The sequence below is a fragment of the Candidatus Symbiopectobacterium sp. 'North America' genome, assembly GCF_015762685.1.
Taxonomy (GTDB): Bacteria; Pseudomonadota; Gammaproteobacteria; order Enterobacterales; family Enterobacteriaceae; genus Symbiopectobacterium.
Genome location: NZ_PEHF01000066.1, coordinates 1 through 99,181, shown reverse-complemented (window position 1 = coordinate 99,181; position 99,181 = coordinate 1). Strand labels below are relative to the sequence as shown.

Below are 99,181 nucleotides of genomic sequence, written 5' to 3'. Positions count from 1 at the left end.
AAGGTACAAGTATAGATAATTATACTTGATTGAGGGTGTGTGCCACCATGATAGGGGAAGACCCAAAAATAAACATCGATGTGGGTCAGCTTATGACCTTTTTTAGTCGCTTATCAACGCCGCTTCAGGCCGTGCAGCATAGCGTGTTGTCTTTCGACCCCTGGGATATTGCGGGGTTAAAGCGCAAGGAAGTGCGTAATTCAGCCGTGCTTGCCTGGCTACTGAATCCGCAAGGGTCACACGGTTTTGGTGCTGTTCCTTTATATGCCTTGCTGGCCTCAATACGCACATCAGAAAATAAGGCGTTTCCTGCTGCGTATACGCGCTTTTGCCGCGTGCGGGTTGAATCCAATCCGAACGGTGACAGTAAAAATCGGGTTGATATTGAGATTGACGCCGATAATTTCTTCGTTTTGATCGAAGTGAAGATCGACGCTTTCGAGCAGCAAGAACAAATCGAGCGCTATTGTCTGGAGGCTGAAAAGCGTGCGACGAAAAAGCTCCGTTGGGGCGTGGTGTTTTTAACGCCGCAGGGTAGACAACCCAAGAGCATGAGTGCGGATAATCCACATTTTATTTCTTGCCTGTCGTGGAGCGACCTTGCGACACGTTTTGAAGAACCCATGCGGGCGGATTACCGCAAAACAGGTGTTCTGCACGATAGCGCATCCATGAGGCAAATGGCGGCGCATTCTGCTTTTTGTTTTCTTGAACGTATGTGTAAATTTTAATCAAAGGGAAGATCAATGACATCATCTACTAAGGAAGAACGGTTGGCTGGAACTCTCATTTTATCGCAGTTCAAGATGTTTAATGAGGCTGTTGTGGTTTTCGAAACGCAAATAGAATCTGCTTTTTGGAAAGGATTTGACCAATGTATTCAGCGTTTCATAAAGGATAATGGCTGGGAAGGCGAAGTCGGTATTGTGCAAAAGGGATTCAGCTGGTTGGGACCTAAAGCATGGAAATCAGAAGACGGCGATTGGAAATATTAGTTTGAAACGCATACCGCCGGGGGCGATAGCGCTGATTATCGTTTGGCGACTATCGTTGGGTTGGGTACAGAAGAGGCGGAGTTCGGTTTTTGTTTCGAAATAAGACCGCGCTATTTTGGATGAGCCAAAAAGCTGGGTGCCTATATCAATGCCCTCGATCCCAAATGTCGCGGGCAACTGATTGATATGGATTTTGAAGATTTAACCAAAGGAAATTACTATTTGCCCATTACCGTGGATATCAATCTGGTGACCGAGTGTTGGCAAGAATACGGTGAGTTTCCCGAAGATCATGAGGTGTTTTATCCTCTTTATGCTGCTTTGGAAAAATTGGCAAAAGCCATTTTCATTTTTGATGAGATGTTTTCCGCGTTAAGTGAATCCGATGAATAAAGACGAGTGTCGGGTAATGACGCCTTCTGGTGCCGGTGTCACGTTGGTATGTTTTATTTTTCAGTTCGTGAGGCACTAGCCGGCGCTTCCCTGTAGGCTCCCGCCTGCATATAACCGATACGATCGCTCATCATCACCGCTTCTTGCTCGCTGTGCGTGACCATCAGCGACGTTTGTCCTGATGCCTTGAGAATGTCACGCACGTCCTGCCCCAGCCGCTGACGCGTCTCGGCATCCAGGCTGGAAAACGGCTCATCCAGCAGCAGAATGCTGGGTTCTGGCGCCAGCGCGCGTGCCAGTGCGATACGCTGCTGCTGGCCACCGGACAGCTCATGAGGATAACGCTCTGACAACGCGCTTAACCCGACGAGTTCCAGTAGTTCACGCACACGGGACTGTATGAAAGAGCTTGGCTGCTTGCGCAGCCCAAACGCGATATTCTTCGCCGCAGTCAGATGAGGAAACAGGGCATATTCCTGAAACACCATGCCGACGTGGCGTTTTTCCGGCGGCAGGTGAATGCCCGGCCCGGCAACGCAGGTGCCCGAAACCTGGATACGGCCTGCGCTCAACGGTTCAAATCCGGCAATAGCGCGTAATACGGTGGTTTTTCCACTACCGGATGTCCCCAACAAACAAGTGAGTTCACCCGCCTGAACCGTGAGCGAAAAACCGTTGAGGACATGATGTTGCTGTTGTCCATGTCCGTAGGCAACATGGATGGCTTCCAGAACCAGTGTGGCGTCAGACATGTCGCGACGATTCTCCTTGATAAGGTGCAGTGTTCTGTTGCGGTTCGTTAGGCTTGCGCGCGGTGCTGAACTGGCTGTGCGCCAGCAAAATCATCGGTAGCGTGCCTGCCAGCACAATGAGCAACGCGGCAATCGCCCCTTCTTCGTAAGTGCCGCGTGCAGCTTCGGCGTACAGCACGGTAGCCAACGTATCGAAATTGATCGGTCGTAGCAGTAACGTTGCGGGTAACTCTTTCATCGCATCCGCAAACACCAGCAAGGCGCTGGTGACCAACGCCGGGCGTAATAACGGCAGATGCACACGAAAAAATGTTCCGGTGGTGTTCTCACCTAACAGGCGTGACGCTTGTTCAAGCGCGGGAGACAGGCGCGTCAGGCCCGCATCTGTGGCACCGATGGCGATAGTCTGGAAACGAATCGCGTAGCAGATAACCAGCAGAATGCCACTCGAGAGCAAGGGTAACCCCTGATACTCCAGCAGGCTTGCCAGCCATTTATCCACGGCCAGCCCGGGTGTCAGTAACCCTATTGCCAGTACGGTGCCCGGCACCGCGTACCCGAGAGAGGCAACGCGCAGCAATGAGAGGCGAAAGCCACCGCGTTGTGAACGGATGGCGGAATGGCGAGCAAACCAGGCGACGATCATGCCGGTGATCAACACCGTGAGCGTGACGCCGAGCGCCAGCAGCAGCGAGTTTTGAGGGACTGCCACAATCCGTGGGAAAGGGGCGTCTCCTGATGCAGTCGCTTGGCACTCTCCCAGGCGAGAAACAGTGCCGGGGCGATAAAGCCGAGTACCACGGGTAAGAACGTTAGGCTAAAGACCAGCATCCCCTTTACGCCAGATAAGCGTATTGGCGTTACCGTGCGCTGCGAGCGGCGGCTGCCGTAGCGCTGGCGGCGGCGACCATAATATTCCAGCGTCAGCAGTAGCATCACGCCCATCAGCATTAACACGGCAATTTGTGCCGCGGCCGGTAAATCAGAGCGCGTCACCCAGGTAGTATAAATGGCGACCGTTAGCGTGTTGACGCCAAGAAATTCGGATGCACCGATATCATTGAGCGTTTCCAACAGGGCCAGACTGACGCCCACAGCAAGGGCAGGCCGCGCCATTGGCAGCGCGACGAGCAAGAATGCCCCGGTAGCACTCCTGCCCAATGTGCGCGCCGCTTCCAGCAAATGGGCGGGCTGACTGATAAACATGGCGCGCATGGTGAGGTAAACATAAGGGTAGAGCACGATGCCCAACAGGATAATGGCACCGGTCATGGAACGAATATCCGGCAAGCGAAACTGGCGTGAGCTGTCGTAGCCGAGCAGGGCACGCAGCGCCGTCTGAACCGGGCCGATAGGGTGCAGCAGATCCAGCCAGGCGAAGGCCACGATATAGGTTGGCATAGCGAGTGGTAAAAGCAGTGCCCAACTGAGGATGCGCCGCCCCGGAAAATCATACAGGGTAACCAGCCAGGCACAGCCAGCGCCGATGACGGTCACCAGCAATGCAACGCCGACTAACAGAATAACCGTGTTACGTGCCGCAACAGGCAGCACATACTGAAACAGGTGCGCCCAGTGGCTGAAATCCGTGTCGGCCGCCAGCCAGAGCAGCGACAGGATCGGTATCAGCACGCCGAGTGCAATGGCGCAGGTGGTGATGCCGAGTGGCGAAAACGGTGCGCGCAGCGTATAGAACATGCTGCGCGCCGTCAGTGCATTTTGATGCTTATTGATCAAAGCCAACTTTATCAACCAACTGGCTGGCTTGTTTACGGTGTTTCACTATGTCGGTTAACGGCAGAGGATCGACGTTCAGTTCACCAATGGTGTCACGAATAATCGGGTCCAGCTCAACGCCCTTGCGCACCGGGTATTCATAGTTAGCCTTGGCATAGAGTTGCTGGGCCGGTGCCGACACCAGATATTCCAGCAGTTTCACTGCCTGCGCCTTATTCGGTGCATAACGGCTGACTGCTGCGCCGCTGATATTGACATGCGTACCGCCTTGCTCGAAGGTCGGTTTCACAACTTTGATCGCATCGCCCCATTGGCGCGCATCTGTACCCTCTTTGGCTTTCTTCATGTGACCGACATAATAGGTGTTGGCCAGACCGATATCACAGATGCCGCCAAGAATATCGCGTGCCACATCACGATCACCGACGGTGGCTTTGCGTGCCAGATTGGCTTTGACGCCGCGCAGCCATTCTTCCGTTTTGGCTTCACCGTGGTGCGCGATCATGGCCGCAATCAAGGCCGTGTTGTACGGATGCTGTCCGGCACGGATACACACTTTGCCTTTCCACTGCGGATCGGCCAGCGATTCGTAGGTGAAACTGTTGAGTGGCAGCGATTTTTCCGCATACAGCACGCGACCGCGCATGGATAAGCTGAACCATTGGTCATCGGCACCACGCAAATTGGCAGGAATGGCGGCTTCCAGCGTTGCCGATTTCACGGGCTGTGTCACGCCTGCTTCGACCAGATCCACCAGATTACCAATATCGACGGTCATCAGCAGGTCCGCTGGTGAGTTTTGCCCTTCAGCTTTTACTCTCTCGAGCATGCCATCTTTGATAAAAACGGTATTGACCTTCACGCCACTGTCTTTGGTAAAGGTATCCAGCAATGGCTGAATAAGGCCCGGCTCGCGCGTGGTATACAGCGTTAATGACTCTTCAGCCATGGAGGGGACGGCGTAAGCGGCCAGCAGCGCTGAAGCCAGCACCAGACGACGTATACCGCGGCGGGCAGAGGAAAGCAGGATAGCCATATTGTTATCTTCTCCAGAGTAAAAACCTTAGTATTGATATGGGATTATCACGTGGTGAAACATTTTATAATGGGAATCAAAATATATATGATAGTTAGTATCGTTTTCAACTAATTAATGCGGCGATGCGCGGGAGGATGCGTAGAGTCTTGACGCATGACAAGGCAGGACAGGTATCACTCTTTTTATAATTTCGCCCGTTTCTCTTCTCACTGGTGCGAATTATGTCTTTCCAACTCAATCTGAACTGGCCCGAATTTTTAGCCAATTACTGGCAAAAAAATCCGGTTGTATTAAAACGCGCGTTCCCTGATTTCGTCGATCCGATCACCCCCGACGAACTGGCTGGTCTGGCGATGGAACCTGAGGTGGATAGCCGACTGGTAAGTCATAAAAATGGCCAGTGGCAAGCCAGCAATGGTCCGTTTGAGCATTTTGATGATTTAGGGGAAACCGATTGGTCGTTGCTGGCTCAGGCGGTCAATCATTGGCATGCACCGTCAGCGGAGCTTGTTCGTCCGTTTCGCGTTCTGCCAGACTGGCGACTGGACGATTTGATGATCTCTTTCTCCGTGCCGGGAGGCGGCGTTGGGCCGCATATCGATCAGTACGACGTCTTTATCATTCAGGGGATGGTCCGCCGTCGCTGGCGCGTAGGCGATAAGCTCCCCCCCGGCGCTGCTGCATTGTGAGCCCTTTACGCCGATTATTGATGTCGAAATGGAGATTGGCGACATCCTATATTCCGCCGGGCTTCCCTCATGACGGTTTTACCTTTGAGACCACACTCAATTATTCCGTGGGTTTCCGTGGACCGAATAGCCGGGATTTGATCAGCAGTTTTGCCGACTATGCGCTGGAAAACGATCTTGGCAGTGAGCACTACAGCGACACGGATTTAACGCTGCGTGAGCATCCTGAGCGCATTGAAGCGCATGAGCTGGAATGTTTACGTACCATGATGATCGAAATGATCAACCAACCGGAAGATTTTAATAACTGGTTCGGCCGTTTTATCTCCACGCAGCGCCATGAGTTGGATGTCGCACCTGCGGAACCGCCTTTTGAACAAAGTGAAGTGGTCAACGCTCTGCTCGACGGTGAAGTGTTAACGCGCCTCAGCGGTTTGCGAGTGGGCGATAGCCTGTTTATCAACAGCGAAAAGCTCGAAATGCCCGATGCGCAGGTGGCGGACGCGTTGTGTCATTACACTGAAATCACCCGTGAAACCTTGGGCGATGGGCTTCAGAATCCAGCGGTAGTCGCTGAGCTGACGGTGCTGATTAATCAGGGATACTAGTACTTCGAAGAGTAATGATGACGTTAGAGCCCTCGCACGGTTTTGTCCGGTGAGGGTTCTACCCATCGCAGAAAGTGGACCCGGCGTGCCATAGACAGGAAGAACAGGCCAGTATTTTGCATGACAGATAACGGCTGTTTTTCATTCGCTACAAAGGAGCTTTCGATGAAAACTTTGGTTGTTTTTCGACATGTGCCTTTTGAAGACTTGGGCACACTGGGCGATACCCTTCATGAATGTGGTTTTCAGTATCACTATATTGATACGCCTATCACCTCTTTGGCTACGTTCAATCCTCTGCACGCCGATGTGCTGATTGTGCTGGGTGGCCCGATCAGCGCCAATGATGAAACGGGTTACCCCTTTTTGAGCCAGGAGCTGGAGATTATTCGGCAATGGCTGGCGCAGCAGCGCTCCGTGCTGGGTATTTGCCTGGGGGCACAATTGATGGCACGAGCGCTTGGCGCACGCGTGGCACCGATGGGGGGTGAAAGATATTGGTTATGGGCCCATCCAATTGTCGTCAGCGTCGTAAGCCTCTGTGTTGGCTCCGCTATCGGATGTTCCTGTGTTGCACTGGCACGGCGATCGCTTTGAGATTCCGGATTCAGCGATACGACTGGCGGGCAGCGCGGTATGTAATAATCAAGCCTTTAGTGTGGGCAAACATGCACTTGGCCTTCAGTTCCATCCAGAGGTGAGCCAAACCGGACTGGAAGGGTGGTTGGTTGGGCACGCCTGTGAGCTGGAGTTGGCCGGGCTCTCATTGGGCTCGCTGCGCGAGCAGGCGGCGCGTTATTCCGCATCGTTGGCGCTGGCGGCACAACAGGTGATGACGCGCTGGCTGGATCAACTGGACGCCTAGATTTTCCATTGCCGAACATCTCGCTGGTGAAAAGTTCATCAATGAACAGCCAGCGGGAACATTATCTTTCTTAATCTCGCTTTTTGATCTCACCGCTCCTTTCGCCAATAAAAATAACTGCAATAAATTCAGTCGATAGGCTCAGATTGATTGCTTATTTTAGTACTTTTTCTCCTTTATTTCTCTGACTGGCCCCGGTTTTGCAATTTCCTCCTGGCATACCCAATGACACTTACTTAATGCTTTTCTTTATGGGAGAGAAAGAATGACGCGTAAATTGGCTATTTATGGTAAAGGGGGGATCGGTAAATCGACCACCACACAAAATACGGCTGCCGCCTTGGCCTATTTCCATGGAAAAAAAGTCTTTATTCACGGTTGCGATCCCAAAGCGGATTCGACTCGCCTTATTTTTGGGGGTAAACCGCAAGAAACATTGATGGATATGTTACGCGATCAGGGCGCTGAGAAAATTACCAATGAGATGTTGGTAAAAACCGGCGTGTTTGATATTCGCTGCGTGGAATCAGGTGGTCCGGAACCGGGCGTTGGCTGTGCAGGGTGCGACGTTATCACCGCTATCGATCTGATGGAAGATAATAAAGCCTATACCGACGACCTGGATTTTATCTTCTTTGATGTTCTGGGGGACGTGGTGTGCGGCGGGTTTGCCATGCCTATCCGCGATGGCAAGGCACAGGAAGTGTATATCGTCGCTTCCGGTGAAATGATGACCATTTATGCCGCCAATAATATTTGCAAAGGATTGGTGAAGTACGCAAAACAGAGTAGCGCCCGGTTGGGCGGTATTATTTGTAATAGCCGGAATGTGGACGGTGAAAAAGAGTTTATCGAGGAATTTACCGCCGCTATTGGTACCAAAATGATCCATTTTGTTCCGCGTGACAATATTGTTCAGAAGGCTGAGTTTAATGAAAAAACGGTCACGGAATTTGATTCAGCGGTGAATCAGGCACAGGAATACCGAGAGTTGGGGCGCAAGATTATCGAGAATGAGGACTTTGTCATACCGACACCGTTGTCCATGGATCAATTGGAAAAAATGGTTGTGAAATACGGGATGATGGATTAATTCCGCACACTGCCATATTCCCTTATTCGCTACCGTTATTCTGCCTTGCCCTTATGGGAGAAAAATTATGCCGTACCATGAGTTTGAATGCAGTAAATGCATTCCTGAACGTAAACAACATGCCGTGTTGAAAGGCGAGGGTGAAGATATCACTTCTGCGTTGCCGCTGGGATATCTCAACACTATCCCGGGCACCATTTCAGAATGAGGTTGCGCTTACTGTGGGGCCAAGCATGTGATTGGCACCCCGATGAAGGATGTTATTCACATCAGTCACGGTCCTATCGGGTGCACCTATGATACCTGGCAGACCAAGCGCTATATCAGTGATAACGACAACTTCCAACTGAAATATACCTTCGCGACCGACATGAAAGAAAAACACATTGTGTTTGGCGCGGAGAAGGTGCTGAAAAAGAACATCATTGAAGCCTTTGATTCGCACCCCTCGATTAAACGTATGACTATCTATCAAACCTGCGCCTCTGCGCTGATCGGCGATGATATTGCAGCGATTGCGCAGGAAGTGATGGATGAGCGTCCCGATGTCGATATTTTTGTCTGCAACTCACCAGGGTTTGCCGGGCCAAGTCAGTCTGGCGGTCACCACAAGATTAATATCGCCTGGATCAACCAAAAAGTGGGTACGGTTGAACCGACCATTACCAGCGATTATGTCATCAACTATGTGGGTGAATATAAGATTCAAGGCGATCAGGAAGTGATGGCGGATTATTTCAAACGCATGGAGATTCAGGTGCTCTCTACCTTTACCGGTAATGGCTCCTATGATGACCTGCGTGCGATGCACAAAGCACACCTGCTGGAGTGCGCCCGTTCAGCGGAATACATCTGTAATGAGTTACGGGTACGTTACGGCATACCCCGGTTGGATATTGATGGTTTTGGGTTTGGTCCACTGTCTGATTCGCTGCGCAAGATTGGTTTGTTTTTTGGGATTGAAGACCGGGCACAAGCCATTATCGACGAGGAAGTGGCTCGCTGGAAGCCTGAATTGGAGTGGTATAAGGCGCGTTTGCAAGGGAAGAAAGTCTGCCTGTGGCCTGGGGGTTCCAAGCTGTGGCTCTGGGCGCACGTTATCCATGCAGAAATGGGCGTGGAAGTGGTCTCGGTGTATACCAAATTTGGTCATCAGGGCGATATGGAAAAAGGGATTGCACGCTGTGAAGCCGGGGCGTTGGCGATTGATGATCTCAATGAACTGGAGTCACTGGAAGCCATGTATACCCTGAAGCCGGATGTGATCTTTACCGGCAAACGGCCCGGTGAAGTGGCGAAGAAAATCCGGGTGCCCTACCTCAATGCCCACGCTTATCACAACGGCCCTTACAAGGAGTTTGAAGGTTGGGTGCGCTTTGCGCGGGATATCTACAACGCCATTTACTCACCGATTCACCAGCTCTCGATGCTGGATATCAGCGAGCACGCGATCCCTGCCGATCGCGGCTTTGCTACGGCACGCATGATCTCGGATGCCGCGTTGAGTGAAGACATTCGTCAGGATCCCAACTTACGGGAATATACCGGCGGCTTTGACAGCGTGACCAAATTACGTCAGCGCGAATATCCCGATTTTTCCCAAGACAAGCCGCAGCGACAGGAGGCGGTATGACCCAGGAACAACAGGTTGAAGCGTTGGTGGATTACATCATGAAGCACTGTCTGTGGCAGTTTCATTCCCGCAACTGGGATCGGGAAAAGCAGAACGCCGGTGTATTAGGTAAAACCCGGCAATTGCTGTGCGGCGAAGCAGTGGATCTGTCAACGCCCGCCGATCGCTGCTACTGGGCGGATGCGGTGGTGCTGGCCGATACCTGGCGTAAGCGCTTCAATTGGCTGGCGGAGATGCCCACTGACGCTATTGCCACGCTGATGTATGCGTTACATCAACGTCTTGATTATTTAACCATTACCGGTTCGTTGAATGCCGAACTGACCGACCAGCGCTATTAATGAGGTTAGCCATGTCCTGTGAACTGAAAGCGAAAGATCGCACGGGGGTAATCAACCTCATTTTTACCTGCCAACCGGCAGGGGCACAGTATGTGAGTATCGGCATCAAGGATTGTATCGGTATTGTGCATGGCGGTCAGGGATGCGTGATGTTTGTCCGTTTGCTGATTTCCCAGCATCTGAAAGAGAGCTTCGAAATCGCTTCATCCTCGGTACATGAAGACGGGGTAGTGTTTGGTGCGCTGGATCGCGTTGAGCAAGCGGTCGACGTTTTACTGATGCGTTACCCTCACGTCAAGGTCATCCCGATTATCACCACCTGTTCCACAGAGGTGATTGGCGATGATGTGGACGGTGTGGTACGTAAGCTCAACGATGGGTTGCTCAAAGAGAAATACGCCGGTCGCGAAGTGCATCTGATTCCAATCCATACGCCAAGTTTTGTTGGCAGCATGATCAGCGGGTACGACCTGGCGGTACGCGATATCGTTAAGTATTTTGCCCGAAAAGGGGAGTCTAACGGCAAGATCAATGTGATTACCGGTTGGGCGAACCCCGGTGATGTGACGGCGTTGAAGCATCTGCTCTCGGAGATGGAGATTGATGCCACCGTGCTGTTCGAGATTGAGGATTTCGACTCACCCTTCATGCCGTCCGGTAATACCGTGTCACACGGCAATACGACCATCGCCGATTTGACCGACACTGCCAATGCCAGCGCGACGCTGGAACTCAATCGCTATGAGGGGGGCAAAGCGGCGAATTATCTGGAAGAGACGTTCCAGATCCCGACCCTTATTGGCCCGACGCCGATTGGTATTCGTAACACGGACACGCTGTTGCATAACCTGAAAACCCTGACGGGGAAACCCATTCCGCCCTCACTGGTGCGGGAACGTGGGATCGCCCTGGATGCTCTGACAGACCTGGTGCATATGTTTCTTGCCGACAAACGGGTGGCGATTTACGGCAACCCCGATTCGGTGATCGGGCTGGCGGAGTTTTGTCTCGATCTGGAAATGAAGCCGGTGCTGTTGGGCGATGATAATGCCGGGTATGTCAACGATCCCCGCATTCACGCGCTGCGCGATGGGGTATCCCATGATATGGAGATCATTACCAATGCGGATCTGTGGGAGATGGAGCAGCGTATTACCCAAAACGATCTGCGACTGGATCTGATCTTCGGGCACTCCAAAGGCCGCTTCACCGCGATTGATAACCAGATACCCATGGTCAGAGTCGGTTTCCCCACCTATGACCGGGCGGGCCATTACCGCCATCCGGTTGTCGGGTACGCCGGTGCCATCTGGTTAGCGGAGCAAATGGCAAACAGCCTGTTTATCGACATGGAATACAAAAAGAACAAGGAGTGGTTGCTCAACGTCTGGTAAGTCGGTGTTTACATTCTAGCGACATGTAATCAGGCACCGTAAATCGGTGCCCTGTTCAGGAGAAAATGATGTCAGGATTGCTGTTTGAAAGCGATGAACAACGGTTCACCCGCTGTTATGAACATGCGTGTGGTTATCATCGCCGCGCCCTGTTGTTGGCACCACAATCATCGTCCGTCAGTCTGGTGTTTAACGTGGCATCGCTGGCGGTGGAGTGCTACCTGATCGCCCTGTGTGCGTTGCATAACATCATGCCGATGAATCACAACTACCGTAGCCTGCTGACCAGTGCCTCGGAGAAAGTGACGTTTACCTCGGCGTTAAGGAAGGATATTTCCGCACTGGATGCACTTTTCGGTATTTGCTCTATTGAGGATTACTACCATGGCACGCCGGACGAACAGGATAAAGCACACATTCTTTCCGTGTGTGAGACATTGGATGCGCTGATTGTGGCGGAACAAAAACGCTCACCGGCGCTTGGCCACTTGCGGGAGAACAGAGGATGAATACGCCTGTTAATCCGGCTCTGGCCGATTTCTCCCATCACCACATGCGGCGAGATAAACGTGAGATCACCGATCTCGCAGTAATGGATGCCATTTTGCGCGAAGAGCGCGTGATGTACATTGCGCTGGCTAATAATGATGTACCCTTTCTGGTGCCGGTTTTCTATGTTTGGGATGGCACCGCGCTCTACTTTCACTCTGCGCGCAGTGGCAGCAAGATTGAACGACTTAAACGTAACAATACCCTGTGTTTTGCTATTTCTCATTATGGTTGCGTGGTAGAGGATGCGCTGGCCTGTAATTTTGAGGCACGGCATCGCACGGTGATTGGCTTGGGGAAAGCGCAATTCATCAACGATAACCAGGAAAAAATCCCTATCTTGCAGCGATTAATGGCGGGTTTCACCGATCGCCACTATGCGTTCCCTGAAGCCAATCTGCAAGCCACGTTGGTGATACGCATCAATATTGACTCCATGAAGGGGAAGCAGCATGGCTTTTGATAAAGACCGGGCACCCCCGCTCTACATCGCTGCGTATCTCGACCATCAGGGAATGATAACAGCGCTCGGGCAGTCCGGTGTGGCAACGCTGTTTGTCGAAGCGCGTTCTGGCTGGCAATGCTTTCGTGAAGTCCCTTTCCCGTCAACAGCGTCAATGTCATTGGCGGTTTTGCGCCAGCAAACCGTGACGATGCTGGAGGCGCTACCCGAGTGTCGTCACATTGTGGCGCGGGAGATTCAGGGGGTGTTACTGGCCTGGCTTGATGGCAGGGGGATTACCATGTGGCGAGGCAGTGGCAAACCGGCTCCGTTTCTCGATCGTATCGCGGAGCGTATCCACACCTCCTCGCCAGTGGCGCCACTCCACCCTGAGACGTATTTTCAGCCGGGCAAACAGATCGGGGATTTTCATTTCAATCTGATAGAAGCACTGGCAAACAGTAGTGAGGGGCATACCTCGCGGCGGTTATTACAACCCTTCCTGCAACAAAAGCAATTTCGACGTCTGGACATTATTTGCGATCATTTGCCGAAGTGGTTTGCCACGCTTGATGCGCGTCAATTCAGCATTGTGAGTGAGCCACGTGCTGATGAAACATTTTGTGTCGTGGTGATGCCACTGCATGTCTGAAAACGTTCGTTGAGGTACTAAATCGGACAGGAATGTTCTTAACAGAACATCTCGCTGGTTTGTTGGGGCAGAGTTGGTTTTTATTTCCTTAATTATCAATAAATTAAAAAATATCGTTTTGCCTGTATTGCCGCTGATTTTGCAGGTTTTTACCGGGAGTGTGCATAAGAGCCTGCGACATAGGATCCCAATGCTTCTGACCTGATGTGATTCACTCTGCTACGTAAGAATGGGGATTTGTCGGGAGAGATATAATGCGCCTGGAAAGAAAACGTGGTGTAACTGACATGCCGTCACCCTTAAAGACACCGTTGTCTTTCAGCTGTAAATTGGGTGAATGCTGTTCAGAACTGATGCCACTGCTGTCTGAAGTCAGCAAAGTGGTGAGCACCGAGGGCGATCTTTCCAAAACCCTCAAACTGGTTCTGCAATTGATGCAAAAACACATGCAGGTGATCCGCGCAATGATCACGCTGTACGACACCAGTAGCGATCGCATTTATATCCATGAAAGTTACGGACTCTCTCCGCAAGAAGTGGAAAAGGGCGTCTACCTGCCGGGGGAAGGGATCACCGGACAGGTGATCGAAACGCGCCAACCGGTGATTGTGCCGCATGTGGCAGACGATCCTTTATTTCTCAATAAAACCGGCAGTCTCGATAAAATTCGCGACGGGGCGTTTTCCTTTATCTGTGTGCCGATCATTCGTAGTTCCAAAGTGATGGGAACCATCGGCATCGAACGGGTCTATAACAATCAGCAACTGCGCTATCTGGATTTGGAAGTGCTGAAAGTGATTGCGGCAATTATCGCGCAGGCTGTTGAATTGCACCTGCTTGAACAAGCGCATCAAAAAGTGCTGTTAGCGGCATCCTTGCATCACCAAACCACAGATACACTGCGTACTGCAAATATTATTGGCAATTCCCGGGCAATGCAGTCGGTTTACCGGCTGATTCGCAAGGTCAGCCCTGCGCGTACTACAGTATTGATTCTGGGGGAGAGCGACGTTGGCAAAGAACGGGTATCCGCGGCGATTCACCATGGCAGCCTGTGTGCAACAGGCCCTTTTATCACCTTCAACTGTGCATCATTGCCGGAAAGCGTGCTGGAAAGTGAGTTGTTTGGGCATGAAAAAGGTGCATTTACCGGTGCGATATCGCGCCGTGCTGGGCGTTTTGAAGAAGCTAATGGCGGAACCATTTTTCTTGATGAGGTCGGGGAGTTATCGTTATCGGCACAGGCCAAGCTGTTACGTGTGATTCAGGAGCGCAGTTTTGAGCGGGTAGGCAGCAATGACACACTTCATGTCAATGTGCGTATTCTGGCCGCCACTCATCGCGATTTGAGTGAAATGGTGAACAAGAGGCTGTTTCGTGAAGACCTTTATTACCGTCTCAACGTGTTTCCCATCACCGTTACGCCGCTGCGTGAACGGGGCAATGACATTCTGATTTTGGCTGATTACTTCAATGCCCGCTTTGCCCGAGATCAGGGCGTGGAAGTACCGACCATTGTCACGCCTGCACTGAATATGCTGCTTAATTACGACTGGCCGGGAAACGTCCGGGAGTTGGAAAATGTGATGGAACGGGCGGTATTGTTATCCGATGAGGGTGTTATTCACAGCTACCATCTTCCTTTGTCGCTACAGCAGATTCTGGAACACCTTGTGGCAGAATAAGGGTTGGAAGCGCGGGTCTCCCAGATAGAGTACGATTTAATTGTTGAAGCGCTCTCCCAGTTTCAGGGAAATATCTCCCGGGCGGCGGAGCATCTTAATATCACGCGTCGCGCATTAGGGCTGCGGCTTGATAAGTATCGCCTCAACTATAAGCATTATCGCAACAGGGCGTGAGTGATGGTTGAGCTGCGTGCCGCAGTAGTGGCAGAACAATCCCTGGTTGCGGTATGGTGGCCCCTGCTGGTTCTGTGTTCCAAAGCGGGCCGGTACGTCGTGCATTGGAAAAAGCGTAAAAGTTGGTAGATAAACTGTTGGGAACGGTACTGATTGCACCCGGCATTAAGGTAGCATTGGTGTAACACATTCCCTATACCAAAAAAACAGTGTTAATCCGTTGGTAAGATTACTGATAAACCCTTTTAGGCACTCTGTGCTTCTCGGCAGATCTGACTTGGATATTATAGGGTATACCCCTGTGGCCAAGCCTACTGGTCAACGCAAGCACTGTTCAAATTTGTTCTGGGAAAATTTGTCGGTGACTTATGCTGCTATGCCCAAACGCCGGACTTAACCTAACAATGTGCTTTGTCATATGTCTGAAACCAGTGCTTGCGCGCCGTTTTTTATTTGCCATCAACTAATTGTTTTCACTCTCTATTCTCGATGAGGATCTTTTTTTTCTTCCAAGCTATATCGTTCAAAATTCTATCAAAATCTGATATGCCTTTCGCATTCATTTTTTGTTTTCCACTGACATCAGCATTGAAATATTTATCTTTTACATTACCTATATCTATAGGGAAAAATGACTCTGACGTAGAATCCCGTAGTATATTTTGAGAATGAAGATCTTGGTGTATGATGCCGAGGCTGTTCAACCTCTCTATCATATCGACAAATTTCACATCCGCATCATGGGGTAATGTTCCTCGTGGTATAGAACTCAGTGTTTGACCAGGAATTCTATACATTCTGACACAGGAGTTCCCTTTATCATTGACAAAGTGCATTGCAGCCTCTTCACCATAATATCGCTAAAACATCTCGGTCTCATGTTTGGCTATTTTTTCAGCCACGAGATGGCTAGGTGATTTATATAATTTGATAAGATATCTATTATCATCCGCATCAACAAAAATCTCTCCAAATACACCCTCGCCTATCTTATCTCCTAAATTAAAACCAGCTTTATTGTTTGGTAAGTTTAACTTCGCCCTCCCTGCTGGCTGGGACTGTGAAGAAATATTATTTAATGGTTTATTTTTCTTGAATATTTTAGACCACAAGGTTGGTTTCCCTGTGCTCTTAATTTCCAATGCAAATGAATAATCACTGAGGACTCCACTCTTATTAAAATTATACTCAGAGAGTAATTCTCGTGCTGAAGATTCAGTATAACCATCGACATCCTTGAGTAAATTGAGTGCCGTTTTTCTTTCTTTACCACTCAACCCAACTTTCAATATATTATCCAGCCTTTCGGTAAGATTTTCCTTGTAAAACTGATTATTCTTGAGTCGAAGAACCATCTTGGGGTCATGCACCGTTTTAATCAGCAGAAAACGGTTATTGCCTACCTTTTTCACACGAATAAACTGGTTTTTGACATTCAAATAACTATTGTTGTTTTCATCCCATCGCAACCCATTCTTATCCGGAGAAGAGAGATGCGTTACATCAATATTATGAGTAAACATATCTGAGGTAATCTGCGTTTCAAGCGAACTTGACACATGAACAGACGTTGGACGCTCAAATACCCAGCGTCTACCGTCCCAGGATACCAAATGATGTTCTTTATCAGGATAATTACTATTATACACCTCATAATGAACGCCTCGCCCGGGAGAGACGACTTCTTTCACCGGTACAATTTCCCCATTCATTTCAATATATCGTCCCCAGGAATAATGTGAGTCATCGCCAACTTTTTCTGCGCGATAAATTTTCCCCGAGCCGTAATACTGTGAGTTATTATTGACATATGGAATATAGTTGAAGTTCCTGTCTTGTTCAACTCGGATGGTATTAATAATATTTTCCTGTTCACGAGTAAAAACAGAATGACGGTTATGCACACTCAAGTGCCAGGTTTTAGATAATGGTTCATGGCATACTGGAAAAAATTTGGGGCTCCAGACATTTTCTGCACCACTATCTCAAATTTCCCTTCTCCATTTTTGTTAAGAACATAATATTCTCCATATAACTGTATTTGCTGTTTCCCTTCTCGCACTTCAATATTAAGGTTAGTCGCGTCGAAGGTGTCGGAAAAGCGCCACGAGAGGCTCTCCTCATTAACAATAACTCTTCTTTGTAGCAACTCAGGTTTTGCAGCATGTGGGTGATATGTCATAAATTCATTGGGTTTTTCTGTCGGCTTCAGGAAGATCTCTCATCCTTCAGTATGAATAGCGGTATTACCCGGCTGAAGTTTAATTAAGATTTCTTTTTTTATCCCGTTTTGTGGATTCTGAACATAATAAGCTGCTCTTTTCTGACCCGGAATGGTATGCAGCAATTCAGTCGGTTTCACGTTACGGGCAACGCCGCGGAATTTGAATGCGATACTATCAACATCAAGAGATGTTGCTATCTCAGCAATATTTAGTCGACGAAAGCGTTCAGCACAAATTTTATCACCGTGATTTTTATAGTACTCACGGCGTTTTGCATTCGCAATGAGCTTACCAATTAACGGTTTTATCCCCAGCGTCAGCAGATCCGTCACAATATTTAATCCCTCGGCGGCGCCCCGAGCTTCGGGCGAGGGGCCTCCCTCAGTATCATCATAAAGGGGTTCTCCGCTCTATAAGATTGAAATAAAAGCATTTTTTCTTCATTCTCGCCGTTAGGATTGAGTATTTCTTCCTCAAAGGCGCAGTGTTCTTTTATATGTTCTGCGGTTCGAGGATCGTACTCAGGCATCAATGCTCGCTTTATTCGATCTGTACTCTCCACCAGTGGAGTAATAAAAAGAGGACCGGTTTTTGCCCATTTTTTCAATGACAGTTCAAAGTCATGACCTTCCTCGATGCTTAATTGCCCATCAGACACCAGATAGTGTTTAATGGCCGAAATCAGTGCATTCTTTTTTTGATCATCACAAAGGATGTGACTATTCTCATTGATGAAAATCGTGCTACTGCTATTAGCATATGATATCCCTCCCTGTTCTCGTTCTGTCAGCCATAAAGACTGAGAGGAAACATGCCCGTCGTCAGCAAGAGACATAGCAGCCGGATAATTTTCAATAAAATGATTACGTTTAGTAAGCGAGGTGTCATTGTCCACAATTGACAATGAATTCTCTTTATAAGCAAAAGAGGTGGCATCAGCTCGATTTAAATAATTAAACAACAGCACGAGTTGAATGGTAGTTGCCATTGCACTTCTTCGGGCGAAAAATGGGGTTGATGATGGGCTAAATATTCTCGGTGAGTTTTCTACATGGCTAATTTTTGAGCTAAAATCGTGAACATTTACAGAGGGATTTGAATTAATTGATTCTAAAGCTTTCTCATGCTTATTCTTGCAAAATTTATCATAATAACATGCTGTCGATAGACGATGCTGTATAAATGAAATAGGCATTTTTGACTCCATTCAAAAAATGAACTATAGGCATCATATTTATTTCATCGTTATAAAGAATAATCCTAACTGAGGGTGTGGGCTATTTTCTCCCTTCCTTTGATGATGCATTTATTATTTAAAGTACGTTATAGATGTGAACAATTCTATTATCTTCCCCCATAAAAATGCCAGCGTACTCACGCTGGCTCTTTCTTGGTTAGTGTAGATTAATCTTTAATTTGCGCATGTATTTCCTGTACCGAGATTACCTTCTCGGTCGGCTCTGTATTCAGCGCCACACAACACACTGTCTGCGTTTTCAGTCAACAATAAACAGCTTGGCGCCTTTGGGGAATGTAGAGCGATGTGCTTCTGCCTGGTCTGCGACTTGATAGCTAACGCCGGGCGTTAAGGTAAAGGTTCTGCCGTCATCCAGTTCGGTGAGCAGCCCGCCTTCAAGGCAAAGAAGAACATGACCTTTTTTACACCAGTGATCCGCAATGTATCCCGCGGAGTACTCCACCATTCTTACGCGAATATCGCCGAAATGCTGTGTACGCCATAGTGCATGACCGACGTCGCCGCTGTGCGTTGTCGGTTCAATCAGTGACCAATCGGTGATACCAAACGGAATATTTGCCATGTGCATCTTGAGGTTACCTTATTATGATTTGCGTGCAGGACCCTCATTGTTAGCAGATATCGTTACTCCGCTTCAAGTGAAGTTATCACTACCTTTGGTCTTGCATGTGTATCACCAAATGAGGGGATGACGGGGCGCGTCTCGTTGATCGTCATCCGGGGCGGCGACCACCCGGTTTCTCCCTTGGTTTTTGGCCGCGTAAAGTGCGGTATCCGCATGGTGAATCAGTCCGCTGGCAATCATATGCAGCGGCCTGTCTTCTGGGCTGGTCTGATCGCTGTTGAGCGTTGCAACGCCGATGCTGATAGTAAGGTAACCCGTCGCGCTGGCGCTGTGCGGTAATCGCAGTGCATGAATGTTTTCCCGCAGGCGCTCGGCAACGGTTACCGCTCCCGCCTTGTCGGTATGCGGTAAAATCACCAGAAACTCTTCGCCGCCGTAGCGGCTAACGTTATCGTCGCTGCGCAACCGGGAAGAAAGCAGCGTTTTTGCTACCGTGCGTAGGCAGTCATCGCCTGCCTGATGGCCAAACGTATCGTTGTAGTGTTTAAAAAAGTCGATATCAGCGAGACACACCGAGAGTGGGATGCGTTTCTGTAGGGTGCGGGTTATTTCTTCAATCAAGCATTTGTCCATCTTACGGAGGTTAAACAGCCCGGTAAGGTGGTGGTGTTGCGCATATTGTTGCAGTACTTTATTGGCGTCGGCGAGCTTTTGCTCTGCCTGACTGCGTCGGGTTATATCAACCCAGGTGACGGAAAGCCCCACCACGTTCTCACTGGCATCCCGCACTGGCACTGGCTGGGTGTAATAGCAGCGATCGAGGCAGGTAACCTCACGGCTAGGGATATCCCACCCTTTGTCGGCCAGTGTGAAATCGGTTTCAAATTGGGACCAACAATCGGGCATCATGGTTGATACATGGAGTTCTGACGCAGGCTCGTCGCTGTGATTCAGCAAACGCATCATGGCCTTGTTGGACATCACAAGGCGACCCGCACGATCGATCATGCAGAGTGCAACGGGCGTGGTGTCATAGATGGTTTCCAACTGCAAAACCCGTTCACCGAGCGTTGATATATTGCGATCAACGCCGCGATAACCGCGCAACTCACCGTCGGGACCAAACAAAGGAATGCCGCTGGTTTCCAGAACCACAATTCGGCCATCAGCCCGTTGATTGCGATTCACCAAGCCAGAGAAAGGTCTTTTGGCCGCAACAATTTCACCGAATGTTTGCCCAACCCGTTCTGCTTCACCCGGCGGCATAAAATCAAACGGAGTTTTGCCTATCATTTCTTGCGGGGTAAATCCCAGTAGTTCGGTGACCACCTCAGAGGCCCAGGTATAACGGCCCTGTGCGTCGACTTCCCATACCCAATCAGAGTTGTGATGGAGAAATTCAAAGAGATGGTTTACATCGACCTCGTCGAAGCCCAATGGTTTTTCTTCATCATTTTTCATTATTATCGGTACGTCCAAAATGTATGCAGGCAATTGGCGCAATAGAATAAGAATACACGTTACGGAGAGGAGAAAGTATCTGGTATTGATGAAATGGATTTAGAAATATTACAGAGACAACCTTGCCTCTAGATCAATGGACTGCTTTGAGGGAGTGCGGGTTCGCTCATCGGCAATATTGATAATGATCCCTCTGCTGCGTTACGTTAAACGTCATGCGACGCTCCTCGCCATCGGAGCTGGATACATCATTGTTAACAGGATAGGAGCAGTATGGACAGTCTCTTTGTATACGGCACGCTGATGCCAGGGGATGAAAATGCGCATCTATTGGAATCGATAGGCGGCTCCTGGGTGCACGGCTCCGTATCAGGTTCGCTGCTTGATGCAGCGTGGGGGGCCGGTATGGGGTATCCGGGGATCGTTCTCGATAACACCGGAAACCGCGTTGAGGGATATCTGTTTTACTCTGCGCGCCTGGCAGAGCATTGGGATGCGCTTGATGAATTTGAAGGTGAGGAGTATGTCAGGGTGCCGGTAGACGTCACGACAAAAGAGGGAGAGATCGTCACCTCTTTCATCTACATGGTGGTACCGGAAGCTCGCTAATACGGCGGCGTGAGTACTGCCTTTCCACGTATGACGTTGGGCCTGCTATAAAAAAAGCGTTTTTTACGTGCACCGCGTCCGCTGTCATTATCTTTAATCCTGTCAATGTTGATTCGGATTATGTTCATTTAACTTTAATTATCTTTATGAAATAAAATATAAAAAAAGCTATTCCCTCCTATAAGTTGATGGCGGTGCCGGAAGCAGGAAGGCCAGCCATTATTATCTCATCAGGAATGCCATTGGCGAGACTTTATACTGCATCGAACGTTTGGATGCAAAAGAGCTAATCAATGGAAGATATGGGGCAATACCGTCAGCTTAATGTTGGCGAGGAATATCAGTTCTCTCAGTATGCTTTATTACTGGCACAGAACAATGGGCAAGAATGTTACCTTCGCTTTCGCGACAAAGCAAATACGGCGGAATGCACAATCCCTGCCAACCAGCGACGTTTGCTTGCCATCGCACCGGCCACAGTTACCGTTGAGCACGGTGAAGTAGATTGTTTATTTCTTGATTTTACGTTACTGGCGAAACTGCAAGTGTTTATCGATAAATCAATGAATAAAGAAAGTACTCACTGCCCACGATCGCTGATGGCAAGCATGCCAACGACACTCGGCAACGAGCCTGAGCAAAAGGAGCTGGAATATTGGCTGCTGCATCAGGCGTTGTTGGGAACGGAAGGCCTGGCGTGTTTTTCCAATGTATTGAGACAATCTGAATGGTATGCCCTGGTTGAGTTTCTTTTTGATTCTTATCGAAGTAATTCCACCCAGCGTTTGCAGACGCAAACGTGCTCGTTATGGGCTCTCGGTTTCTCATTTTCGACGTTTATCGCGGCGCGCATTGGGCAATACGGCAAAATCTGCGCTACGTGATTGGCGTCTGGGGCAGACACTGTTTGAATTGATTAATGGCGATAATAATTTAACGACTATCGCAATGAATCATGGATATGCATCACTTTCTCATTTCTCCAATGAGGTGAAAAAAGTGATTGGTGTTTCGCCAAGGAATTTGAAGAAATTATTGCAAACGAGTTAAAAAGATGAGTACAGATTTTTCGAAAAAAATACGGGCATCAATAGCCATATTGCTGTTTGTACTAATACCAATACAGGCATTTGCAGAAACAGTAAATGAGAATAATCAATCTTCTCGCCAGGGAAGCGGATATATGGCCCGGCAGGAGAGTGTGAATGGCATTTTTGATGCTATCTCTGCTGCCATGAGGAAACCCGTGATTTTAAGTAAGCTAGCGGCACGTAAAAAAGTCACCGGTGAGTTTGATCTGAGCCGTCCGTAGGATGTGCAGGTATCGGTTCCGAGCAGCTTGAACTGATTTGGTACAGTGATGGCCAGGCGATTTATGTCTATGACGCAACCGAAATGCGTAATGCAGTTATCGTTTTGCGTAATACTTCATTCAGCACGGTTGAAAGCTTTTTGAAGAATTCTGGTTTGCACGATCCTCGCTTTCCTCTGCGTTCGGATAATCGCAATTCCACTTTTTATGTGTCTGGCCCACCAATCTATGTCGATCTGATCACGAGTACGGCGAAATATCTCGATCAAAAAAATGATACCTTCGACGGGCGAGAGAGCATTGCCGTGATTCAGCTACACAACACTTTTGTTGAAGACCGCTCCTTTAAATACCGCGATGAAAAAATCGTCATTCCAGGCATTTAGACGGTGATAAATAAAATTATCAGTACCGGACCGACGGCAGGGAGAAGTATACAGGTGGTGCCGCGTAAACAGGTCAAAGCCGAGCTGGATACTTTCGATCTGCCGCAGAATTTGCTTGACAGCTATGCGCATGAAGATGCGATGGCAGCAGCGAATATTGCACGCGACGCCAGTGAAGTGAGTGTTATTGCCGAGCCGGGAACCAATAGCCTTCTGGTGCGAGGAAGCCCTGAGCAGTTTGAATATATTCGTAATCTGGCGAAAACCTTGGATGTCGCCAAGCAGCATATTGAACTTTCTGTTTGGATTGTGGATTTACAAAAAGAAGCTTTCGACAATCTTGGCGTTCAGTGGAGCGGCAATCTGAATGTCGGAGGCAATCTGGGTATTTCGCTTAACGGCGGCACGAGCACCATTGATGGCGCCAGCTTTATGGTTACGGCATTGGCATTGAGTGAAAAGAAAAAAGCCAACATTGTTTCCCGCCCCATGCTGCTGACCCAGGAAAATATTCCGGCCATTTTTGACAACAGCCGAACCTTCTATGCCAGCCTGGTGGGTGAGCGCACCGCCCAGTTAGAAAACGTCACCTACGGTACCTTGGTCAGTGTACTTCCTCGTTTTACCGCGAACGGGGAAATTGAAATGATGCTGAACGTTGAAGATGGTAACCAGTTTGATACAACAAAAACTAACGATTCCACGTTACCTGAAGTCGGCAGAACCAATATCAGCACCATCGCCCGCGTACCGAAAGGAAAAAGCTTGTTGATTGGTGGGTATATCCATGATGAAAGAAGCACCGTGGAAGGGAAAATCCCCTTACTAGGTGACATTCCCCTGCTTGGCAAACTGTTCCAATATTCTCGCGACCGAGAATCAAGCATGGTTCGGGTATTCCTGATTCAGCCAAGAGAGATTGATGCACCGTTATCACCGGATGCACACACGATGATTAACGATATACGCAAAGATCTGGGTAACGATCAATTGCAAAACTGGATGACCAATTATTTGGACAGCCAAAAATGGCGATAAGCGTTGGGTCTGGTAGCTCTTCTCTCCAGCTTCAGATGGCTCGACGAGAGAAGCAGAATGCAGAAAAAAACGTTTCTGCTGAACAGAATAATGTTTCATCTGGCGATGAAATGCAGGATATGGAAGATCTTTCTCCCGCAGCCAGAGCACAGAAGTTGTATAACGCTGCGGATGATATGTCTGCGGTAGCGGGACGTTTTCGCCAGCGCAGGGAATATGAAAAGAAATCAAGCGCAATGGAAGAAAGCAGCTTTGAGCGCGTGTTAGATGATGATGCTCAGCCGAAGGTGAGCAAGCTGATTCAAGCCCTGAATGGGAAAGAAGGGGGCGGCTATTACGCGTTTTTTACAACAGGCGCGCATTGTTCCCAGATGAGAGCGATCTGGTGATGGTTTTACGCGAGTTGTTGTATCGACGAAATCTGGATGAGATACGCCGGAAACGTCTCAAAGCGCTGCTGTCCCAAGTTGAAAAAGAAGCGGACCCCAAGCGCTTAAAAGCCGGAATTAATGTTGCGTTAAAGGCTCGGTTATTAGGCTCGACGCTCAAGATGACTCCCACATTACTGCGTGAGAGCTATCGAAGCTTTTTAGCCAATGATGATACGGACCTGATGCAGTACCAAACGTGGATATCGACCTATGGCGTTGAAAATCGCGGGATCCTGACCACGTTTATGGAAGATGCGCTGTTGGCAGATATTGACGCGGCTGATCCCAGCTGTAGTCACTCGGAGTTTTTCTTTCTTCAGGAAAGAATAAAGCAAATTAAGCGCATTCGATCGAGTGATATTTTGTTTGTGCAGGGGTTACTCAAGAACCCCCTTATTCGCGATGTTTATGAAAAAGAAGAGACCTGGCTGCTATTGCTCTTCGGCATGATCGAACACTCCGATGATGTGGATATGTTGCTTTCGCAAATAGTAGGTCACCATTTACGTTTTGCGGAAAATAAAAATCGAGCGGTAGTTTTACAAATGATTTACTACTATTGCAAAAAATTACCTCATGAAGTTTTTTTTCAGAGGAAGAAAGAATAAAATTATTGATGTATTTTGAAGAAAGACTCAATATAGCATTATACCACGAACGAATTGAACAGCGGAAAACAGCACAGTAATTTCTATACATAAGTTGAATAAAACAGGTTGATAGGATGATTGACTTTTTAAATCGGGTAAGGAACCATCCGGAACTCTTTATTCTTATATTGATTGTTGTGATCATTTCTATGTTGGTTATTCCTCTGCCAACCTATTTGTTCGATTTCTTGATTGGGTTAAACATTGTTTTGTCCATTCTGGTTTTTTTAGCGTCATTTTATATTGATAAAATACTGATTTTTTCAATATTTCCCTCTGTGTTGTTGATTACGACGTTGTTTCGATTAGCGCTATCAGTGAGTACCAGTCGCCTGATATTAAACGATGCAGATGCCAGTGACATCATTTCCACGTTCGGTGAGTTCGTTATTGGGGAAAGCCTGATCGTTGGGTTTGTGGGTTTGTGATTTTTGCGATAGTCACCATCGTGCAATTTATGGTCAGTCATAACCAAAGGTGCTGAACGCGTCGCTGAAGTGGCAGCACGCTTCTCTTTGGATGGCATGCCTGGCAAGCAAATGAGCATTGATGCGGATTTACGCGCGGGTTCCATCGACGCTGAAGATGCCATGTCACGGCGCAGTGTGGTCGAGCGTGAAAGCCAACTCTATGGCTCGTTTGATGGTGCGATGAAGTTTATCAAGGGCGATGCGATTGCCGGAATTATCGTCATCTTCATCAACTTCATTGGTGGCATCAGCGTCGGGGTATCCATTAATGGCATGGATATGTCAACCGCGCTCTCTACCTATACGATGTTGACGGTAGGTGATGGTCTGGTTGCTCAAATCCCGGCTCTGTTGATCGCCATTGGCGCGGGTTTCATTGTGACACGTGTCAATGGTGATGGTGACAACATGGGGTGCACCATTGTTGATCAACTGTTCACCAACCCCTCAGTACTGGTGATTGCGGCGATTATTGCCTTGGGCATCAGCAGCCTGCCAGGATTCCCCTTTTCTGTCTTTATGATTTTGGCATTGCTGCTCGCCGGACTTTACGGTTATCAACGTTGGAAAAACAAGAAGGCACAGATCGCTCTTGAGGGGGCAACGTCACATCAACCTTATGAAGGGGATGTGTTAGCCGAAGCGGAAAGCTCACTGGGTATCATTAACAATCTGAATAATGTTTCAGCAGAAACGGTGCCCTTGATTCTTGTCGTTAACAAAAGCGATGAACAGATGCTGGTAAAGGCGAATATTACTGAACGTTTTCGCAGCCAATTCTTTATTGACTATGGGATAAACCTGCCGGAAATAACGGTGAGAGCGTCCGAGCACATAGAGCCTGAGACCGTCTCTGTGTTAATCAATGAAATGAGCGCAGAGCGTTTTCAAATAAAATTCAATGAATACCGCGTTGTTAACGGTTCTGACGAACTGCTACATCTTGGGATATCGGTGTCTACCATTGAGAACATGCAATGGATTGCCGAAGAACAGCGAGAGTCTGTTGCGGCGCTAGGGTATCAGTTGCGTAGTGGTATTGATGAAATGTATTACACCTTGGCAGCCGTGTTGATTCGTCATGTTAACGAATATTTCGGTGTTCAGGAAATAAAGCATATTCTCGAAAAAATTGAAGAGAAATACCCTGACCTGATGAAAGAAGTTATGCGTCATGCCACTATTCAGCGAATTTCTGAAGTATTACAGCGTCTTTTGAGTGAGCGTATTTCGGTGCGTAATATGCAGTTAATTATGGAAGCCCTTGCTCAATGGGCACCGCGTGAAAAGGAAGTTATTTCCTTGGTAGAACATGTTCGTGGCGCACTCTCACGTTATATTTGCCATAAATTCTCTGTGGAAAATTCGCTTCGCGTGATTATGTTATCCGCAGAGTTCGAAGACCAGATTCGTCAGAGTATTAGAAATACCTCAACTGGTGTGTTCCTTCATCTTGAACCTGTTGTGGCAGATGAGTTGATTGATCGGTTTGCACTGGCCATGGAGAGTGTCGCGATGTCTTGTAAAGATTTAGTTGTGCTCTCCTCGGTGGATATACGCCGTTTCTTAAAGCGTTTTCTCGAGTCACGCTTTAAAGATCTTGAAGTTATATCGTTCAGTGAAATAACCGATACTGTATCAATCAATGTGGTGAAAACCATTTAATTAAGGAAGAACTGAAATGTATGTTGATATTGTAAAATTGGTTCGTGATGCGCTACTGTATAGTGGGGTAGATAAATTCATTCTGAGTGATTTTGATGGTCATTCAACCATTGCGCTCGATTTTGAAAATTATCCCAGTTTGTTAATCAGCAATGTTGATGAGCAGATATGGATCTGGTCGCAGCTCAGCGAAAACACCCCCGGGTTATTGCAGCATAAATCAGCCCAAATCCAGGAAAAAATTATGGAAGGGTGCCATTTTGCGATGACTGGGCAATTACAGATTGCCATTAACAATGACACCATCGAATTAAAAGGGTTGGTACATCCTTACTATCTGACTGACGGTGCTTGCTTTGCAGATGCAATGGACGAGTTTTTCCAATTGCAAGAAGCTTTTTTGGGAGTGATTCGCTAATGGCGAACCGACAGCTCTTACGTCAACAGGCACATCCTTTGCACCTGTCTGGCTCCATCATTGAAGCGCGATTACCCGGTGTGACTGTCGGGGAAGTCTGCGAAGTTCGCCAAGGCTGGAGCCAGCCAGAGATCCTGGCCCGCGCTCAGGTATTGGGGTTTCATGGCGATACGACAGTGCTGAGTTTGATAGGCAATGCGCAAGGTTTGTCGCGAGAGGCGGTAATTTGTCCTACAGGGACAGGGCTGTCGGTAGTACTGAGTCACGACCTGCTGGGTTGTGTGCTGAACCCGTTTGGTGAAGTTGTGGAGCGATTAGCGGGAGAAGAGCGAGGATTTGCCTGGCAGCGCCGCACGATAGATGCGCCCCCACCACTGTATCAGGATCGGGTGGGTATCCGGCAGCCGTTTTTGACCGGAATCCGACCCATTGATGGGCTGATTACTTGCGGCGTGGGTCAGCGCATGGGGATTTTTGCATCGGCAGGGTGTGGGAAAACGACCTTGATGCACATGCTTATCGAGCAATCACAGGCCGATGTTTTTGTGATTGCGCTTGTCGGTGAGCGTGGGCGTGAAGTGACGGAGTTCATTGAAGCATTGCGTCAGTCCGATCGTCAGAGCCAGTGTATTTTGGTTTACGCGACTTCAGATTATTCATCGTTGAATCGGTGCAATGCCGCGCAGGTTGCAACCACGGTTGCTGAATATTTTCGTGATGCAGGCATGAATGTCGTGCTCTTCCTTGATTCGATTACGCGTTATGCCAGGGCACTACGCGATGTGGTGCTGGCAACGGGGGAGTCACCGGCTCGACGTGGTTATCCTGCCTCGGTATTTGATGCCTTGCCCAAGCTATTGGAACGTCCGGGCGTCACCCAAACGGGAAGTATCACGGCCTATTACACCATTCTTTTGGAAAGTGATGATGAGCCGGATCCCATCGCGGAAGAAATTCGCTCAATTCTCGATGGTCATATCTATCTGAGTCGTAAATTGGAGGCCAAAATCACTACCCGGCGATTGATGTGCTGAACAGTGTTAGTCGCGTTGCTAGCCAGGTTTGTGACAGTGAACATCTTCACTACGCGGGCGAACTACGCCGCGTTTTAGCAAAAATTGATGAGCTGCAACTCTTTGTCGATCTGGAGGAATATCAGACGGGCGAAAATGAAGAGAACGACTGTGCGATGAATAAACGCGATCGTTTGTTTGCCTGGTTAAAACAACGTGTCGATGAACACGCCGATTTCAATACGATAACCGATGAGATGAAACGTCATGCTTCGTGAGATGAAAACGTTGGTTGGGCATGTTGCCTTAAAAATTCAACGTAATGATGTTCTGCTCAATAGAAAAAAGTGAGCACAACACATTAATTACCCAGATAGACAACTTCGAAAAAGAGATTTCAGCTATTGAGATGCTTAGCCGAAGTTTGTATCCCGGAGGCGAAACCAATAAAGCGAAAATCTTTGCAATACAACGGCGACAGGGTGCACTCAAGAAGAAGTTGGCGGACATCAAAGTTCAAAAATCTCAAAAAATCCTCGAACAGGAAAAGTGTGAACAGGAGCGTCTAGCGATATTCGAAAAAAGGAAGCTGCTTGATAGAAAGATAAAGAAGTATGAATCGCTACAACACCAGGTTCGAAAAAATAAGCGTATCAGAGATGCCAAAATTGAAGATAACGAGATAGAGGAAAGAATATCATGGCGACGTTAAATGGAGTGAAAGCCATTTTTTCTGGCAGTAATCCCAGTATGGGAGAAAATGCGACACAAAGTTTAGAACACATTGTTTTAAATGCCATAAAGCAAAACAGGTGAAGAAAGGACACGAGGAAGGTGCCTTATCCCCTGTAGCGTTTTCTCACGCTTCGCTAACCGCAGCGCTACCGGAACTGCATGCCAGCCTGGGCAAATGGAGAGAAAGCGGACGAGGAAAAGTCACTCTGTCCACGCAGTCAGAAACGCGCACCGAGGTGAGCAAGACCGTAAATATCAGCGCGACTGAGATAGCGTTCGGTAAGGGTGTACCAAGGAGTAAAACAGCCCCACACCATGATTTATCCGTCTTTTCTGCCAGTGCAGGGGAAAAGGTGGCGATAGTCGGTGGGTTGCATGGTCAGTCTGCTGCCATTGCACTTCCGAAGCGTCGTGATACACCACTTTCCCACGTGATAGTCAGTCAGGTAGCAGATACGGCTGTTTTGCCCTCTACGCGCATATCTTCAGAAACGCCTGCCCCCAAGGCTGAAAGTGAGCACTCACCCTCTGCCATTCCGCTATCTAGTGATGTGCAACATCGCACGTTCTCGGATGAGACAGCGGCGCGTGGTGCGGATAACGCGTTCGCAGGGGCGGGCCGGCAGCCACTTCCCTCTGAGGCAATACTCAGAAACATCGGTAATGCCGCCTTAAATGAAACGGCGTCAGAGAACCAATTGCTGTACCGCTTTTCGGATTGGGGGGATGGCCATCAGGTCAATGTGCTGATAGGCGCGCACGCCAAGGCACCGCATGTGTTGCAGGTTTCTGATCCGTTGGTTCATCAACGCTTAGCGGATTATGAGGGGCAGGGGCAAGGCGATCCGGAATGGGTGTTTTCTGAGGAAGATGAGCAGCCAAAGAAAGAGCACAACACATTTGCCGATGAGGAAAATGCGTGATTGGTCAACACCTACGCGGCTATTCAAAGCGCGAACTCTCCGAGCGTCGCAGAGTGAAAATCTGGCAAAACCAAGGCTTTGACGTATGCCAGCGCCTGGTGCCAGGCAATCACCTGCTGCATTTTATTGCAGATACGGGATGGGAGGGCATTATCGATCTGGAGAGATGGTTTTGCCACCGAGTGCCTCAAAGCGCAGCATTGTCGAGTGCATCGTGGTCGCCAGATCAGTTGGAGACCCTGTTCATCAATTGTGTACGGCCTATTGATGGGTTACCGAAAGACCTCGCATATCAACGTTTGAAAAGCAAAGGTCGGGTGGAAACATCATCTGTTCCACCGCAGGCTTACGCCTGCATGACATCGCAAGGGCGCGTATGGCTGCATACCTTTCCTTTCCACCCCACGTTGGACGAGGGCATCCGCCATTTGAAGGCAGACGCTCTGCCTTTATCCATCCAGTTTCAGATTGGCTACAGCCATATCTCTACGGCTTTGCTCAAACGCGTTCAGCGTGGTGATGTGATACTGGTAAATCATGAAGAATGTACGGTTGCCTCATCAAACCATGTTTTGGGGCGCTTTATCAAAATTGAGGAGGGATTTATGTTTGATGAAACGGACGTTACGGCAATGTCAGAAAGTGAAAATGAATTATCTGTGTCAAAGCACCTCAATGAGGTAGCTGTTACTCCAGTACGATCGCGTGACGAGATTAAAGTAAAGCTCAATGTAGTATTGCAACAAAGCACCCTCACTGTTGCGGAATTGGAATCCTTTTATCAAGGTCAGGTTATTCCATGTCATCCTGATGCAGAACAGAATATATCCATTATTGCTAATGGTGTTCCGGTTGCCAAGGGTGAGTTGGTGTGGATTGAGGATCGTTTGGGTATTGAAATAAAAGATATTTATCAAGAGGCTGGTGATGTCTCACGGCAATGATATTTCTCTGATTGCGATACTGGCATTTTCAACGCTTCTTCCTTTTTTAATCGCATGTGGAACCTGTTATATAAAATTTTCCATTGTTTTTGTGATGGTACGCAATGCATTGGGACTTCAGCAAGTTCCTTCAAATATGACATTGAATGGCGTAGCGTTGATTTTATCTTTTTTTGTCATGTTGCCCGTGGTGAAAAATGGCTATGAGCAATTTCAGCAAGCCAATGTCGATACAAGAGACAGTAAATCGGTATTACATTTTGTTGAGAATGGACTGGATAGTTATCGGGATTATCTTGAGAGGTATTCTGATGCTGAATTTGCTCAGTTTTTTGAGCGGGCTCACCTTCAACGTGGAGATAATTCCGATAGTGAAGTGCAAGAAGAAGAGCGTACTTCTATCTTGGCATTATTACCCGCTTATGCCTTAAGCGAGATAAAGAGTGCGTTCAAGATAGGTTTCTATCTTTATCTGCCATTCGTTGTTATCGATTTGCTGGTATCCAGTATTTTGCTGGCGCTCGGTATGATGATGAGTCCCGTAACTATTTCAGTGCCCATTAAATTGGTACTCTTTGTTGTGTTAGACGGATGGACGCTATTGTCCAAAGGGTTGGTAACACAATACCTGGAACTGGCGTTATAGCCGTGGAGAGTCATCATGGATGAAATAGCGTTCGCAGGCAATAAAGCGCTTTACCTGATTTTGACAATGTCGGCATTACCCATTGCCGTAGCCACAGTAGTGGGGCTGTTGGTGGGTTTATTCCAGACAGTAACTCAATGTTAAGAACAGACATTGCCTTTTGGCGTCAAATTATTGAGCGTAGCGTTGTGTCTGTTTCTTATTTCCGGGTGGTATGGCGATATTATGCTTAATTATGCTCGTGAAGTAATAAGAATAGCACTTGCGTGATAAGCAATATGTTTACTGGAATTTTTTTCGACCTTCACACCTGGCTTTATGAAATGGCTATGGTATCTGCTTGCTTGATGCCTGCGTTTATATTGTTGCCCTTTTTCAACAATAATACGTTGACTGGCGCTATCAGGTTACCCGTTGCCTTGCTCACGGGCAGTGTGTTGTGGCCGCATACGGGAGAAGCGATAGCTGGGTACGATAACATCTGGTTTTTAATTTTAATTGGTAAGGAGTTAGCTGTTGGTCTGATCATCGCTGGTTTTCTGTGTTTACCGTGTTGGGTTATGCACGCGATGGGCAGTTTTATCGATAATCAGCGTGGTGCAACCCTGAGTAGTAGCATTGATCCACTTTCAGGCGTGGATACTTCAGAACTAGCTAACTTTTTCAACCTCTTTGCTGCCGTTATTGTGCTGCAAAGCGGTGGGCTACTGTTAATGCTGGAGGTTTTCGAGAAAATTTATCAATTATGGCAACTTTATCAATTGGATATGCTAGCATATCGTACTGTTCTCGGGTTCCTTGCTGTGGTAGTGAAGAATGGCGTTATTATTACGAGCCCTTTGATTATTATTTTTTTGTTATCTGAACTTTTTTAGGATTGCTGGCACGGTTTGCCCCGCAGTTGAATGCCTTTTCGTTGGCATTGACAGTTAAGAGCCTTATTGGATTCTTGTTGTTACTGCTCTATTTCACTCCCATATTGCCCGACCGCATTATGGATTTGCGTCTTTATCCCGTCGATCTACTTGGCTGGTGATGTCGTGGTTATCACGTCAGCGTGAACCTGAAGTATAAAGGGAATTTATGTCTGGAAGTAAAACGGAAAAACCGACTGACAAAAAGAAAAAAGACGCGGCGAAAAAAGGCCAGTCGTTTAAGAGTAAGGATTTGGTTATTGCTTGTCTGATATTGCTGGGTGTGCAGTACCTGATTAATTTTTCTGGCGTCTTTGAGTTGATGTCCATGTTGCGACTTGTCATCGAAAATGGTTTTACTCACGATGCGCTTGGTTATGCTGAAGCGATGTTTTGGACAGGGCTAAAGTTATTTTTGCCTTTCCTATTGCTTTGTATTGCTGCCTCGGTGTTTCCAACGCTATTGCAAACCAGTTTTTTTGCTTGCCAGTAAAGCGCTGAAACTGAATTTTAATGCCTTAAACCCTGTTAACGGTTTCAAGAAGTTATTTAGTTTGCGTACAATAAAAGATGTCGTGAAAACCTTACTTTTCCTGACGAGTTTTATCGTCGCCGCTATGGTATTTTGGAATAAACACAAACATATGGTTTTTTCTCAGCTCAATGCTGAGCCCGTACAAATATTCCTGGTGTGGGGGAAACTCTTTGGCGCATTAATCTATCTGTGTTTATCCTGCGCGCTATTTGTATTAGATGCGCTTGCTGAGTATTTCCTTCATATAAGAGATCTCAAAATGGACAAGCAGGAGGTTAAACGAGAATTCAAAGAGCAGGACGGTGATCCGGAAATAAAATCTAAGCGTAAAGAACTGCATGCTGAACTATTGTCTGAGCAAATAAAAACTGACATTGAAAAATCAGCAGTAATTATTGCTAACCCAACGCATATTGCGGTTGGGATCTATCTCAATATGGATGTGGTGGGTATTCCATTTATCTCTGTACTCGAGAGAAATCAGAGAGCACTTGCCGTCAGAACTTATGCTGAGAAGGTGGGCGTTCCTGTCGTTGAAGATATTAAGTTGGCACGACGAATATTTAAAACCCATCAGCGATACTCTTTTGTCAGCATTGAGGAGCTGGATAATGTCATCGGTATCCTTGTGTGGTTGCAACAGGTTAAAAGTGCTTGGGAAAATTAGAGTGTCTCCCCCCGTGAACACACGGTGAATGAGCGTTCTTTATGTGAATATCAAATAAACGCATGGTTTAATAACGGTCATCAGCAGTAAGCGGTGACCCTACTGAGGAGAGCGAAAATGGAACAAAACACTGGTGCTATCACCCAGCAGGAAGCAACGTTATTAATGACCGCAACATTGAAACATGGGGCGACATTAAAAGAGATTCATGGCATTACTGATGACATGATGGAAAATGTCTATGCGTATGCTTATCAGGCATACAAAAATGGCCAGTTAGATGAAGCGGAAAATTTGTTCCATTTTCTTTGCCTCTATGATCTTAAGAATTCAGACTACTTTATTGGTTTGGGTGCCGTTAACCAGGTAAAGAAAAATTACAGCAAGGCGTGTGATTTTTATTCACTGGCCTATGTCATGGCTGAGAATGATTTCAACCCTGTCTTTTATTCTGGACAGTGCCAACTGCTTATGGGGAATGTTGTTAAGGCATTACAGTGCTTTGATATTATTTGCTCACGCTGTGAGGATTCATCTTTAGTTGCCAAAGCTAAAGCGTATATGAGTACGATTCGTCAAAATATGGGAGAGAGTGAAGCGTTAAATAACGCTAAGCCCTCTGAGGAAACCGTTTAATTTCATAGGTCTTAAATAAATGAATGTCTCCAAAACAGGTAAAGTGATAAATCTTGCGAATTTGCCAGCCAATACTGGAAAAGTAAGCGAAGCAATTTCATCAAAGACGCATATTTCTCAGGTAAAGGGAAAGGCTATTGATCAATTAGCCCAACAACGTGCCAGGGAAATGATTGCTGACGATGTCTCGGCACAAACGGTATCTTTAACCTCGGAGAACGTCGAGTCATCCGCAATCCGCCAATCGACACCGTTAACCAGCAAAGCGCAAATGTTGTTTTTAATGGCGCAGTATCAGGAGATCACCAATGGGATGAACGTGACGCAACGTGCCAATGCCCTGGCCATTTTTTTGACCCAGTCAGAAGCGCGCATGGATAAAGCTCGTGAGCTGTCAGCACATCTGGATGCGTTGCACCAATCCTACGATGGCCTCTAGGCTGAGTTTAACGAGGCACAAAAGGGCGTTGGCGGTGCAACAGATGATGTGGCTCAAGCGCAACGTAAGCTTGATGAAGCGCAGAGTTCGCTGGATGAATTGTTAGAAAAATTAGGCGTTACCGACCCTGATGATCCATCACTGGCAGATAACCCTGACGTAACGCAAGCGAAAAAGGAGATTGCTGACGCGCAAAAAGCGCTAGGCCATACTCAATCAACGTTGTCCGATGCGCGCGCGATTGCGGAGCAAAAGCTTGCTGCTATGCAGATCGTACTGAATGACATTAATGCCAGTACGGCAGAAATGCATACAAAGTACAACGATGTGGACTTGACATCAAAAGGTGGTGTCGTATCCAGCAACGCAGTGGTGCAATCAGAGAAAGCGCTGACTAAAACGGCTGCCATGATCATGCTGATCACCGAGTTTATTATGCAAATGGAAGAGGCGTCTGCTGAAAAACTAAAAAACGATCTTGAACTGAACCGCATTCAAACCAAAGCGCGTCAGGCTGAAATGCAGCGTAAATCTGATGAATACGAAGAGCAGGTTCGTAAAGCTGAAGAAGCGCAAAAAATGGCCAGCTGCATTGGTAAAATTTTAGGCGGCCTGGCGATTGCGTTAGGGGCAATTACTACCGTATTTGGTGGTGGTGGTGTGGCGTTAATGGCTGTCGGTATCGCCTTGATGGTCGCTGACCCCATTGTTGCGGCTATTACCGGTAAGTCATTAACGGAAATGGTGATGAATCCCCTCATGGAGCATGTTTTTATGCCCCTCATGAATATTCTGGGCGATATTATCACGCAGATTTTTGATAAAACACCACTCGGATTGCTGCTAAATGCCATCGATAAAGCGACGGGTGCCAACATGATGGATACCATCCATATGGTGGTCACCGCCGCAGTGACTATTGCTGCCATTGTTGCTATTTCTTTAGTGGCTAAAACAGCAGCCAAATTCATGATAGAAAAAATGTCCCAGGCAATGACCTCTGCCATTATGCAGTCAATCAAGCAGGTCATTAATAAAGTTATGCCGCAACTTGTTAATAACTCTATGAGACAAGGGAGTGCGGCATTAAGTCGGAGCATGCAATCTGTAACAAAACAGGTTGGGAAAATTACAAAAGAGATTAATAAAAAGCTGGATATTATTTCAGATAAAGTAAATGCCAATGTCATGAAGGTATTGAAATTAAACGATCCAGAAGATGCGAAGCGCTTAGGTAACATTGCATTGAAACGATTGGAAATGTTGCAAAATGGCGTTCACACGGCGATGCCTGTTGTTCAAAGTGGAATGAGTATTAATATTTCAAATATCAGGCTTCAGGCGACAAAAGCTATTGCCGATTTTAATTTGGCTGCAATGGATGTCAGCATTTTGCGCGATCTTATTAGTAAAATTCTTGCTAACCATGAAGAAGATTCCAAAGTATCTCAATCGGTAAATATGACTTTGTCTGACATGTTAAGTAGTAAAGTCAACACTGGGAAGAGTGTTGTAAGAAATATCAGAGCCTAATAGGAGGCGTTATGGCAGTATCTATTGCAAACTCCAATAATACCGTGTTCCAACAGCGAGCGACTGCTCTTCCTGAAGAGATGCATCGTAAAGGTATGGATAATACAGGTTTCATCGAGAAATCAAATTCCAGACCTTTAGATACCGCTGACTTGAATCGAAATAGAACGATATTAGTACAGCATGCATCCAGTTACCTTGTTGGTATTGATATTCGAATTCCTGATATCACCAAGCCGGTTTCTGATACGGATGCGAATTTGTTAAGCAAACAAATTTCTTTGTATTCTCAAAGTAGCGCTTTGATGCCTGCACAGAACGAAAAAGTGCCTGTAGTTCCGCTAGCCGGTCAGAGAAAATCGTGGCTACGACAAGCTTTCTCGGTGGTTATAACAGCATGCGTTTTGCCCCGTTAATTGAGTTGGCGAAAACCACATTATTGAGCAAGCATGCTGAACAAGGCATGAAAATCTCGATGCTGGAAACAAGCCAGAAAAGTCTTGAAAGCTCTGTTGAGCACAGCATGCAAGCTGCACGAGAGCAGTTTAAAAAGGATCTTACCAGTAGCATAGTGACAAGTGGTATGGCGTTGACGGGCGGAATCAAGTCCCACAAAGGGCATAGTCAGGCTATTAAAGGGTATGAGATTCAGGGGGCCAAAATTACTCAGCATAAGAATCTGGGTAATAAGCTCGATGCTCAAGCAACGCTTTCACGCGGGAAGGATATGAGCGATTCGATGTGGGCGCAAGATATGGCCCGCTTGAAGCAATCTGCCAATCGTGAACACGTGCTGGCACAGAAGCAGGAGTTTCAACTGCAAACAACCCTAAGCGCTTCTCAGCAACAAATTGGTGTTGAGCAAGCCTTACAGGGCGGAGCGGTGGCAATGGGAACCATTTCTTCCTCTCAGATGATATTGAGTCAGGCTGAGCAGAATGGCCTACAGCAATTGCGGCAATTTGATAAAGATGTCTTTATGCAGGAGAGCCAACGAAACGATGAGAAAGCCCAGGATGCTGAAAAGCTTAAGGCTGCATTGTTAGCAACGCTCGAAAATATCGCGAAAGGTATCAGCGATACTGCCAGTGTTGTTGCCAATAATACCAAAATGTAATTGCTAGACATTGATAACGATATAAAACTGCCTGTTGATACAGGCGGTTTCTTCAGAGAAAAAAATGGAAATATTATCTCCAACAAGGCCGCCATTTCGGATTGAGAATTTTTCACAGGAAAATTCTTCTAATGATTTCTTTTTACAGGAATCCATTGCTGATGATATTAATATATTACCTCGTAATAATGGTATGCATCGCATTCTTCTCGCCCCCTTTTCATTTATAAAAGCTGACGCGGAAAAACTTAATGATTATATTATAAAATTAAATATTGATGGTTTTCTTGATGAAATAAAGGCTATCCTGGCACGGAGAGAACTTCTCGTACATGATGTAAAAAGAAGCAAGCGTGTTCTTGATGATTTGTTTTTGCAGAATTCTGAATTGAGAAATAAGGCCTTGTCGTCAGATACCAAAGAACTCGTCTATTCTGAGTTAGTGAAACTGAAAAATAGCATTCCAGGCTTCGTTTTAAATTTCTCAAGTTTTGACGAGTTTAGTACTTTATTAAGCAAAGAAATTAATGATTTACTCTGTGATACCATTGGAGAAATATCTGAAAGCTATTTAGAATTTTTTCAACAAGCTGTTGAGAAAAATGCGCAGTTTTATAAGGATTTTTCTGGTTTTATGTCCACGTTGCCACAATTTATTTCCGCGGATGATGATAAAACCATTCTGAATGGCGAAGGATTAAAAAAAAGTCTTCAAGAGTTGATGAATAAATATCCTGTGCCAGGTATGTCAACGACATTGTTTCCAGTTCAAACGGGGTCTACGGTTCAAGGGGCTAGCCGTGAGGAGTGTGAAGCTTGGGCAAAAGAGTTCGGGCTCAGTGCGGATGACTGTATTTATCAGCTACCAGATGGCACTTATATTGTTCATATTGATATTAGCCCATTGGTTAATATCAATAACTCAGTGGAAAATAAAGATATGTCGTTCAACGCAGCACAATGGTCTGCATGGCAGACTGGTGTTGACATGCAGAAAGATCATATACAAAACGGCATGAAAACATTAACCCAAAAATATGCAAACGCGCATTCAAATTTTGATAATTTAGTTAAGGTATTAAGTAGCACCATTGCAAGTCTTTTAGAATGCGATAAACAATTCTTTGTTTAAAGAGAGCGACATTATGAATTATTCAAATAACAGTATGATTAGGCCCAGTATATCGAAACAAATTCACCCAAATAGTTTTCCTGCCGACTTTAATAGTAAGGTCGGGAATAATAACATTGCATCATTAAAAAATATAACACAAGCAAAGGTGCAATTTTCACCTAAGCCTGGCCAAGCCACTAGGGCATCGGACTCGTCAAGGTTTTCTACGCGAACTCAAAATGCTGAGCTCGATGCAAAAGTAAGAAACGTGAGAAGTGGTTTACATAAAAATGAGGCTAACAACGAAAAGAGTAGTTCCTATCCGTTTGATGCACATGACGCTTCAGTATTTAATGATATTTTTAATTCATTGGACAGTGGTTCTACTTTTATCAATAAAAGTGAGCACGAAGCATTGGACTTCTTGCGTAAAGAGGTAAGTAATAAGGATTTTGATAAGCTTCAGACCACTTTAGCTGATCCTAAGAACGAACCTTCCGCAGTGGATAACGCTAAGCAAATATTTGTTATGCTTAAAATGCTAAGTGATTGTTCGGCTCAGTATGTTACCCCTAACACAGCGGGAATCAAAGAAGATATCACATTTTATGTTGATAATATTAATAAGTATGGCTTGGGGATAAAATCACCCTTCGCTGGTTCTTTACTTCAAGGGGAACGTGCGCTTAAAAATATTGACGACCGCATGAATAAAAATTCTGCTAAGTTAATCGCTGAAGGTTTAAATCATAATGCAGCTATTGATCGTTTGGTTGAGAGTAAGATTAATACGGTGCAAGATAAAAATAAGAGAGCGACGCTTCTCAGTAAATGGAAATAAATCGCATTTCGTCCATCGAAGCAAGTTTTTGATAGGATGGAAGGAACTATTAATGGGAGTAGCCATTTTCATCGCGTAGATGCACTCCTTAATCATCAACCAATTAAATTAGAACTGTTCAAAGACTTTCTACAGCGTGAGAATGTAGGCCAGCATAATGATGCTAGAAATACAGGAACGTCAAAACCAGATAATGGCATGACCAAAGAAACACCCGGTTCAACTTACGTATATTATGACTACAGCACGATGACTAATGATAACAGTATCCACTTTACTGATAAAAGTCATCTCTCGATGAAGGAGGCTGCAAACCCGCCTAAAGAACAAGAGGAAAACCCTCCCGCTTCTGCAAAGGCGTCAGCCACTCAGCATCAGAATGTTACTACTGTACCAGAGAAGCAATCCGATCGTAGTACTGATGGGCGGAGAGACAGTGGCAGGCAGAAGCGCCCTGAGGTAACGCCTGATACGTCAGATATTACGGTTAATAGTAACAAACCTTCCAATGAAACGCTGACTCCACCTGTAACAGTGGGAGGGCATGCAGGGGTTGATGATATCGATGGACCGGCGTTACCCACAGAGGCATCTTCAACGCCAGAAACCAATGCCGAACTGAATGTGCGCACTTCTGTCCCACAGGCGCAGCCTGAGAGAGTGGGTAACCCTGGTTCTTCGATGGCCGCACGCCAGACTTCTTTTATTGGACCCTTTAGCACGGGTATAACGGGCGCAGCGCAATTTCAGAAGTACAAGCAGTCCTCTGATAGCGGGCGGGTTGATAAAAAAAAGAGTCTCCAATTACGCCTTCTAACGATGCTGGTACGGAGATTAAAAGTGATGGTGTTCGTTCACGTGATGAGAATGTCAGTAATCCTAACCCTCACGTTAAGGCAGGAGAAAATCCTGTTAGCGAATCAAGCGCTTCATGCAGCGTCATTCACTCGGCAACGGGCGCAGTTTGCTACGACGTTAACCAAAGCCAAAAGCAACGCAGCGATTGTGCAATCATCTGAGCCTCGGTCGCAAGAGGGGGCTAGTCCTTCGCTTAATCCTTATATCGGGCCAAACCGAACAGGACGCACTGGTGCCGCAGAGTTTAAACGTTATTGGCAACCAGCAAAAAAACGATTGTTGAAACCGATACCCAGGCTGGACGCCGAGAGCCGCTTCCAGGGCGTGATGAAAAAGACCTGCTGACAAGATCAAACGCAGCAGGGGTAGAAAAAACCGTTGAGCTTGACGGGAGTAAAGCGAACGAGAAAGCGCACAACGTGTTTGAGACACACACCCAAAAATCCACTACTTCACCTGCACAGGCAATACGTCAACAACAGCAGTTGAACAATGCTGCTGGTATCAGCAAACAAAAGTTTGATACCTATATGGGACCACACAGAACGGGTAGGACCGGCGCCGCAGATTTCAAAAAATATGCATCGGATTCAAATGCATCTACAGTAAGCCATGCGCTAAACAGGCCAGGCAGTACCGGGCGTGATGCTGAACCTTTGGCCAAAGCTGTCTCAAGCAGCACCATTGAAAGGCGCGCTGTAAACAAAACGGATGCAGCTATCCCGGTTACCAGTGGCGTTGAGCACACTGCGAGTGTCTCTCAACACAAAGCACGCGTTGAACCTGAAACCACAAATGATGTGTTGCTGGCAGATTCTGCGCTCGACATCAGCGCTGCCAGAGAGCCCTATTTGGCCAATCGCCACCAAGTGGCGTCTTCTGGAGAGAAAAATACGGTTACTGCTGCGGGCAACACTGGCTACAAAGGTCTTTTTTGGACAGGAAGGCAAGGTGCTACGGCAAAGCAATCTTATATTAACACTGACAGGTTTGCTAAAAAGTAAACCATTAACATACTTTTAGGATGAGAGGCAGTCGTCCTGTCTGATGAAAGTGACCTGACGTCATCTTGATCGCCTCGTACTGTGAGATTGAAAAGGAATTGTAATGAATCAAAACGTTGAGGAACGCATAAATCATGTGGTTTCTTCTATTATGAATTGTTCCTCTGCGGATGTATTACCGGAGAAACATCTATACTATGATCTATTGGCTGATTCACTCATGATGATGGATCTTATGTTAGTGCTTGAACAGGAGTTTGCTCTTAACATTAAAGATGATGCGCTGGACGATGTTAACTATGTTCAGGATCTCTATCGCCTGATTCATGAACGATGCCATTAATATAAATGTGGGGCGGGTTTTTACTCGGCCCATTACTCATTCCTTTCCCCCCTTTACTTTCTCAGTCGCTTATCCTTTCTAAAAATAACTAATTATATTGACGATATGTAATCTTTTCTATGTGAAGATATACATTCTCATTATTTTTCTTGACAATCATTAAGTTACTGGTTGCCAAATCTGATGTGAAATCAATTTTCCATTATTATTGAATCAAGATGTTGGTGGTCCGTTGGTATATCTTGTCCAAAGTGAACGTAATGGTATCGATCTCCTTGAGAATTTAGCAATGTTATTGGATGAAGATAAAAATATCGATAAAGAAAAAAGGATAGTCGTTAGGCTTCTTAACGGCGTTTTACTTGGGTGTGAGTTTGCTTTGCTTGAAGGGAACACACTTTTTCTTTCTACTGATGAAGAAACGATTAGCAAGCAATATAATGGCACACAGATGCCTGATAATACTATTTATATTCCTGCTGAACAAACGGATGTAAGTTTCGAGATAATCGTTAAACTGGGTGACTCATGCGAGGTTTATATGCGTGAGATCTCTGACGATGGCTCACCAATGATAGCATTGTCAGAAAATGCAGTTATCACCGTCGGGATGCAAAAATTTGTCTAGCGAAATCAACATTCTGAATTCTCGGACGCTATCTTATCCGGAGAATATCTGGACAGTGCCAGGGGACAATCACCAACGACTACCGAGATTGTCAAGAATACCAAAAGTGTATGGTATAAAACATTGGCAGCAGTTGCTTTAGTGAGTGCCGTGTTTGTCGCGGGCTATGGCTACCTTACGGGAACACAGCGTCAGCTTGATAATGTCTCAACATTATTGAATTTTGCCTCTGAGGATTATCAGATAGTTTATGCTCGTGATAATTGGATTTATGTTTTTGCTGGCAGTGAAAAAGCGACTGATTGGGCTGTTCAAACCATGGTTAGAAATCCGCTGCGCCAACAGGTTAATGTTGTCAATATTGCCAGTGAAGAAGAGCGAATTTCTCGTTGGGTGGAAACCTATTGGCCTGCATTGAAGTTTCATCAGATACGGTTGAGTGACCCACAACATCCGATTCTTAGAATTAGTACAGAAAGAAATGAATTAAGTGAAAAGGCACGCGGTGATTTTATTGCTGCGCTGAAAGAAAAATTCCCTTATATGGATTCAGTAAGGCTAGATAATCTGGAGAATAAAACAATCAGGAGTATTGCCAATCAAGGATTAAAAAAATGGCGCTCTCTTTCCGTGAGATAGATAATGGCGATACTATCACCTTTGTTATATTGGGCATCATTGAGGATGGTATGCTCGAAAGTATCAAGAATTTTGTCAATCAATACTATCAACAATGGGGTGGAAGGTATGTTCACTTTTCTGTTGAGCTGGAAACTGATTGGTTCAAAGATAAATATTTTAAATTTGGCGAACAAAGCTATATAAAACTTGGCGCTGGACATTGGTATTTACCAAAAACATAAGTAAGGATTTTATATGAGTAACATGGATTCAAGAAGTACAGATTTCACATGGAATGATTATTTGTCTAATAAATCATCAACCTTCGATAATGGTGTGACACAACTTAATTCTGAATTGGAGTTGGCGCTAGAAAAACTGGCAGCAGACCCCTTTAACCCAGAGCTGTTGGCGATTTATCAGTCTCGCTTGTCAGAGTATACGCTGTACCGTAATGTACAATCTAACGTTGTGAAGGTATACAAAGATGTGGGCTCTGCGATTATTACCAACTTCCGTTAATGTTGTTACCAAGAATAGGCTATGAATCATAACACCAGTATGGTGACACAGTTGTCTTGCAATGTGTTGTTGAAAGATCGTCTGCTTCGCGCTTATGCGCGGGAATCGGTAAATATGTCTGCGGAACAGCGTGACGTGATTTCATTGTTGGAGAACACCAATGCTTCAACAGATCCTGAAATGTTGGCAGAACTTCAACAACGAACTTCTGACTATAACTTACATGTATCACTCATCAGACATTGACGCGTAAAGGGGTCAGTGCTGTTGAAACATTATTACGTTCATAATCATGAATAAATACCTGTTATTTCCCATATTGGCAGTTTTTCTTGTAGGTTGTGAGCAAGATATTTTGCTGAAAGGGTTAGATCAACAGCAGGCTAATGATGTTATTGCGCTGTTACAGCGCAATAACATCAAGGTTGATAAAAATGAGGTCAAAAAAGAGGGGTATAGTCTCTCTGTCAGTTCTCAGGATTTTTCGGCTTCTGTTGATTTAATGAATACTTATGGGCTGCCACGCCTTCCAGCAATCGACATTGTGCAGATACTTCCTGCCGATGCGCTTGTTTCTTCTCCGCGTGCTGAAAAGGCTCGCCTCTATTCCGGAATCGAGCAACGACTTGAGCATTCGTTGTTGTCAATTTCAGGGGTGGTTTCTGCGCGCGTACATGTGAGCTATGATATGAGCTCCAGCGATGGTGATAGGAAAAGATCGGCCGTTCATCTTTCAACATTGCTCAATCATGATAATAGCATTACTGATACCACCTTATTAATCAGTGATGTAAAGCGCTTTCTTAAGAATAGCTTTGAGGACGTTAATTACGACAATATTTCCGTCGTGTTATCCAAGATTAATGACGTTCAGCGGCATGCGCCGGTATCCATTCAAGCGACAAAGTCTAACACACCGACGTGGTTAATAGGCCTTGGCGTGGTAACCGTTGCCTTGTTAGCTGCCGTGCTGTTATTTATTAGTCAAAGCCATCATGCATTTTTAGGTAGGCTAAAGAAGCATATCCTGACGCAGACTAATAATAAAAGTACACAGGATGATCCTAAATCCAGTGTAGATGCTCCTGAAGATAAAAAATAGCGGATATTTGAATGTCATGGAAAGATTAATGCATAAAGAGCAAAGGGAATGCGGTAATATCCTGAATATCATATATAATCCGATATCATGGATTCATCCAAAACGTTTTTCACTTCTCCCTGGATTTTCGACGCCAGGGTGTCATCGAATTATAAATGACATTTTAATCGAAAACTTTTCCCTTTCGGTTGAACCGCTCGACCTAAATAATGAAAGAGAGCGATATTTAACTGCGCATTGGCATTTTTTACCCAAAGCGGCCTTTATGGTGGCTTGTCAACTCCATAAGAGCAATCTTTTTCAGTGTGGAGTCTGGTGGAAGCTTGAAAAATCCGTCAGGCAGTTTTCATTGTTGAATCTTATTGAAAGTAAGCCAGTGAATGCATCTACTTATTCTCTTGAGCAATATGCGCTGTGCGCTAAACGAGAAATTGATTTATTCTCCGCTTCTGTCTCGAGGGTAATGAGAGAACGACTGCCATTATTGTTTTCACCAGGAGACGGTGTGGAAACTGCATCGCCAACATTAACCGGTGATAATGAATTAGCAATGAGGATGGCCATTTAATATGCTCAAATAAGTTGAGACATCATATACGAATATGCTGCAAGAAAATGTGCTGTTAACAAACAAGAATCGTGTAGCACATAATCTGAGAATCAGCGTCGTGGCGCAGGCCCGGGAACATGCCAAAAAGATTATCAGCGATGCCAGTCGTGACGCTGAGGCAATACGTCAGCAGGCCTATCGCGATGGTTATGAACACGGACTTGTGACATCAATTGAAACAGTAACCAGTTTTATTGAGGACAAACAAGGCATTGTGAATGAACTCTATGGACTGGTTCGCCAGCGTGCAAAGCGTTTGCTGAGTGACACTGTCAATAAGGAAAGCGTGATTTGTACCTTGTTTGAAAGCTGGGCCGATGAGATTGATGGCCGAGATGACAAAACGCCTTTTTACATCCTTCTTCTTAGCGACAGATGCCGTTATAAACGCAGATTAATGGCCTATATTGATAGTATGCACCGGGGAGGCGTCATTTTTGAGTATCATCAAGATTTGCGATATGTATTTAAGTATCGTGAGCAACTGGTCGAATTTTTACCAGAGACGTTTGTTGATAATCAAATAAATACGTTTTTTGACACGCAATCATTGTATGAGAGTTGCGAACAACTTTCTCAGCAAACACTGGAAAAACTTTACGAACAACTTGGAACGTATTCACCGTCTCGTGAATTGTTGGTATCGGATCATGATGATAATCAAGGAAAGTAAGCAATGACAATTATTAATTCTCTATCGAACTCCACCATTTCGCTTTATGAAACTGATGGAGATATCAAATAAATCAATCAAGTAATCAAATAGTTAGGCGATGATGAGGTTAATAATTATGCTATGCGGTTTATGTACAATGAGTGGATGCAAAAAGTCTTGTTATCAGATGGGCTCGATCCTGATGAAAATTATGACTGGTAAACCCGTTCTTTTCGCAGCCAGCACTCTATTCCTATCGTTGTTGTTGGTGGGATGTCAGTCTGCGACACGTTCACTTCCAGATAGCGCTGGTAGTGCTAGCAGAAACAGTACTGGCCTTGAGTTTGCAGGACAAACATGTCGTACAGATCCTCTTTATAGTGCTTCTGGGGGGCCCGATATGCTCTATGCTGAAATGAATGAATGCGTCCGTGCTCAGAAGTTCGACCGAGCCGTATTTCTTTATGCCTTGGCGGGAAGCTACACGTGGTTTGATGCAAACCGTATTGGTACACAATATGCCAAGATGGCACACGGAAAACGCTTAGGTGAAACCTTGGCGCAATTGTCCGAAAAGCAGGTGAGCCAATTTTGGGAGCATATTCGCGCGACGATGCAAGATCCTGGCAAAAAATTCATGATATGTGACAATGTCAAACAGGCTGGTATGCCTACGCACAGCATAGATTACATGCGTGTTGATAAATCTGCGGGCGCGCCTGCCAAACCAAGAGAACAATATCAGTGGGAGATGTCCGTTGATAATTACTTGTTATGTAAGTGATATTATTGATTTGTGATATTAAATTTTGCTTTACATTTTTTTGTAGTATTTTATGTTGATGAAGGCATTGTTTTTTTACTCGGGATTTTTAGTGCATTGGTCTGGACTTACCAATGAATTCGGTGATTAAAATTATCGATTCTCGTATATTATCTGTGACGTTGGTTCTGCCACTTTTGTTCTGCTGATATGCCTGAAAAACGTTTTAAGCCTTGTTTCATCTGTTTGCTCTAAAAAAACCGAAGTAAAGTCATTACCGCTTGTTGGGAATAGCACTGTTAGCTGAGTGTATGCGTTATTCCTTTATTACGCAAAGTTATGCCTCTATTTCGTAAGGAATAGTAAAAATGGAATTTCATCAATTTATATTTGAAGGTTTTTCTTTTCATAATGGTCAATTACTGACAAAAGATAAAGGCGCTATCTATTTAGCGCCGAAAGAGAGTGCGGTATTACTCTTTATTTTACAAAACGCACATACCGTTATTTCAAAAGATGCAATAATTGAACATGTGTGGAAGGGGGTATTGGTCTCCGATGAGTCATTAACGCGCTGTATTTATGTTTTGCACCGTACGTTGGGTCATTCAAGAAAAAAAAGATTTATCGATAACATCTACGGTAAGGGCTATCGTTTTGTCCCTGAGGTTCAAGTCGTCGATCTTCCTGAAAAAGCGGTTCAGCCTACCTTGACCGCGAACCACAATGACATGACCGTCTTTGATGCTTCCGTTGAAAAGAGAGCATGCAATATTGCATTGTTTATCTTTGAAATGCAGCATCGATACCAAGCTATTTCACTTCACGATCAATAGATTGATTGATTGCATTGTCTCGATTTGCCCATTAACGTTGTTTCGTCTTGTCTGACGCGCAGCGTCCAGGATTACAGTAGCTACCTGTCTGCAATCGAAAAATCACAGGCAGACTATTATATTTCTGGTATGGAAATTCGGCATGGTGAAAAATCTATCATCCGTATTAAACTGACTCGGGCAAAGGATCACTCGGTGTTATATCGAGAAGGTGTTCATTTCACGAGCGATCATCACATCAATTACCGGTTGCTATACAGGGCCATTCTTACGCTTTTGTCTGCGATTGATCCATCGATGGGAACGGATCCGGCAACGATCAATGTGCATCCTTTGAGCTCCAACGTGGCGCAGCATGATGCATTGCAATTCTCACTTTCAGCGCTTGAGAAATTTATGCCTCAAGCAGTGAAATTAAGACGACATGGCGAAACCAGTATCAGTGAATTATGCCGGATTGCCGGTTCTTACTATGCGGTAGCCAATCTGGGCTTGATGGATTATGAAAGCGTCCGGCATGAAATGATGATCATTGTCGGCAAGATATTAGTGAGTGAACCTAATAACGTCATTGCTCTTTCTTTACAAGGGCTACTACTTTGCGCTGAAAATAATAAGGAAGCAGCAAGTAAATTTCATTTGGCCATGTTATTAGCCCCCACGGTTGCAGAGGTTTATTATTACTATGCTTGCCATCTGGTGTGACAAGGTGATTTAGATAAAGCAATGCAGATGAATAATATGTGTATGGACCTCAATGATGCGTTCTATTCGCCTAAAATATTGCATGTTATCATCAATTATCTCCTTGGCGATATCTAGGAGGCCGTAAAGGTATGGAGAAGATACACTTAATACTGATTCTCCCGGGAATACGATCATGCGGGGATTACTGGCGTTACTCTATGCACGTCTCGGCGAATTATGTAAAGCTCGGGCTCTGGTAAAGGATATTGAAAAATATAAACTATCTTGTGAGTTTATCGGATATTGTTATAATGAGGTCGCAGGGGTTGTGCACCCAAGGGCAACAAAACATCCAGCATTGCTAGCTGAAAAAATGAGATTCTCCAGGGACCACGTGGGAAATTCCTTTTCCTTAGCATCCTGGATGATGTAAAACGTGTGCTGATAATGAATGATGAGTTTTGATTTTAGTATGTGAATTAAAACTAAATGCCATTAAAAAAAGCTGATGTCATCATTCGGTATTGTCCCCTTTTTTGTGGTTGCATTTATGGGGGAGGGAGAGCCCTTTTGAGAAGATCGGGATGTTGAGAGGGCATGACCTGAATTTGTTAATTTACTGCCGGGTTTTCTAGAAAAGGAATCTCATATTTCAACGCAAACTAAATGTGTATCACAATAAAATGATTAAGATGTACGATTTAATGCTATTTATGCTATACAGCAATGTAAAGTTATAAAAATATTGGTGGATATTATATGGATATACATTACATCTGCTCTGCATTTAAAACAGCCTACCAAATAGAAGATCTTGATTTTCTCGAGTTTGAAAGTAGTTTAGTGTTGTTTTCAAAAGAAAAAAGGATGATCTTCGAATTCCACTGCCAGCCGGATAAGGCTGATGTGAAAAAGTGCATAGATGCGTGGCTCTATCAGCGAGTTTTTGTGCAAAGGATGCAGAAAAATTCTGAGTATGGGCTGGAAGTAAAGGAAATAATTAGGAAAATGACACATTGATTTTTTTAAGTTTCTAGATCTAGAAGTGATTTTTTACTTAAAATTCATATTGTTATTTAAATTCTTGCGGTTTGTTAATGTGAACGTTGATTTTTCATAACGTTTCCTTATGTGTCAAAGCGTTTGTCTTAAGCTAATTGTCATATTTATCAATGTGATATGTTGTTTCTTATCAGTTTTGTTAGCTGCGGCGTGTTGCGTAAATGTAATCAAGAAACGCGGCTGGTTGACGATATTGCCTCTAGGCATCTATTCCTAGATCAAAGAGGCAAACCATGTTTAAAAACGTTAAAGTCATCACAGGGATTTGGATTGCCTTTGCTATCTTTATTTTATTGCAGGTAATCACCAGCATACTGTTTTACTCCTCAGTAAATAACGATAAGCAAAACTTTCAAAAATCTGAAATCTTGAGCTTTCAACAAGAACAGCTTACTAATAGTTTTCAATCTCTTGTAAAGACTCGCGTTGTCATCACTCGCGTGGCCATCCGTTTTTTGAAAAACCAGAAAGATGAGAAATCCATCGCGGCAATCAATGCTCTCCTGGCAACAGCCAGTACTACGCTTGATACGGCCGAAAAACAGTTTAATCGCTATCAGTCTTCCCCCCGGCTTGAAGGGCAGAGCGATGCCATTGCTAAAAAAGTGGAGAATAATTATCGCCAACTGCATGATATTTTTAAAATGTCTATCCAGTATCTACAACGCGGCGACTATGAGGCTTATGGCAATCTTGATGCCCAACTGGCGCAGGATAATTTAGAGCAGAGCTATAACGCCTGGAGGGAGCAGAATAATATTTTAGTCAGTGCCGGACAGCGTGAAAATATCTCCAGCTTTGTATCTATGCAATGGACGATTGGGAGCATTGCGCTTGCATTGATTTTGGTGGTTGTGAGCGCGTGGGGTGTTCTCCAGCGTATTCTTTTCCAGCCGTTAAGCCGCGTTATCCATCATATTCGTGCGATATCTGGAGGCGATCTTACGCAGGACATAGAGGCAGAAAGTAAAAATGAAATTGGTCAGCTCGCTTCACGTTTAAAAGAGATGCAAAGTTCATTAATTACAACGGTTAGCGACGTTCGCACCAGTTCTGACAGTATCTATACAGGAGCCAGCGAAATTTCAGTGGGCAGTAATTATCTGTCGTCAAGAACCGAGCAGCAAGCTTCCGCATTGGAGGAAACTGCTGCAAGCATGGAACAGTTGACGGCAACAGTAAAACAGAACACTGATAATGCGCGACAAGCTGCTGCTCTGGCAAAAAATGCATCAGAAACAGCACAGAAAGGTGGGCATGTTGTTAATACCGTTATTACCACTATGAGAGACATCTCGGATAGTTCTACGCAAATTGCACATATTACCAATGTGATCGATGGTATCGCGTTTCAAACCAATATTTTGGCACTGAATGCGGCGGTTGAGGCAGCGCGTGCCGGTGAGCAGGGGCGTGGTTTTGCCGTGGTGGCCGGAGAGGTGCGCAATTTAGCCCAAAGAAGTGCTCAAGCCGCAAAAGAGATTAAAAGCTTGATCGAAAATTCGGTTAGCCGTGTCAACACGGGCTCTGAGCAAGTCCAGGATGCGGGAGAAACCATGAAAGAAATCGTCACTGCGGTAACGCGAGTCACCGATATCATGGGCGAGATCGCTACTGCGTTAGATGAACAGAGCAGAGGCATTGAGCAGGTGAGCCAGGCCGTCGCGGAAATGGATGGTGTAACACAGCAGAATGCGGCATTGGTCTAGCAATCTGCGGCAGCGGCACTGGAGGATCAGGCTAACTATCTGCGTCATGCCGTTGCGACCTTTAAAATTACCGAGGCAACGCGTGCTCTGGGGGGATGCAATCCTCGAAAAGTGCGGTCTTGCCCGCCTCGTTACCGGCATCCGCTAAGGTGCTGGCCAAATCAGACAATGCTAATTGGGAAACGTTTTAAACGAGGTGAAGCGCAGACCTATTTCTCACTGTAGTAGCCAGTAACAGATGAGGGGGGATTATTCCCCCTTTTTCTCATTCATTTGACCTATTTGCAGCATTTCATCAGCCCACAGCGTGGCATCCAGTACGATGTGTATCATCTGTTGCTCGGTGATCTTCAGCTCTGTGATAAGTGTATTAACGTCTTGCCAATTCTGTTTTTCATATTCCGTTGCCAGCATGAGGTAACGTGCATAGGCGCCAGTGTTTTCAAGCAGAGCCTGTTTTACCTCATTAGGCAATGCTATTTCCGACAGCAAAAGTAGCATCGGGCAGTCAAGGATGGCTTCAAGCGGGGAGAACAGACCACATAAAAAAGCATTGATCGGGTCATCTTTCTTATTCTGATGCAGCGAAATAAGTTCACAGCACTTCGCTCTTAACAAACTCAACCGATACAATTCAAAGGATTTATCTTTATCACTTTGGCTGGTTATCGTCACCAGTGAGAGAAATCGGCGCAACTCTTTTTGTCCCAGCAGCATAGCAATGTAGCGAAAATTAGCCTGAAGTGGCATCAAGCTTAAGTTGCTGCGCAACCTGATATTATTGACATATCGCATTGCTTTGTAAGCGAGTGATACATCTTTACTGAGCAATTTTTCGATCTGATCGTAATTTAGCTCCTGTTTGTTTACCTCACTAAGTAGCTGCAATACATTGTAATTATTCACTGATAGTCGGCGCGACTGAATGATTTCTGGTTTGCTAAAAAAGTATCCCTGAAAGAGTGAAATACCTAATTGCTTTGCCTGAGAAAATTGTTCATGCGTCTCAACTTTTTCCGCAAGAAAGGTGATGTGCCGGTAGGGGAGTTTGTTGATGTAGGATGCAATATCAGCAAAGGATGACTGCATGAGATCGAATTTGAGCACATCAATGTAAGGTAGAAAACGATCCCATTCGGGAGCCATCAAAAAATCGTCCAGCGCGAGCTTAAAGCCTCTCTTTTTCAACCGTTTTACCGAGGCCAGCAAGGTGTCATTAGGCGGTGCATTTTCCAGAATTTCCAGTACGACCTTTTCTGGCGGTAGCGCCTCAACGAGACTATTGGTAAGCATCTGATGTGGAACGTTGATATAGCTGATGTGATCGTCAACAAGTCGACTTAGTGAATTCGTTAAAAACTGTTCCGTTATGATTTGTGCGGTGGCGTATTCTGGAGTGACATCAGGGAACGAATTGCGAATACCATCTCGGAAGAGCAGTTCATAAGCGACGGGCTGGAGGTTCTTATTTAAAATAGGCTGACGCGCAACAAATGAATACATAGTAACCCTCTAGATAAGCTTAGTGACTATTTTATTATTTTTCAATTGACTAATCTTCTTTCTAGACGTTTAACCTGATTCCTGTCTGGCAGTGCCCTACAATGGAAAATTTACATGTTACTCACCCTATATCGGCCAGAAACTGCTTTAATATTAGTCTTGTCAGGTAAGAATTACCGTAGTCTTACAAATATTTGACGTTTTTGAGGTGTAGAACGCACCGAGAATCGGCGTGTAGTGCGGAATGGATAGGCAGGGGAAAGGCTGGGGGGAAGGCGGCTGCCAGTGGCAAGACCATGATGGCGACGACAACCCCCTTGGAAAATATCAGGCAATCTTTCTACTTTGTAATGCTATACCAAGTGGCTGTGTCGTGACTGTTGGGTTTGCCTCGCCAGAGGGGCGTGACGTATTTACCTGGAATACGCTCATCAAGGAGACCAAGTGCTGTGCCTGATCGCGTAAACCGTCGGCCACGCTGCTTGATTCTTCCACCAGTACCGTATTTTGCTGGGTGACGAGATCCAGTTGGCTGACGGCATCATTGATTTGTCTGACGCCTTGCTCCTGTTCTTGTGTTGTCACGCCAATCTCATTCACGCTCACTGCGACTTGGCGCTATTGTTTTACCAGCTCGTCAATAGTGGCTCCGGCCCGACTGACCAATTGTGAACCGTTATTAACGCAGCCTACGCTATCTTGAATGAGCGTTTTAATTTCCTTTGCCGCAGATGCGGAACGTTGTGCCAGAGAACGAACTTCTCCAGCCACCACGGCAAAACCGCGCCCTTGTTCCCCAGCCCGTGCGGCTTCAACCGCGGCATTGAGCGCCAGTATATTGGTTTGAAAAGCAATACCATCAATAACGGCAATGATCTCGTTGATCTTGTTAGAGCTTTGGCTAATTTCACTCATAGTTTGTACGATATCGGCGATGGCTTCACCGCTTTTGGCCGCGATGCTGCTGGCCGTATCAGCTTGCTGCGTTGTGCTACGCACAGTGTCAGCATTTTGATGAATGGTTTGGCTGATTTGCTCAATCGATGCGGCGGTTTGTTGCAGACTGGCCGCTTGCTGTTCAGTGTGTTGACTCAAATTGGTACTGCTTGCTGCAATATCGTTAGCCCCCACGGAGATAGATTCACTACTCTCGCGTACCTCCAGCACGATGTTGCGTAAGTTATCGCGCATCTCTTGCATGGCGGATAGCAGGCTGGTTTGATGGCCAGCGGGAATCGTAATGTGAGTAGCCAGATTACCCTGCGCTATTTGTTGGACAACCTGCATGGCGTAAGCAGGTTCGCCGCCCAGTTGCCTTTTAATATGCCGTGTCGTCAACCCTGCGATGGTCAAGCCCAATAGCGCTGCTATGGCAGCCAACAACAACTGTATATTGCCAGACAGGCGTGCTCCCTGAGTTGATTCGGCAGCCGCCTGAGTGGTGTTGTCTTGTTGTTGTTGGATCATGGCTGAAATCTCTTGAAACAGGCTCATTTGTATCGGCTGTAACTTCTCTATCGCAAGAGATTGCGCATCCAACAGTTGGCCATTTTTTGCCAGATTCACGGTCTGCTGGGTCATGGTGATATAGTCAGCGTAGGTTTTGTTAAAATTATCGAGTGTTGCGAGCAAGTTCGGCAGCGAGATTTCTTCTTTTAAGCGTATCAGCAGAAGATTGTTACCTCCCAGCATTTGTTCGACTACCGCCTCACTTTCTGCCTGACTGTTAATATCATCCTGGAATGCCATGATTAATGCGGCTTTGGTGGCACTGTTTAAGTTATCCTTTAAATCCTGCACTGAGATAAGATTGGTTAAATGGTGTTTTTCATAATATTCAATGTGATCGCTTGTTTTACTCCACGCGATCCGTCCAAAGGCGGCAACCAGCAGGCCGATGACAATAATGGCAGAGAAGCCAGCGCCTAGCAGAACACCGAGAGAGATATTTTTCATTGACCGCATATATTCCTCATGATGCTTTTTGATAATTATCGTTTTATGGTGACGATTCGTGTGGTATTACCCCCCCATTTCACCTGTTGTTATCATACGCAACGCGCCAATGTTAGATAATACGAAATAGAAATGGCTCAGCGGGCGTCAAATAGCGTTCCCGTCATCGATGTTTATGTTACGTGTCTTTTTCTGCGATGAGGGTGATTTGTTTCTTTTGTGTAACCGGGGCGCGCCGCATTTCGATAGAAGCGCACTCAACAACCGTAATGTTATATGCGGTGTTGGAATAAATACCCGTGTTGTTAGTCCATAACGCTCATTAGTTATTGCTATTTATCGTACCTGTGCTGACCAAATTATGACAAAGTAGAATAATCACGCGTCGAGGTATAATGGCAAGTGTATACGCTGCACTGACCGTTGTCGGTTTCACCAATAATGGCATTCCCCGTATACCTGCTATGCCAGCGCGTCATAGCGTAATAAACCTAATGATGGATGAAAAATGAAAGTATTAACGTTTGGGGAAATGATGTTGCGGCTTAAGCCGCAGGGCAATAACCGTATTATGCAATCTGATGCATTTGAAGCAGCGTACGGTGGCGCAGAGGCGAACGTGGCGGTTTCTCTTGCTCTGTTAGGCAATGATTCTGCTTATCTTACCAAGCTGCCGTAAAATTTGTTGGGCGAAACGGCACTCTCGACGTTACGTAAATACGGTGTTGATACGCATAAAGTATTACGTGGTGGCCCTCGTCTTGGAATCTACTTTTTTGAAAAAGGGGCCAGCGTCCGTTCTGCCAATGTGGTTTACGATCGTGCAGGCAGCGCATTTGCTACGGCCAACCAAACGGAGTTTGATTGGGAAACACTGCTGCAAGATGTCGATTACTTCTATTTTTCGGGCATCACGCCGGCAATTTCTGCTGAATTAGACCAGGCCGTGACCACCGCTTGTGTTTACTGCCAACAGCATAATATTCCGGTGGTTTGCGATATGAATTATCGTGGCAAAATGTGGTCTCCGGAAAAAGCGCAGCGTGTTATGTCAAAGCTGATGAATTACGTGACGATTTGCATTGCCAACGATGAAGATTTTGAAGCAACGTTGGGTATAAAAGCCTTTGATGGCGATATGTCACGTGGCATTGAACAGATTGATGCGTTCAAAGAGGGTATGCTGGAGGTAACGCGCCGTTATCCGGAATGTAAAATGGTTGCCAGCGTACTGCGTAATATTCGCTCGGTCGAAGACAGCCAATGGATGGGGCTGCTGTTGAGCGATGGCGAGTTTCATGAAACAACGCGCTATAACCTGCATGTGATGGAAGGTGTTGCGGCGGGTGATTCCTTCGGTGCCGGGTTAATGCACGGTATCCTGCATCAGTTTGACGCTCAGGAGTCCATCGACTTTGCGATTGCGGCCAGCGTTCTGAAATTGACGATCAGCGGTGACTTGAACCTGGTGCAGGAATTGGATATCCGTGGCGTGATGAAAAAAGGTGGGGGCGCAAGCCTCAGTCGCTAACGGATTCGCAAGCCGCGTAACTTTCCGAGCATAAAGCGCATTGTGCATAAAGCTAATTGTGCACAAAGTCAAGGGCGTGTGGGAGCCACACAACCTTGGTTTTTTTACGTTGAGGTGATGATGAAAAATAACGTTTTGATCGTGGTTGATATGCAAGTCGGGGTGTTGGCGATACCACGTTACGATAGGGAGGGCAAGGCAGCATTGATCAATCAGCTGATTGATGCCGCCGACGTTGTTATTTTCATCCAGCATGCCGAAGGAGAAATGGGCGTTGGTGGTGATTTATGGCAGATCATCCCAGAATTACAGCAGCCAGCGCATGCACACTATGTCACTAAAACCGCTTGTGATGGGTTTTGGAACACGACGCTGGATGCGCTATTACAGCGTTTGGGCATCAATGCCTTCACCGTCTGTGGCTGTGCAACCGATTATTGTGTGGATACGACGATCAAAGTCGGTGCCAGCAAGGGCTACGCAATCACCGTGGCAGCAGATGCGCACACCACGGCGGATCGTACTTATGCCCGCGCCCAGCAGCTCATCGGTCAGCATAATGAGGTGTGGGCGGGGCTGAGCCTGCCGGGGAATCCCGTCACTGTTATCCCCGTCGCTACCATTCTGAGCGCATGGCGTTCGCCGCTTTGAACTAGCGCGCCTGGGCTGTCAGTAAATCAATTTGGTCTGCGGTGGCGACACGATGTAGGTATTCACTCACACGTGGCCCATAGTGAATACCTTTCACGATAGTCAGCGATCGTAGGATCGGGAACAGGATAAAGTCCGTGGTTGAGACCGTTTCATCCGCAGGGAGTGAGGTTTCTAATTCTGCCAATTTTTGCTCAACGTCGCGAATCAGCGCGGGTGTTTCTGCCAGAAGCGCAGATAAGTCGCCAAACGCTTTTTCTTCACGTTGCCGGAAAGCCTGACGAGCAGGTTTTGTTGCCAACTCGGCAAACTCACCTTCGGTGAAACGCGGAACCGCCAGTTTGAACACCACGCCAGAGGCTGACTTGCACCATGCTTCAATCGCACTGTCTACCGGCTGGTCTGCGATCTGCGGTGCTTTCAGGCTATCCACATAGTGAACGATATCCATGCTTTCAGGCATGAAGCTGCCATCCTCTTTTTGCAGAATAGGGACGACCTTGAGGCCAACCATCCGCGTCGGCGTTTCCACATCTCCCTCCATGATGATCGCCAGTTCAAACGGTGTTTTTTTCAGTCCAAAAATCATTCTGGCTCGCACACAGAACGGGCAATGCTCATAGGTAAATAATTTCATTAGTGGTTACTTGATGATGATAAAATCTGTCTGCCTGACGCCCTAGCGCGTTATAGGTCAGACTAATACCAGAAAGAGGAGCAGGTAAAGTCAGTGCGTGCGGATCGCCGGTGCTGTCGCTCGGAATGTAACTGTATGTGAAACATCAAGGAAAAGGATAACGACGGGGTTTCACTGCTGGCACAGGGAAGAACGGGCATATCGATAATTCCCTGATGATGCAAATCGTTATGTTTGAAAACCACGCTTTACATCCCTCGGGCTAACCTTACCTCGCAAGACACTTCTATACATTTCATCTGCTATTGTCTCTACATCCCTTGTCAATGTTGTGATTTCCATCCCTGTCAAGAGAGTCACTTTTCCCGCCCTCGAGGCGGGTTTTTTTATCTGTTATTTGGCTGGCAGGGTTGTCACGATCTCCAGCATGCCATTGATGACAAATTGAACCCCCATACACACCAGCAAAAATCCCATCAAACGCGCGATGGCCTCAATACCGCTTTTACCCAACAGGCGCACAATGTAGCCAGAACTGCGTAAGCACACCCATAGGATCACGCTGGTCATCAGGAAGGAGAATACGGGCGCAACCGCTACCACCCAGGGAGTGATCGCAATTCCGCTTTTAATTTGCGACGCGGTACTGATAATGAGCGCGATCGTGCCGGGTCCCGCGGTACTGGGCATGGCCAGTGGAACAAAGGCAATATTCACCCGGTTTGCTGAAGGGCTTCGGTTGATTTCATCCGCCTTGCTGGCAGCCTCAGGTCCGTGCTCTCGCTGGTGTGGGGGGAAGAGCATACGAAAACCGATGAAAGCCACGATCAGTCCACCAGCAATGCGCAAGCCGGGAATAGAAATGCCCAGCGTATTCATGATCAGTTGCCCACCATAAAAGGCCACCATCATGATGATAAACACGTACAGTGAGGTTTGAAATATCTGCCGGTTGCGCTCCCCCCTCACTCATGTCACTCTACAACGCAAGAAATACCACAATGGTGGTCAACGGGTTGGCCAGGGGCAAAATTAACACCAGGCCCAGACCAACGGTCTTAATAAGTTCCAGCATATGGCCTCCAATGCTTATTGGGCACTGCTCTTCTGGCTATAGAGCTAACAGTGGCAGCGTATTCAGGCGAGTTACGCTGACGGCAATTGTTGCTCATCGGCCATTTTTTTAAAGCGCTCCAGCGTTTGTTTCAGCATATCTTGTGAAAACAATGTGAAGAGCTGGCCTACTTTTTTTCCGACCAGCCCACCCGGTGGTGTAAATCGAATCCACAAGGTGACGTTAACCTCGCCATTGGGGGCGGGTGACAATGTCAGCCTCCCTTCGTTCGGAACCAGTGCGCCAGGGAGGGAACTCCAATGTATGGCTTCTCCCGGTTTCTCTTCCACAATGCGTGCTCGCCACTCTAACAGCGAGCCGAGCGGCGTATTGGCGCGCCACAGGGAATCCGTCTGGTTAAGGATAGTGATCGTCGCAAAATGGCTCATCAGCACTGGCAGTGTTTCCGGCTTGCGCCACAAGGCATACAGTGCATCGGCAGAATGCGCGATAGTGATGCTCCCGCTTAAAGCATCAGGAGCGCGCTTGCTGGCAAAAACCAATGATTTAAAAAAAGAATATGACACGCAGGATCCTCAGTGATGTGGACTTACAGCTTACAACATTGCTTGTTATTTTTGCCGCTTCTTTCCACTTAGGCAAGATTTGCCCTGTCTCTGGAAGATGCGGAGCTAACGTAAAGGGAAGAACATCACACGTTCACTGTAATAGATGTCGCCCAGTTTCATTGCATCCGGCTCCTGCCCATATTGGCAAAAACAGGCCTTTTGATACAAGCGATACGCTGCCAAATTGGAGGACGTTACGCTCAGTAGTAATATGTGAGCCCGTTAGCGATCGTGCGAGATGGTGTGATTGAGCAATTGCAGGGAAACGCCCTTGCCCCGGCAGTCTGGTGCCACATACATGCCCCACACAATACCTTTGTGGGCGGATTTCAGCCTCTGGGGGCGTGTATAGCAGCACAGGCCAATCAGGCGCGCTTCGGGAGTAAAAGCGCCGAAAATGACATTCTGCCTGATGCGCGCATCGAACCACGCGTCACTTTTCTGACTTTCTTCTTCCCAGGACGCCTCATAAGTATCAGGGTGATTCAGCAGGCTTTCGAGTCGTAGCTGTTTGAAGGCAGGGCAATCTGCCGTTCGTAGGCGTCGGATGGAGGGAAACGTCATGAACATTCTCCGCATCAGGGGAAAAAAGCCCCGAGGCGGGGCAGCATGTCGTTTACAAGCTATCATCTGTTATTATTATCCGCACAAGATAATCGCTCGGTGTGACATTTTTATGACGGACAAGTGGGGCAGATATAACGCATCTTGAATAAATACCGTATTTCTTTTGTTATTATTGTCTGTTTTATTGCGATATATCAATGCTGTTATTTTGGCTTGCTTTAATAGGTGATAATATGTACCAATATTTCGCTGAGATAATTAACACTTAACCTTACTCTTTACGGATTATTTACTTTCCTTCCATCTCGTGTTAATTTTCCCTCCGCTTTTTTGCGATAGGGTATTAATAACATGAATAATCCATTCACAGCTGCATGGAGTCGCAACAGTAACCTCCTGTGCCATGGGCACTGGATTATTACGTTTCAGTCTATGGCCTTTAACCTGCCAACGTTCTTTCATGAAAAACATCTGGGAACGCTGGGAATATATTCGATCATCGATCCTGAGGATGAATTATATCGTGAAGGATTGGATGAAGATGATTGGATTGTAGAGAATGTAGACTGGTTAGCCGACTGTTTCGAAAATAACCAGGTTCCTATTGAAGAGTGCTATTTTCGATTTTTTTATCAGGCGATCAATCCGCAGGATTGGCGTTGTACCAGCTGCGCGGGTTGCATGTAATCCCGCCAAACCCGTTGAGCCATTTTACTCTCCTTCGCGTTTTAACCTCCAGAGTTATATCTGTCCTGCCGCTCCCTTTACTTTCGCGCCGAATTCTAGAATAAGGCACGCAACAGCGTGGCAGGGGAAGGCGAACCCGTGTGAAAATGATACGCTGTGATGCTATACCCTCAATCAACGTGGAGTGAACATGGAAACCGAGATTTTGCAGTTAAGCGCCCAGATTGGAGCACGCCTGACTGCGTTGGGTGCAAAGGTGACCTGTGCAGAATCCTGTACGGGAGGCTGGATTGCAAAATCGATTACTGATGTGGCGGGGAGTTCCGGCTGGTTTGACTATGGATTTGTCACTTACAGCAACCAGGCAAAACAGCGCCTCATCGGTGTCAGTGAGGGAACGCTTGCCCAATACGGCGCAGTGAGTGAGCAAACCGTACGGGAAATGGCGCAGGGTGCCTTGCGTGCAGCGGGGGCTGATTATTCACTTTCTGTGAGCGGCATTGCTGGCCCCGATGGCGGTTCTGACGAAAAACCCGGTGGTACCGTCTGGTTTGTCTGGTGTGACAAGCGTGGCAACCTACTGGCGCGTGAAATGCTGTTTCTTGGCGACAGGCATGCTGTGCGGCTTCAGGCCGTGCGTTTCGCACTTCAGATGCTTTTGGATGGATTTCTGCAAAAATAATCTTGATGCTGTATGCGTACACAGTATAATGCTGTTAATGATTCGGTGACACGCCTGTTTGATTACATACCAGTGTCAGTAACATAAAGCGCGCGGCCGTGTAGCGAGAGCGTTACGCCGCATGACAGGAGTAGAATGGCTATTGACGAGAACAAACAAAAGGCATTGGCGGCTGCGCTGGGCCAGATCGAAAAGCAATTTGGTAAAAGTTCTATCATGCGTTTGGGCGAAGACCGCTCAATGGATGTTGAAACGATCTCTACCGGCTCTTTGTCACTCGATATTGCCTTGGGGGCCGGTGGGCTGCCAATGGGGCGTATCGTTGAAATCTACGGATCAGAATCGTCAGGTAAAACCACACTAACGCTGCAAGTTATCGCTGCTGCACAGCGTGAAGGTAAAACCTGCGCATTTATCGATGCTGAACATGCACTCGATCCGATTTATGCCAAAAAGCTGGGTGTCGACATCGATAACCTGCTGTGTTCTCAGCCCGATACCGGCGAGCAGGCGTTAGAGATTTGCGATGCGTTGACGCGTTCAGGCGCGGTTGACGTGATCATCGTTGACTCCGTGGCGGCACTGACGCCGAAAGCGGAAATCGAAGGTGAAATCGGTGATTCCCACATGGGCCTGGCGGCTCGCATGATGAGTCAGGCGATGCGTAAGCTGGCCGGTAACTTGAAGCAGGCGAATACGCTGCTGATTTTTATCAACCAGATCCGTATGAAAATTGGCGTTATGTTTGGTAACCCAGAAACCACCACCGGGGGTAACGCACTGAAGTTTTATGCTTCTGTACGTCTCGATATCCGCCGCATTGGCTCCATTAAAGATGGAGAAGAAGTGGTGGGCAGCGAAACCCGCGTTAAAGTGGTGAAAAACAAAGTGGCTGCGCCCTTTAAACAGGCTGAATTCCAGATCATGTACGGCGAAGGGATCAACATCCACGGTGAGTTGGTCGATCTTGGCGTGAAACATAAGCTGATTGAGAAAGCGGGTGCCTGGTATAGCTACAACGGCGACAAGATTGGGCAAGGCAAAGCGAATGCATGCAACTACCTGAAAGAAAACCCGGCAGTCGCGGCCGAATTGGATAAAAAGCTGCGTGAAATGCTGCTGCACAACAAAGATCATGTGTCTGCACCAGCAAGCGAAGCGGGTTTCTACGATGATGCAGAAACCGCGGGTAGTGAAAATAACGGTGAATTTTAAACCGCGTTAAGTGACTTGAATGGAGCACGATAAACGTTATTCGTAGTTTGTCGTGCTCTCTCACCAACATGTATCTTCAATGACACCATCAACTCCTTCTGTCAACGCACTCACTATTGCAATGCGCCTGTTAGCGGTACGCGATCACAGCGAAGGGGAGCTACGCCGCAAGTTGATGTCTCGCGTTGAGCCGGCATTTGACGCTGCGGATATTGACGCCGCTTTGGCATATTGCCATGAACACGGCTGGTTGGATGATGCGCGATTTGCTCAGCGTTACATTCATGGAAGAAGCCGAAAAGGCTATGGCTCTCAGCGCATTGTGGCGGAATTGCGTCAGAAAGGCCTTTCGCGTTCTGTCATTTCATCCGCATTGTTGGAATGTGAAATTGACTGGTTCGCCCTCGCGCAGCAGGTAGCAACGCGTAAATTTGGTGATGTGCCGCCAATTGACTGGAAAGAAAAAGCAAAACAGCAGCGATACTTGTTAACTCGCGGCTTTTCTCATGATGAAATTCAGGACATTTATACGAATTTTTCGCATTGAATGCATCCGGTGTTTTACTTCCCCCCGAAGAAAATTTATCTTATTCCCACTTTTTGTTCGTGAGTTGCACGGGTAGCGTCACTATGCTGCACTAGCCTTGCCCACGATCTGTTCTTTTAGTTTCATTCCAGGACAATTATGAGCAAGAGCACCGCTGAGATCCGTCAAGCGTTTCTCGATTTTTTCCAGAGTAAAGGACACCAGATCGTTTCCAGTAGTTCACTGGTGCTGAATAACGATCCGACATTGCTGTTTACCAACGCGGGAATGAACCAGTTCAAGGATGTTTTCCTGGGGCTGGACAAACGCAACTATGTGCGTGCGACCACGTCACAGCGCTGCGTGCGTGCAGGCGGTAAGCATAACGATTTAGATAACGTAGGGTACACCGCGCGTCACCACACCTTCTTTGAAATGCTGGGTAATTTCAGCTTCGGTGACTACTTCAAGCGTGATGCCATTCAATATGCATGGGAACTGCTGACTGGTGTGCAATGGTTTAACCTGCCCAAAGAGAAATTATGGGTAACGGTATATGCCACCGACGATGAAGCCTATGACATCTGGGCAAAAGAAGTCGGCGTACCCGCCGAGCGCATTATCCGTATTGGTGACAACAAGGGCGGTCAATACGCGTCTGACAACTTCTGGCAGATGGGTGATACTGGCCCATGTGGTCCGTGTTCGGAAATTTTTTACGATCATGGCGACCATATCCAGGGCGGTCCTCCGGGAAGCCCGGATGAAGATGGCGATCGCTATATCGAGATCTGGAACCTGGTATTTATGCAGTTCAACCGTCAGGCTGATGGCACCATGGTTCCGTTGCCTAAACCGTCTGTTGATACCGGGATGGGGCTGGAGCGTGTTACTGCGGTATTGCAACACGTCAATTCCAACTACGAGATCGATGTCTTTACCACATTAATCCAAGAAGCGGCGCGCATTATTGGCACTCAGGATTTGAGTAACAAATCCTTGCGCGTTATCGCTGACCATATCCGCTCCTGCGCATTCCTGATTGCTGATGGCGTCATGCCATCCAACGAAAACCGTGGTTATGTTCTGCGCCGTATTATTCGTCGCGCGGTGCGTCACGGTAATTTCCTCGGTGCCAAAGAGGCCTTCTTCTATAAATTGGTTGCGCCATTGATTCAGGTCATGTGGGCGGCGGATGATGAATTGAAACAGCAGCAAGCGGTGGTTGAACAGGCGCTGAAAGTGGAAGAAGAGCAGTTCGCCCGCACCCTGGAGCGTGGCCTTAGCCTGCTGGATGAAGAGATCAAAAACCTGAAAGCGAACGTGCTGGACGGTGAGACGGCGTTCCGGCTGTATGACACTTACGGCTTCCCGTTCGATTTAACGGAGGATGTGTGTCGTGAGCACGATCTTACGGTGGATAAGGACAGTTTTGAGCGTGCGATGGATGCACAACGCCAGCGCGCGCGTGAAACCAGTGGGTTCGGCATCGATTATAACACCCTGATTCGTGTTGATGTGGCCACGCCGTTTACGGGATACGACAAGACACAGCAGCAGGCTACGGTTATCGCGCTCTATCAAAACGGACAGGCGGTGGAAGCGATCAATGCCGGTGAAGAGGGCGTGGTTATCCTCAATGAAACACCGTTCTATGGGGAATCGGGCGGCCAGGTCGGCGATACCGGGACACTGCATAATGCCAACGTGCGCTTTACCGTTGGGAATACCCAAAAGTTTGGTCAGGCAATTGGTCATCTGGGGTCTCTGACTCAGGGTACGCTGCGCGTCAATGATACGGTGAATGCTGACGTCGATAGTGAGCGTCGCGATCGTATTCGTCTTAACCACTCCGCTACTCACTTGCTGCACGCTACGCTGCGCCAGGTACTGGGCGATCACGTTGCGCAGAAAGGCTCGTTGGTTAACGATAACTACCTGCGGTTTGACTTCTCGCAACCTGAAGCCATGACGGCAGAGCAAATCCGTCAGGTGGAAGATATTGTCAACGCGCAGATTCGTCGTAACCACGACGTTGATACTAACGTGATGGCGCTGTCGGATGCAAAAGCGAAAGGTGCAATGGCTCTGTTCGGCGAGAAATATGAAGACCATGTGCGTGTATTAACCATGGGCGATTTCTCCACTGAGCTGTGTGGCGGTACGCACGCTAAACGTACTGGGGATATCGGTTTGTTCCAGATTGTCTCCGAATCAGGGACGGCGGCGGGCATTCGACGCATTGAAGCCGTAACGGGCAGTGGGGCACTGGCGGCGCTGCATCGTCAAAGTGACGTATTACAGGATGTTACCCAACTGGTCAAAGACGATAGCCATAACGTGGCGGAAAAAGTGCGTTCCCTGCTGGATCGTACTCGTCAGTTGGAAAAAGAGCTGCAACAGTTGAAAGAACAGCAGGCAGCCCAGGAAAGTGTCTCGCTCTCCTCAAAGGCGAAAACGATCAAGGGTGCGAAACTGTTGGTAACACAGTTGGATAACACCGACCCGAAATTATTGCGTACTATGGTGGACGATCTGAAGAAACAGCTCGGTTCAGCTATCATTGTGCTGGCAACCGTCTCAGAGGATAAAGTCAGCTTGATTTCCGGTATCACGAAGGATTTGACCGATCGTGTTAAAGCCTTTGAGTTGATTGGCTTTATCGCTCAGCAGGTCGGTGGTAAAGGGGGCGGACGTCCTGATATGGCACAAGCCGGTGGGAACAACCCTGCCGCTTTATCTTCGGCACTATCTAGCGTTGAAACATGGGTAACGGATAGGCTATAACTATAAATAGTGTGTTATCTCAACGAAACGCCCAAATATTCATTTTGGCGTTTTCCCCTTAGGCCAGGGACGTGCGTTGGGGGGAAATATCGGTCTGCCGAGCTTGTGTTGGTAAGCGGAGCATGCCGTAGCCCTTTGTTGTGATAACAAATGTCGTGATAAAACAGCGAAAACGGCTGACATCGACTAAACTAAAAGTAACGATACACTGGAGTAAGATGGCGGAGTGCGTTTCCCCATTTAGGTTTATGTTTTCACGGCGCATGATGGAGAATGGCGGGGAGACAAAGAGACCCGACTCTTTATAATCTTTCAAGGAGCAAAGAATGCTTATTTTGACTCGTCGAGTTGGCGAAACCCTCATGATTGGCGATGAGGTGACGGTTACCGTGCTAGGGGTAAAGGGCAACCAGGTTCGTATTGGTGTTAATGTGCCGAAAGAAGTTTCTGTTCACCGCGAAGAGATTTACCAGCGGATCCAAGCGGAAAAGTCGCAACCGACGTCCTACTGATTTACCAAGCGTCTCGCCTCTCAGGCGGGACGCGTCCGTTTTAGCTTCCCTGTATATCCTCCCATGCCGTTTTAGTTTCCTATGAGTGCGTTTTGTCACAGGCATCAATAGCCGTTAACGCTGTTGATAAAATAGACTTTTCGCTGTGAATCTGTGCGTGTTGGGTGTGATTTGTTCAAACAACCAAGAGTTAGGAAAAATTGTTTGACTTATAAGTCCGGGAAAGTAATATGTGCGCCACGCAGTACCGGTGAGCACGATGAAGGAAACATCATCATCACGGTTCGAAGGTTAGCGTGTTGGTGAGGTGGCCGAGAGGCTGAAGGCGTTCCCCTGCTAAGGGAGTATGCGGTCAAAAGCTGCATCGAGGGTTCGAATCCCTCCCTCACCGCCATTTACTATGCATCCGTAGCTCAGCTGGATAGAGTACTCGGCTACGAACCGAGCGGTCGGAGGTTCGAATCCTCCCGGATGCACCATTCCTCATGTTGTGAACCATAATATCCCATACTTTCCCTTTGATTTTATCCCCAGCGTTACCTGTACGCGGCTGATTCCCCCCTGCTAACCGCTTATACACCGATAACCTTGCTTTTTGTGGTTTTATTGAACCAGCGACATCATTTTGACTTTGCGCTAAAGTAACGGCTCTTTTGCGCTATTCACGGAGTCACGATGTACGATCGTTATCAAGGTCTTATTTTTGATATGGATGGCACCATCCTCGATACTGAGCCCACACACCGTGCAGCCTGGCATAACATTCTGGGCAAGTACGGCATGACCTATGATGCTCAAGAAATGGTGGCGTACAATGGGGCTCCCATTGAGAAAATCGCAGCGGTGATCCTGGCCCGGCATAACGTGGATATGGACCCAAAGGCGCTGGCGACTGAAAAGCTGGCGCTGGTGGAAGAGGTGCTGTTTGATACGGTTAAGCCGTTGCCCTTGATTGACGTGGTGAAAGCGTATCAGGGACGTCGACATATGACGGTTGGCACCGGTAGCCCATGCCATCTGGCTGACAGGCTGCTACGTCATCTTGGCTTGCGCGACTACTTTGTTGGTATTGTCGGCGCGGAGGATGTACTGCATCATAAACCGTTTCCTGACACCTTCCTGCGCTGCGCCCAGCTCATGCAGGTAGAGCCTGAAACCTGCGTCGTATTTGAAGATGCGGATTTTGGTATTCAGGCAGCGCAGCGTGCAAACATGGCTGTTGTCGATGTGCGAACGCTTTGAGTGCCTTCTAGGGACTGGTTTCTCTTTTCTGGAGTAGTTTTCTCAGCGCGACATTATTACCCGGCAGCTCTGAAGTGCTGCTGGTCTCTTTATTGGTGGCGAAGGTTACCGGCGCGGTGCCGCTGATTGTCGTGGCAACAATAGGCAATACGCTGGGCGGCATGACCAATCTGGTGTTGGGGCGCATTCTGCCACAGCCAAAACCGCGTACCGGCACATTGACCGCGCTACGCTGGTTACAGCGTTATGGTCCGGCGGCGCTTTTGTTGAGTTGGGTACCGGTTATTGGCGACGTGCTGTGCGTGGCTGCGCATGCCGTGGTTGTACTCCACGCTTTTTATCTGTATAGGGAAAGCGCTGCGTTATATCGTGGTGGCCATCGTGGCATTACAAGGAATGACTTTGTGGTCATAACGTGTAGCACTGTATTTTAGTAGAGATGATACGATTTCATTATGCGAACAATCATTACATCTAACAGCGGGAGGTCGATTTGATCCCGGATATATCACAAGCGTTGACCTGGCTTGAACATCACCCTGATGCGGTGAAGTGGATTCAACGCGGTATTGAACGCGAAACGTTACGCGTACAGCCCAATGGACATTTGGCACAGACAGGGCACCCAGAAAATTTAGGGGCGGCATTAACCCATCCCTGGATCACAACGGATTTCGCAGAATCCTTATTAGAATTTATTACGCCTGTTGATCGGGATGTCGATCACCTGTTGGCATTCTTACAGGACATTCACCGCTATGTCGCGCGTAACATCGGTTCTGAGCGGTTATGGCCGTTTAGCATGCCGTGTTTTATTCCCGATGAGACGAATATCGAGCTGGCTCAGTACGGCACATCGAACGTTGGCCGATTTAAAACGCTCTACCGTGAGGGGTTGAAAAACCGCTATGGGGCGTTGATGCAGACCATTTCCGGCGTGCATTACAACTTTTCACTGCCGCTGGCATTCTGGCAAGCGCGTGCGGGCGTGGCTGACGCTGAAAGTGGTAAGCAGGAGATATCCGCCGGTTATTTTCGTTTGATCCGTAACTACTACCGTTTCGGATGGGTGATTACTTATCTGTTTGGCGCATCTCCCGCCATCTGCTCTTCTTTTTTGCAGGGGCGTGAAACGGCATTGCCGTTTGAACGTAGTGAAAACGGGCTCTATTATCTTCCCTACGCGACCTCGTTGCGTTTGAGCGATCTGGGCTACACCAACAAATCACAGAGCAATCTGGGCATCACGTTTAATACGCTGGATGGATATGTGGCAGCGCTGAAGCGTGCGATCAAAACGCCGTCAGCGGAATATGCCGCGATGGGGATTAAACAAGGCGATCGCTACTTGCAGCTCAATACCAACGTGTTGCAGATCGAAAATGAACTGTATGCGCCGATCCGTCCTAAACGTGTAACTCGCAGTGGCGAAACGCCCTCTGATGCACTGATGCGCGGTGGCATTGAGTATATTGAAGTACGCTCACTGGATATCAATCCCTTTACGCCGTCAGGGGTCAGCGCCGAGCAGGTGCGTTTCCTCGATCTGTTCCTGATCTGGTGCGCATTGGCTGATGCGCCGGAAATGGATAGCGCCGAACTGCAATGTACCCGTAAAAACTGGAACCGTATTATTCTGGAAGGGCGTAAACCGGGGTTGACCGTCGGTATGGGATGTGAAACGCGGCAGCAGCCATTGGCCGGTGTCGGACATGCCTTGTTCCGCGATCTGCGCCGCGTGGCAGAAATGCTGGATAGAGAACATGATCAGCCCTATTATCAGCAGGTCTGCGACGAACTGAGCGTAGGGTTCGATAAACCGGAAAACACCTTCTCCGGGCGTCTGTTGCCGCTATTGAAAGCGCAGGGCTGCGGTAATCTTGGCTTGACGTTGGCAGACCGTTATCGTGAGCAACTAAGTCAAGAGCCTTTAGCGGTGTTGACGGAGGCGCAGTTTGTTGCCGAGAGTGAACGCGCCTGGCAAAAACAGCGCGCGCTGGAAGCGCAAGATACGCTGTCGTTCGAGGCCTATCTGGCTGCAACTCAGGTTTGAGCGGACACAAAATAAAGAAAAGGCCACGGTATAGGCTGTGGCCGAAAAACATCTTTGAGAAATAGGGATGATGATGATAAATGCGCGTCTTTCATAGAGTCAGACTCGTTGGGAACCAAAAAGTTTCTTGGAAAGATGAAAAAAGTCATTTTTTTTATGAGGAGGTGGCAACATGCCGTTATTAGATAGCTTCACCGTAGACCATACCCGCATGGCAGCACCGGCGGTTCGAGTGGCTAAAACCATGACAACCCCTCATGGCGACACCATTACCGTGTTCGATCTGCGTTTCTGTCGCCCGAATAAAGAGGTGATGCCGGAGCGCGGTATTCATACGCTGGAGCACCTGTTTGCCGGTTTCGTGCGCAAGCATCTCAACGGTGATGGTGTTGAAATTATCGATATTTCTCCGATGGGCTGCCGCACGGGATTCTACATGAGCCTGATTGGCACACCGGCAGAGCAACGCGTGGCTAAAGCCTGGAGCGCGGCGATGGAGGATGTGCTCAAAGTGACCGATCAACGCAAAATCCCTGAGCTGAACGAGTTCCAGTGCGGCACCTATGAGATGCACTCTCTGGAAGAGGCTCAGGACATTGCACGCCATATTCTGGTGCATCCGATTGGCGTCAACCAGAACGACGATCTGGCGTTACCGAAAGATAAACTGGCAGAATTGCATATCTAAAAAAATAAAAAAGGCCCCCTTCACCAGGTGCCTTTTTTGTTTGCATATCGTCACAGATGAAGCTTATTACTGTGCACGACTGCCGAAGTAGGCCAGCGTCAGTAACAGTGTGCCCACCATGCTGAACCATACCACGCGGCGTCCGCGCCACCCTTCATGGTAATGCCCCCACAGCACCAGAATGTAGTTGAACCAGGCAAACAGGGAGAACAGCGCCTTGTGCAGATTATCTTTGTTATCGATGATGTTATCCATGTAAAACAAGCCGCTGCATAACGTCATCGTCAGCAGGATGACGCCAATTTGCGTGACATGAAACATCTTGCGCTCAATGCTTAACAGCGGCGGCATTTCAGAGACTATGCTCAGCTTTTTGTTTTTGAGCAGATAATCGATCAGTGCTAATTGCAGCGCATAGAGTGCGGCAATAATCAGGGTGGCATAAGAGAACAACGCCAGCCCGATATGGAACAGCAGCCCCGGCGTTTTTTCCAGATGCGTTTAAACTCGCCCGGCAAAAAGCTGGCAAAGGCCAGATTAATAAGCGCAAACGCGTAAACGATAGGCAACAGAAACCAGCCTCGATTGCGCGATGCAACAACCGTCATCACGGTGCATATCATCAGGCTGATGGTAGAGCCGATATTCAACAGGCTAAGATTTTGCCCGGTTTGCACATCAAAAATGCGGTGATAGAGCGTAATAGCGTGGCAGATCAGGGCCACAGTCGCAGAGATCATCGTCAACCGGCGGTAGGCACTCTGTTTGCGCTATAGGCCAGGAATAATCAGTCCCAGGCTGATTGAATAGGCGACTAACGCTGTAATGGCAAAGAGTGGCATAATGATCAACACATTGAGCGGCTGCTGAAGTGATAGGGAGTGCCAGTATAGCGGTTGTCTCGTCACGCACCAACCGGTTATCGTCGCGCTTCACAGCAATCGTTTCGTCTTTCATGGTATAATCAGCCATATTTGTCCAGAGTGTCGCGTATGCGGCCCGCCTTTCGTTGAGCACAAGATAATGTTTGATAACTTAACTGACAGACTCTCGCGCACATTGCGCAACATCAGTGGCCGCGGACGGTTGACTGAAGACAACATCAAAGACACCCTGCGCGAAGTGCGTATGGCCTTACTTGAAGCCGATGTGGCGCTACCTGTGGTGTGTGATTTTATCAACCGGGTCAAGGAAAGTGCCGTCGGGCATGAGGTAAACAAAAGCCTGTTGCCGGGCCAGGAATTCATCAAGATCGTTAAAAACGAACTCGTTGCCGCGATGGGAGAAACCAACGAAGCCCTGAATCTGGCAGCTCAACCGCCAGCCGTGGTGTTGATGGCGGGTTTGCAAGGGGCGGGTAAAACCACCAGTGTGGGTAAGCTGGGCAAGTTCCTGCGTGAGAAGCACAAGAAGAAAGTGCTGGTGGTTTCCGCGGACGTCTACCGCCCTGCGGCGATCAAGCAGCTGGAAACCCTGGCTCAAACGTTTGAGGTGGATTTCTTCCCCTCCGACGCGCACGAAAAACCGCTTGATATCGTTAACCGCGCGCTGCAACATGCAAAACTGAAGTTTTACGATGTGCTGCTGGTAGATACGGCCGGCCGTCTGCACGTTGACGAAGCGATGATGGACGAAATCAAGCAGGTGAATGCGGCCATCAAACCTGTTGAAACACTGTTTGTGGTTGACGCCATGACCGGTCAGGATGCGGCCAATACCGCAAAAGCCTTTAATGAGGCACTGCCGCTTACCGGTGTGATTTTGACTAAAATTGATGGTGATGCGCGCGGCGGTGCGGCGCTGTCAATTCGTCATATTACCGGAAAACCGATTAAATTCCTCGGCGTTGGCGAAAAGACAGAAGCCTTGGAGCCGTTCCATCCCGAACGTATTGCGTCGCGTATTCTCGGTATGGGGGATGTGCTTTCCCTGATCGAAGATATTGAAAGCAAGGTTGACTGCTCTCAGGCGGAAAAACTGACGAAAAAGCTGAAGAAGGGGGATGGCTTTGATTTAACCGACTTCCTCGATCAGCTTAAGCAGATGCGTAACATGGGCGGCATGGCCAGCATGATGAGCAAGCTGCCGGGCGTGGGACAGTTGCCAGACAATGTGAAATCTCAAATGGATGACAAGGTGCTGGTGCGTATGGAAGCCATCATCAACTCGATGACGCAGCAGGAACGTGCCAAGCCGGAAATCATCAAAGGATCACGTAAACGTCGTATCGCCACCGGGTCAGGCATGCAGGTGCAAGACGTCAACCGTTTGTTAAAACAGTTTGACGACATGCAGCGTATGATGAAAAAGATGAAAAATAGCGGTATGGCAAAAATGATGCGTAGCATGAAAGGCATGATACCACCGGGTTTTCCGGGGCGTTAAGCGCGATTTTTTTGCTCTTGGCAGCGCAAGTTGACTCTTTAGATTGCTTTTTGCGCCAAAATGAGTAAAAATTTCGGGCTTTTTATATGACACCCGGGCCCCGTTCCTCGATGGGGCCGGGCTGTTTTATTAACTAAAGAGGATGTTATGGTAACAATTCGTTTGGCACGTGGCGGCGCGAAAAAACGCCCGTTCTATCAAGTCGTCGTGACTGACAGCCGCAATGCACGCGACGGTCGTTTCATCGAGCGCGTCGGTTTCTTCAACCCGATCGCAGCCGGTAAAGCCGAAGCTCTGCGTCTGGATCTGGACCGTATTGCACATTGGGTTGGCCAAGGTGCAACTATCTCTGATCGCGTTTCTGCGCTGATCAAAGATGCTAAAAAAGCTGCGTAATCTGCTGCGGTGGTGACAATGAGCAAGCAACTTAACCCGTCATCCCCTGTTAATCCCATCGTGATGGGAAAAATAGGGTCAACGTATGGTATTCGGGGTTGGCTCAGAGTGTTTTCCTCCACCGAAGAAACCGAAAGCATTTTTGATTACCAGCCTTGGTATATCCAGTCTCAGGGATCCTGGCAGATTGTCGAGATCGAAAGCTGGAAACACCACAATCAGGATCTGATCATCAAAGTAAAAGGTGTTGATGATCGTGATGCGGCAAATTTATTAACGAACGCTGAGATCGTTGTAGATTCTGTACAGCTTCCTGATTTGGAGGAAGGAGATTATTACTGGAAGGATCTTTTTGGCTGCGAAGTCATCACATCCGCGGGATATCAGCTGGGCAAAGTCATTGATATGATGGAAACCGGTTCTAACGATGTGCTGGTGGTCAAAGCTAACCTGAAGAATGCCTTCGGCGCGAAGGAACGGTTGATTCCGTTTCTGACCGGACAGGTTATAAAGCACGTAGACCTTTCTACGAAAACGATTGAAGTAGATTGGAACCCGAGTTTTTGAGCTCTGAATCAAACGAACGAACTGAGTGGAACGAAAAAATGTGGATTGGGGTGATTAGCCTGTTTCCCGAGATGTTTCGCGCAGTGGTTAATTATGGAGTCACTGGTCGGGCAGTAAAAAATGGCCTTCTGAACGTAACGTGTTGGAATCCACGTGATTTCACTTACGATCGGCATCGTACCGTGGACGATCGCTCTTATGGTGGCGGCCCCGGTATGCTGATGATGGTGCAGCCTTTGCGGGATGCCATTCATGAAGCAAAGGCCGCGGCAGGCGACGGTGCCAGGGTGATTTATTTATCACCGCAGGGCCGTAAGCTGGATCAAGAGGGCGTACGGCAGCTCGCAACGCATCAGAAGTTGATTCTGGTGTGTGGCCGGTATGAAGGGATTGACGAGCGCGTAATCAGAACCGAAATTGATGAAGAATGGTCAATCGGGGATTACGTTCTCAGTGGCGGTGAGTTGCCAGCAATGGTACTTATAGACTCGGTATCCCGTTTTATTCCCGGCGTACTGGGGCATGAATCTTCTGCGGAAGAGGACTCCTTTGCGGATGGGCTGTTGGATTGTCCGCACTTCACTCGTCCTGAAGTGCTGGAAGGCGTGGAGGTTCCCCCAGTGTTACTGTCGGGAAACCATGCTGAAATACGTCGCTGGCGATTAAAGCAGTCGCTTGGCCGAACCTGGCTTAGAAGACCTGAACTTCTGAAAAGCCTAGCTCTGACTGACGAGCAAACGGCGTTGCTGACTGAGTTCCAGCGTGAACATCAGTCCGAGCAACGAGAGGATTAGGGCGTTGCACTTCGGTGCGCGTACCCATGTATCAGTTTACCTAGGGTAAGAGACATATTATGAGCAACATTATTAAGCAGCTTGAACAAGAGCAGATGAAACAGGACGTACCTGCATTTCGTCCGGGTGATTCCGTTGAAGTGAAGGTATGGGTCGTTGAAGGTAGCAAAAAACGTCTGCAGGCATTCGAGGGCGCGGTTATCGCTATTCGTAACCGCGGTCTGCACTCTGCATTCACTGTTCGCAAAATTTCTAACGGCGAAGGCGTAGAGCGTGTATTCCAGACTCACTCTCCGGTTGTTGACAGCATCACAGTGAAACGTCGTGGTGCAGTACGCCAGGCTAAACTGTATTACCTGCGTGAGCGCACTGGTAAGTCTGCTCGTATCAAAGAGCGTCTTAACTAAGAGTTCGCTAACGCGACATCCAAAAGCTTTAGTTATTAAGGGTTTAGCCAATGGCTAAGCCCTTTTTTTATGGCGATGGCGACGGTGGGCATAAAAAAACCCGCTTATCTGAGGGTCATGTTGACGTTTGGTGTTAAGTCCAGAGCGTACCCTTATTTGAGCGGGTTGGATGTGGTGACACAGGTTTGACATCTCCCGGCGTCATAATCATATCTGCGATGGTTTCCAGTGACTTAAAGGTACAACCGCAATTGATGTTTGTGCACTGGTGATAGCGTTCTTTGGTTTTGGTGCTCAGGTAACGGCTGGATCTGGCATGTGCTGCATGTAGGAACAATGGGCAATGCATCATAATATTGTCACCTCTACGGGGCATTTAGTGGATATTATTCTATCACTGAGTTTGCATTTGAAAATAAAAATTCGAAATTGAATTGTTATTCTGCATCAAACTCCCCGCACTTCCAGCTCTAACTGCGCGGTATATCCGCCATTGCTCAGGGCTTGCGTCACTTTTGATATTTTCCACGGCTGCTCGTCGATCACCTGCTTAAAGCCGCTGACCTGAACCGGGATTTCGGGGAACAGGTCAGCGAGCCCCATTGCCAGCGCAATAGAGAACTCGGCGACACCGCGCTGTAATTTGTCGCATTTTGCCTTTGCTTGACGCATGGCCTGCTCCTTGGTGGAAAACACGGTGGTCAGTTCCAGCACATTTTCATCGGTGCCGACCATGTAGTTACCCTCACGCGCCTCTAGCACCTTTGTTGTTTTCTTCGCTTTGGGATGGGTGGGTTGTGGCCCTTGGTGCAGTAATAATTTGCGCTGCACCTTAACCTTTTTGGGTTTCTTCGGCTTTGGCTCTTTGGTGTGCAGCCAGCTTGCCGTCACCCCTGTATAAGCTCCCCGGTCAGCCAGGCTAAAGCTGTGACGATCGCCGTCACTGCGTTCAATCATCTGTTGCGGGATAGGTTTACCGCTGGCCGTTTTTCCCGTTCCGGGGCGGATAAACAGCAAGCGCCCGGCTTTAATGGCCGCAATTGCACCGTTGCGCTCAGCCAGCCGGGTAATAAATACCGCGTCGGTTTCCTGCGTCTGGTCGATATGAGGGATTTTTATCCCCTCGAACCCGTCAGCCAGCATCGGTACAAGGTTATTGCGCGTTGCCACTTGCTCGACAATCGCCCCTAACGTGGTGTCGTGATATGACAATTCCCGGCGCGAGTTGAGCGATCCGCGAAAATCCGCGCTGCGCGCCCGGATAGTCACCGTGTCCGGTGCGCCCCGGTGTTCGATTTCGTCCACGGTGAAATCGCCTTTGCCGATCAGCGCTTCCCCCTGCCAACCTAAAAACACCCACAGCACCGCGCCCCGGTGGGGCAACTGTACCTGCCCGTCGCTGTCGTCCAGCTAGATGTCGAGCTGGTCGGCCTCAAAGCCCCGGTTATCGGTCAGGTTAAGCGATAGCAGACGCGGGCTAATGATTGTCGTAATGTCCTGCTCATTCAGGCGCAGCAGGTACGCGGGGGCGGTCTTACTGCCTGCGCGAACGTTTACCGGGTTAATCATGAGAACAATCCCCCGATGGTGGATTGTGCCTTATTGGCAAGCTCTCCGGCGCTGCCGATCAAGCCCTCGGCCTGCTGGCGTAAATCACCCAGCATGGCAGACAGCGAGGAGTCTACGCGGGTCAGCGTCACGGTAAATTCAATGCGCCGGGCGCGCCCATCGGGGAAAAAGTCGGTTTTTGTCTGGATGATACTGTTCACCACAAACACCCCGTAAATGGTGCCGCTGCCCAAGCTGGCGCGCCACTTCCTGTGCAATGTCCTGCGCACTCTGGCCGGGCTGCGCAACAATGCTGATAGGCGCATGAATGCTGACCGTAGACGGTGCGGCGCTGACCTGCGTGGTGGCGGCTATCGGACGATAGGCCGACATATTCATGGCAGCAGATGCCATTGCTGCTGTTTCCCGGCGGCTGGTCACGTTGACAGGCCCGGTCACGATCTCCGGGCCATGCTCACCGACCACGGCTAATTTCCCCAGCGGGATGCGTCCGCCGTTATCACGCTCACCGCCGTATCGGGCGGCAATCGCGTTTGCCTCATTGCCCTGCCCTGCGGTGCGGGCGCGTTGATAACGCCTGCGTTTAAGGCAGCGGCCTGTTGCGGCGGTATGAGCTTATCCGCGCCCGGCAGGTTTTTCGATTTCTCATCAACCAGCCCCAGCTTTTCCAGTAGCCACGACACCCCGGATCTCAGCGAATCCAGCGGATGCATGACGGCATTTAGCCCGTTAGCCAGCGTCTCACCAAAGCGTTTCCCCACGCTGGCCGCACCGTCCAGCTCGGCAGCAGTCGATTTAACCGGGGCCAGCAGATCGCCGAACCAGCCAAACAGCGCTTTTACCGTGTCGCCTATCCATGTAAAGGCGGGTTGCAGCGGCGCAAAGGCGGCAATAATCGGCGCACTGGCGGCAACAAAACCCTCAACCACACCGCCGATAAATGCCTTGATAGGCTCCCAGTATTTCCAGATAAGCAACGCGCCGCCAACAATCGCCGCGACGGCCAGCCCAACGGGAGACAACAGAACGCCTAACGCACTACCAATAAACATAATCCCGGTGCGCAGCAGGGCAAGCGGTGAAGTCACCAGCCACATCAGCACACGGGCAAAACCCGACATGGCGCCCCGGATTGCGGCCAGCGGGTTGCTGACCACGCCGAATACGGACGTTAACGCTGACATGCCCGCGCGTAGCACCATCAGTGGCGACTTTGCCAGCCACATGATGAGATTGCCGATCCGGTTTAATCCCGTTGATAACTTGGGTAATCCATTGTCACTGACGTTGCCGAACCCCACGCTCAGCAATCCCGCCCCGGCAACCAGCGCATTAACCCCGCTTAATACGGGCCATGCAACCAGCCCGATCCCACCGAGCACCGTGATTAACGCGGTTGCCGCCCCGGCGACCATCACCATCTGACGTGTCAGCTCCGGGTTAGCCGTCACCCATTCATTGACCCGGTTTAGCCATGCCGTCGCACTTTGCGTGAGCTTGCGCAATGCGCCGCCATCGTCATTGAACAGGTTAAAGCGCAGGCCAGCCATCGCGCCTTGCAACCGCTCGATATCCCCTTGCAGGTTATCGCGCAGGGTATCGCCCATGCGGTCAGCCGCCCCGGACACATCGCCCAGCTTGTCTTTGGTTCCGGCCAGCGCCGACAGGAATTTGGGTATCTGGTCAATCGACAGGTCTTCAATCGGCGTACCAAACAGGGCAATCGCCGGGTTGGCCCGCTCTACCGGATCTTTGATTTTCAGCAGACCCTGTGCGGTTTTCTGCATGGCGGCACGCGCTTTATCGCCACCGTTGGCAATGGCGGTAGACATTTTGGCGGCATTGAGTCCGGCGGCGTCATAGGCTTCAATACTTGACTTAGACATATCCGAGCCACGAATGCTGAACTCTTTTACCGCGTCGCCTGTCTTGTCCAGCGCAAATTTTCCTTGCTGCGCCATCTCCACCAGAAGCGTCATCGCCTCCGAGCCACTGAATCCCATATTGCGGAAGTGGGTCGAATACTCGTGCAGGATCTCCGGCAATTCACCGCGCATCTGTGCCGATACGCGCTGCATCCCGGATACCATCAAATCAAACGCCTCGTCGCTGTTTTTGGAGAGGCCATTTTTCATCATGATGGCCGCTATCTGGATACTCTCGGCAGCGTCGCCACCGAGTGCCGCCTGCATGTCCAGCGCCTTACGCGATATACGGGTCAGCTCGGTTTCGCCCACATTCCCAGCGCCCTCAATCTGCTGCGCACTGCGGCCACCGCTTCGGCTATCTGATTGAGATCGCCACTGACGCCAGCGGCGTTAATCTCTTTGATAACACGAGTGTACTGTTCACCGTCGGCGCTATTTCCGCCCGTCTGTGCCGCGATGCGTGCGCCTTGCCCGTTGGCCTCAACGGCGGGGACAATCAGGCGGCTTTCGGCATACAGCGCCGCCGATCCAGCAGCAAATGCGGCGGCACCGGAATTGCGTACCCCGGCAGTGATTTCTTTGCCCTTCTCGTAACGTTTGCTGATCGCGTTCAGTTTTTCCTGTTGCTGGCTTACGCGGAAAAGGGCTGCGTGTTGCTGGTCAAGCGCCGTTTTGGTTTGTGTAATGTCATTGCGTAATTTACGTTCTGCTCCCGACAGGTCGAGCGCACTGATACCTGCTTTTTTCAGTTCACTATCCTGACGTTGTAGTGACTGGCGCAGCACATCGTACTTTGTTTTCAATGCTTCTGCTTGACGCTGGGCACGCTCCAGCGCCTGCGCCTGCTGCTTGGTGGGGTTTTCGCTGTTGCGCAGTTCCGCCAACAGGGCAGCGGCTTTGGCTTGCGCCTGTTTGAGTGCCGCCCCGGTTTCGCTTAACTGGCTTTTGGCTTTGCGAAATCCCTCAATGCGCCCGGCCTGCGCGTTCAGGGTTTTGAGCTGGCCCTGTGAATCACGGATATCACCCGACAGTTTTTTACTGGCGGTTTGCACCGCCTTAAACGGTCGGGTGGCATTATCCACGGCCTTGAGCAAAACACTGAGCTGTAGATTATTACTCATTGGCATGTCCGCTGCGTTTCAGCGCCTTGTCGCGCCATAGAATCAACTCGGTGAGACTCATTGTATAAAGCTCTGAGGGCAGCCAGTGGAAAATCACTGCGATATCCGCCATCAGCTCATCAACGGTCAGGCTTCGGGGGAGGTCGCCTGCGGTGATTTCGGCGTCAAAAAACCGCGCGATTGCAATCATATCCGGCAACTCCATACGGGTAATTTCAGGTTCGGTCAGTGCCGGAACCGTCATACGCGGCAGCACTTTAATCATGTCGTCAACGTCTGAGTTTGCCACTGCGACCAGACTCACGCCGCGTAGGGTTCCGGTGTTGGGTTTAATCAGTGTGACGGTTTCGATCAGGGTGTCACCACGTTTAATCGGGGTTTCCAGCGTTACAACGTTATCGTGTTGGTTCATGATAATTCTCTGTATTCAGGGTGAAGAAAAACGGCCAGTACGGTACTGGCCGCACAGGGTTACACCAGACCGATAGCCCGGAGGTGTTGTTCCAGACGGTCAACGCCATTGACACGCTCAATCATGCTGATGGTGTCAATTTCGATCATCTCTTTGCCGTCCACGGTCAGCTTGTAATAAGAGCATTGCGTAGAAATCTTGGTTTCGGTGTCTTCCCCCTGCTTACTCTCGCCGCCGTCGATTTCTTTGTGACGCCCGCGCACCACCACTTCGACCGCAATGATTTCCCCGGTGTCATCACGTTGGTAAGACCCGGTAAAACGCAGCATGACCGCATCGGCACCCGGCGCGGCGTACTGGCTCCACAGAGTTTCGTTAGCCAGACCACCCAGCGTAAATTCCATGGCTAACGCATCATCATCCAGCCCAAAATCAATCGACGCGGCACCGTTCATGCCGCCGCCGCGATAGTTCTCCAGCTTGCGCGTGAGCTTCAGCAGTGTGACGGCGGTGGCGATCCCCATGTAGCTCATCCCGTCGTTGAACAGGTTCATAAATTTCAGTTTGCGAGGCAGTGCCATAGCGTTGTGGTAACCGACGCGGACAGGTTCACCAGATATTTATCGGTGATGCGCTGGCGCAGGGTGAGATTTTCCAGAGGGGGCACGGGCGTATAATCATAATCGATATACAGTTTCCCGGCCTTGAGGGTATCTTTATCGTTGGCGCTGTCGTCATACCAGCAATCGGCATCAATGATGTAACCATTGCTTTTCAGTTCGCGGAACTTGGCCTTGATACCGTCGATAATGTCGCGGATAAGTGTCGCGGTCAGCGGCTTGTCGTTGGCCCACATGTGCGCCTCCGCCATGGTGTCGGCAATCACCTGCGCGGTACGGGTGTAGTTTTCGAACAGAAACAGCGGATCGTCAGAGCAAGTGCGGTTGCCCCAAAAGCGGAAACCGTCTTTGCGTACCAGCGTGGTGACGCCCGCTTCATTGAGTAAATCCGCATCAGTGCCGGGTGTTTGTAAATCCCAGAATACCGAGGCGCTGATCCCCGTCACGCCGTTGACGCCGACGTTTGACAGGGTTTTATGCCAGCCTGTCTCTTGGTCAATCTTGGCGCGCAGTCCTAATGCACGGGCGATGGCGTAAGCCGTGGCGCTGGCGTTCGCTGCGTTATCCCATGCGATAAAGTCCGGCCAGATAACCATCAGTTCACGCTGGCTGAAATTGTCGCGGTAGTTGATGGCGTCAGACAGGGTTTTGCAACCCCACGTGCTGACGTAACCGAATGCACGCAAAGACTGACAGACAGACGCTAACGCGGTGGCGGCGGGCAACGAGTCCAGCCTCGGCGCACCGAGAATGCGCGGCTTCACGCCCGTCACCGCCTGCGCATCTAACAGGGCTTTCATCCCCTGTATTTGCCGTTCTCATCGCTGCCGTCGATCACATTGCTGAGGGTTTCGGCTTCATCTTTCCCCTCGGCCACACGCACCACGACCGTAACGGGTTTGGACTGGTCAGCAATCGCCGACAGGGCAGCGGCCAGCGTGCCTTTTTTCCAGCCTTACCGGCAGCGGTCAGAACATTGGCGATCAGCACCAGGGTATCAAGTGGAAAGGTTGCTGCGTCGGCATCCGGTGCGGTGCGCACCATACCGATAATCTCGGTGGATACAGTGGAAATAAAGCGCGTGCCGTCGTTGACCTCAACAACCTGCACACCGTGATGGTAATCACTCATAAATTCAGGCTCCAGCAAATGGCAACATTGCCGCGTTGGGAGCCGTTATTGTCTGGTGCCACCCCGTAACAGGCGAGTCATGCTGGTATGTTGGGAACTGACACAACAGAGAAGGGAAGAAAAAACCCACCGTATCGGTGGGGTATTCGTTTCAAAAAGGCGGCTATTCCGGTACTTTCGGCCAGCCAATATCCGAGGTTACACTGACATCAATACGATTTAACATCACCCGATAGGTTTTCCACTCTGTTAGTGCGGCTTTCTCTTCTTCCGTCGCCATATCCAGATCAACCGCATCACTCAGCGTTTGAATACGGGCATTCGCCACGGTAAGACGTGAGGTTAACTCCTGTTGTGCCGCCTGTTGCGCAGCTTGTAATTCTGCCGCTTGCTGGACTTGCGTGTCTGTCACCCATTTTTCCCCGTCCCACACATCAAATTCGGTTGCCGGTTCAAGTAGCGTAAATCCTTCCATCCATTCACCGATAGTGATGATAAGCGAGGCTTCGCGCGTCTCGGTGTTGTAGGCCGTTTTGCCGCGATAGTCCGGCACATGCTCCCAGCCTGAACCGTCAGGCGTGCGCAATAACGCCTGTCCGACGGGGGGTAACTCGGGTTCATCGGGGTAACTGTGTGCGGGTAGTCCTACTCCTAGCATGAGATATTCCATGCTGGCGCTTTGGTATTCGCGCGTCACCGGGTGCACATGATAGACAGTTATCCAGCCTGCATTTTTACTGAGGCCGTTTTCGCCTAATTTGGCGGTTTCAATATCAGTGGAATAGTTGCTCATTATGCTGCTCTCACAATGTAGTTAAAGGCGATGTTGCGCGGACGGTTATCAGCCGCTGTTGGGACGACAGTTGATGCATCAAATTTCAGAACAGCAGGGATCGTCGAAGGATTTCCACCGCCCCCCTGAAACGACGGCTTAGTCTCAGACTGAACGCTAAACACGCCGCTACCAATGGCTTTGGCGTAGGTTGACGAATCATCATCAGAGAACGAAATTGTTCCCGTAATGTTCCTGATGGCATCGCCCTGTTCAGACAACAACACACGCCCACTATCAACCCCGCGCCCGTCATCAAGGCCACGAATAAACTCACCGCGCAGGTCTGGTAAATAGCCGGTTGGGTAACGCGCGGCGAGAATGGGATAAGTCGTTTTGTTAAAAGCCTGTCCGTTGCATTTCAGAAACCCCGCAGGTGCAACGGTTCCGGGGAACGGCAACGGAATACCCGCAAATTCATCGACCGACAATGCGCCTATTGAGGCGGGTGTTAATGTGGGGCTATCAGGTGTTTTTCATAAGCCGTTTGCGTCGGATACGGCGTTAAAGCCGCTGGCTAGAATTGGGTAGGATGCACCAGCGCCAATTTGTATTAAGGGCATTGCGTTACCATGAATAGTAGTAGGCACTGCACCATCCCCAAGATGCACTATATTTTCTGAGTTAATATGCGCTAAGTTGCGTACTTGGCCATTTGTCAACGTTCCACGGAATGCAACTGTGTTTGTTGTTACCACGGCTGCGGTGTGCGTTTTGATAGCTGTTACTGTCTGAGCCGTATCAAGCGTTGCCGGGTTTGTGAGGTTTTTATCCGTCCAAAAAATATGATTTATATATCCCTGCCCGTCCCCCGCCTGAAGCCTGACGACACTTGTTGCGGGTGTTGGCCCTACTGTAAAAACTGAATATGTGCCTGCAACCTTAGAGAACCAGCCAGAACCAAAGCGGCTGGTTGCCGTAGTTATTGCGTCATTTCTGAATGTTCCTGACGTATTCGCAGCGTCTAATGCCCATGTATGCAACGCAGCTTCGCCCTCAAGGCTTATTTGTTTCGGGGCATCTTTCACTGGATTAAGATTTGCACTTGTCCACAGCCTTGCCCACTCACTCGCAACACCATTAGCAATTTGGTGCACTCTAAAATCAACGCCGCCGCCATCGCGCCCCAGCAAATCCTAGCCATATGTTGCGGCTTCCTGTACATGAATTCCAGACGCACCAGTGGAGCCAAAAGGGTTGTCTGCATGACTGGCCGTATAACTAAAAAAATTACACCCGGCAGCCCCCCCCGGTAGCGCCAGCAGCACGAGGTCGGGCGTTAGCTCCCAGACCATGACCACCGCTGATAACCAGTGCACCGGTAGTTGTGTCATCTGGTGACTTTTGTACCCTGGAGGTATCTAGTTTTGCACCTAATGCCGTATTAGTTTCGTCTTTGGTGTATGCATCAACATCCCCCGCGACCAGCGTGATATCCGCCGTCAGCGCCTTACCGTTGACCTTGCGCCCGGAAGGTACTCGCCCATTGACGTTATCGTTGGCGGCTTTTACCGCTTTGGGCGTAGCGGCCAGCGTCTCGCTATCGCTGTCGAGCGCATTGCTCAGTTGCACCAGACCTTTTTCTTTCAGTGTGCCATCAGGGTGTTTCCGGCTTTTTTCGTGCACCTCAATCGCTTCATCTACATAACCGCGCGTTGCCAACACCACCGCCGGATCGATTTTCAGCGTGACTGCATCGGTACTGCTGACAATCAAAATCATGCGCACGGTTTGAATGCGGCCGCTGCCCTCCTGCAACTGCGGCTTGTAAGTCTCCGGGCAGTTTGCAACCGCAATCAGGTTGCCGTCATCATCAAACAGACCGATTTCACGTATCCACCAACCGCCCTCGTTTTCAGGAATAACCTGCTCAGCAATAATCTGGCTGGGGTTCTTCGGATCAATAATCAGGTTATTGAGCGCCGCCCGGCGTTTTTCATTCACGAGTTTAGTTTGTGCCGGGTTAGGTGTGGGCAATGTGCCGTCGCCATCCCCCACCGCCATTCTGGTGATGTTCAGACGGCTACCTAACGCGGTGGCATTAGCTAACTTGGCCGCGCCAATGGTGGTCAACAGGGCAAAATAGGTTGCGCTCATGCGGTTACACTCATGTTGTCAATTAAATGAATACTGTCCCCGATAACATCCTGACCGGACAAGGTGAGGGTTTCGGGAAAATAGGGGTACACCGTCAGGTCATCGCCACCGTAGACAGTAGCGGACACATACGCCGCGCCTTGTGTGTCCAACGTGATATTGAGGCCCAGCAGGTGACGGCTTGCAGGTTTCGCGTCAGCAATCAGCCTTTCAAGCTCGTAAAAGGTTTCCTCGGTAATGCCGCTGTACTGCACACCGATATCAAGCCGAAACGTGCCGGGCACGCCGCCGCTCTGCCACCATTCAATAATGCGAATCAGATAGCCAAACGGCTCTACCACAAGACGCAGCGCGCCAATGGTGCCTTTGTGGCGATGGATAAAGAACGCATCACGAATAACCTGCCGTTTCACGCTCTCCGGCCATGCTTCATCCCAGCGGTCAACGGAAAACGCCCACGCCAGATAGGGCAACAGGTGAACCGGGCAGGTATCCGGGCTCCACAACTGACGCAGGGGAACCGGTACGCGGGTAATTTCGGCGCAGGCGGTGGCGGCGGCAACCTCAAGCACGGACGAGCCAACAGGCAACAGACGGTTATCACTCATCGGCACCGCCCACACCCAACTGATAGCGGGAACAGTAAGACGCCTGTGCCTCATTCAGCACGATATCGGCGGCGGGTTTCGTCAGCTCAACCCGTTGCACGCCCTCGACGTGCAGTGCAGCGTAAATGGCTGAGCGACGAATATCCCGCCCCAATCAGTGCTGCGCGCTGATATAGTTTTTCAGCTTCTGCTCGGCGGCAGCGCGTACAGGTTCCGCTTCCGGGCCCGGATACAGATACAGATACAGCGTGGCGTCAATCTTATACTCCACAATGTTGGCAGACTGCACCGTCACCCGATCAGCCACCGGGCGCACGTCTTCATCGTTCAGTGCAGCGGCGACGATGGCGACCAGTTCGGCACTGACGCTGCCGTCCCCCTCGCGTGACAGTACCGACACCGTGACTCTGGCCGGGCTGGGGCTTACCACCGACACATCCGCGACGCGCCCGTCGGCGCTGCGTCCGTGATACTGGTAGGCACCGACCGACCCGGCAACACTCAATCCCTCAAACGCCTGCTGGATGCGCAGACGAAAATCGCTGTCGGATTCCAGCAGGGCAGGCGTCGGCGGCAAGGTCGAGTCATCAGCCGGGGTAATGACCAGACGGGTAACATTAAAATTAGCACCGAGCTGGTCGAGGTCACTCCCTAGCGCAAAGGCCACCATTCCGGCGCGTGCCGCTTCATTGACGCGCTGATACCACAACAGCTCACGATAGGTGCTTTCCTGTAGCAGTTTGACCAGCGGCTCCAACTCCAGCATCAGGGTGTGGGCCACCGCGGCGCGCTGGTCTTCCGGGTAGAGCGACAGCAGCACCGCTTTGCGCTCGTTGTAAATCGTCTCGTAGTCCAGTTCTTCCACCACGGCAGGGGCGGGAAGCTGGCTTAAATCAATCGTTGCCATCGTGTCAGCTCACAGGAACAGAAAGAGAAAAGGCGGGGCCATCGGTCAGCGCGCCCGCAATATCGACGGCCAGCTTGCCGTCATAGGTCGATTCAAGCGTGATGCCCGTCAGCGTGATACGTGGTTCCCAGCGCAGCAGCGCCATGTAACACGCGGCCATCACCTGCAATTTCACCGCAGGGCTTTGCGGCTGGTCGATAACGGCAGACAGCAGAGAACCGTAATCACGGCGAATCACACGCGAGCCTATCGGCGTGATCAGAATGTCGCGCACGCTTTGGCGAATGTGCTCAAGGTCGCCGAGAGTCTGGCCGCTGTTACGGTCCATGCCGATGTAACTGCTCATCGTGTCCCCTCCGTCCAGCTTCCGCCACGCAGTACTGCACCGTGATCGTGATCATCAATTTGCACACCGTTGGAGGTGAACGCGCCGCCGCTATGCTCAATGGTGCCGTGCATCGTCCCGCCTTTTTGCACTTCCAGCGTGCCCGTCGTCAGCTTGTTGGTACAGACCACTTCCGGCGTATCCAGCGTGATGCGGATATCGGCTTTGACCAGTACCAACCGCACAGTCGCGGTAATGGATTCGTAGGCGGTGACGTCGGCGGTTTTGATGCCGCTGACGGTAAGCGCACCGTTTTCAGTTTCGTACTCGATCACTGCACCGTCGGGAAAACTGATATGCAGCGCATCGGCAGAGGCCGACGGCGCGGGGTTGTCATCGGAATAGATGCTGGGCAGCACAAAGGCGGTATCCAGTTCGCCGCCGATAGACAGGATTAACACCTGCTCACCGATAGACGGTGCCCACCAGTCACGTGAACGCCCGGCGCGGCGAGTCAGCCAGTTCAACCAGTCGGTTGTCATGTTTCCGGTTTGCACCCGGGAAAGGGCGTCTTTGGTGTTAACGTGCGTCACGACGCCAACACGAATCAGATTGCGCAATTTCGCTAAGGGTGGCTTGTGTTTTCATAGGGGAAAGGATGCCGCCGGGGACAAATCGCGGCAATGTAATGCGGCTTGCTGGTCTGCCAGACAACAAGCAACCTGCATATTGACAAATAAGCCGCAGCTTATATTATATAAGCCATAGCTTATTACGGAGTGGTAAGAATGTGGACGGTAGTTTTGACGGAACGATTTACCGCATGGTTAGAAGAACAGGAATGTTCTCTACAGGAAAAAATGGCGGCTGACCTGATGCGCCTTGAATTTTATGGCCCACAGCTTCCCCGCCCCTATGCTGACAGCGTGAAAGGCTCACGTTATCGCAATATGAAAGAGTTACGCGTGCAACATGCCGGGCACCCTATTCGTGCTTTCTTTGCCTTCGATCCCGAGCGTCAGGCTATCGTGTTGTGCGCCTGGGACAAAAGCAATGATAAGCGGTTTTACGACACCATGATCCGTATCGCGGATGATGAATTTACCGAGAATCTGGCAAAAAGGAATCACTAATGAAAACGCTTAAAGAATTTATTGCGGCGCAATCACCAGCAAGTCAGGCCCGCATTAAAGAAATGGCCGATGAAATGATTCTGGAAACTGGCCTACAGATGTTGAGGGAAGAACTCCAGCTTTCACAAAAAACCGTTGCCGACGCGATGGGGATTAAACAGCCCGCGATCACTCAGATAGAACAGCGCGGTAACGATGTCAAACTGGCAACGTTGAAACGCTACATTGAAGCGATGGGTGGCAAGTTGAGCCTGACGGTTGAACTACCGGACGGCGGCGGGCGGGTATTCCATATCTAAAACATAAGTATGCCCCCAATCTACGGGGCATTATTTATTTACTCAGGTGCTGAATCACTAAATCACTTACCCGTTCTTTATCTGAGCGCGTTATACCCAAAAGCTGACGCTCAGGATACTGAATTTCTTTATTATGTCCGCGCTGTTTATCTGTTTGTCCGTAATGATGGATCTCGGCAACCCGTCGCGCTTTATTAGCAAATGTTATCGTTGCATCGTTGGGCGATGCTACTGCCAGCATGTATTTATTCTTCACAAGCTGCTGAAATATCAGGGCTTTTGCCTTACCTGAACGGGTATTTACCCGCTCTTTTTTCACCTCAATAAAGCGCTGAATATCACTGATGTAAAATGAGCGGATGGCTTTTCTGTCTGTATCATATCCGGTAAATAATGTTCCGAATCGGGCTTTACGTTTACGCCAGTTTTTCAGGCTGCGCACTTCATCATTCCACAGGATTTTCATTCCCCGCTGAACGGTGATGACCTGCGCCTTACGCTGGGTAAATGCCATACCGTCTGGGCTTTTTTGCTTACGGATACGGGCTTGGTTGGTTTTTCGTAAATCGTTAGCAATATCTCTTGCTAACGCCTTGCGACTGGCGGGAGACATTTTAGCCAGCAATCCCGCCAGTTCATCGTCAAACGGTTTCAGCTCATTCATGCCATGTGCTCACTAACTGGTCATTGATATACAGTGACACCGGGCGCTCGACAGGGATCGGCAAGGGTGGCTCTGGTGCATGGGTCACATGCAATGCCCTATCAACTTCTTTAACGATCACTCGTTCGGTCAGTTTCAGGCTGATACTGATATCACAGCTACCGTTATCATTAATATCAGCAAGATAGGTAAAACCTTTAGGGTCATTGGCAATATCCGGCTGATTCTCCCGCAACCATGCGTTGATCGGCACCAGTAACCAGTCGATATCATCGGTAAAATTCGTGATAACCAGATTTAGCGTGTACTGGTTTTCAAATGACAGCGACAGGGCAAGGGTTGACGCCACCGCGCCGCTGTCGATAAAGATATGCAGCATGTCGGGGTTGTTTTTCAGTACCGGCACGGCATCACTCAGAGCGCGGCGCAGGCTGCTGGGTTTCAGCATCGTGTTTCTCCTGACAGTGTTTGATGGTTTCAACCTGTAGCGCACAGCTCACCAGTGCACCTTCCAGTTGACGATTATCGGCGCTTAAATCACCGTTGGTTTGCGGGCTGCTGCCCGGTATCGGGCAACTGGTTACTTTCGGACAGCCAACGTAAATAAGCGTCGGGGCCCTCAAAGGCGGGGCGGCGGTGCAGTCGCTTAATATCGTCAGGCAAAGCAGTGCCATACCAACGACGCAGATCGGCATTTTCATTGAGTAGCCTCGTGATGGTGTTATCGCGGGAAGCGACCAGTTGCCCGGCCTTTGAAAGTTTGATGCGCAGTTCAGCCTGCGTCTGTTCATTGCTCCGGGCGTTGTCCTGCAACCGACCAAAGGCAGCGGACTGCGCCAGCAGTGTGTTTTTTTGCTGACTCAGGGCGATCCCTTGCTGGCTTAGCGTGTTCTCTGCGCGGGACAGTTGCCATTTAGTAATAATCAGCACTGACAATAGCCATACGGCCATGATGGCGAGAAACTGCATCATGGGTTTACTCATCATGCCAGCGTTCCCCCTGCCTGCTGGTACACCTGAATCAGCGTATCAAGACGGTGCTCACGCTGACCGTAACCCGCTCCCGGCAGCGAGGCCCAGATAGTGCGGCATTTCGATATTGCCCGTTCGATATCGCCGCGCTCAATGTCCGCCAGTGCCCGGTGCTCGCTAATCAGTTGCGCTGCCAGTTTGTCCTGTGACGTGGGGCTAAAATCTGGCAGTGCCATCTGTTTCTGATAGTGCGGCCAGAACCGATAGAGCTGCTGATAGCGCCCGGACGCGGTGGACTTTTCGCCCTGACGGTTAAACACCTTGGCCGGACGACCCACCGCAAACGGGTGATCGCGGTAGTCGGTGAAAATCTTCGGCTTTCCATCCAGCCCGGTGACAATCACGTCATAGCCTCTATTGCGCGTCAGCGGGTGCGTCGCCGTTCCCTCTGAAAAACCAGCATGTCCAGAAAGGCGGTCAGATTTTTACTGTTCGCCATGCTCTTTCCTCCGCTTATCCAACAGGTTTTTAATCAGCAACTCAATAGCCTGATAGCCCGCAATGCCGAGCGCAGCACCGATACCATTAATGGCGACGGGCGACAGGTTAGGAAACTGCACCAGTGCCACCCCCGCCACCATCGAGACAAAGCCGCCTAACAAGGTACGGCCAATAAACAGGTGTAGCGTGACGGGCTCGCCGCCTGCCAGCACTTTGCCGACGACGATCAGCGCACCAATCAAAAACAAAGACAAAACGCTTTTATCGGGTTCGTTCACGATTCACTCCCATAACTGAACGGATTCACGCACCGGCACGGTAGCGATATCGGGCAGTGTCACGGCTGTGCCGTGGGGCAGAATGGCCCCGTATTCGGCCAGCCCCGGGTTAACGGATAACACCGCTTCAACCGCACCCTGAGTGCGCCCGTAGTGGCGATAGCAAAGGGCGTCCAGCGTGTCGCCCTGCTGTGCGATAACCTTCATCAGATATGCCTGATGATGCAGCGGGGCTTATCCTGTAACTGACAGATTGACCAGCGCGCATCACGCCACAGCTCATCAATCGTGCCGTCGAGCGCATCCGCTTTGCGATCACCTTTGGCGCTGGCGTCATAGCCCCGGTAACGCTCGTAAAGCGTCGCCGTGGTAATGGCGCTGACCGCGCGCAGATAGTGATGATGTTTCTCGCTCTGGCCGTCGAGTTGTTCGGCGGGAACCTCGGCCAGCGTGGTAAATCCGGCCCCCATTGCGTTTTCCGGTACTCGAACAACTCGGCATTCACTTCTGAAATCGCGGTTAATGCCGCATGGCGCAGGTGTTCCGGCGTAACGGTGTTTTCCAGTCGCATCAATTTGCGCAGGGCTCCGGGCTCCACATCCGGCCAAAAAAAGGTATTTTTGATCACGGCTTCCTGTTCCACTGGCACCGGAATAACCACCGCATCCGGGTGTGGCTCCGCTTTCGCGGGGAAAATCATTGTCGTCATGACAACCTCTGAATAGGTGGGCGGTGGGCACAGGCACAGAAAACAAGAAACCGTTCCGGCCTGTGTGCCGCCCGGAGCGGGGCACGTTGGGTTAACGGCTGGCCGCTGCTTTGCGCAACACAGTTTCCAGCCGCTCTATGTCTTTTTTAACGCCGCTTCGGCTATCAAGCTGAAAGGCGCGTTTCAGGTGAAACAGGGCTTGCTCGGGCTTGCCGCTGTCACGCAGCACCAGACCGATGATTTTGTGCAGTTTGGCGCGCACCTGATCGGGCATGTCTTCCGCATCGGTCAGCGTCAGCGTGTCGATCAGCAGGTCAATATTGACCGCCTGCCCGGCGGTATGGGCTCGGGTCGCGGCGTCGGCCACCTCTTCGGCTAATAGGTACGGAGTTGGGCGGGTGTAGCCCTCCGGCATCGCCAGCTTGTGCGCCAGCGCATAGCGGGCAATCTCCAGCGCGCCGGGGACGTCTCCGGCGTCGAGCTTCCACACCATGACGGTCATCAGTACCGCATCCTGTGCGCCGCGCCCGTTGGCAAGTACACCCGCGACCCACGGCGCATAAGCATCTACCATTCCGCGTTTCATTTCGGCCTTACGCTCCATTGAGCGCACCTGTTTTAACGTGCGTTTATCAGCCGCAAGCCGGAACAGCATTTGCTCGTACCCGTTGGCCTGTCGCAGCGGATCATTTTCCCGCCGCGACACCTCAGCAGCCGACACCCGCATCATGTGACGCTGGGCGGGGCTTAACATGAATTAGGCTTCAGCCTCCGCTTTTGCTTGTGCGTCTTTTTTCCGTTCCTTATCAGTTCGGAAATCGCACATTTCAATGTTTTCGATCACACTGCCGCAGCCGTAATCCTCCACCACGTAATCCTGTTTAATGGATTCGTAATTTTCGATGCGGTCACGCTTGGCGTTCTCTTCAAGGTGGCGGCGGTGGCTGTCGTCCATGTAGTAAATCGACAGATTATCCAGGCGGGTGATCATAAACGCATTGGCCGGAAAATATGGCACGCGCACCGCTGGCAAGTTGCCGATGCGCTTCTGGCTGATGATGATATCAGCGGCCAGCGTTTCGCTGTTGGGCTGTTGTTGGTTGACCAGCGGGAAATATTTGTCAGCCAGCAACTGACGGCCACAAATCACCACGAGATCGGGGTCTTCCTGATGCCACTCGTCGATCAGGGTGTTAGTTGCATCCATCACCAATGCATCAAAGCTTACGTAAGCCGACGCAGCCCCCAGCCCGACACGCACTTTGTCATCAAGCGCCGTGCCATCTAGTGCGGTAGATTTATCCATCACACGCTTAGGGGATTCGTTACGGTATTTCTGCAACCAGCCCACCGCAACATCCTGCAACAGCGGATTTTTAGCGCGGTCAGAGGTTGCCGCACGTTTCACGCCGTGCCATCCGGCAATGATGTAATCCAGCGACTGACGTTTGGCGATAGCGTTACGCAAGCGCAACTGGAAATCCTGAAAACGCGCCCACAGGTCGAGGGTGTTGTAGCGGATATGAAAATCAAAGTTCATCTGTTCGCACTTGTACTGCCGGGCTTCCAGACTCAGCAAATCAGCAGTTTCGCTCTCATCACCGCCGGAGGTATCCGTGGTGCTGGCGATCGACCCGGACACACCGAGGCCGACCTTTTCCCCGGTCAGCTCTACCACCGGAACAATATTGATACGGGTCAGAAAGTCGCTGGACTCCTGCACCACTTCCATCAGCGACTGCGTGACCGACGGTTCCACGCTGAATTTTTTACTCAGCGTTTCCACCTAAACGCCATTGAGCGCGGCAAGCTGGGTCAGGTAGGCGTTGTATTTAAAACGGGTTTTTTTACGCATGGTTTTTCCTGTTGTTTCTGAAAAAGGGTATCGCGGGGCTGTGCCCCGGTTAGCAGTTGGTCAGCAACGAGGCTTTACCGTCGCCACTTGTCGCCGCCGGGCGGCGCGTCTGGGTCAGGCTTTCGGTGCCGTCAAGCGTGGCTTTGAGGTCGGTGATTTCCTGTTTTGCCTGCTCGGTCTGGCGTGATGCATCCTGTTTGTAAACCGCAAGGTCAACTTCAATCTTTGAAATGCGCTTATAGACATCATCAAAGCCGCTCTGCACATGCTCACCAACCGCAGTAACAGCCTCATGCACATCATTAAAACGGGCGTCATCGCTGGACTGCTTGCGGCCAAACAGGGCTTTCACGCGGGTTAACAGGGTTGGCTCGACGTCCGGAAGGTCTTCAAATTCCAGCGTTACTTCGGTGGTGACGAAAAAGAGGTTTTCCGGGGAGGCTTTGCGGGTTGCCAGTGGGTTGTGTTTGGCTTTGGCGCTGAATTCCAGCATTTCCGTGCCGAGGCTGGCCGGGTCATCAGTGAACGCCAGACCGACCAGATAGGCTTTGCCGGTATTGGCAAAATAGGGCTGGATCTCCATAGAGGTATAGATTTTCTGGCTGGCTTTATTCATCGCCACCAGTTCATCGGTCAGGGTGATTTTGGCGAACAGAGCCAGCTTGCCGTTGAGCACAGAATCATCATCAATCGCCTCCGCTTTCAGCTCAACCACATCGCCATAGCGGCGGAACGGGCTGTCAGGCAGCAAGACTTTGAGGTGCTCAAGGTTGATGTGGCAACCGTAGACACGCGGATCAAACGTATCCGCCATGTTTTGAATATCGTTGGCGTCAATCACGCGACCGTCGCAGGTGTCACCTTCAACACCGACGTGGAACCACTTCGAAACTTTCTTTGCCATTTTCTCATCCGTTGTTTGCGGGAAGTCGGGGCGAGTATCCGGCGTGTACCTTCGGCGCACCATCAATCACGGTTTGCTAACCGCTGGCACAACAGGTACTTAAGGCGGGATAGGGTGGCGCTGACGTAGCCTTGCCGTCATGAATACAGCCATCGATACCACCATCATCAGCGACCCACGGCGACAGGCGGCTTTGCTCTATTGGCAGGGCTTTTCAGTGCGTCAGATTGGGGAAATGCTGAACCAGAAAACGCCGACCGTGCAGAGCTGGAAACAGCGCGACGGCTGGGACGCTATCGCCCCGGTATCGCGTGTTGAAGCCAATCTGGAAGCGCGGTTGATTCAACTCATCATGAAGACGAAAAAGGAGGCATGACTACAAAGAGATTGACCTGTTAGGCCGTCAGATTGAGCGGTTGGCGCGGGTGAACCGCTACAGCCAGACGGGCAATGAGGCCGATCTCAATCCCAACGTGCGCAACCGCAACAAGGGCGAACGCAAGGCACCAGAAAAGAACCTGTTCAGCGACGCCGCCATTTTGAAGCTGAACGACATTTTTCTCAGTGAGATTTTTGATTATCAGCGTGGCTGGCATCAGGCCGTGCTACAACACCGTATCCGCAATATCCTGAAATCGCGCCAGATTGGGGCAACCTTCTACTTTGCACGCGAGGCGCTGATTGATGCACTGACCACCGGGCGCAATCAGATTTTCCTGTCAGCCAGCAAGGCACAGGCGCATGTGTTTAAAAACTACATCATCGATTTTGCCCGACTGGTTGACGTTGACCTGAAAGGCGATCCGATGGTGCTGCCCAACGGTGCTCGCCTGTTCTTTCTCGGCACCAATATCCGCACCGCGCAGAGCTACACCGGGAATCTGTATCTGGATGAATATTTCTGGATACCCAAGTTTCAGGAACTGCGCAAGGTTGCCAGCGGCATGTCGTTGCACAAGAAATGGCGCTCAACCTATTTTTCCACGCCGCCCAGTCTGGCCCACAGCGCCTATCCGTTCTGGTCGGGTGAGTTGTTCAACGAGGGACGCGGCAACAAGGCCGATCACATCCATCTGGATTTAAGTCACGCGAACCTGTCCGGCGGTGCGCTGTGCGGGGATGGTCAGTGGCGGCAGATTGTCACGGTAGAAGATGCGTTGGCCGGGGGTTGTAACCTGTTCGACCTTGACCAGCTCTCGCTAGAATACAGCCCGGCAGAATATCAGAACCTGCTGATGTGTGAGTTTGTTGATGATAAAGCCTCGGTGTTCCCGTTTGAGGAGTTGCAGCGCTGCATGGTTGATGCGCTGGAAGAGTGGGAAGACTTTAACCCTTACGCGCTGCACCCGTTTGCCTATAAACCTGTCTGGATTGGCTACGACCCGTCACACACAGGCGACAGTGCGGGCTGTGTTGTACTGGCTCCGGGCGGTAAGTTCCGCATTCTTGAGCGCTTCCAGTGGAAAGGCATGGATTTTGCCGCGCAGGCCGACGCCATCAAGCTGCTGACGGAAAAATACATCGTCGAATACATCGGCATTGACGCAACGGGCATCGGTCAGGGTGTTTACCAACTGGTACGGGGATTTTTCCCGGCGGCGCGTGAAATCAAGTATTCACCGGAAATCAAAACCGCCATGATGATGAAAGCCAAAGATACCATCACCAGCGGGCGGCTGGAGTACGACACCAGCCACACCGACATTACGCAGTCTTTTATGGCGATCTGCAAAACCATGACGGCCAGCGGTAACCGCACCACCTATGAAGCGAGTCGCAGCGAGGAAATCAGTCACGCCGATGTGGCATGGGCCACCATGCACGCGCTGTTAAACGAACCCCTGACCGCGATTAACGGTCATGTCCCTGTCAGCATTTTGGACATTAACGAATGAAAAGAACCCGATTTACCCCCGACCAGATAGACGACCTGCACGCGATGATAGCGCGCTTCACGTTCCCGTATCAGGCGGTATGGCAGCGCGTGGGGAAACTGAATGTTAACTAACCGCACCATCACCAAGGCGCGCCAGATTGGTGCGACAGCATTTTTTGCGCGGGAAGCGCTGCTGGATGCACTGACCACCGGGCGCAATCAGATTTTCTATGCACCGACACCAGAACTGGCGCAAGTGGCCCGCGCTCACATGCAAGCGGCCGCGTGGCAAGTGGGGGTTAACCTGTCAATCAACGACGCCGGGCATGTGCTGTTGCACGATGCGCAGGTTTCATTTTTAGGGAAAGAAAATTACTGCGCAGGTTATTCAGGCAATGTGTATGTTGATGAATTTCAGTGATTTAAAAACCGGCGCACGGCGTTTTTGATCGCTAAGTCAATGTCGATGCATAAACAACATCGCCGGACGCTTTACGGATCTCCCTCTGATAACTACCTCGCTTTTCAGGTATGGAGCGGTGATTTTCAGCGGCGTATGAATCCGCAGCCAGCACTTTTTATGCAGGGCAGTTCGTTTGGCTCGGATGGTGTCTGGCGTCAGTCGCTGACGCTGGAACAGGCCATCGCGCAGGGCTGTCACCTTCACGATCTCGATACCATCAAACGGGAATTTACCCCGGAAGAATACAAGGTGTTTTTTGGTTGCGACTGGTCGCAGGCCATCAACAATAAGGAGTCAGTCGCGTGAAAAAACGTAAGTTTCGCCAGTCCAAAACAGCGCAAGCCAGCCCGGCGCAGTCGATGGAGGCATTCACCTTCGGTGAGCCGTCCGCCGTGCTAGACCGCCGCGACATTCTGGATTACGCCGAGTGTATCCATAACGGCAAATGGATTGAGCCGCCGATCAGCTTTAGCGGTCTGGCGAAAAGCCTGCGTGCCGCAGTACACCACAGCTCACCGATCTACGTGAAACGTAACATTCTGGTGAGTACCTTTATCCCGCACCCGCTGTTAAGTCAGCAGGATTTTAGCCGCTTTGTGCTGGATTATCTGGTATTTGGTAACGCTTTTCTGGAAAAGCGGTTGAACAGGACAGGCGGCATCTTACGGCTGGATTCCAGCCCGGCCAAATACACCCGACGCGGGGTAGAAGATGATGTTTACTGGTTCGTGCAGTCATTCAAGGAGCCGCACCGCTTTGAACCGGGCAGCGTGTTTCATCTGCTTGAACCGGATATCAATCAGGAAATGTAAGGCCTGCCGGAATATATCAGCTCGTTAAACTCGGCATGGCTGAACGAATCGGCGACGCTGTTCCGGCGCAAGTATTACCAGAACGGTGCGCACGCGGGTTACATCATGTATGTGACCGATGCGGCGCAAAGCGGCACTGACGTAGACAAGTTACGCGCCGCGATGAGCAATACGAAAGGGCTGGGGAATTTTAAGAACCTGTTTTTCTACGCCCCCAACGGCAAGCCGGACGGTATCAAGATCGTGCCGCTCAGCGAGGTGGCGACGAAAGACGATTTCTTTAACATCAATAATGCCAGCCGCGACGATCTGCTCAGTGCGCACCGCGTGCCGCCGTAGATGATGGGGATTATCCCCAGCAATACGGGAGGGTTTGGGGATGTGGAGAAAGCGAGTCAGGTGTTTGTCAGGAATGAACTGACGCCATTACAGGAACGAATCAAAGAGGTGAATGAGTGGGTCGGCATTGAGGTGATCAACTTCAAACCCTATAAATTACAAGAGGAATAATGAACAAGGCCACCTATATAGTGGCCTTGTTATTATGAATGCCGCTCAATAACGAGGTCGACGCCTTCATTTAACAATTCGTTAATTGACACCCCGTTAGCCTGCGCGGTTACAGCTAAGGCAGCATGGCGTTCCGGCGTTAGGCGGGTAGTCACTTTGCCGCTATAGGATTTATACGGTTCAATACCATCATGTCGGCACTCATCAAGAAATATGGCAAGTGATGTTGCCCCTTCTTTTTTCAGTTCCTCCACGCTGTAGGCATAGAAATCCGCGCCGCCATTCAGCCCGACAAATTCCCCTCGAAACATTTCAATTTCCGAGTCAAACGCGATGACGGCCGTGTGGCCGTCGATTTGCAATGTATTAATCATGGTCTTACCCCTAAACTGTCTAACCATATCCGGATGGAGTTAACCGCCCCCTTGTCAGTGGTTGGTCTCGGGTGTGGCCGATGAAAGATTCTTTTCTCACCTTTCAACAGTACCGCAATTCTCGAACCTTCCCTTTCGTGTACTTCTGCCCCCAGCGCTATCAGTAGTGACTCTATATCACTCCACTTTATCGAACCGCTAACCGGGCGAGAAAACACATCTGACAGCGTTTTCAGGTGTCGTTTGTTCATGGCGTTTATAGTATCACAAAATGACACCATTTCAATTTCTATAGTGTCATTTTTTGGTGTCGTAAGTGATTATCGTTGTGACAACAAGTCACACTCTTCACGTTTTTCTTTCAATAGCCGCATCAACAGACTCACGGTATCGACCGCAGAGCCATATTCACGATCCAGCATGGGGAACAGCTTCTGGATATGCGGCCAAAAATCTGTCGTCAGGTAATCTACAGAGTGAAATAACGCATTTAGTTGCGTGATTTGCCGATGGTTGAAGGTGAGCGTGGTTTCAGGAATATAAAATTCCAGTTCGCAAGGGTGAACAGGCTTTTCCGGTTTATGCTGAACGGCTTTTGTTTGTGGGTTGAAGTAGCATTCTTCCAGCGTCTCAAACACATCCCACGCTTGATCGGTTTCCAGCATCTTAGCGTGAGGCGCTGCGCCGCGTTCCGTCCAGAGGATGAGGCTACGAGTGTTACGGGAAACTTTCACTGAAGGTCTTAAAGACATGCTGTTGACTAACTGACTATCAGTCAGTCCGTTATTTTTAACAAAGTCACTATTAGTGACTTTGTTACTTTCAACAGAGTATCTTTGAGATACTCTGTTCTTAAAGTCTTTTAAATCAGTACCTTTCAGATTGAAGAAGTGTTTTCCTTCAACAAAACGATCACTATTTCGTTTGTGGTTTTGTCGGATGCGAACAGTTTCCGTACCGTAAAGTTGCGCCAGTAGCTCTGAAGTAACGACAGGAATATTGTTGTGAGTGACAACGGAAAGGCTTTCTACGGATAGTTGGGTAGTCATAATGACCTCGTGATATTTCTTTCTAGGGAAAACCACCAATAGGTGGTGTCGGGAGGCTAGAAACGGCTTCACGAAACCGCGGACTTATTCCCCTTGCGGGTGTTGTATTCGTCGCCCTCCCGACATTGATCGGGGTGTGACCGCGCAGTGCGTTCACTGAATGACAGGCATAAAAAATCCAACACTAACGGGGTTGGTTCTGACCGCGTGAAAAGAGGTTTCTAGGCCTCGTGGAGCGAACCATAGAGAATGGGTGTTCGAGAGTCAACATAAACCCTCACCAATCGCGTTCTATGCGCACCAGTGAAAAGCCAGCCCCCCACGCATGATATCAAGCGGAACACCTCACAGCGGGGCGCAGCGGCGCGGGATGAATCACGCCTAAACGCCCTCGCGCGCAATGCTATCCCCGCCACGCCTGCCCGCTTTGTGTGTCGCTTTTCATGCACTCGCACGATCCGGCGCGATCCGCGCCAGCCGTGGCACTAGCGGGGGAAAATTGACTGTAGATCGTCATGCAAAATCATGTGGGTTATGCATGCAACGCTAAAAGGTGGCATTCTCTAATCGTTTTTTTAAATATTCCAGCAACGCCGACCTGTCACTAATCACTGGGTGCTCTCTGGTTTCTATCGTGCCGTTAGCTAAATCCTCAATGAGTCCAAGAGCTATCTCGCGATCTCGTTCTCTGCAACAGCTTTCGTTAGCTAGACGGGCCAGTCCACGCTTAACCGCCCGTTGCATAATGTTATCGACAGCATTCCAGCTCAGCCTCAG

At 48.9% G+C, this 99,181-nt stretch carries 103 protein-coding genes, 2 tRNA genes and 25 pseudogenes; 80 read left to right on the top strand and 50 right to left on the bottom strand.

Features of this window, described 5'->3' with window-relative positions; genetic code table 11:
- The first annotated feature begins 47 nt into the window (after positions 1-47).
- The 3 genes from CS369_RS14630 (at position 48) to CS369_RS14620 (ending at position 1,388) form a co-directional block, all read left to right on the top strand.
- Complete coding sequence (locus tag CS369_RS14630; RefSeq protein WP_196907690.1) at positions 48-731, top strand: PD-(D/E)XK nuclease family protein; 684 nt, start codon at positions 48-50, stop codon at positions 729-731.
- A gap of 15 nt (positions 732-746) precedes the next feature.
- Positions 747-995 (top strand): hypothetical protein, encoded by a 249-nt coding sequence (locus CS369_RS14625; RefSeq protein ID WP_196907689.1) that lies wholly within the window; start codon positions 747-749, stop codon positions 993-995.
- A gap of 186 nt (positions 996-1,181) precedes the next feature.
- Entirely contained in the window at positions 1,182-1,388 is a 207-nt protein-coding gene (locus CS369_RS14620; protein WP_196907688.1) for a hypothetical protein, read from the top strand.
- 53 nt (positions 1,389-1,441) lie between these two features.
- Here the strand turns inward: CS369_RS14620 and CS369_RS14615 are convergent, their stop codons facing one another.
- From CS369_RS14615 to CS369_RS14605, 3 genes and pseudogenes are all read right to left on the bottom strand, one after another.
- Entirely contained in the window at positions 1,442-2,140 is a 699-nt protein-coding gene (locus CS369_RS14615) for an ABC transporter ATP-binding protein (RefSeq protein ID WP_196907687.1), read from the bottom strand.
- Positions 2,133-3,838: pseudogene (locus CS369_RS14610) on the bottom strand (ABC transporter permease). The gene CS369_RS14615 and the pseudogene CS369_RS14610 overlap by 8 nt, the downstream one beginning before the upstream one ends.
- Before the next feature lie 28 nt (positions 3,839-3,866).
- A complete protein-coding gene (locus CS369_RS14605; RefSeq protein WP_196907686.1) occupies positions 3,867-4,913 on the bottom strand; it encodes a Fe(3+) ABC transporter substrate-binding protein in 1,047 nt (348 codons plus the stop codon).
- Between the two features lie 224 nt (positions 4,914-5,137).
- On the opposite strand from CS369_RS14605, the pseudogene CS369_RS14600 reads away from it, so the two are divergent.
- From CS369_RS14600 to CS369_RS14550, 13 genes and pseudogenes are all read left to right on the top strand, one after another.
- Positions 5,138-6,213 (top strand): annotated as a pseudogene (locus tag CS369_RS14600) (JmjC domain-containing protein).
- A gap of 165 nt (positions 6,214-6,378) precedes the next feature.
- Positions 6,379-6,810, top strand: coding sequence for a hypothetical protein (locus CS369_RS23795; RefSeq protein WP_244665023.1), 432 nt, complete (start codon positions 6,379-6,381; stop codon positions 6,808-6,810).
- Complete coding sequence (locus CS369_RS23790) at positions 6,782-7,078, top strand: hypothetical protein (protein ID WP_244665022.1); 297 nt, start codon at positions 6,782-6,784, stop codon at positions 7,076-7,078. Before CS369_RS23795 ends, CS369_RS23790 begins: the two co-directional genes overlap by 29 nt.
- Positions 7,079-7,343: 265 nt before the next feature.
- Complete coding sequence (nifH, locus tag CS369_RS14590; protein WP_196907685.1) at positions 7,344-8,171, top strand: nitrogenase iron protein; 828 nt, start codon at positions 7,344-7,346, stop codon at positions 8,169-8,171.
- A 67-nt stretch (positions 8,172-8,238) separates the two neighbouring features.
- Positions 8,239-8,379 (top strand): hypothetical protein, encoded by a 141-nt coding sequence (locus CS369_RS23785; RefSeq protein ID WP_244665021.1) that lies wholly within the window; start codon positions 8,239-8,241, stop codon positions 8,377-8,379.
- 12 nt (positions 8,380-8,391) lie between these two features.
- A pseudogene (gene anfD, locus CS369_RS14585) lies at positions 8,392-9,804 on the top strand (nitrogenase iron-iron protein, alpha chain); the annotation flags it as partial.
- Positions 9,801-10,145, top strand: coding sequence for a Fe-only nitrogenase subunit delta (gene anfG / locus CS369_RS14580; protein ID WP_196907684.1), 345 nt, complete (start codon positions 9,801-9,803; stop codon positions 10,143-10,145). The pseudogene anfD and the gene anfG, both read left to right, overlap by 4 nt.
- 11 nt (positions 10,146-10,156) lie before the next feature.
- Positions 10,157-11,539, top strand: coding sequence for a Fe-only nitrogenase subunit beta (gene anfK, locus CS369_RS14575; RefSeq protein ID WP_196907683.1), 1,383 nt, complete (start codon positions 10,157-10,159; stop codon positions 11,537-11,539).
- Between the two features lie 65 nt (positions 11,540-11,604).
- Positions 11,605-12,048, top strand: coding sequence for a hypothetical protein (locus tag CS369_RS14570; protein WP_244665019.1), 444 nt, complete (start codon positions 11,605-11,607; stop codon positions 12,046-12,048).
- The gene (locus CS369_RS14565) at positions 12,045-12,551 is read left to right on the top strand and encodes a pyridoxamine 5'-phosphate oxidase family protein (RefSeq protein ID WP_244665018.1); all 507 of its coding nucleotides are present in this window, start codon (positions 12,045-12,047) and stop codon (positions 12,549-12,551) included. The genes CS369_RS14570 and CS369_RS14565 overlap by 4 nt, the downstream gene beginning before the upstream one ends.
- Positions 12,541-13,182: a Fe-only nitrogenase accessory AnfO family protein gene (locus tag CS369_RS14560; protein WP_196907682.1), complete on the top strand. Its 642-nt coding sequence runs from the start codon at positions 12,541-12,543 to the stop codon at positions 13,180-13,182. Before CS369_RS14565 ends, CS369_RS14560 begins: the two co-directional genes overlap by 11 nt.
- 254 nt (positions 13,183-13,436) lie before the next feature.
- Positions 13,437-14,867: a sigma 54-interacting transcriptional regulator gene (locus CS369_RS14555; RefSeq protein WP_196907681.1), complete on the top strand. Its 1,431-nt coding sequence runs from the start codon at positions 13,437-13,439 to the stop codon at positions 14,865-14,867.
- A gap of 3 nt (positions 14,868-14,870) precedes the next feature.
- Positions 14,871-15,041 (top strand): helix-turn-helix domain-containing protein, encoded by a 171-nt coding sequence (locus CS369_RS14550; protein ID WP_196907680.1) that lies wholly within the window; start codon positions 14,871-14,873, stop codon positions 15,039-15,041.
- A gap of 473 nt (positions 15,042-15,514) precedes the next feature.
- Here CS369_RS14550 and CS369_RS14545 read toward each other — a convergent pair.
- The 7 genes and pseudogenes from CS369_RS14545 to CS369_RS14520 all read right to left on the bottom strand — a co-directional run.
- Positions 15,515-15,886: pseudogene (locus CS369_RS14545) on the bottom strand (hypothetical protein); the annotation flags it as partial.
- Between the two features lie 15 nt (positions 15,887-15,901).
- Complete coding sequence (locus CS369_RS14540) at positions 15,902-16,945, bottom strand: hypothetical protein (RefSeq protein ID WP_196907678.1); 1,044 nt, start codon at positions 16,943-16,945, stop codon at positions 15,902-15,904.
- A 2-nt stretch (positions 16,946-16,947) separates the two neighbouring features.
- Positions 16,948-17,223, bottom strand: coding sequence for a hypothetical protein (locus tag CS369_RS22605; protein ID WP_210769496.1), 276 nt, complete (start codon positions 17,221-17,223; stop codon positions 16,948-16,950).
- A 39-nt stretch (positions 17,224-17,262) separates the two neighbouring features.
- Entirely contained in the window at positions 17,263-17,598 is a 336-nt protein-coding gene (locus tag CS369_RS14535; protein ID WP_196907677.1) for a hypothetical protein, read from the bottom strand.
- 5 nt (positions 17,599-17,603) lie between these two features.
- On the bottom strand, positions 17,604-18,461 hold the full coding sequence (locus CS369_RS14530; protein WP_196907676.1) for a hypothetical protein: 858 nt from the start codon (positions 18,459-18,461) through the stop codon (positions 17,604-17,606).
- A 301-nt stretch (positions 18,462-18,762) separates the two neighbouring features.
- Positions 18,763-19,092, bottom strand: a complete 330-nt coding sequence (locus CS369_RS14525) for a DHCW motif cupin fold protein (RefSeq protein ID WP_196907675.1) — start codon at positions 19,090-19,092, stop codon at positions 18,763-18,765.
- A gap of 105 nt (positions 19,093-19,197) precedes the next feature.
- Positions 19,198-20,550 (bottom strand): diguanylate cyclase, encoded by a 1,353-nt coding sequence (locus tag CS369_RS14520; RefSeq protein WP_196907674.1) that lies wholly within the window; start codon positions 20,548-20,550, stop codon positions 19,198-19,200.
- Positions 20,551-20,823: 273 nt separating this feature from the next.
- Between CS369_RS14520 and CS369_RS14515 the strand changes: the two genes are divergently transcribed.
- From CS369_RS14515 to CS369_RS14330, 38 genes and pseudogenes are all read left to right on the top strand, one after another.
- Positions 20,824-21,159, top strand: a complete 336-nt coding sequence (locus tag CS369_RS14515; RefSeq protein ID WP_196907673.1) for a gamma-glutamylcyclotransferase family protein — start codon at positions 20,824-20,826, stop codon at positions 21,157-21,159.
- Between the two features lie 293 nt (positions 21,160-21,452).
- On the top strand, positions 21,453-22,043 hold the full coding sequence (locus CS369_RS23780) for a hypothetical protein (protein WP_244665017.1): 591 nt from the start codon (positions 21,453-21,455) through the stop codon (positions 22,041-22,043).
- On the top strand, positions 22,012-22,209 hold the full coding sequence (locus tag CS369_RS25255) for a helix-turn-helix domain-containing protein (RefSeq protein WP_374191068.1): 198 nt from the start codon (positions 22,012-22,014) through the stop codon (positions 22,207-22,209). The genes CS369_RS23780 and CS369_RS25255 overlap by 32 nt, the downstream gene beginning before the upstream one ends.
- 4 nt (positions 22,210-22,213) lie before the next feature.
- Complete coding sequence (locus tag CS369_RS23775) at positions 22,214-22,471, top strand: hypothetical protein (protein ID WP_244665016.1); 258 nt, start codon at positions 22,214-22,216, stop codon at positions 22,469-22,471.
- A gap of 83 nt (positions 22,472-22,554) precedes the next feature.
- Positions 22,555-22,857: a secretin N-terminal domain-containing protein gene (locus CS369_RS23770; protein WP_244665015.1), complete on the top strand. Its 303-nt coding sequence runs from the start codon at positions 22,555-22,557 to the stop codon at positions 22,855-22,857.
- A 3-nt stretch (positions 22,858-22,860) separates the two neighbouring features.
- A complete protein-coding gene (sctC, locus tag CS369_RS23765; protein WP_244665014.1) occupies positions 22,861-23,895 on the top strand; it encodes a type III secretion system outer membrane ring subunit SctC in 1,035 nt (344 codons plus the stop codon).
- Positions 23,886-24,284 carry a hypothetical protein gene (locus CS369_RS14500; RefSeq protein ID WP_196907671.1) on the top strand — a complete coding sequence of 133 codons (399 nt, stop codon included), beginning with the start codon at positions 23,886-23,888 and terminating at the stop codon, positions 24,282-24,284. Before sctC ends, CS369_RS14500 begins: the two co-directional genes overlap by 10 nt.
- On the top strand, positions 24,257-24,934 hold the full coding sequence (sctW, locus tag CS369_RS14495) for a type III secretion system gatekeeper subunit SctW (RefSeq protein ID WP_210769495.1): 678 nt from the start codon (positions 24,257-24,259) through the stop codon (positions 24,932-24,934). Before CS369_RS14500 ends, sctW begins: the two co-directional genes overlap by 28 nt.
- Positions 24,935-25,050: 116 nt before the next feature.
- Positions 25,051-27,111, top strand: a pseudogene (locus CS369_RS14490) (EscV/YscV/HrcV family type III secretion system export apparatus protein).
- 16 nt (positions 27,112-27,127) lie between these two features.
- Positions 27,128-27,529: an SPI-1 type III secretion system chaperone SpaK gene (gene spaK / locus CS369_RS14485; protein ID WP_196907669.1), complete on the top strand. Its 402-nt coding sequence runs from the start codon at positions 27,128-27,130 to the stop codon at positions 27,527-27,529.
- A pseudogene (sctN, locus tag CS369_RS14480) lies at positions 27,529-28,820 on the top strand (type III secretion system ATPase SctN). The gene spaK and the pseudogene sctN overlap by 1 nt, the downstream one beginning before the upstream one ends.
- A 44-nt stretch (positions 28,821-28,864) precedes the next feature.
- Positions 28,865-29,254 (top strand): hypothetical protein, encoded by a 390-nt coding sequence (locus tag CS369_RS14475; protein ID WP_196907668.1) that lies wholly within the window; start codon positions 28,865-28,867, stop codon positions 29,252-29,254.
- 100 nt (positions 29,255-29,354) lie between these two features.
- Positions 29,355-30,200, top strand: a complete 846-nt coding sequence (locus CS369_RS14470; protein WP_196907667.1) for a hypothetical protein — start codon at positions 29,355-29,357, stop codon at positions 30,198-30,200.
- Positions 30,197-31,144, top strand: a complete 948-nt coding sequence (locus CS369_RS14465; protein WP_196907666.1) for a FliM/FliN family flagellar motor switch protein — start codon at positions 30,197-30,199, stop codon at positions 31,142-31,144. Before CS369_RS14470 ends, CS369_RS14465 begins: the two co-directional genes overlap by 4 nt.
- Positions 31,128-31,790 carry an EscR/YscR/HrcR family type III secretion system export apparatus protein gene (locus CS369_RS14460; protein ID WP_196907665.1) on the top strand — a complete coding sequence of 221 codons (663 nt, stop codon included), beginning with the start codon at positions 31,128-31,130 and terminating at the stop codon, positions 31,788-31,790. The genes CS369_RS14465 and CS369_RS14460 overlap by 17 nt, the downstream gene beginning before the upstream one ends.
- A gap of 15 nt (positions 31,791-31,805) precedes the next feature.
- A pseudogene (locus CS369_RS14455) lies at positions 31,806-32,060 on the top strand (EscS/YscS/HrcS family type III secretion system export apparatus protein).
- An 8-nt stretch (positions 32,061-32,068) separates the two neighbouring features.
- Positions 32,069-32,826 (top strand): annotated as a pseudogene (sctT, locus tag CS369_RS14450) (type III secretion system export apparatus subunit SctT).
- 47 nt (positions 32,827-32,873) lie between these two features.
- Positions 32,874-33,906: pseudogene (locus CS369_RS14445) on the top strand (EscU/YscU/HrcU family type III secretion system export apparatus switch protein).
- Positions 33,907-34,023: 117 nt separating this feature from the next.
- On the top strand, positions 34,024-34,542 hold the full coding sequence (locus CS369_RS14440; RefSeq protein ID WP_196907664.1) for a SycD/LcrH family type III secretion system chaperone: 519 nt from the start codon (positions 34,024-34,026) through the stop codon (positions 34,540-34,542).
- A 19-nt stretch (positions 34,543-34,561) separates the two neighbouring features.
- A complete protein-coding gene (locus CS369_RS14435) occupies positions 34,562-34,981 on the top strand; it encodes a hypothetical protein (RefSeq protein ID WP_196907663.1) in 420 nt (139 codons plus the stop codon).
- A gap of 48 nt (positions 34,982-35,029) precedes the next feature.
- Complete coding sequence (gene sctE, locus CS369_RS14430) at positions 35,030-36,514, top strand: type III secretion system translocon subunit SctE (protein ID WP_196907662.1); 1,485 nt, start codon at positions 35,030-35,032, stop codon at positions 36,512-36,514.
- Between the two features lie 11 nt (positions 36,515-36,525).
- Positions 36,526-36,930 (top strand): hypothetical protein, encoded by a 405-nt coding sequence (locus CS369_RS14425; RefSeq protein WP_196907661.1) that lies wholly within the window; start codon positions 36,526-36,528, stop codon positions 36,928-36,930.
- Positions 36,876-37,631, top strand: coding sequence for a hypothetical protein (locus CS369_RS14420; protein WP_196907660.1), 756 nt, complete (start codon positions 36,876-36,878; stop codon positions 37,629-37,631). Before CS369_RS14425 ends, CS369_RS14420 begins: the two co-directional genes overlap by 55 nt.
- Before the next feature lie 64 nt (positions 37,632-37,695).
- Entirely contained in the window at positions 37,696-38,763 is a 1,068-nt protein-coding gene (locus CS369_RS14415) for an IpaD/SipD/SspD family type III secretion system needle tip protein (protein ID WP_196907659.1), read from the top strand.
- A 13-nt stretch (positions 38,764-38,776) separates the two neighbouring features.
- Positions 38,777-39,586, top strand: coding sequence for a hypothetical protein (locus CS369_RS14410; RefSeq protein WP_196907658.1), 810 nt, complete (start codon positions 38,777-38,779; stop codon positions 39,584-39,586).
- A gap of 36 nt (positions 39,587-39,622) precedes the next feature.
- A complete protein-coding gene (locus CS369_RS14405; RefSeq protein WP_196907657.1) occupies positions 39,623-40,789 on the top strand; it encodes a hypothetical protein in 1,167 nt (388 codons plus the stop codon).
- Positions 40,699-41,448, top strand: coding sequence for a hypothetical protein (locus CS369_RS14400; protein WP_196907656.1), 750 nt, complete (start codon positions 40,699-40,701; stop codon positions 41,446-41,448). Before CS369_RS14405 ends, CS369_RS14400 begins: the two co-directional genes overlap by 91 nt.
- 103 nt (positions 41,449-41,551) lie before the next feature.
- Positions 41,552-41,791, top strand: coding sequence for a phosphopantetheine-binding protein (locus CS369_RS14395; protein ID WP_196907655.1), 240 nt, complete (start codon positions 41,552-41,554; stop codon positions 41,789-41,791).
- A gap of 289 nt (positions 41,792-42,080) precedes the next feature.
- Positions 42,081-43,282, top strand: a pseudogene (locus CS369_RS23760) (PrgH/EprH family type III secretion apparatus protein).
- A gap of 22 nt (positions 43,283-43,304) precedes the next feature.
- A complete protein-coding gene (locus tag CS369_RS14375; protein WP_244665027.1) occupies positions 43,305-43,562 on the top strand; it encodes a type III secretion system needle complex protein in 258 nt (85 codons plus the stop codon).
- A gap of 21 nt (positions 43,563-43,583) precedes the next feature.
- Positions 43,584-43,808: a type III secretion system inner rod subunit SctI gene (gene sctI / locus CS369_RS14370; protein ID WP_196907651.1), complete on the top strand. Its 225-nt coding sequence runs from the start codon at positions 43,584-43,586 to the stop codon at positions 43,806-43,808.
- Positions 43,809-43,854: 46 nt separating this feature from the next.
- Positions 43,855-44,664 carry a type III secretion system inner membrane ring lipoprotein SctJ gene (sctJ, locus tag CS369_RS14365; protein ID WP_196907650.1) on the top strand — a complete coding sequence of 270 codons (810 nt, stop codon included), beginning with the start codon at positions 43,855-43,857 and terminating at the stop codon, positions 44,662-44,664.
- Between the two features lie 28 nt (positions 44,665-44,692).
- Positions 44,693-45,232, top strand: a complete 540-nt coding sequence (locus CS369_RS14360; protein WP_196907649.1) for a hypothetical protein — start codon at positions 44,693-44,695, stop codon at positions 45,230-45,232.
- A gap of 34 nt (positions 45,233-45,266) precedes the next feature.
- Complete coding sequence (locus CS369_RS14355; protein WP_196907648.1) at positions 45,267-45,947, top strand: hypothetical protein; 681 nt, start codon at positions 45,267-45,269, stop codon at positions 45,945-45,947.
- A gap of 382 nt (positions 45,948-46,329) precedes the next feature.
- On the top strand, positions 46,330-46,713 hold the full coding sequence (locus CS369_RS14350; protein WP_196907647.1) for a hypothetical protein: 384 nt from the start codon (positions 46,330-46,332) through the stop codon (positions 46,711-46,713).
- Between the two features lie 347 nt (positions 46,714-47,060).
- The gene (locus CS369_RS14345; protein ID WP_196907646.1) at positions 47,061-47,528 is read left to right on the top strand and encodes a winged helix-turn-helix domain-containing protein; all 468 of its coding nucleotides are present in this window, start codon (positions 47,061-47,063) and stop codon (positions 47,526-47,528) included.
- Positions 47,529-47,537: 9 nt separating this feature from the next.
- Positions 47,538-48,233: a hypothetical protein gene (locus tag CS369_RS14340; RefSeq protein ID WP_196907645.1), complete on the top strand. Its 696-nt coding sequence runs from the start codon at positions 47,538-47,540 to the stop codon at positions 48,231-48,233.
- Positions 48,234-49,510: 1,277 nt separating this feature from the next.
- The gene (locus CS369_RS14330) at positions 49,511-50,986 is read left to right on the top strand and encodes a methyl-accepting chemotaxis protein (protein ID WP_374191067.1); all 1,476 of its coding nucleotides are present in this window, start codon (positions 49,511-49,513) and stop codon (positions 50,984-50,986) included.
- Between the two features lie 249 nt (positions 50,987-51,235).
- On the opposite strand, the gene CS369_RS14325 is transcribed toward CS369_RS14330, so the two are convergent.
- The 3 genes from CS369_RS14325 to CS369_RS14315 all read right to left on the bottom strand — a co-directional run bounded on the left by CS369_RS14325 (position 51,236) and on the right by CS369_RS14315 (position 54,445).
- Complete coding sequence (locus tag CS369_RS14325; RefSeq protein WP_196907643.1) at positions 51,236-52,489, bottom strand: EAL and HDOD domain-containing protein; 1,254 nt, start codon at positions 52,487-52,489, stop codon at positions 51,236-51,238.
- 327 nt (positions 52,490-52,816) lie between these two features.
- Positions 52,817-53,074, bottom strand: coding sequence for a hypothetical protein (locus tag CS369_RS14320; RefSeq protein WP_196907642.1), 258 nt, complete (start codon positions 53,072-53,074; stop codon positions 52,817-52,819).
- 33 nt (positions 53,075-53,107) lie between these two features.
- Positions 53,108-54,445, bottom strand: a complete 1,338-nt coding sequence (locus tag CS369_RS14315) for a methyl-accepting chemotaxis protein (protein WP_280514796.1) — start codon at positions 54,443-54,445, stop codon at positions 53,108-53,110.
- A 508-nt stretch (positions 54,446-54,953) separates the two neighbouring features.
- On the opposite strand from CS369_RS14315, the pseudogene CS369_RS14305 reads away from it, so the two are divergent.
- A pseudogene (locus CS369_RS14305) lies at positions 54,954-55,976 on the top strand (PfkB family carbohydrate kinase).
- Between the two features lie 117 nt (positions 55,977-56,093).
- On the top strand, positions 56,094-56,627 hold the full coding sequence (locus CS369_RS14300) for an isochorismatase family protein (protein WP_196907638.1): 534 nt from the start codon (positions 56,094-56,096) through the stop codon (positions 56,625-56,627).
- A gap of 1 nt (position 56,628) precedes the next feature.
- Here CS369_RS14300 and grxB read toward each other — a convergent pair whose 3' ends face one another.
- From grxB to CS369_RS14280, 4 genes and pseudogenes are all read right to left on the bottom strand, one after another.
- Positions 56,629-57,264 carry a glutaredoxin 2 gene (grxB, locus tag CS369_RS14295; protein WP_196907637.1) on the bottom strand — a complete coding sequence of 212 codons (636 nt, stop codon included), beginning with the start codon at positions 57,262-57,264 and terminating at the stop codon, positions 56,629-56,631.
- Positions 57,265-57,657: 393 nt separating this feature from the next.
- Positions 57,658-58,339: pseudogene (locus CS369_RS14290) on the bottom strand (MarC family NAAT transporter).
- Between the two features lie 71 nt (positions 58,340-58,410).
- Positions 58,411-58,905 carry an SRPBCC family protein gene (locus CS369_RS14285; RefSeq protein ID WP_196907636.1) on the bottom strand — a complete coding sequence of 165 codons (495 nt, stop codon included), beginning with the start codon at positions 58,903-58,905 and terminating at the stop codon, positions 58,411-58,413.
- A gap of 264 nt (positions 58,906-59,169) precedes the next feature.
- Positions 59,170-59,511 (bottom strand): GNAT family N-acetyltransferase, encoded by a 342-nt coding sequence (locus tag CS369_RS14280; protein WP_196907635.1) that lies wholly within the window; start codon positions 59,509-59,511, stop codon positions 59,170-59,172.
- Between the two features lie 354 nt (positions 59,512-59,865).
- On the opposite strand from CS369_RS14280, the gene CS369_RS14275 reads away from it, so the two are divergent.
- From CS369_RS14275 to luxS, 12 genes and pseudogenes are all read left to right on the top strand, one after another.
- Positions 59,866-60,201, top strand: coding sequence for a hypothetical protein (locus CS369_RS14275; RefSeq protein WP_196907634.1), 336 nt, complete (start codon positions 59,866-59,868; stop codon positions 60,199-60,201).
- Between the two features lie 190 nt (positions 60,202-60,391).
- On the top strand, positions 60,392-60,883 hold the full coding sequence (gene pncC / locus CS369_RS14270; RefSeq protein ID WP_196907633.1) for a nicotinamide-nucleotide amidase: 492 nt from the start codon (positions 60,392-60,394) through the stop codon (positions 60,881-60,883).
- Between the two features lie 135 nt (positions 60,884-61,018).
- The gene (gene recA / locus CS369_RS14265; protein ID WP_196907632.1) at positions 61,019-62,098 is read left to right on the top strand and encodes a recombinase RecA; all 1,080 of its coding nucleotides are present in this window, start codon (positions 61,019-61,021) and stop codon (positions 62,096-62,098) included.
- Positions 62,099-62,177: 79 nt separating this feature from the next.
- Positions 62,178-62,645 (top strand): recombination regulator RecX, encoded by a 468-nt coding sequence (gene recX, locus CS369_RS14260; RefSeq protein ID WP_196907631.1) that lies wholly within the window; start codon positions 62,178-62,180, stop codon positions 62,643-62,645.
- 138 nt (positions 62,646-62,783) lie between these two features.
- Positions 62,784-65,411 (top strand): alanine--tRNA ligase, encoded by a 2,628-nt coding sequence (alaS, locus tag CS369_RS14255; RefSeq protein WP_196907630.1) that lies wholly within the window; start codon positions 62,784-62,786, stop codon positions 65,409-65,411.
- A gap of 326 nt (positions 65,412-65,737) precedes the next feature.
- Complete coding sequence (gene csrA, locus CS369_RS14250; protein ID WP_196907629.1) at positions 65,738-65,923, top strand: carbon storage regulator CsrA; 186 nt, start codon at positions 65,738-65,740, stop codon at positions 65,921-65,923.
- A gap of 301 nt (positions 65,924-66,224) precedes the next feature.
- Positions 66,225-66,317, top strand: a tRNA-Ser gene (locus tag CS369_RS14245).
- Positions 66,318-66,325: 8 nt separating this feature from the next.
- A tRNA-Arg gene (locus tag CS369_RS14240) sits at positions 66,326-66,402 on the top strand.
- 196 nt (positions 66,403-66,598) lie between these two features.
- Positions 66,599-67,165, top strand: a complete 567-nt coding sequence (gene yqaB / locus CS369_RS14235; RefSeq protein ID WP_196907628.1) for a fructose-1-phosphate/6-phosphogluconate phosphatase — start codon at positions 66,599-66,601, stop codon at positions 67,163-67,165.
- A 14-nt stretch (positions 67,166-67,179) separates the two neighbouring features.
- A pseudogene (locus CS369_RS14230) lies at positions 67,180-67,579 on the top strand (YqaA family protein).
- 79 nt (positions 67,580-67,658) lie between these two features.
- Entirely contained in the window at positions 67,659-69,218 is a 1,560-nt protein-coding gene (gene gshA / locus CS369_RS14225; protein WP_196907627.1) for a glutamate--cysteine ligase, read from the top strand.
- Positions 69,219-69,390: 172 nt separating this feature from the next.
- Positions 69,391-69,906 carry an S-ribosylhomocysteine lyase gene (luxS, locus tag CS369_RS14220; protein WP_196907626.1) on the top strand — a complete coding sequence of 172 codons (516 nt, stop codon included), beginning with the start codon at positions 69,391-69,393 and terminating at the stop codon, positions 69,904-69,906.
- 66 nt (positions 69,907-69,972) lie between these two features.
- On the opposite strand, the pseudogene CS369_RS14215 reads toward luxS, so the two are convergent.
- Positions 69,973-70,748: pseudogene (locus tag CS369_RS14215) on the bottom strand (inner membrane protein YpjD).
- Between the two features lie 181 nt (positions 70,749-70,929).
- Between CS369_RS14215 and ffh the strand changes: the two are divergent.
- From ffh to rplS, 5 genes are all read left to right on the top strand, one after another.
- Positions 70,930-72,291: a signal recognition particle protein gene (gene ffh / locus CS369_RS14210; RefSeq protein ID WP_196907625.1), complete on the top strand. Its 1,362-nt coding sequence runs from the start codon at positions 70,930-70,932 to the stop codon at positions 72,289-72,291.
- A gap of 147 nt (positions 72,292-72,438) precedes the next feature.
- Positions 72,439-72,687 carry a 30S ribosomal protein S16 gene (gene rpsP / locus CS369_RS14205; protein ID WP_196907624.1) on the top strand — a complete coding sequence of 83 codons (249 nt, stop codon included), beginning with the start codon at positions 72,439-72,441 and terminating at the stop codon, positions 72,685-72,687.
- A gap of 18 nt (positions 72,688-72,705) precedes the next feature.
- Entirely contained in the window at positions 72,706-73,254 is a 549-nt protein-coding gene (gene rimM, locus CS369_RS14200) for a ribosome maturation factor RimM (protein WP_196907623.1), read from the top strand.
- A gap of 38 nt (positions 73,255-73,292) precedes the next feature.
- Positions 73,293-74,048, top strand: coding sequence for a tRNA (guanosine(37)-N1)-methyltransferase TrmD (trmD, locus tag CS369_RS14195; protein ID WP_196907693.1), 756 nt, complete (start codon positions 73,293-73,295; stop codon positions 74,046-74,048).
- Between the two features lie 59 nt (positions 74,049-74,107).
- Positions 74,108-74,455: a 50S ribosomal protein L19 gene (rplS, locus tag CS369_RS14190; RefSeq protein WP_196907622.1), complete on the top strand. Its 348-nt coding sequence runs from the start codon at positions 74,108-74,110 to the stop codon at positions 74,453-74,455.
- Positions 74,456-74,588: 133 nt separating this feature from the next.
- Here the strand turns inward: rplS and CS369_RS14185 are convergent, their stop codons facing one another.
- From CS369_RS14185 to CS369_RS14110, 17 genes and pseudogenes are all read right to left on the bottom strand, one after another.
- Entirely contained in the window at positions 74,589-74,807 is a 219-nt protein-coding gene (locus CS369_RS14185) for a DNA-binding transcriptional regulator (protein ID WP_196907621.1), read from the bottom strand.
- Between the two features lie 95 nt (positions 74,808-74,902).
- Positions 74,903-76,024, bottom strand: a pseudogene (locus CS369_RS14180) (phage late control D family protein).
- On the bottom strand, positions 76,021-76,155 hold the full coding sequence (locus tag CS369_RS14175; RefSeq protein ID WP_374191069.1) for a hypothetical protein: 135 nt from the start codon (positions 76,153-76,155) through the stop codon (positions 76,021-76,023). Before CS369_RS14175 ends, CS369_RS14180 begins: the two are co-directional and overlap by 4 nt.
- Positions 76,156-76,246: 91 nt before the next feature.
- Positions 76,247-78,216: pseudogene (locus CS369_RS23750) on the bottom strand (phage tail tape measure protein); the annotation flags it as partial.
- 26 nt (positions 78,217-78,242) lie between these two features.
- On the bottom strand, positions 78,243-79,073 hold the full coding sequence (locus CS369_RS23745; RefSeq protein WP_244665010.1) for a hypothetical protein: 831 nt from the start codon (positions 79,071-79,073) through the stop codon (positions 78,243-78,245).
- Entirely contained in the window at positions 79,066-79,185 is a 120-nt protein-coding gene (locus CS369_RS25250; RefSeq protein ID WP_196907620.1) for a GpE family phage tail protein, read from the bottom strand. The genes CS369_RS23745 and CS369_RS25250 overlap by 8 nt, the downstream gene beginning before the upstream one ends.
- Positions 79,186-79,248: 63 nt before the next feature.
- Positions 79,249-79,485, bottom strand: a pseudogene (locus CS369_RS14160) (phage tail assembly protein); the annotation flags it as partial.
- 59 nt (positions 79,486-79,544) lie between these two features.
- Positions 79,545-80,066, bottom strand: a complete 522-nt coding sequence (locus CS369_RS14155; protein ID WP_196907619.1) for a phage major tail tube protein — start codon at positions 80,064-80,066, stop codon at positions 79,545-79,547.
- Positions 80,045-81,236 (bottom strand): annotated as a pseudogene (locus CS369_RS14150) (phage tail sheath protein). Before CS369_RS14150 ends, CS369_RS14155 begins: the two are co-directional and overlap by 22 nt.
- Positions 81,237-81,399: 163 nt before the next feature.
- Positions 81,400-82,029 carry a tail fiber assembly protein gene (locus CS369_RS14145; protein WP_196907618.1) on the bottom strand — a complete coding sequence of 210 codons (630 nt, stop codon included), beginning with the start codon at positions 82,027-82,029 and terminating at the stop codon, positions 81,400-81,402.
- Positions 82,029-82,499, bottom strand: a complete 471-nt coding sequence (locus CS369_RS14140) for a phage tail protein (RefSeq protein WP_244665009.1) — start codon at positions 82,497-82,499, stop codon at positions 82,029-82,031. Before CS369_RS14140 ends, CS369_RS14145 begins: the two co-directional genes overlap by 1 nt.
- Positions 82,500-82,544: 45 nt before the next feature.
- The gene (locus tag CS369_RS14135) at positions 82,545-83,201 is read right to left on the bottom strand and encodes a hypothetical protein (protein WP_196907617.1); all 657 of its coding nucleotides are present in this window, start codon (positions 83,199-83,201) and stop codon (positions 82,545-82,547) included.
- A gap of 346 nt (positions 83,202-83,547) precedes the next feature.
- Positions 83,548-84,165: pseudogene (locus tag CS369_RS14130) on the bottom strand (phage tail protein); the annotation flags it as partial.
- Positions 84,162-84,773, bottom strand: a complete 612-nt coding sequence (locus CS369_RS14125) for a phage tail protein I (RefSeq protein WP_196907616.1) — start codon at positions 84,771-84,773, stop codon at positions 84,162-84,164. The pseudogene CS369_RS14130 and the gene CS369_RS14125, both read right to left, overlap by 4 nt.
- Positions 84,766-85,680 (bottom strand): annotated as a pseudogene (locus CS369_RS14120) (baseplate assembly protein). Before CS369_RS14120 ends, CS369_RS14125 begins: the two are co-directional and overlap by 8 nt.
- A 4-nt stretch (positions 85,681-85,684) precedes the next feature.
- A complete protein-coding gene (locus tag CS369_RS14115) occupies positions 85,685-86,026 on the bottom strand; it encodes a GPW/gp25 family protein (RefSeq protein WP_196907615.1) in 342 nt (113 codons plus the stop codon).
- Positions 86,023-86,625: a phage baseplate assembly protein V gene (locus CS369_RS14110; protein ID WP_196907614.1), complete on the bottom strand. Its 603-nt coding sequence runs from the start codon at positions 86,623-86,625 to the stop codon at positions 86,023-86,025. The genes CS369_RS14115 and CS369_RS14110 overlap by 4 nt, the downstream gene beginning before the upstream one ends.
- A 168-nt stretch (positions 86,626-86,793) precedes the next feature.
- Here CS369_RS14110 and CS369_RS14105 point away from each other — a divergent pair, with 168 nt between their 5' ends.
- Positions 86,794-87,138 (top strand): type II toxin-antitoxin system RelE/ParE family toxin, encoded by a 345-nt coding sequence (locus tag CS369_RS14105; RefSeq protein WP_196907613.1) that lies wholly within the window; start codon positions 86,794-86,796, stop codon positions 87,136-87,138.
- Positions 87,138-87,437: a helix-turn-helix domain-containing protein gene (locus CS369_RS14100; protein ID WP_196907612.1), complete on the top strand. Its 300-nt coding sequence runs from the start codon at positions 87,138-87,140 to the stop codon at positions 87,435-87,437. The genes CS369_RS14105 and CS369_RS14100 overlap by 1 nt, the downstream gene beginning before the upstream one ends.
- A 34-nt stretch (positions 87,438-87,471) precedes the next feature.
- Here the strand turns inward: CS369_RS14100 and CS369_RS14095 are convergent, their stop codons facing one another.
- The 8 genes and pseudogenes from CS369_RS14095 to CS369_RS14065 all read right to left on the bottom strand — a co-directional run bounded on the left by CS369_RS14095 (position 87,472) and on the right by CS369_RS14065 (position 90,477).
- Positions 87,472-88,101 (bottom strand): phage virion morphogenesis protein, encoded by a 630-nt coding sequence (locus CS369_RS14095; protein WP_196907611.1) that lies wholly within the window; start codon positions 88,099-88,101, stop codon positions 87,472-87,474.
- Entirely contained in the window at positions 88,094-88,549 is a 456-nt protein-coding gene (locus CS369_RS14090) for a phage tail protein (protein ID WP_196907610.1), read from the bottom strand. Before CS369_RS14090 ends, CS369_RS14095 begins: the two co-directional genes overlap by 8 nt.
- The gene (gene lysC / locus CS369_RS23735) at positions 88,512-88,754 is read right to left on the bottom strand and encodes an Rz1-like lysis system protein LysC (RefSeq protein WP_244665025.1); all 243 of its coding nucleotides are present in this window, start codon (positions 88,752-88,754) and stop codon (positions 88,512-88,514) included. The genes CS369_RS14090 and lysC overlap by 38 nt, the downstream gene beginning before the upstream one ends.
- A complete protein-coding gene (gene lysB, locus CS369_RS14085; protein WP_244665007.1) occupies positions 88,639-89,088 on the bottom strand; it encodes an Rz-like lysis system protein LysB in 450 nt (149 codons plus the stop codon). Before lysB ends, lysC begins: the two co-directional genes overlap by 116 nt.
- Positions 89,085-89,572: pseudogene (locus CS369_RS14080) on the bottom strand (glycoside hydrolase family 104 protein). Before CS369_RS14080 ends, lysB begins: the two are co-directional and overlap by 4 nt.
- The gene (locus CS369_RS14075) at positions 89,559-89,852 is read right to left on the bottom strand and encodes a phage holin family protein (protein WP_196907608.1); all 294 of its coding nucleotides are present in this window, start codon (positions 89,850-89,852) and stop codon (positions 89,559-89,561) included. Before CS369_RS14075 ends, CS369_RS14080 begins: the two are co-directional and overlap by 14 nt.
- Positions 89,853-89,855: 3 nt before the next feature.
- Positions 89,856-90,059, bottom strand: coding sequence for a tail protein X (locus CS369_RS14070; protein ID WP_196907606.1), 204 nt, complete (start codon positions 90,057-90,059; stop codon positions 89,856-89,858).
- Positions 90,059-90,477 (bottom strand): annotated as a pseudogene (locus CS369_RS14065) (head completion/stabilization protein). The gene CS369_RS14070 and the pseudogene CS369_RS14065 overlap by 1 nt, the downstream one beginning before the upstream one ends.
- On the opposite strand from CS369_RS14065, the gene CS369_RS23730 reads away from it, so the two are divergent.
- Positions 90,382-90,573: a hypothetical protein gene (locus tag CS369_RS23730; RefSeq protein WP_244665028.1), complete on the top strand. Its 192-nt coding sequence runs from the start codon at positions 90,382-90,384 to the stop codon at positions 90,571-90,573. The pseudogene CS369_RS14065 and the gene CS369_RS23730 sit on opposite strands and share 96 nt — an antisense overlap.
- A gap of 79 nt (positions 90,574-90,652) precedes the next feature.
- Here CS369_RS23730 and CS369_RS14060 read toward each other — a convergent pair whose 3' ends face one another.
- The 3 genes and pseudogenes from CS369_RS14060 to CS369_RS14050 all read right to left on the bottom strand — a co-directional run bounded on the left by CS369_RS14060 (position 90,653) and on the right by CS369_RS14050 (position 93,320).
- Positions 90,653-91,315, bottom strand: coding sequence for a terminase endonuclease subunit (locus tag CS369_RS14060; protein WP_196907604.1), 663 nt, complete (start codon positions 91,313-91,315; stop codon positions 90,653-90,655).
- 3 nt (positions 91,316-91,318) lie between these two features.
- Positions 91,319-92,416, bottom strand: a pseudogene (locus CS369_RS14055) (phage major capsid protein, P2 family).
- Between the two features lie 49 nt (positions 92,417-92,465).
- A complete protein-coding gene (locus CS369_RS14050; RefSeq protein WP_196907602.1) occupies positions 92,466-93,320 on the bottom strand; it encodes a GPO family capsid scaffolding protein in 855 nt (284 codons plus the stop codon).
- Between the two features lie 139 nt (positions 93,321-93,459).
- Here CS369_RS14050 and CS369_RS14045 point away from each other — a divergent pair.
- From CS369_RS14045 to CS369_RS14030, 4 genes and pseudogenes are all read left to right on the top strand, one after another.
- Positions 93,460-95,215 (top strand): annotated as a pseudogene (locus tag CS369_RS14045) (terminase ATPase subunit family protein).
- Between the two features lie 102 nt (positions 95,216-95,317).
- A complete protein-coding gene (locus CS369_RS14040; protein WP_196907600.1) occupies positions 95,318-95,617 on the top strand; it encodes a terminase large subunit domain-containing protein in 300 nt (99 codons plus the stop codon).
- A gap of 45 nt (positions 95,618-95,662) precedes the next feature.
- Positions 95,663-95,965: a hypothetical protein gene (locus CS369_RS14035; RefSeq protein ID WP_196907598.1), complete on the top strand. Its 303-nt coding sequence runs from the start codon at positions 95,663-95,665 to the stop codon at positions 95,963-95,965.
- Positions 95,962-96,981, top strand: a pseudogene (locus tag CS369_RS14030) (phage portal protein). Before CS369_RS14035 ends, CS369_RS14030 begins: the two are co-directional and overlap by 4 nt.
- 32 nt (positions 96,982-97,013) lie before the next feature.
- On the opposite strand, the gene CS369_RS14025 reads toward CS369_RS14030, so the two are convergent.
- From CS369_RS14025 to CS369_RS22600, 4 genes are all read right to left on the bottom strand, one after another.
- Positions 97,014-97,355, bottom strand: a complete 342-nt coding sequence (locus tag CS369_RS14025) for a type II toxin-antitoxin system HicB family antitoxin (protein WP_196907596.1) — start codon at positions 97,353-97,355, stop codon at positions 97,014-97,016.
- A complete protein-coding gene (locus tag CS369_RS14020) occupies positions 97,352-97,606 on the bottom strand; it encodes a type II toxin-antitoxin system HicA family toxin (protein ID WP_196907595.1) in 255 nt (84 codons plus the stop codon). Before CS369_RS14020 ends, CS369_RS14025 begins: the two co-directional genes overlap by 4 nt.
- 69 nt (positions 97,607-97,675) lie before the next feature.
- Positions 97,676-98,404 carry an ORF6N domain-containing protein gene (locus CS369_RS14015; RefSeq protein WP_196907592.1) on the bottom strand — a complete coding sequence of 243 codons (729 nt, stop codon included), beginning with the start codon at positions 98,402-98,404 and terminating at the stop codon, positions 97,676-97,678.
- Between the two features lie 546 nt (positions 98,405-98,950).
- On the bottom strand, positions 98,951-99,181 hold a 231-nt coding region (locus CS369_RS22600), incomplete at its 5' end, for a hypothetical protein (RefSeq protein ID WP_210769494.1).

Coding starts and splice junctions, on each gene's coding strand:
- CS369_RS14460 (WP_196907665.1), top strand. CDS start 31,128: ATGTCTCACGGCAATGATATTTCTCTGATTGCGATACTGGCATTTTCA.
- recA (WP_196907632.1), top strand. CDS start 61,019: ATGGCTATTGACGAGAACAAACAAAAGGCATTGGCGGCTGCGCTGGGC.
- trmD (WP_196907693.1), top strand. CDS start 73,293: ATGTGGATTGGGGTGATTAGCCTGTTTCCCGAGATGTTTCGCGCAGTG.
- CS369_RS14530 (WP_196907676.1), bottom strand. CDS start 18,461: ATGCCTATTTCATTTATACAGCATCGTCTATCGACAGCATGTTATTAT.
- CS369_RS23745 (WP_244665010.1), bottom strand. CDS start 79,073: ATGAGTAATAATCTACAGCTCAGTGTTTTGCTCAAGGCCGTGGATAAT.
- CS369_RS14630 (WP_196907690.1), top strand. CDS start 48: ATGATAGGGGAAGACCCAAAAATAAACATCGATGTGGGTCAGCTTATG.
- CS369_RS23780 (WP_244665017.1), top strand. CDS start 21,453: ATGGAAGATATGGGGCAATACCGTCAGCTTAATGTTGGCGAGGAATAT.
- CS369_RS14105 (WP_196907613.1), top strand. CDS start 86,794: ATGTGGACGGTAGTTTTGACGGAACGATTTACCGCATGGTTAGAAGAA.
- CS369_RS14095 (WP_196907611.1), bottom strand. CDS start 88,101: ATGAATGAGCTGAAACCGTTTGACGATGAACTGGCGGGATTGCTGGCT.
- CS369_RS14410 (WP_196907658.1), top strand. CDS start 38,777: ATGAATTATTCAAATAACAGTATGATTAGGCCCAGTATATCGAAACAA.
- CS369_RS14605 (WP_196907686.1), bottom strand. CDS start 4,913: ATGGCTATCCTGCTTTCCTCTGCCCGCCGCGGTATACGTCGTCTGGTG.
- CS369_RS14435 (WP_196907663.1), top strand. CDS start 34,562: ATGAATGTCTCCAAAACAGGTAAAGTGATAAATCTTGCGAATTTGCCA.
- CS369_RS14315 (WP_280514796.1), bottom strand. CDS start 54,445: ATGAAAAATATCTCTCTCGGTGTTCTGCTAGGCGCTGGCTTCTCTGCC.
- anfG (WP_196907684.1), top strand. CDS start 9,801: ATGACCCAGGAACAACAGGTTGAAGCGTTGGTGGATTACATCATGAAG.
- CS369_RS14345 (WP_196907646.1), top strand. CDS start 47,061: ATGGAATTTCATCAATTTATATTTGAAGGTTTTTCTTTTCATAATGGT.
- CS369_RS14525 (WP_196907675.1), bottom strand. CDS start 19,092: ATGCACATGGCAAATATTCCGTTTGGTATCACCGATTGGTCACTGATT.
- CS369_RS14475 (WP_196907668.1), top strand. CDS start 28,865: ATGATGTTCTGCTCAATAGAAAAAAGTGAGCACAACACATTAATTACC.
- CS369_RS14415 (WP_196907659.1), top strand. CDS start 37,696: ATGGAAATATTATCTCCAACAAGGCCGCCATTTCGGATTGAGAATTTT.
- sctJ (WP_196907650.1), top strand. CDS start 43,855: ATGAATAAATACCTGTTATTTCCCATATTGGCAGTTTTTCTTGTAGGT.
- yqaB (WP_196907628.1), top strand. CDS start 66,599: ATGTACGATCGTTATCAAGGTCTTATTTTTGATATGGATGGCACCATC.
- CS369_RS14565 (WP_244665018.1), top strand. CDS start 12,045: ATGAATACGCCTGTTAATCCGGCTCTGGCCGATTTCTCCCATCACCAC.
- CS369_RS14300 (WP_196907638.1), top strand. CDS start 56,094: ATGATGAAAAATAACGTTTTGATCGTGGTTGATATGCAAGTCGGGGTG.
- rpsP (WP_196907624.1), top strand. CDS start 72,439: ATGGTAACAATTCGTTTGGCACGTGGCGGCGCGAAAAAACGCCCGTTC.
- CS369_RS14090 (WP_196907610.1), bottom strand. CDS start 88,549: ATGCTGAAACCCAGCAGCCTGCGCCGCGCTCTGAGTGATGCCGTGCCG.
- lysB (WP_244665007.1), bottom strand. CDS start 89,088: ATGATGAGTAAACCCATGATGCAGTTTCTCGCCATCATGGCCGTATGG.
- CS369_RS14515 (WP_196907673.1), top strand. CDS start 20,824: ATGGACAGTCTCTTTGTATACGGCACGCTGATGCCAGGGGATGAAAAT.
- CS369_RS14185 (WP_196907621.1), bottom strand. CDS start 74,807: ATGATGCATTGCCCATTGTTCCTACATGCAGCACATGCCAGATCCAGC.
- CS369_RS14125 (WP_196907616.1), bottom strand. CDS start 84,773: ATGAGTGATAACCGTCTGTTGCCTGTTGGCTCGTCCGTGCTTGAGGTT.
- CS369_RS14440 (WP_196907664.1), top strand. CDS start 34,024: ATGGAACAAAACACTGGTGCTATCACCCAGCAGGAAGCAACGTTATTA.
- CS369_RS14500 (WP_196907671.1), top strand. CDS start 23,886: ATGGCGATAAGCGTTGGGTCTGGTAGCTCTTCTCTCCAGCTTCAGATG.
- CS369_RS22605 (WP_210769496.1), bottom strand. CDS start 17,223: ATGACATATCACCCACATGCTGCAAAACCTGAGTTGCTACAAAGAAGA.
- recX (WP_196907631.1), top strand. CDS start 62,178: ATGACACCATCAACTCCTTCTGTCAACGCACTCACTATTGCAATGCGC.
- CS369_RS14620 (WP_196907688.1), top strand. CDS start 1,182: ATGGATTTTGAAGATTTAACCAAAGGAAATTACTATTTGCCCATTACC.
- rplS (WP_196907622.1), top strand. CDS start 74,108: ATGAGCAACATTATTAAGCAGCTTGAACAAGAGCAGATGAAACAGGAC.
- sctI (WP_196907651.1), top strand. CDS start 43,584: ATGAATCATAACACCAGTATGGTGACACAGTTGTCTTGCAATGTGTTG.
- CS369_RS14560 (WP_196907682.1), top strand. CDS start 12,541: ATGGCTTTTGATAAAGACCGGGCACCCCCGCTCTACATCGCTGCGTAT.
- CS369_RS14050 (WP_196907602.1), bottom strand. CDS start 93,320: ATGGCAAAGAAAGTTTCGAAGTGGTTCCACGTCGGTGTTGAAGGTGAC.
- CS369_RS14355 (WP_196907648.1), top strand. CDS start 45,267: ATGCTGCAAGAAAATGTGCTGTTAACAAACAAGAATCGTGTAGCACAT.
- CS369_RS14100 (WP_196907612.1), top strand. CDS start 87,138: ATGAAAACGCTTAAAGAATTTATTGCGGCGCAATCACCAGCAAGTCAG.
- CS369_RS23770 (WP_244665015.1), top strand. CDS start 22,555: ATGCGTAATGCAGTTATCGTTTTGCGTAATACTTCATTCAGCACGGTT.
- luxS (WP_196907626.1), top strand. CDS start 69,391: ATGCCGTTATTAGATAGCTTCACCGTAGACCATACCCGCATGGCAGCA.
- pncC (WP_196907633.1), top strand. CDS start 60,392: ATGGAAACCGAGATTTTGCAGTTAAGCGCCCAGATTGGAGCACGCCTG.
- CS369_RS14330 (WP_374191067.1), top strand. CDS start 49,511: ATGTTTAAAAACGTTAAAGTCATCACAGGGATTTGGATTGCCTTTGCT.
- csrA (WP_196907629.1), top strand. CDS start 65,738: ATGCTTATTTTGACTCGTCGAGTTGGCGAAACCCTCATGATTGGCGAT.
- CS369_RS14145 (WP_196907618.1), bottom strand. CDS start 82,029: ATGAGCAACTATTCCACTGATATTGAAACCGCCAAATTAGGCGAAAAC.
- CS369_RS14405 (WP_196907657.1), top strand. CDS start 39,623: ATGGAAGGAACTATTAATGGGAGTAGCCATTTTCATCGCGTAGATGCA.
- grxB (WP_196907637.1), bottom strand. CDS start 57,264: ATGAAATTATTTACCTATGAGCATTGCCCGTTCTGTGTGCGAGCCAGA.
- CS369_RS23795 (WP_244665023.1), top strand. CDS start 6,379: ATGAAAACTTTGGTTGTTTTTCGACATGTGCCTTTTGAAGACTTGGGC.
- CS369_RS14035 (WP_196907598.1), top strand. CDS start 95,663: ATGCATAAACAACATCGCCGGACGCTTTACGGATCTCCCTCTGATAAC.
- ffh (WP_196907625.1), top strand. CDS start 70,930: ATGTTTGATAACTTAACTGACAGACTCTCGCGCACATTGCGCAACATC.
- CS369_RS14375 (WP_244665027.1), top strand. CDS start 43,305: ATGGATTCAAGAAGTACAGATTTCACATGGAATGATTATTTGTCTAAT.
- CS369_RS14615 (WP_196907687.1), bottom strand. CDS start 2,140: ATGTCTGACGCCACACTGGTTCTGGAAGCCATCCATGTTGCCTACGGA.
- CS369_RS14025 (WP_196907596.1), bottom strand. CDS start 97,355: ATGATTAATACATTGCAAATCGACGGCCACACGGCCGTCATCGCGTTT.
- CS369_RS14350 (WP_196907647.1), top strand. CDS start 46,330: ATGCTCTATGCTGAAATGAATGAATGCGTCCGTGCTCAGAAGTTCGAC.
- CS369_RS14155 (WP_196907619.1), bottom strand. CDS start 80,066: ATGGCACTGCCTCGCAAACTGAAATTTATGAACCTGTTCAACGACGGG.
- CS369_RS14625 (WP_196907689.1), top strand. CDS start 747: ATGACATCATCTACTAAGGAAGAACGGTTGGCTGGAACTCTCATTTTA.
- alaS (WP_196907630.1), top strand. CDS start 62,784: ATGAGCAAGAGCACCGCTGAGATCCGTCAAGCGTTTCTCGATTTTTTC.
- CS369_RS14020 (WP_196907595.1), bottom strand. CDS start 97,606: ATGAACAAACGACACCTGAAAACGCTGTCAGATGTGTTTTCTCGCCCG.
- CS369_RS14325 (WP_196907643.1), bottom strand. CDS start 52,489: ATGTATTCATTTGTTGCGCGTCAGCCTATTTTAAATAAGAACCTCCAG.
- CS369_RS14070 (WP_196907606.1), bottom strand. CDS start 90,059: ATGAAGGTTATCGCACAGCAGGGCGACACGCTGGACGCCCTTTGCTAT.
- CS369_RS23730 (WP_244665028.1), top strand. CDS start 90,382: ATGGCGCAGGTGTTCCGGCGTAACGGTGTTTTCCAGTCGCATCAATTT.
- CS369_RS14015 (WP_196907592.1), bottom strand. CDS start 98,404: ATGACTACCCAACTATCCGTAGAAAGCCTTTCCGTTGTCACTCACAAC.
- CS369_RS25250 (WP_196907620.1), bottom strand. CDS start 79,185: ATGGCGGATATCGCAGTGATTTTCCACTGGCTGCCCTCAGAGCTTTAT.
- CS369_RS14395 (WP_196907655.1), top strand. CDS start 41,552: ATGAATCAAAACGTTGAGGAACGCATAAATCATGTGGTTTCTTCTATT.
- CS369_RS14425 (WP_196907661.1), top strand. CDS start 36,526: ATGGCAGTATCTATTGCAAACTCCAATAATACCGTGTTCCAACAGCGA.
- spaK (WP_196907669.1), top strand. CDS start 27,128: ATGTATGTTGATATTGTAAAATTGGTTCGTGATGCGCTACTGTATAGT.
- CS369_RS23785 (WP_244665021.1), top strand. CDS start 8,239: ATGCCGTACCATGAGTTTGAATGCAGTAAATGCATTCCTGAACGTAAA.
- CS369_RS14570 (WP_244665019.1), top strand. CDS start 11,605: ATGATGTCAGGATTGCTGTTTGAAAGCGATGAACAACGGTTCACCCGC.
- CS369_RS14360 (WP_196907649.1), top strand. CDS start 44,693: ATGCATAAAGAGCAAAGGGAATGCGGTAATATCCTGAATATCATATAT.
- CS369_RS14520 (WP_196907674.1), bottom strand. CDS start 20,550: ATGAAAAATGATGAAGAAAAACCATTGGGCTTCGACGAGGTCGATGTA.
- CS369_RS14115 (WP_196907615.1), bottom strand. CDS start 86,026: ATGAGCAGTTACATCGGCATGGACCGTAACAGCGGCCAGACTCTCGGC.
- rimM (WP_196907623.1), top strand. CDS start 72,706: ATGAGCAAGCAACTTAACCCGTCATCCCCTGTTAATCCCATCGTGATG.
- nifH (WP_196907685.1), top strand. CDS start 7,344: ATGACGCGTAAATTGGCTATTTATGGTAAAGGGGGGATCGGTAAATCG.
- CS369_RS14275 (WP_196907634.1), top strand. CDS start 59,866: ATGAATAATCCATTCACAGCTGCATGGAGTCGCAACAGTAACCTCCTG.
- CS369_RS23775 (WP_244665016.1), top strand. CDS start 22,214: ATGAGTACAGATTTTTCGAAAAAAATACGGGCATCAATAGCCATATTG.
- CS369_RS14040 (WP_196907600.1), top strand. CDS start 95,318: ATGTTAACTAACCGCACCATCACCAAGGCGCGCCAGATTGGTGCGACA.
- anfK (WP_196907683.1), top strand. CDS start 10,157: ATGTCCTGTGAACTGAAAGCGAAAGATCGCACGGGGGTAATCAACCTC.
- CS369_RS14060 (WP_196907604.1), bottom strand. CDS start 91,315: ATGTTAAGCCCCGCCCAGCGTCACATGATGCGGGTGTCGGCTGCTGAG.
- CS369_RS14280 (WP_196907635.1), bottom strand. CDS start 59,511: ATGACGTTTCCCTCCATCCGACGCCTACGAACGGCAGATTGCCCTGCC.
- CS369_RS14555 (WP_196907681.1), top strand. CDS start 13,437: ATGCGCCTGGAAAGAAAACGTGGTGTAACTGACATGCCGTCACCCTTA.